This window comes from Clostridium sp. CTA-17 (assembly GCF_054767895.1).
On sequence record NZ_BAAABF010000001.1, the window covers coordinates 692,057 to 807,399 of the forward strand.

The following is a 115,343-nucleotide window of genomic DNA, read 5'->3' on the forward strand; positions in this document are numbered from 1 at the left end:
GGTTTAAATGAAAATGAATTAGCTTTATTTAGAAGAAAAAATATGGGATTTATATTTCAAAGTTATAATTTAATGCCTCAACTTACAGCTTTAGAAAATGTAGAGATGCCACTAATTTTTTCAGGAGTTTCTAAAAAGGAAAGAATAGAAAGAGCAAAATCAATGTTAGAAAAGGTTGGATTAGCTGATAGGATGAATCATAAACCATCAGAATTATCAGGGGGACAACAACAAAGAGTATCTATAGCAAGAGCTTTAATAAATAATCCAAGTGTAATACTAGCTGATGAGCCAACGGGAAATTTAGATAGTAAGACTACCATAGAAATTTTAGATTTATTAAAGGATTTAAATAAAAATTTTAATACAACTTTTGTTGTGGTAACTCATTCACAAGTAGTTTATGAATATGCAGATAGAGTTATAAAAATGGAAGATGGTCTTCTTTGCTAATAAAATAATTAAAATTAATATTTATATAAATTAGGTGAATTTAGGGGGAGAAATTATGAAAAAAAGAAATTTAGGTTTAGTTTTAGCTTTAACTACAATATTGACAACTGTATCAGTTCCACAAAAAGCATTAGGTTTTACAGATAAGGTTTCTAATGCATTATCTGAAATTCAAAATCAAAGTGATAACAGTGAAAATAATAATTCAAGTGGGGGAGAGCAATTAAATACTCAAATAAGCAATATTCAATCAAAGGATTTAATAATAAGTTCAGTATCAATAGATGAAGAGGTTATAGAACCAGGAATACCATTTACATTAACCTTTAAAGTTGAAAATATAAGTGGAAGTAGTATATATGGAGTTTCTCTTAAAATTGTAAATGTTGAGGGAAAAGGAACACTAGATGGATTCATGCCAGTGGGAACAACAAATGAAATATATGTAGGAAGTATTGCACGTAATGATATTAAATATGTTAGCGTGACTTTAGCAAGTGATCCTAATATAAAATCTGGTGTACACAATTTTGTTACTAGTCTTATGTTTAATGAAAAAGGAAAAGAGCAAGAAGAAATAACAAAAGTTATAGGGGTAATGATTCAGAATACTCCAAGTTTAAGTATAAGCGGAGTTACTCCAACTGAAAGTAATATTAGTGCTGCCTTAAGGAATGATAGTAAAACAAAAATAAAAAATGTAAATGCTAAGGTTACTATAGGCACTGAGGTCATGGAACAAAGTATAGGAACTATTGATGTAGAAGGGGAGGAATATATGGATGTGGCAATAACTCCTTCTGAAGAAGAAAGAAATGCTTCCATTGAAGTTACTTATGAAGATGCTACAGGTAAGAAATATAATTTAACAAGTTCATGTATTATACCAGCTATGATGCCTGTGGAAGAGACAGTACCAAAAAAGAATAAATTAGGGTTAATATCATTAATAAAGAGTTTATTCGGATTTTAGGTGAGAATTTATGAAGTTTAATGATTTGTTATCCATAATATGGAGAAATATGTGGAAAAGAAAAACAAGAACAATTTTTACTATGATGGGAGTAATAATTGGGTGTCTTGCAATTTTTATAATAATTTCAATAACAAATGGTTTTGAAAGATACTTAACCTATGAAATGGAAAGTTTAATGGATACTTCAGTAATAAGTATTTATCCTAATTGGAAATCAGAAACTGAAGATAATAAAGATAGTACCACCAAAACTAAGTTAACAGATAAAAATGTTGAAGAGTTGAATAAATTAGGATATTTCTCAGAAGTTATTCCTAAGAGGTATGCTCATACTCAAATAAAATATGGGAAAAATCAGACTTATGCAAGAATATTAGCTAATGATAAGGCTAATTTAATTTCTGAAAGTTCTCTTTTAGCTGGAAAAGTACCTAAAAATAGAAGCAAAGAATTATTACTTGGTTATGATGTAGCTAAGGAACTTTTAGGATACTCTTGGGAAGATAAGGTTAAAGATGATTCTGAATTTCAAAAACTTATTGGAAAAAGAGTAAAGTTAGGAGGAGAAGATTTTGGTTCTGATGACAAAGGAAATCTTCTTAAAAGCAAACAAATAACTTGTAATATTGTTGGGATTTTATCAAGTGGAAATGGTCAGAAAAATTATGAAATACAAGGTTCGCGTAAACTTGTTGAAGATATAATAAAGGGAGCGCCATTAGTAGATGAAGAGTTTTTAAAAGAACAACTTACTACATATGAAGGAATAGATGTTAGGGTAGATGATAAAGAAATGTTAGAATCTTATGAGGGAACATTAAGAAATATGGGATACCAAACAAGTTCTTTTAAAGAATTTGAAAAACAAACAAGATCTATGTTATTGGGTGTCAATATAATCCTTGGTTCCTTAGCAGGAATTTCACTTTTAGTAGCTGCTTTAGGAATAACTAATACTATGGATATGGCTATTTATGAGAGAAATAGAGAGATTGGAGTAATTAAGGTAATTGGTGGAAGTGTAAGAGACGTCATAAAAATATTTGTTGGTGAAGCTTGTGCAATTTCTATTACGGGTGGATTTATTTCAATAATACTTGGAGTATTAGCAACATTAGGAATAAATTCTGTTGCAAAATCAATTACTGAAAATATGATGGGACAACCTATAGAGAAAATATCAGTTCCGAGTTTTTCATTGATTTTAGGAATTCTTGTTTTTTGTTTAGTTATAGGTTTTATTGCAGGGATACTTCCTGCTAGAAAGGCGGCTAAAACTGATGTAATAACTGCAATAAGATAAAGAAAATAATTTTTTATAAAATAACCGCACATCTTTAATATTTTGATGTGCGGTTTATAATTTAAAGTTAACTAATTATTTAGTCAATTTTTTATTAATCAGATACTCTAACTATTTGAACCCAAGATCCTATTCCTGAATTTATTCCTGTAGATTCTCCTAAGATAGCTGGAGTTACAGAAATTGGTGAAGATATTATTTGTGATAAAACGTTTCTTGTAGAATTATTAACTAAAGCAAATACATCACCAGCATTAGCATTTACGGCAATACTTCCATTTACTACGCCTATTTCACCAGGAGCTACTCTAGGAGTTCCAGATAAAAATACTCTAGAACCATTTCTAAATAGAGATACTATAGCGCTAGATGTGGTATTATTTGTGTTATCTAAATTAAATGACCACATAAATAAATATCTTCCAGGTTCATTTATTGTAAATGTTCCGTTTGCTATATTGGCAGTTATTGCTGTAAAAGTTGAGCCATTAGGATTTTGGATATTATAAGTGAATATACCATTAGCATTAACATTTTGAGAAGTTAATGAGGAATAGCTAACTAATAAGGTATCATCAAAATCTACTCCAGGTTCACCTTGAGGACCTTGAGGACCAATAGGACCTTGAGGACCAGCAGGACCTTGATTACCTTGAGGGCCTTGTGGGCCAGTAGGACCTGTAGCACCTTGAGGACCTTGAGGGCCAGTAGGGCCTTGAGCTCCTTGAGGGCCAACAGGGCCTTGATCACCTTGAGGACCAGTAGGACCTTCAGGACCTTGAGGACCAGTAGCACCTTGAGGACCAGTAGGACCTTCAGGGCCTTGAGAACCAGCAGGACCTTGAGGACCAGTAAGACCTTGCTCACCTTGAGGACCTTGAGGGCCTATAGGACCAACAGGACCTTGATCACCTTGTGGACCTTGTTCGCCTTGAGGACCCGTAGGGCCTTGAGGACCAGTAAGCCCTTGTTCACCTTGTGGACCTTGAGGGCCAATAGGACCCATAGGTCCAATAGGGCCCATAGGACCTATTGGACCACGCTCACCTTGACAGCCCATAGGACCTCTTGGACCTTGAGGACCCCTAGGACCTTGAGGGCCTCTTGGACCACTTGGTCCAGGCTTACAACAATCGCAACAATTGCAATTTATCTCTAAATAGCAATCATCTTTGCAATAACAATCATCTTTACAATAACAGTCATCTTTGCAATAATAATCATCCTTACAATACTCATCATCATAACAATCATATTTATCGTAACAATTTAATCTATTGTAATCATCATAATATCTATTAGGATTATAAACTTTTCTTATCATAACAAAACTCCTTGTATACTATTAAAATCAATTTTATAATATTAGTTTATGAAATTTTTATTATGTTGTTCCAAAATATTTTATATAAAAGGTAAAAGCACTCAAAATAGAGTGCTTTTATTTATAAAATTTAATATGTTTATTCCTAAAATATCAGATAGAATTAAGGTTATATTATATAAAATAAGAAGAAAATTAAATATTTTTAGTATTTTATTTATTAGCTTTTCAGTTTTTGATCCAGTTTTAATTTTGGCTATCTTGAAATTAGTTTTCCAAGGATAGAAAAGTTCGATTCCTTCTGAGGTTAAAAAATCTAGAATTAAGTGGGATATATACCCAGCTGTAAATCCTATTGAAATTATTAAGAATATTATGTTGAAGTTACTAATATTTAAAATAATATATAAGGTTAATACTATTAAAGATAGACATAGTAAACTATGCGTAAAGCCACGATGTCTACATTTACTACCTATATGTTTTGAAAGAAAAGGATACATTTGACTAATTGAAGATTTTCTTTGATCTATATCAGGAAATAGGGATCCTATATAAGAAAAATGAAAAAATAATGCTATTAATAAAATTTTATAAGCTATATCATATGGAAATAAAAACAGGCTTAAAATTGTATTTAACATTATTAAAGAAATGCATACGCCTCCAGTTGAATGAGTTTCTTTTGTCATAAAATCTCCTTTAAAAATAATTATCATTAGTTTATATTAAAAATATTATCATAATATTCATTTTACATAAAGAAGAAAAAAATAAAAATCCTAAAAATAGAGTGGACAGTTCTATTTCTAGGATCAATAGTTATGGTGGTAATTTTATGTAAGGTTTTTTACTAAATTAAAGTAAAATCATTAATAAGTAATTATTTATTTTTAATTACAATTATGGAATATGCAATTGAAAATATTGATATTAAAGCAAGTATGGGACTTATAATATTTGAAACAACTTCTAAAGATGTAAAATAAGATACTCTTTGTTCAATATATAAAGCTATGCTATTTTTAAGTATTAAGGGAGAAAAAAGAGTTATTAATGTAATTAAAATTGCACTTGTTAAAATCCTTTTTGTATGTTTCAAAAAAAATCACCCCTTGCTTAATAAAAATAAATATTTACTTAAGAAATATTACAAGTGTATTCTAACAATAATTTAAAGATGATGGAATAGTTTGTGCGTAACTGGTCAAAAAACAGGTAAAAGTGGGCAAAGTATGTAAAATGTAATCTTTAATTTTGAAAAATTTATTATAATTAACTTGCGAGAATTTTAATTTGAATTGGAGGTTTTATTGTGAATAAATTATTAAAATGGGCTACTGAGATAGATTCTATTGCTCAAGCAGGATTAACTTACTCTAAAGATGTGTATGATATAGATAGATTTAATCAATTAAAGAATATTGCAGCTGATATTATTAGTGAAAGTACTAATTTAGAATTACATAAAGTTAAGGAAGTTTTATTTGAAGAAAGAGGATATTTAACCCCTAAGGTTGATGTAAGGGCTGCTATAATAAAAGAAAATAAAATTTTATTGGTAAAAGAAAAATTAGATGGCACTTGGAGTTTGCCAGGAGGATGGGCTGATATAAACTTATCAGTATCTGAAAACATAAAAAAAGAAGCATATGAGGAAGCTGGTGCAAAGGTTAAACCTAAAAGCATAATTGCAATTTTAGATAGAAATAAACATAATAAACCTTTAATGGTTCAAAGTATTTATAAAATCTTTATTCTTTGTGATCTTTTAGATGTTAATTTTAATGATAATATTGAGACTGAGACATGTGGATTTTTTGAACTAAATAATCTTCCAAAGTTATCTTTGACTAGAAATACAAAAGAACAAATACAGATGTGTTTTGAAGCATATAATAACCCAAGCTTTAAGCCTAAATTTGATTAAATTTTATTATATTAAAAGCCATAATATTTAAGTTCAAAATTAAAAATTTAAATATTATGGCTTTTAGATTTTAGTTAAATAAGAAAGAAGATATTTAGAAGCCGCGTTTTTTTGCTTCTATTCCACTTTCATTTATTCCTGGCTCTTCTATACTTGTGTTAATATGATTTTTAGCCCATTGATTTTGAGTTTTATGGCCATTAGCTAAGTAATTTTCTTTAGAATATTCTTTTTTGTTTTTACTTTTCATAAAATCAACTCCCTATATGTTTATATTATTAGTATGTAAAAAATTTTAAAAATTATATTGTAAATTAGAGCCATATTTGTATGATATAATTCATATTAAATATAATTTTTGTTTTAGGAGATACAAGTATGAAAGTTTGGAAAATAGAGTTACCTAAAATTCCTTTAGAATTAAATAAGGTAGATGATGTAGCAGAAGAAATTTTGAAAGAAGAAAAACTAGAGGAAGTTATAATAGAAAATGTAATTATAGAAAATTTAGAAGAGAGTTCAATAAAGCTTGATTCATGTATATTTAAAAATGTTATATTTATAAACTGCAATTTTAATAGAATAGATATGACAGATGTAAAATTTGAAAAGTGTGATTTATCTAATTGCGAATTCTTTGATGGTGGGTTTTATAGAGTAGAGTTTAAAGGCTGTAAAATCATAGGAAGTAGATTTGATGAATCATCATTAAACAATATTTCTTTTAAAGATTGTTTGGGAAAATATATTAATTTATCTTTTAGCACTTTAAAAGAGGTGGAATTTAAAGATTGTGATTTAACAGGAGCTGTGATTCAAGAGGCTAATCTAAAAAAAGTTAATTTTCAAAATGTGAATTTTAAAGAGTCTATATTTAGAGGAAGCAATATTAAGGATATTGATTTTAGAACTTGCAATATAGAAGATATAGATTTAAACATGGAAAACTTAAAAGGTGGAATTTTTACAACTTATCAAGCTTTAGAGTTAAGTAAATTTTTAGGGATTATAATAAAATAGATAGAGCTAGACAGATAAAATGTAATTATCTACTTACCTTTATTAGAGAGTATTTGCTTATATACGTATATAATTAAATTATTACTAAAAACTGATATTATAAATCTAATTTATATTGACAATACAATAAAAAAGTAATATCTTAATTTTATAATTAATTGTATAAAATTTAATGTAGCATATTTAAAGGATTAAAGGGAGCTATTATGGATAAATATAATATTTTAAAGTTAGAAAACCAACTTTGTTTTAGATTATATGCTTCTTCAAGAGAAGTTATAAAGAAATATAAACCTATTTTAGATCAATATAATTTAACTTACACACAATATTTAACAATGCTTGTTTTGTGGGAAAATGAAAAAATAACAGTTAAAGGAATTGGTGAAAAATTACATCTTGACTCTGGAACTTTAACACCTCTTATAAAAAAATTAGAAAAGATGAATCTTGTAACAAAATATAGATCAAAAGAGGATGACAGAGTTGTAATAGTTGAATTAACAGATGAGGGAAGAAATTTAAAAGATGATATGATAGATGTGCCAAGAAAGGCTTTTTGTTCTTTAGGAATAGAAAAAGAGCAAATATTAGAACTTAAGAAAAATTTAGACTCATTACTAGAAATATTAAAATAAAAAGCATGTATATAAGCATATATACATGCTTTTTTTTTATTAAATAGGGATAAATTTACGTGTTATATAGTAAATTTTATTTTTTAGTTAAGACAAGAGCAAAAATAAATAGAATTATACATAAAGTCTTTAAGATTAATTCTTAAAGACTTTTTTTATAAAATTTTAAGAAGAAAATCTTTATACAATCTTAATACTAACAAATAAAACTCTAACGCCATCTTAATACGCTTTTAAATATAATAATTTAAGAAAGGGGAGAGAAATATGGATTTAATTTTAATCATCACTGGATTAACATTTTTAATACTATTTATTTACCTTTGGTATATATTGCTTAGGGGGGAGAAAAATGAGTAATGCAATTTTACAGTATTCTTTATACTTAATAATTTTAGTTCTATTAGCGATTCCGTTAGGAAAATATATCGGAAAAGTTATGAATGAAGAAAAGGTATTTTTATCAAAATTAATATTACCTTGTGAAAATTTTATATATAAGGTTCTAGGAATCAATGAAGAGGAGATGGATTGGAAGAAATATTCATTTTCAGTTTTAGCATTTAGTGCTGTAGGATTTATATTTTTGTTTGTTTTGAATTTGTTACAAGGAGTATTACCATTGAATCCTGAAGGAATAAGTGGAAGTTCATGGGATTTGAGTTTTAATACAACAGCAAGTTTTATTACAAATACAAATTGGCAGGCCTATTCTGGTGAAAGTCAATTAAGTTATTTAACTCAGATGCTTGGATTAACAGTTCAAAACTTTTTATCAGCAGGAGTTGGTATTGCTGTTTTGTTTGCTTTAATAAGAGGATTTACAAGGGTAAACAAAAGTGGATTAGGAAACTTTTGGAGGGATTTAACAAGGATTGTTCTTTATTTATTAGTTCCTCTTTCAATAGTTCTTTCAATACTATTAGTTTCGCAGGGAACAGTACAAAATTTTAAACCTTATGAAGAGGTAGCTTTACTAGAGGAAATTGTTTTAGATGATGGAAGTAGAGTTACTAGTCAAATAGTACCTCAAGGACCAGCAGCAAGCCAGGTAGCTATAAAACAGTTAGGAACTAATGGAGGAGGTTTCTTCGGAGTAAACTCAGCTCATCCTTTAGAAAATCCAACAGCTTTTTCAAATTTATTAGAAATGTTATCTATACTTTTGATTCCAGCGGCTCTTTGTTTTACCTTTGGTAGAAATATAAAGGATAAAAGACAAGGGAGAGCTATATTTATAGCTATGTTTACTTTGCTTATTGTTGCATTATGCATAATCGGAGTAAGTGAAGCTAATGGAACACCACAATTAGCTCAAAATGGAGATGTAAACTTAGGATATATAGATCAGAGTGGTGGAAATATGGAAGGTAAAGAAAGTCGATTTGGAGTGATTGGTTCCAGTACCTGGGCAGCTTTTACTACAGCAGCATCAAATGGTTCTGTAAATTCTATGCATGATAGTTTTACTCCAATAGGTGGAATGGTTACAATGCTTTTAATGCAGCTTGGAGAAGTTGTATTTGGAGGTGTTGGGTGTGGTCTTTACGGAATGATAGCATTTGCAATAATAACTGTGTTCATAGCAGGGCTTATGGTTGGAAGAACTCCAGAATATTTAGGTAAAAAAATAGAGCCTTATGAGATGAAAATGGCAATGCTTATATGTTTAGCAACTCCTATTTCTATACTTATAGGAAGCGCTTTAGCATCTATTAATCCAGAAATACTAGATAGTTTAACTAATTCAGGAGCCCATGGCTTTTCAGAAATTTTATATGCTTATTCTTCAGCAGGAGGAAATAATGGATCAGCTTTTGCAGGCTTAGGGGCTAATACTGTATTCATAAATGTAAGTATAGGATTAATCATGTTATTTGTTAGATTTGTACCTATGATTGCAACTCTTGCCATTGCAGGTTCCTTAGTGAAAAAGAAAAAAGTTGCAACTAGTGTAGGAACATTGCCAACCCATAATGTATTATTCATAGGATTACTAATTTTTGTAGTTTTATTAGTAGGTGCTTTAAGCTTTTTTCCAGCACTTGCTTTAGGTCCTATCGCTGAGTTTTTACAGATGATTGCTTAAGGAGGAGAAAAATATGAAGGAGAAAGAAAATTCTTTATTTAATAGTAAAATGATTAAAAGAGCTATGAAAGATTCTTTTATAAAATTGAATCCAAAGATTCAATTACAGAATCCAGTAATGTTTATAGTATATATAGCTTCTATATTAACAACCGTTTTATATATTTTTTCACTATTTGGAATAAAAGATAACTCACCATCTTTTATATTATTTATTTCAATTTTGCTTTGGTTTACTGTTTTATTTGCTAATTTTGCTGAAGCTATTGCAGAAGGTAGAGGAAAAGCACAAGCTGATGCTTTGCGCTCTGCTAAGAAAGATATTTTGGCTAACAGAATAGAGTCCATAGAGACAAAGGAAAAGGTTAGTAAGGTTAATTCAACAGAGCTAAGAAAAGGAGATTTAATAATAGTTAAGGCCGGTGAACAAATACCTGCTGATGGTGATGTGGTCTATGGAGCTGCATCAGTAGATGAGAGTGCAATAACAGGAGAATCAGCTCCTGTTATAAGAGAAAGTGGAGGGGATAGAAGTGCCGTAACTGGAGGAACTCAAGTTATATCAGACTATATAGTAGTTAAGGTAAGTAATAACCCTGGAGAAAGTTTTATGGATAAAATGATAGCTATGGTAGAAGGAGCCTCTAGAAAGAAAACTCCAAATGAAATAGCTCTTCAAATACTATTAGTTTCTCTTACAATAATATTTTTAGTTGTTACAGCCTCATTATATGCTTATTCAGAATTTGCTTCTAATCAGAATGGAGTTATAAATAGCACTTCAGTGACATCATTATTAGCTTTATTAGTTTGCCTTGCGCCTACAACAATAGGAGCCTTATTATCTGCAATTGGGATAGCAGGAATGAGTAGATTAAATCAAGCTAACGTTCTAGCCATGAGTGGAAGAGCTATAGAAGCTGCAGGAGATGTTGATATTTTAATGCTAGACAAAACTGGAACAATTACCTTAGGAAATAGACAAGCTAGTGAATTTTTACCTGTTGATGGGGCTAATATAGAAGAACTTGCAGATGCTGCCCAATTATCATCTTTAGCAGATGAAACTCCCGAAGGAAGAAGTATAGTTATTTTAGCAAAGGAACAGTTTGGAATTAGAGGAAGAGATTTAAGTTCTTCAAATGCTAAGTTTATTGAATTTACTGCTAAAACAAGAATGAGTGGTGTTGATTTTAATGGAGATGAAATAAGAAAAGGATCAGCAGAATCTATTAAAAAATATATAACTGAACATGGTGGGGATTTTTCTGATGAATGTGAAAAAAAAGTTGAAGAAATTGCTAGGAAAGGAGGAACTCCCTTAGTAGTAGCTAAAAATTATAAAGTTTTAGGAATAATATATTTAAAAGATATAGTAAAAAGAGGTGTTAAAGAAAAATTTTCTGATTTAAGAAAAATGGGAATAAAGACAATAATGATAACTGGAGATAATCCACTTACTGCAGCAGCAATTGCAGCAGAGGCTGGGGTTGATGACTTTTTGGCGGAAGCAACTCCAGAAGGTAAATTAAATATGATAAAAGATTTTCAAAAGAAGGGACATTTAGTAGCTATGACTGGAGATGGAACTAATGATGCACCAGCACTAGCTCAGGCAGACGTAGCTGTAGCTATGAACACAGGGACACAAGCAGCTAAAGAGGCTGGAAATATGGTGGATTTAGATTCATCGCCAACTAAATTAATAGAGATAGTAAAAATAGGGAAACAACTTCTTATGACTAGAGGTGCACTTACAACTTTTAGCATAGCTAATGATATAGCAAAATATTTTGCCATAATTCCTCCACTTTTCATAGGGTTATTTCCTGAATTATCAAGGTTAAATATAATGAAGCTTCAAAGTCCAGAAAGTGCCATATTATCTGCAGTTATATATAATGCCTTTATAATAATATTTTTAATTCCTTTAGCTCTTAAGGGAGTTAAATACAGAGAGGTTTCAGCAAATAAGTTATTATCAAGAAACTTATTTGTATATGGATTAGGAGGAATTATAGCTCCATTTATAGCTATAAAAGGTATAGATATTTTAATAACAATGTTAGGGATAGTTTAGAGAGGAAGATTAATATGAAAATTATCAGGAAGTCTATTTTAGCTGTTTTAATTTTTACAATATTATGTGGAATAATTTATCCAGTATCAACAACTGTGTTAGCACAAGTTTTCTTTAAAGAAGAGGCAAATGGAAGCATTATAGAAGTAGATGGTAAAAAATATGGAAGTGAGTTATTAGGTCAACAATTTACAGATAATAAATATTTGTGGGGAAGGATTATGAATATAAATGTAGAAATGTTTAAGGATAGCAATGGAAAACCATTAATGTATTCATCTCCATCAAACTTAAGTCCAGCAAGTGAAGAATATGAAAAGTTAGTAAAAGAGAGGGTAGAGAGAATAAGAAGTTACAATAAAGATAAGGAAGAAGAACCTATTCCTGTAGATTTGGTAACTTCATCAGGTAGTGGATTAGATCCACATATATCTGTTGCCGCAGCAAAATATCAAGTAGATAGAATTGCTAAGGAGAGAAATTTAAGTGTAGATTATGTTAATGAAATAATAGATAAATACACTACGGGAAGATTTTTAGGTGTTTTTGGAGAAAAAACAGTTAATGTTTTAAAAGTTAATCTTGCTTTAGATGGTATATTAAAAGAATAGGAGGATTATAAATGAGGGAAACTCGTCCTAATCCACAGGAAATATTAAAAGAAATAAATAAGAATGAAAAAGATAGTAAAAGAGGAAAACTTAAAATTTTCTTTGGATATGCTGCTGGGGTTGGGAAAACATATGCAATGTTAGAAGCGGCACATTCAGCAATTACTATGGGACTAGATGTTGTAGTTGGATATATTGAGCCTCATACAAGACCAGAAACCCTAGCACTTTTAGAAGGATTAGAATTATTACCTAATTTAGAAGTAGCATATAGAGGATTGGTATTAAGGGAATTTAATTTAGATTTAGCTTTAAGTAGAAAACCAGATTTAATCATTGTGGACGAGTTAGCTCATACCAATGTTAAGGGACTTAGACATGAAAAGAGATATAGTGATATAGAGGAATTATTAGATGCTGGCATAGATGTTTATACCACTCTTAATGTTCAACATATAGAGAGTTTAAATGATGTAGTGGCATCTATAACTAATATAGTTGTTAAAGAGAGAATACCTGATAGAATATTTAAAAATGCTTTTCAAATTGAATTGATAGATGTAGATCCATCCGTCTTAATTGAAAGATTAAATAGTGGAAAAATATATGTTAAAAATCAAGCGAAAAAGGCATTAAAAAACTTTTTTATAAGAGAAAACTTAGTTGCTTTGAGAGAGTTAGCCTTAAGAGAGACTGCCAATAGTGTAAATAAAGAGGTTATGATAAATAAAAATGAAAATTTTTATCATACTAATGAGCATATATTGGTATGTTTAAGTTCTTCTCCTTCAAATAGTAAAGTAATTAGAACAGCAGCAAGAATGGCAGAAGCCTTTCATGGAAAGTTTACTGCTTTATTTGTTGAAACAACTTCATCAAGAGAATTAAAAGAAGGAAATATTGAAAGATTAAGAGCGCATGTTAAATTAGCAAAAGATTTAGGCGCTAAAATAGAAACAGTTTATGGAGATGATGTTGCATATCAAGTTTCAGAGTTTTCTAAGATTAGTTCAGTTTCAAAAGTTATAATAGGGAGAACAAAGAAGAAAAGACATCTATGGTCAAGATTTGGTATTGTAGACAGATTAATAGAATTAGCTCCAGAGCTAGACATTTATATAATACCAGATGAAGAAGAAAATGTAGAAGATATAAATAAAATTTGCTTAAATAAAGAAAAAATAACAATTAAAGATTCTTTAAAAACTTTGGGGATTTTAATTATTACAATTATTATAAGCTTATTCTTTGAAAATTTAGGTTTTAGTGAAGCTAATATAATAATAGTATTTATTTTAGGTGTTTTAATTATAGCAAAGGAGACTTATGGAAGAATATATGGAGTTATATCTTCCTTATTTAGTGTTTTACTTTTCAACTTTTTCTTCACTGAACCTAAATTTACTTTTAATGCTTATGATTCAAGTTATATATTTACATTTTTCATAATGCTTGTCTCAGCTTTAATAACTAGTACTCTTACAAATAAAGTTAAAGTACAGGCCAATAAATCAGCAATAACAGCATATAGAACAAATATTTTATTAGAATCTAGTAGTGAGCTTGGAAGATGTTCAGATTTAGAAGAAATTATTTTAAAGTCTCAAGAGCAAGTTAGTAGATTAGTAAAAAAACCTGTAGTAGTTTATAAGGTGAAAAATAGTCAAATTGAAAATATATATAATTATAAATTCAAAGATGGAAGTGAATTAAGTAATAAATATATTAATTTAGACGAACAGGGAGTAGTACTTTGGGTTATCAACAATAGAAAATATGCTGGAAAGGGTACAGAAACATTACCTGGAGCTAAAGCTATGTATATTCCTGTATTAGGACAAGAGGATATAGGCATAGTAATAGGGATAATTTTAGAAGAAGGAGAGGAATTAGAGGAAGGGGAAAAATCCTTACTAATTGCAATGATAAATCAAGTATCTTTTGTCATAGATAATTATATTTTAGAAGAAGCAAAGAAGCAGGCTTTAATGCAAGCTGAGAATGAAAAATTTAAAGCAAATTTATTAAGGGCTGTTTCTCATGATTTAAGAACACCCTTGACAAGTATATCTGGAAGTGCAAGTTTGCTTTTAAATAATAATTTTGACGAAGAAACTAAAAGAAAGTTAACATTAGATATATATGATGATTCAATTTGGTTAATAAACTTAGTTGAAAATTTACTTTCTGTTTCAAGAATAGATAATGGAAATATAAATTTAAATAGAGAAGCTCAATTAGTAGAAGAAATTATTTTAGAGGCTTTGCAACATGTTAATAGAAATGCCTGTGACTATAATATAGAAATTGATTTGAAAGATGAATTGTTAATGGTTAATGCTGATGTAAGACTTATAATACAAGTAATAATAAATATTGTTGATAATGCAATAAAGTATACAGAAAAAGGATCAAATATAAAAATAAGTGCCTTTTCAAAAGGAGATAATGTAATAATTGAGATAGCAGATAATGGTGTAGGAATTAGCAAAGAAGACAAGGAGCATATATTTGATATGTTTTTTACATCTAAGAAAAATATTAGTGATAGTAGGAGAGGATTAGGATTAGGATTAGCTTTGTGTAAATCAATTATAAATGTACATGAAGGAGAAATATATGTTAGAGATAATAAACCTAGGGGAACTATAATTGGCTTTAGTTTGCAGAGAGTTGAGGTGAATAAGAATGAAACCAGCAATTTTAGTTATTGAAGATGAAAAAGCCATAAGAAATTTTGTAACAGCTACATTAGAAATAAATTCATATCAGTGTCATACGGCTGCTAATGGTTCACAAGGAATGATTTTAGCAATATCAAAAAGACCAGATATTATAATACTAGATTTGGGACTACCTGATATGGATGGCATAGAAATAATTAAAAAAGTAAGAGAATGGTCAAATTGTCCAATAATTGTAGTTAGTGCAAGAAGTGAAGATAGAGATAAAATTGAAGCCTTAGACTTAGGGGCTGATGATTATTTGACTAAACCATTTAGTGTAGATGAGTTAATGGCTAGAATAAGAGTTGCTATAAGAAAAATGAACTATGATAGAAATAATACACAGGAAATACAAGAGTTTGTAAATGGAGACTTAAAAATTGATTATACTTCAGGATGTGTATTTTTAAATAAAGAAGAGATACATTTGACTCCAATTGAATATAAATTACTATGTTTACTTTCTAAAAATGTTGGAAGAGTTCTTACTCACAATTATATATTAAAAGAAATTTGGTCTAGCACTTGTGAAAGTGATATTCCTTCATTACGAGTTTTTATGGCAACTTTAAGAAAAAAATTAAGCAAAAAGGCTATGGATACAAATTATATACAAACCCATATAGGGGTTGGATATAGACTACTTAGAATTCAAGATAAGGATAGTGAACTTTAATATGAGTATTATAATTTCAAAGTGTTTAATAGATGATTTAATAGAACAAATTGAGTTTATAATGAAAAAGGTAGAGGGGTTAAAAGAGAGTACCTATATAAAAGAATCTCTAAAGAAAGCAAGAAAGTATATTTGCTCTAGAGAATATGATAAGGCTGAATTATTATTAAAAAATGCTTTAATAATTAATAGTAGTTCAGCAGAAATAGAAAACTTACTTGGAGTAATTGAAGAAAAAAGAGGAAATGTTTTGTTAGCACAAAGATATTATAGGGCAGCATTAGCCTTTGAACCTTGTTATTTACCTGCTGATAACAATTTAAAGAGAACTGTTTTTTATAATAGTGGTATATCAAAATTTGATTTGGGATAAATGAGTTAAGAGAGATCTCCTATATATTAAATTAGTTATTTAATATATAGGAGATTAATTATTGGAAGTTTGTTAATAAAACTAATTTTAAGTATTATAATAATTTTTATATAGCATATTTATTGATAGATTAAAAAATGAAAATGTTTAAAAATAGTATAGAGATAGTTGTTTTATTTTTAACAAAATACTTTTGGTATGATAAAATTAATCTGAAATTTTTAAACAAAGGATGTCGTAATATGAAATATAAAAGATATTTTATATCACTTTTACTTATTTTAGCTATGGTAAGTATTGCAGAAATTACAGGGGAAAGAGAGATAATATTTCCAGAGGTGGCCGCTTTAGTTGTGGGATCTTGGGTTTTAGAAAAGCAACCTTGGAAGGTTAGCAAATTAGGATTAGTAGGTCTTATGACACTATGCTCTATAGTAGGGGTACTTATTGTAAGATATGTTAACTTAGGGTTAACTATGGAAGTTTTAATAGGATTAGTTTTTACTGGGCTTATATTAAAGCTATCAAAAACAACTCTTGTACCAATTATTTCAGCTTGTATTTTACCTATTGTACTTAGAACTGAGACTTGGGTTTATCCAATATCAGTATTTATACTTACTATACTTATAGTTTCAATTAAGTATTTTATAGAAGATTATGGAGCAAGTGAAGCGGTAAGAGAAGAATTTAAAGAAGAAATTGTTAAACTTGAAAGAAATACTTCACTTAGAAAAAAAGAATTTATTAGATTATTGAAGATATTTATTACTGTGGGTATTTTAACATATTTTTCTGTTAAATTTAATATTACTTTATTAATAGCACCACCTTTAATAGTTGCTTTTATAGAACTTACAAATGAACATTGTAAGTTTAGACAGCGTTCAAAAAGTTTATTATTCTTGTTTATTGTTGTAGCTATTTTAGGATTTATATTTAGAATTGGATTTAACGAATATTTAGGAATGCCTTTATGGCTTTGTACTATTTTTCTATTAATTAGTTTATTTATATGTCTTGAAATATTTAATATGTACTTTCCACCAGTTGCAGCAATTGCTGTTTTGCCAATGCTATTAACTAGTAAACAAGTAATGTTTTATCCATTTCAAATTGCTATAGGATGCTTTATATTTATAACTATTGCTATGATTTTTTTTAGAGAAGAAAAATGTATTGTTGACACTTTTAAGAATTAAAATAAATTTATTAAAAAAATAATTGGTCATAGAAATTTATGACCAATTATTTTTTTTAGGAATTTTTATTATTATAGTTAACTTTGAATTATAGTCCTTCTAGCTTATTTAGAATCATCATCATGAACTTCTATATCTATTACTCCTATTGTTTCACTTGTAACTTCTTCTTCAGCTTTTTCTATTTTTTCAAGTTCTGTATCAATTTTATTATCAATATTTGAAATTTGTTTTTTTAGTACATTGTTTTCATATCTTCTATATATTAACCATGCTAAGAATCCAAATATAATAGGACCAGAAATTTGGAAGATTACAGCAACATAATCTTTATTTTCTGAAGTAAGAGGTTGTATTATTGTAAATATATTAGCAAAACCAACTGTTAATGTTACTATGATAGACCAAACTAAAGCGCTCTTATAATTTTTATATACTTCAAAAGGTTTTACAATTTCTTTTTTCTTTTTGAAGAATGAAAAAGCAAAGGATAAAAACATATAAGGTAATGTCATGGCTACATTCCCCATAAGTATTAAATAGTTAAAAAATTTAGATGAATCTTCGCCACCCATTGAGCAACATAAAACAAATATAATTACTGTTATACATTGAATCCACATAGCTGTAGCTGGCATATTTTCTTTGTTTAATCTTGTCCATTTTTCAGGCCAAATATCTTTAGGAGTACCTTCTATTAATTGTTTTAAAGGAGAGTAGCTTAAAGCGAAGAATGCACCTATAAGTGCTAAAAACATTGAAAGTCCTATAAATCTAGCAAAGAAGTTACCTAACATTGTACAAGCATTAGCACTTAAGCCAATTGCTTCACCTATGTAATAACCAAGATAATTTACTACAATATATGCTATATTTGCCATATTTACATCAGGACCAGTTAAGTCTCTATTCCAATTAACAAAGAAACCAATACATAAAATTCCTATTGCATAACCAATAACAATTACAAAGGCAGAAATTTTTATTCCCTTAGGGAAATTCTTTTTAGGATTTTCAGTTTGGTCAACTAATCCACCAACTACTTCTATTCCACCATAAGCAAATATTGCAAATACAACGAAGCCAAGTACGCCTAAAGGGGATTGATATGCAGGGTTTGGAGAATGTATGAACTGTTCAATATTAAAACCTTGAGCTGATTCAAAACCATTGCTTGCTAGTACGAAAAAACCACCAAGAATTAAAACTACATTAGCTAAGGCAACAACTGTTCCTCCTATGGATGTAATTTTTGAAATTTTATTTAATCCTTTAGAAGAAATAAATGTTATTGTTATTAGTAATATTATGGCTAGTACAGCCATTGCACGAGGACCTGTTAAACCTAATATATTCCAAGTAGAAGTTGTATCTTTACCAAAAAACACATTAGATAAAGGAATCCATATAGATGATGATACAGATACCATCCATATTAGATTTGAAGAAAACCACATAAAAGTTACTATAAAAGCAAACTTAGGGTTTACTGATTTAGCCATCCAGGAATATATCCCTCCCTTTTCTTTTCTAAAAGCTGCCCCATATTCAGCCATCATAAAAGCATAAGGAATAAAGAATAAAATAGCTGACATTATATACCATATGATTCCACTGTAACCCATTAAATAAAAGGTTCTTGGCATATTAGTAAAGCCATAAACTGATGTAAAGATCATAAGTATTAAGGCTGTTAGGGTTAATTTGCTTTTTTCTTTTGATTCCATATAAAATCACCTCTCATATATACTTTTAAAACCCTATTTTTCTTAAGTATACAAATAATAACAATTAAATTAAAGTAAAGTATGTTAATAAATTAATTATCTGTTAATAAAAACAAGATAAAAGTATATATAAAAGAATTTATTTTTATAAAATGAGTAAATTTTCAATAAATTTTATAGAAAAATCATAAATTTACCATAATTTATAAAAATAATTGATATAGATAGTTTGATTAATTATATTTTTCTTTGGTAAATTATTAGAATATAATGATATATTTCTTAAGTATGGATGGAAGTTATATTAAATGAAATAAAGAATAGTTTCTAGAATAATTAGAGCAAATGGACAACTTAAGATTGTAATCATATAATTTAAATATATAAAGTTTTTGGGTGATTTAATGTCATTAAAAAATCAAAGATATTTATGGATTTTAGGAATAGTATATTTTTTTATAGTAACTATAGTTTTCCTTATAGAAGGTTCATATTTGGTGTGGCTTAGCATAATAACTTCTTTTTTGTTAGGTATTTAAAGTAAAGAAAAATTTAAAAGATACATAGGTATTTTTTAGATTGAACTATATTATTAGAAAATATAATTTCATAAATAGTTAATATATGCTAGGAATAAAGAAAAAAGAAGTACACAGACTATTTTTGAGGTGATATTAATGAGTAAAAAAAATAACAACAAAAAACATATAAATCATAATCCTCAAAGTGAAAGTGTAAAAGCTGTTTTTGGAGAACCAAAAGCAAAGGGAGATGAATTCACTCCAAAAACTTTTAAGTAATTTAAGGATTTTCAAAAACATAATAGCAATTCAAACTAATATAAGGAAAGGTAATTTACAACAATTTACCTTTCCTTATATTAATTTGAATTAGAAGAATCAGAAGGGGAGTCCTCTAAATAAGTATATGTATTTCTTCCTTTATTTTTAGATATATAAAGTGCTTTATCACAAAATTTAAGTGAATTCTTTAAATCTTTCTTAGAATATGTAGTACATATTCCAATACTAAAAGTTACATGCTTTGAAACCTTTGAATATTCATGTTTTAGGTTAAGATTATCTAAATTTTCTTTGATTCTTTCAGCATAATTAATAGAAGAATATTTTGAAGCACCTTTTAGTAAAACACAAAATTCTTCGCCACCATAACGTGCAACTATATCTTCTTTACGAGAATTTTTTTTGAGTACTGATGCTATATTTTTTAATACAAAATCACCTGCTTGATGACCATAATTGTCATTATAAAGTTTAAAATAATCCACATCAATCATTAAAAATGAAATAGGTAAATCTCTTTCTTTTAAATTATTAATATAAGAATCCAAAAAACGTCTATTGTAAATATTACAAAGTCCATCTTTTAAGGAGTCTAGCTTTGAGTCCCTAGCTTTTTTAAAATAGAAAATAATCAATAGAATAGACAGTAAGAATAATAATATCAATATAACAATAGTATCTTTTAAAAATGGTAATTCATGATTATTTATAATTTTATTATCTATGTAATATTTAAAGTCACAGTCATTTATATTTTTTATTGAAGTTTGTTTTTCGTAATATTTATTTATTAAAATATCTGCATTCTTATTATCATTTAATTTTTTATAAATTGAGATTCTTTCACTAATAGAAAATAATGAAATATAAGTAGCACCTTCATTATCAGCTAATTCTTCTAGCTTTGAAAAATAATCTAATGCTAAAGTGAACTCCCCAATATTTTCATAGTACATACCATAAGAACGTGTTTTTATCATTTCCAATTCAGAATATATATCATCATTACCATTAGCCTTATAGTCTAAACTTTCTATTTCGGAAATATAGTTTGGTATTAAATCAATATTATGTTCTGAAATTGCTGTTATTATTAAATATGAATTTAAAAGTATTTTTAAATCTTCTGAACCATTTTCAGTAAGATTATTAGCAATAGTAGATGCTTTTTTTATTGTAGCATTAAAATCAGTCATATCATTTACAGAAAAATAAGTTTCAGCTAAATTTAATAGAGCGTATTCTTTAAGGGAAGAATTTTCATTTTTTATTATTAAAGGTGAATTTAGTATCTTTTCTAATATGTTAGTTGCAGTAACAGAAGCTCCCATATATCTATAAGCTGATGACATGTTTAATTTAATAATTATTTTTGACTCTTTATCTGCGTATTTAAAAGCTTCTTCATAATAAGATAAAGCATTTAAAAATTTTTCTTGTTGAAGATTTATTACAGCTAAATAATTGTAAATCTTAAACTTTGATTTATTTGGTAAGCTGTTAAACATCTCTTTATTATCTATAATTGAAAAAAGTTGATTTTGAGAATCTGTAAAGTTTCTTTTTTTCATTTCTAAATTTGATTTATATAAAATAATATTAGTTTCTTCTATATATTTTTTTGTTTTTTTATCTGATTTTAATTTATAACAAGTAATTATGATCGAAATAATAATTGTTAAAAAAATTAATGAAATTAAAAGATATTTCTTTTTTTTCTTTTTCATAAATCCCCCTAAAATTGATAAGATCTAGAAATTGTATTATTTAATTGACATACAATTAAAAAGTATACCATAAATTTTGAATAAATGTATATAAAATGAAGAATATATTAATCAGTAAATCTGTTATAGATTTAATTTTAATAAATATATAATAAACAGTTAATCTTAAAGTTACTAATGTAAATTTAATAAATGGTTAACTTTTTTGTGTTTTGATAATGTTTTTTTGATGATTTATATAAAAAATTAAGTTTAATAATGAAATTAAAGGAAAAATTTAGAATTTAAATTATGGTATATTTTAAATGAAATTAATGGATACTAAAGATGAAAATGTTTTTATCTTAGAATAATGAAGAATTAACCTAATTGACTTAGTATATTTAGGTTTATATAATCAAATACGTCATTGAGAAAAATATATAGGTAAGGTGATAAAATGTCGAAAAAAGTAAAAGCTGTATTTACTATATTATTAGCATTATTAGTAGTTGGAGGATTAAGTAAAATATTCTTCAATAGATATAGCAGTGAATATGCTTATAATATAGGTGATACAGTAAAAATCAAGGATCAAAGTTTAATAGTAAATAGTGTTAAAACAAGTATGGGGGAAGGTAATGATAAACCTAAAGAAGGCAATGAGTTCCTTATTCTTAATTTAACTCTTAAAAATAATGGAGATTCAGAGTTAAATTATAATCCATATAGTTTTCAGATTGAAAATGATAATGGCCAAATAAAAGATAGAACATTTACGGCTATTGATGGTAAGGAAGCTTTAGATACGGGAACATTAGCTCCAGGAGAAGAAGTTACAGGAACTATAGTAGTTCAAGAACCTATAGGAGTTAAGGATTTAAAGTTAAATTATGTTCCAAATATATTTAAAAAAGACGTAGCAACAGTTAAACTATAATATTCGACATTTATATACAGTAAAATTCATACTAATAGATTATATTTAAAATACAACAAAATATCTAGAATTTAAAAGGGTAATATTTATTAATATATTACCTTTTTGTTTACATTTTTTTAAATTTATGTTGACTAAGTATAGAGTTTAAAATATAATAAAGTTAATTCATATAAGAATACTAAGAATTAACTTTTATAATATGAAAAGCTGTGATTAGAAAAGTAGAATTAATTTCTTTATTCAGAGAGAGTCTTCTAGGCTGTAAAAGACTTTAAAGAATTTTTTCATGAGTGCATCTATGAGCTTGTTTCCAGAAATAATTTTAGATTATAGTAGGGGAATGCGGGTATGCCCGTTATAGCAGATTGGTATATTTGTACCTAAAGAGATTTTGTAGTTTAAGTAAAAAACTTACTACTTAAAATCAGAGTGGAACCGTAGAATTTTACTTCTGCCTCTGTATAGGGGTAGAAGTTTTTTTGTTTTATTATGTTTATAAATAATTCTTTACATAGAAAATATAAAGTAAAGGGGGGTAAATTGTGAAGAAATTATTTAATAATCTTATTTTCAAATTAATTTTAGGTGTTATATTAGGAATAATAATAGGCACATACTCTTCAGAGGGGCTTATGTCAACAATTGTGACAATTAAGTATGTATTGGGACAAATTATATTTTTCTCTGTTCCACTTATTATTTTAGGATTTATAGCTCCATCTATTGCTAAATTAAAAGATAATGCAAGCAAACTATTAGGATATGCTGTTTTAATAGCTTATTTATCTTCAGTTTTTGCTGCTATTCTTTCAATGATTGCAGGATATGCATTAATACCTAAATTATCTATAGTATCTAATATAGCATCATTAAAGGAATTACCAGAACTTATATTTAAATTAGATATACCACCAGTTATGAGTGTAATGAGTGCGTTAGCTTTAGCATTACTTTTAGGATTAGCTGTTGGATGGACAAAGGCTGATTTAGTAGAAAAGCTTTTAGATCAATTTCAAGCTATAGTACTTAGTATTGTAAATAAAATAATAATACCAATATTACCATTTTTCATAGCAACTAATTTTGCAGCTTTAGCTTATGAAGGAGGATTAAGTAATCAACTTCCTGTATTCTTTAAAGTTATATTAATTGTATTATTTGGTCATTTTATATGGTTAACAATTTTATATTTAATAGGTGGAGCAATATCAAAAGAAAATCCATGGGAAGTTGTAAAGTATTATGGACCAGCATATCTTACTGCTGTAGGAACAATGTCAAGTGCAGCAACATTACCAGTAGCTTTAGAATCTGCAAAGAAATCAAAGGCTTTAAGAGAAGATATAGTGGATTTTGCAATACCATTATGCTCAAACATACATTTATGTGGTTCAGTTCTTACAGAAGTATTTTTTGTAATGACAGTATCTCAAATTTTATATGGTAAAATTCCTAGTTTACCAACTATGATATTATTTATAGTATTATTAGGGGTGTTTGCAATAGGGGCACCAGGAGTCCCAGGGGGAACAGTTATGGCATCGTTAGGCTTAATAATTAGTGTATTAGCCTTTGATGAGGCTGGGACAGCTCTTATGTTAACAATATTTGCTCTTCAAGATAGTTTTGGAACTGCATGTAATGTAACTGGTGATGGAGCAATAGCTCTTATGTTGACAGGTATAGCAAAGAAAAAGAATTTATAATATAAAAAGGTGTACTTTTATAGTACGCCTTTTTATTTTTAATTAAATAATAGGGATTATAAATGAAATTAAGGGGGTAAAAATAATTACTTTAAATCAATAGATATATAATTTGTGTAATTTTAAAAACTAATAAATAATGTGTTTAAATTCACAAAAATACAAGATTTGACTAAAATAAATAGTAAGAGAATTTATAAATAAGTGTATATTTTTATAATTATTTATAGAATTTAACTTTAAAACATGAAGATTAATATGAATATTTTATACTAGTTTTATATTTATGAAAGGAGGTAATTATCAGCTTTAAATAGGTTGATAAGTATTTATGCGAAGCAGAGTTAATAAAATAAATAATCGTACAGTTGCTGCTTTAGGAATAAAAAGTTTAGATGAAAATTTAGAGAAAAGTATAGTTAATATAATAAATTGTAATCCAGAATATATTATTTTAGGGTGTAGTGAAATTCCTTTTACAGAAAGAATTTTGAAAGCTTTAAATAATGCTAATTGTCCTAAGATTTTAATACTTCCATTTAACTATAGGTTTAGAAATCAAAGAGAAATAGTTAATGAAATTAAATTTATGAAAAATTTCCCTGAAAATAATATAGCAATTATATTAAATTCAGTAAATGATTCTAATTTTATCTTAACGGATAAAATTTGTTATATATCTTCAGGAAGTTTAAATAATAATGGTATAGCAAACAATGTAAATTCCTATGAAATAATGAATGACAAAGATTGTAATTATAAATTATGGGAATCAGAAATCTTTGATTTTATAAATAAAGAAATAATAAATTACAGGAGTAATGATCAAAGGGAGCAAATAGAATACATTTTAAAGGAACTTAAAAAAAGGTTGTTTATCAATATTTCTAATAATTCCAATATATTAAATGAGGAGTATATATACATTCTTCTAGATATATTAAATAGCATAGATAGATTTATTATGATAGGAACTGATGTTTATCAATATTTTGATAGGGATTTTTTAGACATAATAAAGAGTAATAAAAAAATATTAGCTAAAATAAATTCCATAAGAAATGAATTATTTAGAATACTTTTAAATATCAATGAAGGAAAGAATGATATTAATAACAAGATTTTTAATTGCTTAAAAAATGAATTTTTAGTTCTTTTAGAAGAATTAGAGGAGTTAATAAATTTAAGAGAAAATAAATATCATAATTCTATTATGTCATGGAGAAAGGATGAAAGTATAAGCTCATTTTTATCAGCTAATAATACAATTAATAATTCTTTGATTAGGAAATTCTATGAAAGAATTATTTTAAATTGTGAAAGATAAGGAGTAGTGATAAAAGTGAGTAATGTAAAGAATAAATTTGCACTAGGAAATTATACAAAGGGAGCAGTTAAGAGCTTTGAAAAGAATATAGTTAGCGAAAGGGATTATTTAGAAAAGATAAAGAAAAATAAATAAAGTGTTTACTATAATAAACAATAATAATTAATTTATTATTGTTTATTTTTTTATAAGTATATTTTTAGCTTATAATATAAATATAAAACTTAATTATAGTATTATTCTAGAATTTACTATAAAAATAGTATAAGTTTTTGACAAGAGGTGATAAAACATGTGGAAGAAACAAATTATGTATCTTAAAATGTTTTTGATAGTGGTAATTTCTATACTAATATTTGTTTTATTATTTGGAAAAGAAAATCTTTTTATTGGATTAGCCGCTGTTATTACAGTTACTACAATGTTTGGAGAGGATTATACAATAAATCCAATACATCATACATTATACTTTACTGGAGTTGAACTTTTTGTAGGTTTAGGAGCATATTTTGCAGGATTAAATCCTATTTTAGGGGCTATAATGACTTTAATTGTATCATTCTTTATATACTTTTCTTTTACTTATGATACAAAGCCTACTAAAGCCTTAGGATTTATACAGTTATATTTATTTTTATTATATGAACCAGTTACAACTAGCGAATTACCAAAAAGAGTATTTGCTTTAATTTTTGGTGGTATAGTCATAATGACACTTTACTATATCTTAGCTAGATATAATTTTAATAATATATTTAACAAATCAATAAAAGGGTGTATTAATTCATTAATTGAAAACTTAAATGAATTGATAAATACTGGTTGTATAGAAAAAAATAATAGTGAAAAGGTAGCTTTAATGATTAAAGAACTTGAGATAAAGGTTCATGAAAGATTGGAATTAGATAAAAATCAAGTTTATTCTATATATTCAAAAGATTTAATAGTAGTTTTTCTAAAGAGAGTATCAAGTCTTTCATCTGAAGCCATGAAGAGAGATGTTAATAAGGAACTTATTAAAAAGACCATTGAATTACTTAAAAATGTGCAAGACTTTATAGAGGATGGAAATAAGGAAAAGTTAAAAAATATACTAAATGAATATTATAATTATTTAGATTCTTTTAAGTTAAGAGATGATTTAGATAGGTATAGCTATTACAATGCTAAATTAAGTGTAAAGGAGTTTTTACAAGGACTTAATGTGAAAGAAAATCATATTGAAAGCTATTCAAATTATATTGCAAATTTTTTAAAAGCTTTAAAATCTAATTCAAATAATTTTAGAAAAAGCCTAAACATAAGATCCCTAAGATTTAATTTGGCAGTAAAAGCAGCCATAACATTGGCTTTTTCAGTATTTATAGTAAATTACTTTGAAATTTTTCAAGGTAAGTGGGCATTATTCACTATTTCCTTATTATTAATTCCCTATGTGGAACAAAGTAATAAGAAGGCAAAGGCAAGGGTTTTAGGAACTATAATAGGAGCAATTTTATTTAATGTAATTTTTTATTTTATTCAGTCAAATGTAATACTGATATTTGCTTTTATAGTTGTTTGTATATACTTAAGTATGTCTGTTGTTTCTTATAAAATTAGATGTATATTTATAACATTAAATGCATTATTAATGGCTGGGGTAATTGATCCATCACATACTCCTTATTATGTGCTAAGTGAATATAGGGTATTTTTTATCTTAATAGCATCTATAATTGTTGCTATAGTTATGAATTATATTTTTCCTTATAAAATGAAGGATGAAACTAATAAAGCAATAAAATTATATGTTTATTTAAATGAGAGAATACTAGATGGTTTAATAGAAGAAAATTCAGATAAGGAAAAATTAGTATTATCTTTTTTTGAAAGTTATAGAATATGGAAGAAGATAAATTATAACAATAAAGAGATGAAATCAGAGCAAATTCAAGAGTTATTGATATTGCAAAATGATTTTGTATCAGATGTAAACTTCTTAATAAAAAGCCCTATGATACATAATAATAAAAGCTTATTTAAAAAGAGCTTTGAAGACTTTAAAAATTATACTAAGAAAAAAGACTTTGAAGATTTAGCAATAGAAGATTTAGAGAAGGCAAAAACAGAAGAAGAGAGATTAATACTTGTATTGCTTTATAAGCTTTTCTATGTGGTAAAAGAGATGAGAAAGTTAAGTGATTTAATATGTAAAGAATAAAAATGGCATATATCAAAATATAATATAAAACTTACAAACATATTCCGAGAATTACTAGATTTCGCTAAGAATTTATAATTATTACTCCGAAGATATTACTAAAACTTCGAAACTTGCTTCGCTTCGAACAGTCTCAGTTTTTTTACGTAATATCTTCTCCATAATAATTTAAATTCTAAAGCTCATCTAGATATTCTCTTCATACTGTTTGTAAGTTTTATAAAAAGTTATTCTGATACAGCCTTTTTTATTCTTCTGGCAAAGTTAAATCGCAGGTTGAAAGCATATTAAGGGTTTCATTTACATCATGCTTAACTCCAGCAAGGATTACTAGGTCATTTTCCTCTAGAGTTGTATTAGCATTAGGCATAAATTCATGGTCATCTCTTACCATTGAGAAAATCCTACACCCTGTAGGTAACTTACAATCCTTTAAGGCTTTACCTATATACCATTGGCTACTAACAAGTACTTCACGGATTATTATTTTTTCATCTTCTTCTACAGTATCATTAGTATCTCCATTAAGTGTAATTAATTTTTCAAATAGTATTGGGAAGAAGATACAAGTTATTACTGTGGTAACTACGAAAGCAGAGTAGTCTGCAGCAGTTATGTATCCTAAATTCAATGCCATTTGAGAACCAACTATAACTAAACTAAGCTGGGCTGTTAATAACATAGATGCTGCTAAGGAATTTCTCGTTCCATATTTCTTTTTTAGTAAAAGTGATGGAATGAATTTTACTAAGAAGAAAATTAGTATAAACAAAGGTATTTTAGCAATTGATTGAGGATTTTCAACAACTGCCTTTAAATCAACATTAACTCCTACCATTATAAAAAATATAGGAATTAAAAAACCATACCCAACCACATCTAATTGGTGAGAAATTTCTTCTTTGGCTTTCCCAACTATTAATGAAAATACCATACCAGCTAAGAATGAGCCTAGAATTATCTCAGAGTCTACTTTTTCAGCAACAGCAACAAGTACCAAAACAAGAACAAATGCACCTCTTACGCTAAGGTGAAGGTTTTTAAAGGCAATAGTAGAAAAATCATGAACTTTAAATATAATCTTTGATAAGAAATATACTACTATAGCCACTGCAAATATTATTAAGAAAGTAAAACTCTTTAAGGTAATACCATTTACTGCAACAGAGGCAACAAAGGTAACACCTATTAAACTTACTAATTGAGTTATTATTCCAAAAACAAGTAAAGTTTGACCATAGCTACTATTTATTATGTGTTTTGTTTTTAAAATAGGTACAAGTAATCCTGGGGCAGCGGCAGTAAATAGCAGTGCAAAGAATATATATCCTTCTGAAATTCCTGCAAATTTTAATGTAAATGATAAAATTATAGCTGTTATTATAGATACAATAAACATCTTTATACTAGTGAATAACTTAGAATCTTTTAAAAGTTCTCCTTCTTTAGGTTTAAGCTCATCAAAATCTATAGCAAGACCGCTTAAAAACATTAAATAAGCTAATCCTAAGTTTGATAAAAATAAAATCCAAATATCTGGTTTAATTATGTTTAAAAAACTTTTACCTAATAATATACCTATAAATATTTCCCCTACTTGATAAGGGATATTTACTCTTTTTAGCCTTGAAACTAAAAATGGAGTAAAAAAGGCTACTACAGATAAGATTAACAATGAATCATAATTTATAGTTTCATTCATAAATAAATCCTCTCTTTTCTTTAGTATTTTATATTAAATTTAAATAACTAAGTTCATATATAAGGATTTTTTCTCTTGAGTCATATTCATACTTATTAGGAATCTTTATTTCCTTCTTTAAAGAAAATGGAGTGTAGTTTTCTAAATAGTATATGTAATCATCAGAGGGATAATAAAGTATAATATCTACTGGTCTCTCATGATTAGATACAGAATCAAGAATATTTCCAACAACTTTTATAAATATTTGTTCTGAAAAGGGATTAAAAAAGTAAAATTTATTATCCTTTGAATCTATAGGATACCTTTCAGCAAAACAATTTATAAAATTTAATTTATCTTCCTTAACTTTATTTTGTGATAAATAAGATTTTTTATTTCCTAAGCATTCATTAAAAAAAAAGTTATTCATCTCTATTCCTGTAACTTTAATATTTAAAAAGTAATTTAAATAGAAATTAAGTCTTCCTTTACCACAGCCAAAATCGATTAAGGAATCTTCTTCAGAAAATTCATATTGAGAACACATAGCTTCTAATACATCATAAGATGTAGGTTCATATCTATTGTAATGTAGAGATTCATTAAATATTTTTTGTTCTCCAGAAGTTTTTATATTTAGTAATTTTTCAAAATATTGTTCTTTCATTTTCTCCTCTTTCATAAAAATTTAGTATTTAAATTTACAACTATCAGTATAGTATTTTACCTTAAATAGGGCAAGTTAAAATTTAGGATGAGGAATTCTTAGTTAATTGAAAATACTTTATGTAAATTAAACTAAAGGAGAGATAATAGATTTATAGAATGGAAATCTAATGTTGGTCAAATTTTTATAATTAGATACAATAGTAAATGAATGGTTAAATGCATAGGAGGAATTTTAATGAGAAGCAATTATCATACACATACATATAGATGTAATCATGCTACAGGAACTATTGAAGATTATGTTAAAGAAGCTATAAAAGCCAATATAGATGAAGTAGGAATTTCTGATCATTTACCACATCCAGGTAAAAATATAGATAATTATCACAGAATGGCTTATGAAGATTTAGAGGATTACTTTGGAAAGATAGAAGAAGCTATAGAAAAGTATGGAGATAAAATATCTATAAAAAGATCCATAGAATGCGAGTATTTCCCAGACTTTGGATGGCTTTATGAAGAGTTAAAGAATAAATATAAGGCAGATTATTTAGCTTTAGGAGTACATTTTTTCCCTTATAAAGGAGAATGGGTTTATATTGGAAGAATAGAGTTAACACCAGAAATCTTAATGATCTATGCTGATTTTGTAGTAGAAGCAATTAAGAGTGGATATTTTTCATATTTAGCTCATCCAGATTTATTTGGAATGACATATAGAAATTGGGATAAACATGCAGAAGAGGCCTCAAAAAGAATTTTAAAAGCTGCAGAAGAAATGGATATGCCTATAGAAATAAATATAAATGGAATGAGAAGAAATAAACTTTCTTATAATAATGGAGAAAGATATCAATATCCAATAAAAGAGTTTTGGGAATTATCTAAGGAATACAATGTTAAAAGAATAGTTGGAATTGATGCTCATAATCCAGAAGAAATGCATGATTTAGATATGGGTTTAAACTTTGCTAAAGAACATGATTTAACTATTATAGATAGATTAGAATTTAATAAATAAAAAATAGGAGCTTAACTAAGCTCCTATTTTTTATTTATATGTTGTTTTACTTGATGGCTCATTGGATCCATATGGAGTATTTTCATTAGCTTTATTTTTAACTTTTTCATTATAATTATTTGAACATGGTGAGATGGAATCAGTTTTATGTTTCTTACAGTTTTTACTCATGATTTGGCCTCCTATTTATTGTGAGAAAGTTTTGATCTTTTAGTATATTTTTTACCACTTGAATGGGAACCTTTTTTATGACCATTTTCAATTCCTATTTCAGAACCAGCTTCTGAATACATTTTTCTTTTCTCAGCATTTGATTTAGGTCTATCTTTTAACCTGTTTTTATTATTATCCACCTTTTATTACCTCCTTAATATTTAGCTATATTTTTATTTAATATTGACTTTTAAATTAAAATGCCATTAAAGCAGAACTTAATTATGGTTTAAAAATCAATATAGGTTTAAGATTTTAAATCTTGATAATAGCTTATCCATTTATATATTTCATATAACAGGCAAAAGGGTGAATTATATACGTTTTTTGGTAATAATAAAAAAGGCATGTATTAAAATAATTTTTAATAAAACTTACAAATATATTTTCATAGACATTATCTTCATAATACTTGTAAGTTTTATTTATATATTTTCATACAGCCCATTATTTTGCTATTTAAACTTTATACATGTAGGAGATGGAATAAATATATCATTTTTTAGAAGTTTTAGTGTTCCATCTGGATTTTTAAGATAAATTGTTAGGTTATTTGATTTTTCATTTGCAATGATTAAGAACTTATTACATGGACTGATTTCAAAATCCCTAGGGAAATCACCATGTGAACTATAGTGATTTATAAGTGATAAAGAACCAGTTTCCTCATTTATTCTAAAGGCTGATATTCCATTAAATCCTCTGTTAGAAACGTATAGGAATTTATTACAAGGACTTATTTTTATTGCAGAACCAAAATTTTGTCCTCCAAAGCCATTAGGAAGTACATGAAGATATTGAACTAATTTAAATCCTTCTTCACCTAAATATTTTAATATAATGATTTCAGAACTATTTTCACATATAACATATGCAAACTTTCCATTCTTTGAAAATTCTATATGTCTTGGACCGCATCCTTTAGTACAATAAAAACTTAGATTTTCAATGTAACTTAAGGTGTTATTAGAATTGATTTTAAAAAGTTCTATTCTATCCATACCTAAATTTACAGCACATATAAATTTATTATCTGGAGTTATTGATGCAAAATGCATTTTTGAATCATCTTTATGAGAAAATGCACTTAATGAAGTATCTATATCAAAATTCTCATTTAATGAATATGTATTAATTGATTTTTCATGAAAATTACTAGAAACTATTAAGGATTTATCTGGGATTATATTAATATGACAAGGTTTTTTACCTTGAAGTAAACTAGCACCTGTTAATTTCAATGAATAATCCTCTTCTATATTATAAGAAGCAACACCACCTAGTGTATCTAGTGAAAGTGGGTTCCCCACTGTATATAGTTTATTGTTATGTATGCACAAATAAGTAGGATTACCGAATCTAGCTACTACGGATAAATCTTCAATATTTCCTTTATCAGTATCTAGACATAATCTATAGATACCTTCACTAGCCCCATTTGTGTAAGTACCTATATATGCAATAGATTTGTTCATTTTTAAAGCCCCCTCTGACTTGAGTATATTGTTAATTTTACGTTTTATTTGTATGATATAAGATATATTAACAATTTTTATAAATAATATTAAAGATTAAATATTATTTGTTATACCATATAAAACAAAAATAGTAAAGAATATAAAATAAAAAACATATATAATTTTTAATGTTTAGATTTTTTTAATGGAGGACAAAGATGAAAAAGACTATTGGTATATTAGCTCATGTTGATGGAGGAAAAACCACTTTTTCTGAGCAACTTTTATATCATACAAAGAGTATAAGAAATAGGGGAAGAGTTGATCATAAGAATTCTTATTTAGATAATAATCAAATAGAGAAAGATAGAGGTATAACTATATATTCTGAGGTAGGTAAATTTTCTATAGAAAATCAAGAATATTATCTTATAGATACTCCAGGGCATATAGATTTTTCACCAGAAATGGAAAGAGCTATTAGTGTTTTAGATTATGCTATTTTGATTATAAGTGCAGTAGAAGGGGTTCAGGGACATAGTGAAACAATATGGGAATTATTAAATAAGTATAAGGTTCCTACTTTTATTTTCATAAATAAGATTGATAGAGAAGGAGCAGAAGTAAATAAGGTTATAAATGAAATGAAAGTCAAACTTAGTGAAGATATTGTTTTCTTTTCAAGTAAATTAGAAGATAAGACTATAGAAGAAGTAGTTGAAAGAGATGAGGACTTATTAAACTTATATTTAGAAGGAAATTTAAGTGAAGAAGAATTATTAAATAAAATACCAAGTATGATAAAGGAACTTAAAATTTTTCCTTGCTTATGTGGTTCTGCTTTACTAGATGAGGGCATAGAAGATTTTATAAGGTGGTTTCACAACTTATCATTTACTAACTATGAGGAAAGAGAAGATTCTTTTAGAGGAAGAGTTTTTAAAGTAAGACATGATGAAAAGGGAAATAGATTAACCTTTATAAAAGCTCTAAGTGGAACTTTAAGAACTAAGGAAGAATTGACATATTTAAAAGAAGGAAAAGAGTCTTTAGAGAAAGTAAATGAAATTAGAATATATAATGGAAGTAAATATGAACTTGTAAATGAAGTTAAGGCAGGAGATATATTTGCAGTGGTAGGAGTTAAAGGACTAGAATCTGGTGATGGGATTGGTATAGAAAATATTGATTCATATGATATGGTTCCTACTTTGAAGTCTAAGGTGGTTTATAGAGAAGGGTTAAATCCAAAGGAAGTACTTTCATGGTTTAAAATCTTAGAAAGTGAAGAGAGTACTTTAAGTGTATCTTGGGATGAAAGATTAAAAGAAATTCACGTTAATATTATGGGGAAAGTTCAATTGGAAGTTCTTAAAGAAGTTATGAAAAATAGATTTAATGAAGAAATAGAATTTGGAACTCCAGAGATATTATATAAGGAAACATTAAATGAAGAAGTAATAGGGTATGGCCATTTTGAGCCTTTAGGACATTATAGTGAGGTTCACTTAAAAATTGAGCCTTTGGAAAGAAATTCAGGAATAGTATTTGAAAATAAATGTCATGCAGATGATCTTACACCAGGAAATCAAAATTTAATAAGGACTCATATATTTGAATGTGAGCATAAGGGAATATTAACAGGTTCGCCTATTACGGATCTTAAAATAACCTTATTAACAGGAAGAGCTCATAATAAACATACAAGTGGTGGAGATTTTAGAGAAGCTACAAAGAGAGCTTTAAGACAGGGATTAGAAAGTGGAGAAAATAAACTTTTAGAGCCCTATTATAAGTTTAAAATAGATGTGGATCTTAACCTAATAGGAAGAGTAATGAATGATATACAAAGGATGAATGGAGAGTTTAAGGATCCAATTATAGATGGAGAGAGAGCGACCATAGAAGGAAAGGGACCTGTTTCTACATTTATAAATTATGGTATGGAGTTTCAGTCATTTACTAAGGGAAAGGGAGGACTTTCTCTTAAGTTTCATGGGTATGATTTATGTCACAATGAAGAAGAGATTATTGAAAAGATGGCATATGATAGAAATGCAGACATTGATTATACTTCTACTTCTATATTTTGTTCAAAGGGTCAAGCTTATTTAGTTAAAGGAGAAGAGGCAAAAGAAAATATGCATTGTTTAGTTTAGAGAAGTTTTTGTTTTTAATATGGCTTTGTATAAACTTTAAAGAAATTTATGAAATTAAAATTTAGCTAAATTATATTAATTAGACAAAAATATATAGCTTAGTTATAATTTATAGAGAAAGTTTAAACTATTTAAGATGAATTAATTTTCTATGAGGTGAAGAAATGGAATTAGTAAATATTTATGATGAATATAGAGAAGTAAATAAAAATTATGTGGATTTTATAGAGGAACTAGTAAATAAAAATTTTGAAGGATTTAGCGAAGATTTTGTAATGGGCAATCTAGAAAATTTTCAAAATTCCATTGGAGATTTAAAACTAAAGGCTGATGATCTTCAGGTTGAGGAAGAAAATAAAGATAATTTAAAGGATTTAAAATATTTAATTGTTGATACATTATTCCTTACCTTTGATTTAAATAACTTTTATAAGCTTAAAGAATTTGAAAGATTTAAAATGAGATTTGCAAATTATGTTAACAAAAGAAGAAGAGATGAGATGTTAAAATCTTTTTAGAATAAAGAGAGGGCTTTTATCAAAAAATAATAATAAAACTTACAAACAATATGAAAAAATACTGTTTGTAAGTTTTATGAAAAGTTATTTTGATGAAAGTCCTTTATTTATAAACACGTTTTAAAGTAGTGTGTTCAGTAGATCCTAATATTAAAGGAACATTTTCAATTTCAATTTCACTAGATTCAAGGCCGAACCATTTAGCTGGAGAAACTGTGAATTTTTTTATGAAAAGCTTAGCTTTAATTATCATTGAATTCCATGATTTAAGCTTGCTTTCTGATGATAAACATTCATTTATAAGAATAAATCTGAAATCTCCTACATTTCTGTTAGGAAGTGTAGTATACTTTCTATTTTGAACCTTAATATCACCATTATTTATAAGTTCACATACTATTTGACGTAAAAATACATTTAGTTTTTGGTTAACCCTAAAACCAAGTTTAAGTTGCACCTTAACCATATAATCAGTGCCAAATGTATTTACAGTATATTCAGCTGTATAGGGTTCATCAGTTACAATTACATTTACAAACCAATATACATCTGCTCTTTTAGGCCTTTTATCTAATATAGAATACATTATTTTTCTTTCTATTCTTTTGGATTTTTCTGAACTTGTTAAATAAACAAGATTTGTTGCATATTTAGGTATATCTACATCATTCTTTAATTCTTTTAATTGATTTTTATAATTTTCAATAGGAATATAGTCTAATAGACTCATTTTTATATAATGACCTTTTATCCATATATACATTATGCTTAAAATACATAAAGCTATTAATACTGAAACAAAACCACCTTTTTCGAATTTAACTGCACTTGAAATTAAGAATGAAAATTCTAAAGAGCCAAAGAAGACTAGTATAATTAGTGCAATTGGTAATGGAGTTTTTCTTTTTAATAGATAATTGAATAAAAGTATGGATGTCATAAGCATTGTTACAGTTATTGATAATCCATAAGCTGCTTCCATATTATCTGAACTTCTAAAATATAAAACTATAGCTATACAATCTATCCAAAGTATTCTGTTTATAGCTGGCATGTAAATTTGTCCCTTAGAATTAGAAGGGTAAAGACATTGTAATCTAGGGAATAAATTTAATTTAATAGCTTCTGAAACTAAGGTATATGAACCTGAAATTAAAGCTTGAGATGCTATAATAGCGGCTAATGTAGAAATTAAAACTCCAAATAGTAAAAGCCAACTAGGCATCATTTGAAAAAATGGATTTAAGCTTTCAATTCCATATAATTTAGTATTATTTTTCTGAGATAATATCCAAGCAGCTTGACCAAAATAATTTAATAGTAAGCATATTTTAACTAAAGGCCAAGTAAGATAGATATTCTTTCTACCAACATGACCAAGATCAGAGTACAAAGCTTCAGCTCCAGTTGTTGATAAAAATACTCCTCCAAGAATAAAAAAACCTAAATGATTATTTGGACTAAATAAAATTTTTATTGCATAATGAGGAGAAAGTGCTTTTAAAAGATATAAATTTCCTGATAAATTTACAATTCCTAATATGGCTAAAAATGCAAACCAAATAAACATAACCGGTCCAAAGATTTTACCTATTATTTCTGTACCAAAATGTTGAATAAAGAATAAAAAACTTAGTATTACTAGTACAATGATTATAATTATATCTTGATTATTTCCAAATATATTATTAAAACTAGGCAAGATTTTTAAACCTTCAATGGATGAAGTAACAGTTACTGCTGGGGTTAGCATTCCATCAGCTAGTAGAGCAGAACCTCCTACCATGGCAGGTACAATAAGCCACTTAGCACGACGACGAACTAAGGTATAAAGAGAAAATATACCTCCTTCTCCTTTATTATCGGCTTTTAATGTTATAAGAACATACTTTATTGTTGTTAATAAAGTCATAGTCCAAAAAATAAGAGATAATACTCCAAGGATAAAATCAGGAGTAATGCTTTCTAAACCTCCATTGCCATTTATTATTGATTTCATAACATAAAGAGGAGAAGTTCCAATATCTCCATAAACAACCCCTAAGGCTATTAAAAAGCTTCCTAAAGTAATTTTTTCAATAGAACTTTTATTAGTACTCATATCTATTCTTCCTTTATTATCATAAGTTAATTATTAAGTTGAAAAATATTAATAAATTATTAATGTGTACACATAAAATTAAAATCTAATAAAATTTATACTAGCACCATTATGAAATGATGTAAAGTTATAAATTAAAAAGAAATTAGTTCTATTTTATTAAAACTTTTACATTAAAAAGTTTATTAAAAAATATATAAGTTTTTTGAAAAAATTATAATGAATTCCTGATGAGTATTAAAGTAATCTAGTAAAATAAAAAAGGCTGTATCAAAATATAATAAAGATTACAAACAGTATGAAGAGAATATCTAGATGAACTTTAGAATTTAAATTATTACGTAGAAGATATCACGTTAAAAAGCTGAGACTGTTCGAAGCGAAGCAAGTTTCGAAGCTTTAGTGATATCTTCGAAGTAATGATTATAAATTCTTAGTGAAATCTAGTAATTCTCGAAATATGTTTGTAAGCTTTATCAAAAGTTATTTTGATACACGCCCTTTTTATTGATAACTTTAAATTAAATCTATTTTGTAGTTGTTGGAGGAGTGAATACTCTTGCAGCTAATTCATCATCCATCATATATAAAGCAGCAGGATTACCTTCAGATCTTCTAACTTTTTTTAATAATGAGTGGAAGTTGTTTTCTTCTTCAACTTGTTCATCTATAAACCATTTAAGTAAACTCATAGTTGCGTGTTCTTTTTCTTCAAAAGCAACATCTGCAAGGTCATATATTTTACGAGTTACTAATTGTTCATGTTCATAACCTTTTTCAAAGGCTTCAATTATATTTGAAAAATTAAATTTAGGCTTATCTATTTGTTCTAATTCAACAACGCCATTTTTTTGGAATATATAATCGTAAAATTTCATTGCATGGAATAATTCTTCTTGAGCTTGAACTCTAAAAAAATTAGCAAAACCACTTAGGTCAACAGATTCAGCATAAGCAGCCATAGCTAAATAAGTATATGATGAATAAAATTCAAAATTAACTTGTTCATTAAGTTTTTGTAATAAATTTTCACTTAACATATATGTACACCTCTTTTTATTATTTCTATAAAATAATTGTAGTCTTAAAAAGAAAATTAAGCAAACTAATTTATAAAAATTATTAACAGAAATTATTATTCTATTAATAATAGATAGGAGTATCTTGAGATTACTTTATAATGCTTAAATTATGTAATTTTTTCTTCAGATGGAAGTAATCCTATATACTTTTTATATGTTTTTGAAAAATAAGATAAGTTATTAAAGCCACTTTTATAAGCACTTTCAGATATAGTATATCCATTGTAGAGGATTAAATTTCTAGCATTAATACATCTAATATGATTAATATAATCTAGAATAGTTTGCCCTGTTACCTCTTTAAAGGTACGACAGGTATAATATTTACTAAAAGCAACATGGTTACATATATGATCAATTGAAATTTGTTCTTTATAGTTTTCTTTTAAATAATTTATTATTTCTTTTACCATTAGTATTTTATTATTATCTTTTATTTTTATTAATGATGAGTTTTGCTCAATATGGTTTCTCTTAATATGAATTAAAATTTGAAGTATATCCGATTTTATAAATTCTTTAAAATAATCATTTTTATTACTTAATTCCCTATTTATTTCTTCAATTTTCATCTTTAAAAATGAATCCTTAATTAAGTTTTTAAATCTAAAATTATCAAAATTATTTAAATTATCATTAAGTAAATCTTTATCTATAATAAGACAGTAATATTTACAGTAATCAGATATTTTTTCTATAGAATGCAGCTCCTTTGAATTAATTATTATAATATCATCAGCTTTAGCTTTGAGTATTTTATTATCACAAACCACCTTAGCATGTCCATCTAAGAAGTAGAGAAGTTCTATGTTTTCATGATAATGCATCAAAAAACTAGGTCTATTTTTATTTAAAATATCACAATGAAATATTACTGGGAAATTAGGATCTCTATGAAAGTGATTTTCATATATGTAATTACTCATAATTCCTCCTATATAAAAAGCAATATTGTGTTAAATAATAGCAAAATACTTGCTTAAATAAATAAAATAATTTTATATAATAATAGTAAACATTTAAATTGTTTATTACCATTATGAGCAAATTTTTGTAGAAAGTAAAGGATTATTAGGGGGAAGAGAAATGCATTTAATACCAAGACCAAAAAATGTAGTTAATTATGAAGGTGAATTTTTTATAGAAAGAGATACTGAAATTATATTAAGTAGTGAATTATCCTTTGAAGATTTAAATTTGGCAATTATGATTCAAGAGGAAATAGAAAGAATATTAGATTTTAAGCTTAACATAAATAAACTTTTTATGGATAAGAAATATAGTAACTCAATAATTTTAAGAGAATGCAAATTTGAAAATGAAGAGGAATATAAAATAGAAATAAAAGAGAATCAGGTAATAATAGAAGGGTTTGGTGCTGGATTATTCTATGGATGTCAGAGCTTTAGACAGCTTGTAAGAGAGTTTGGAGCATGTATTCCAAATCTAACAATAGAAGATTCTCCATATTTTAAATATCGTGGATTTTATCACGATGTAACAAGGGGAATGGTACCAACATTAGATACATTAAAAAGCTTAGTTGATAAGGCAGCCTTTTATAAAATAAATCAGTTGCAACTATATATAGAGCATACCTTTGCTTTTAAGGGAATGAGCGAAGTTTGGATGGATAAGGATCCTTTAACAGCAGAGGAAATATTGATTTTAGACAAGTATTGCAAAGAGAGACATGTGGAACTTGTACCATCATTATCAACCTTTGGGCATCTATATGAAGCTTTAAGAAGTAAATCATTTAGAGATCTTTGTGAATTAGAAATAGGAGATGAAGAATATTCTTTTGTAGATAGAATGGCACATCATACTTTAGATGTTACTAATTCTAAAAGTTTAGACTTTGTTGAATCAATGCTTTTAGAATTTATTCCTTTATTTAGTTCAGATAAGTTTAATATTTGCTGTGATGAAACCTTTGATTTAGGAAAAGGAAAGAGTAGAGAGAAGGCTGAAAAATTAGGAGTAGGTAAAATATATACAGAGTTTTTAAATAAGGTATACAACATTGTAAAAAGGTTCAATAAAAATGTTATGTTCTGGGGAGATATAATAGTTGGATATCCAGAGCTTTTAAGTGATATACCAGAGGATTTAACTTGCTTAACTTGGAACTATCATCCACAGGCTAATGATGTAGCCACAAAAATTATAGCAGAGCATAATAAAGTACAATATGTTTGCCCTGGTGTAGGTGGATGGAATATGATGATGAATCTTATAGAAGGCTCTTTTAGCAATATAAGAAGAATGGTTAACCATGGAATGAAATATGGAGCTATAGGTGTTTTAAATACAAACTGGGGAGACTATGGAAATATAAATCTATTAGCTAATTCAATGCCATCTATGATTTATGGAGCAGGAATTTCATGGAATCCAAAGGAAGAGGAATTTAATGAAATCTTTAAGTCTATATCACTTATGGAATTTGGTGATCAATCTATGAAGGTAGTTTCTTTAATGGATAAGCTTTCTAAAAATCAAGTTGCAGGTTGGGGAGAACTTGTTAGATGGAAAGAAAAGTTTAATGAAAGGGAAGAAACTAAGGAAGAAATTAAGAGTATAGATACTTTAAAAGTTTTTGAGGGATATAAGGTTGCTTCAGAGGTAAGAAGAGAGTTTATTAAATTACTTAAAAATACAGAGGATAAAGAATCTATTCAAAGCTTTATTGTGTCTTCAAAGGGATGGGAGCTTATAGATAAATTCTTTATGGCATTACTTGAAAGAGAGTTTAATAAAAAAAGTTTATTAGATATAGATAAAAAAGACTTAGCTAAGGATTTAGAGCTTTGGTTTTATGATTACACATCAATATGGAGAAAATATAATAAAGAAAGCGAGCTTAATAGAATAAGAGAAGTTATAGTATATATGTGCTCATATTTAAGAGATTAAGAGGATTTTTAAAGGCTAAACAAATATAAATTTAAAGAGTATAATATATTATAAAGTAATATTTACTTTGTTGATAACTTTATTTTTATACTAATAGAATGAAAGAAGGTAATAATTATGAATTATTGGCAAATATCAGCAGAGATAGGTAACACAAATTTAATAGATATATTCTTTGATTTAGGAGTAGCAATTGTTGGCCCTGGAGATAAAGGAGATTATTTTGACAATAAAGAAGAGTATGATATCTTAGGCAAAGAGGGAATAGTTATAAAGAGATTTGCTGAAGAAGTTAAGGTAGGAGATGTACTTATTTTAAAACAAATAAATTCAAGAGATGGAAGCTTTACTATTGTAGCAGCTGGTAAAGTAACAAGTCCATATAGATTTGAACCTGTATTTAATAAAGTTGGACTAGATGAATTGCCTATGCAACACTGTAGAAGGGTAAAATGGTATATTCCTACTGATGGATTAGTAATAGATAAAGAAGGGCTAAGTATTGGATTACAAAAGCTTAAGGATGATAGTCCACTAAAAATAAAAGCTCAAGAATTTATGAATGAATTAAAAGAAGAAAATTAAAAATTAATTATATAAACTAAAAACCAAGCTAAAGCTTGGTTTTTTAGTTTGCAGTTTAGAAATTTCCATAATGTTCTTTATAAGTTTTATTTATATCTATAGATTGTTTTAGTAAAATTTAATTTTTATTAAGGCTTCAATTTATCAAAGTAGTCAAGAGATTCAATATCATCTACTTGAAGTATAGTATCAGCTAACCACTTATCATCTTTTCTTATAAACTTCCAGAATTCTTGAAATGAATTTGCTGTTGAATAATCACCATCAATTATGCAATTATTTTCTTCATTTATAGTGTAATCAATCATTTTAGCCTTTAATAAAACCCAAATAAAATCCTTTCCATTTTCATCATTTTCTACTGCTAATATAGGGGTTACCTTCTTTAATTCTACATCAGATAAGATGTTCTTTTCCTTCTTTAAAAGCATCCAATTCATTTTTACAGTATGAGTATCAAAAAAGTTATCTGTCATTAAATGTTTTACAGGTGAATAATCTCTATTCATCCAAGCCTCTTGAATTAAAGGAAAGGATTCTTCAATCTGAGTTTCTATTTCATAGAAATTCCATGCTGGATTTTCAATCTCAAAGTCTTTTAGAGTAGACATAGCTTCTCTTCTTTTAGAATAAACTTTATATCTAGATACACTTCCGTTTTTCACAAACAAGAAATTTATTCCTATGAATGAACTTAATATTAAGAAGTTAATCATATTTCCATAAGGAGAGTTTGAACTGCTTCTATGAGAGCTATGTGAAGAAGATCCTCCTCTACCACCGCCGCCACCTCCCCCACCACCGCCTCCGCCTCCTCYGCCGCCCCCGCCGGCACGACAAAGAACTGTTGTGGATGGGATTAAAAATAATAGTATTAACATTATACTTAAAATCTTTCTTAAATTTTTCATTTATTGTCCTCCTTACTCCTATAGAGTATTAATTACTACAATATTTAACAAAATCCTTCTTTTTTTATTAAATATTATTTATTAAATGAAAATTTAAGAAAATTAATAAATTTTTATTATTCCTCTTTTTGTTTAGGTACTAATCTTACTCTAAATATAAGTGCTTTAAGTGCTTCCCAGTCAAGTGGAATAAGAGGATAAAGATAGGAATCGCCAGTTAAAGTTTTATTGCTTGCAATTAAAACTATTCCTATTATTAATCCTACAAAAAATCCTATTACATTAGATAGGCTTGTTAATATGAGTAGGAGTGTTCTCCAAAACTTTAAGGCATAGCTAAGTTCTAAACTAGGTTGAGAAAAGCTTCCTAGCGTAACTATGGCCATATATAATATAGTTTGTGGTAAAAACCAACCAGTATCTACAGCAAATTGACCAAGTATTAATCCTCCAATAACAGATAAGGACATACCAAGGGCATTTGGCGTATTTAAAGAGGCAAGTTTTAATCCATCTACTGCAACTTCAAGAAGTAAAAATTGAACTATCAATGGGACTTTATAGCCATCAACAGGTAATAAAAATTTTAAGTAATCAGGTATTCTATAGGCATTTTGTATTAAAAGCAAATAAAGTGGTGTTATAAAAATAGTAGAAATTAGTATAAAATTTCTTATTAAACGAATAAAATTACCTGTTATTACAGGAAGATAATAATCATCAACATCCTGTATAAAATCAAATATAGTAGTTGGTAAAATTATAACTGAAGGAGAGTTATCTATAATAACAACTATCTTTCCCTCAGTTATATGGGCAGCTGCAACATCAGGCCTTTCTGTATATCTAACCTTAGGGAATGGATTATACCATGAGGCATTTGAAAGAGATTCAACAAGGCTTTGTTCGCTCATGGTTAATGCTTGTATATCTAAGTTTTCAAATTTCTTTTTTATTAGATTAAGAGTTTTTTTATCAACTACCTCGTCTAAAAATGATATAACCACATCTGTTTTTGATACATTTCCTATAGACATCATTTCAAAGGTAAGTCTAGGATCTCTTATTCTTCTTCTAATTAATGCAGTATTAAATACAATAGTTTCTACAAAACCATCCCTAGAACCCCTTAATACTTTTTCAGTTTCTGGTTCTTGAGGCCCTCTAACTGGATAGGTTCTTAAATCTATCATTATTGCACTGGAGAATCCTTCTAAAATTAATGCTGTCTGTCCACAGAGAACTTGAGACACTATTTTATCTATGGATACTTCTTCAGCTACTTCAACATAAGGAATTTGTCTTCTCATAAAATCCTTAGGTGATTTTATTAAGTTCATTTCAGTTTTGCTTAAGGAAAAGAAGTCACTCATGATTAATTCCATTACGTCATCTTTTACAAATCCATCAATATAATACATTGTGGCTTTTTTATCCCCAATTATTATTGAACGTTCAATTATATCAAAACTTTTTCCAACCCTTAAAGCTTTAGATAAAGTATTTATATTTTTATCAAAATTTGATGTTAAGTCCAAAAAAATTCCTCCTTAGTAAATAATATAAACTTATTATTTCAAAGGAGAATAAATAATATTCCTATAATAATTTTATAGTTTAGTATTCTTATAATAAAAAAACTTACAAACATATTTAGAAAATTAATAGATTTTCCTAAGAATTTAAATTCCAAAGCTTATCTATATAATTTTCATATTGTTTGTAAGTTTTATAAAGAAGTGATTTTAATACACTAATATTTTAAATGTTTTAAAAGTGCACCTGTACTAGTAATAATAAGGCTGCAAAGGCTGCTATAATTCCCATTAAAGGCATAATAAATTTCAACCATTTATTATAGGTTACATCAACCATAGCAAGGGTAGCTAGAATTAATCCTGTTGGAGTTATAAATGAGATTAATCCTTGACCAAATTGGTAAGCACTAACTATAACATCCCTTGGTAAACCAACTGTATCTGCAAGTGGTGCCATTATTGGAATTGATAAAACAGCAAGACCAGATGAAGATGGAATAAAGAATCCTAAGATTATGAATATAACAAGCATTAATATTATAAATATATTTTTATCCATACCTTGAATTCCATTTGAGGATACATAAAGTAAAGTATCTGATATCTTACCATTTTCAAGTATTAAGTTTATAGATCTTGCAACACCGATAACCAATGCAACACCTACTAAATCAGCAGCACCAGATATAAAGGTATTAACAAATTTTTTCTCTCCAAGTCCTGAAAGGAATCCTAAAATTATTCCTACTACAAGGAATAGAGCAGTCATTTGTATAAATCCCCATCCTTTAGCTGAAACTCCATAAACTAAAATTACAAATGAACCAGCAAAGATTAAAAGCATAAGTTTTAGTCTCCAAGTAAATACTGGAACATCATTATTAGATTCATGAAGGAATTTAGAGTCTATTTCATCTTTCTGATCATATACAAGGGATTTAGAAGGATCATTTTTAACTTTTTTAGCATATCTAAGTATATAAATTATTGTTATAAGTGTAGCTAAAACTAATCCTATCATCCTAAAATCAAGTCCTTCTTTAAAGCTTATTCCAGCAGCTGTTGAAGCTATTACTGAAGAGAATGGGTTTACAGTTGAGAACATTGTTCCTATGGATGAACCCATATATATTGTAGCAATACATACTATAGCATCATAACCAGAAGCCAAGAATATTGGGAGCAGAATAGGATAAAGAGCTATTGTTTCTTCTGCCAATCCAAAAGTAGTACCACCAAGAGAAATAAGTATTGATAATAATATTATAAGTATATATTCTTTTCCTTTAGTTATTTTAGAAAGGCTAGCAATTCCGGCGTTAAATGCTCCAGTGGTATTTAAAACTCCAATTACTCCACCTATTATTAGAACGAACATAATTATATCTATAGTGTCATAAGTTCCTTGAATAGGAGCCTGTATTATTTGAGCAATACCTTGAGGATTTTGAGCAACTTTCTCATAAGTATTTGGTATAGCTATTGGTTTACTTATACTTCCATCAGTAAATTTACTTAAGTCTATTTTTATACCAAGTTCATTTAATGTATTTTGGGTTGCAGCTTCTTTAGTGCTTTCACCTTGAGGATTTGTAACAATAAACATATTTTCAGCTTCGTTATAAGATAACTTTGAATATGATCCTGCTGGAATCAAATAAGTTAAAGCAGCTGATAAGATTAAAACAATAAATAATACAGTAAAGGCTGTAGGGAATGAAATCTTTTTCTTTTTATTCATTTTTTTACCTCCTCTTAAGTTTTTTATGTTGTTAAAGTTTACAATTACTAATATTACTAAATAAATTTTAATAATTAAATAATTGTATTATTTTAATTATACTATTTTGTAATTAGGTGGTAAAATCTGAAAAAATTATTAAAATAATGAATGAGCGATTAAATAAATACGTATATACTATTAATTAACCTTAAATGAAATAATTTAAACTTGACTTAATTTGGGATTTAATGTAGAAAATATATTTAAAATATTAAATTATCATATTTTTACATAATTAAAATAAATTTAATATATTGTTTTAAAGTTCCAAAATGAATATAATAAAAATTAAATAAGGGAAAGAATGTTTTAACTTGAAAATAATTAATTTTCATAACTTAAAGGGGAGTTATATTATATGAAGGATTTTAATTTTGAAGAAATATTAGAATCATGTCCTATGGATTATATTTATGGGAAGCTAAGGACTAAAGATTCTAATGATTTATTTGTACTTAAGTCTAGTATAAAAGAATTTAATAACAAGTTATTAAGTGAGGTACTAGGTAGTGATATAGATTTTAAAACTATATTTAGTACAAGTAATATTGAGGTAGAAGGACATTATAAAGATTTAAATAAAAACCTTAGTTTAAACTTACTTAATAATGATTATGTGATTATTTGGTTTAGTCAATATTTATTGGAGAAGTATAATAAACTAGAAATTAATCTAAAAAAAGAAAAAGACATGTTAGATTTATTTTTAGATTCTTTAACAGATTATGTATTTTTTAAGGATATTGATGGAAGATATATAAATTGTAATAAGGCTTTTGAAAATAAAGTTGGAATTGAGAAAAAATATATAATAGGAAAAACTGATAAAGATTTATTTTTTGATAACCCATGTAAGGTAGAAACATTTATTAAAACAGATAGAGAGGTTATTAATTCAAGAGAAAAGAAAGTTTATGGTGAAGAATGGGGATTTGAAAGTGAAGATGGTTATTTAGAGGAGACTATAAAATCTCCATATTTTGATGAAAACAATGAAATTAAAGGTATAATTGGATTAACAAGAGATATTTCCTATAAAAAAGCTATAGAATATAGGCTTAAGAAAAATGATAAGATGTTTTTTGAAGTTCTTAATTACTTAGATGATGTTGTAATTATAAAAGAAGGAGAAAAAACCATTTATGTAAACCATGCTTTTGAAAAATTATATGGATTAAATTGTAAAGAGTTATACAAAGAAAAAAGTATGATTGTAAAATTAGATAGAATTCATCCTGAAGATAGATATAAATTTAATAACATTGATTATGGGGATTTTTTTATGGAGAGGGCTAGAATTGTTAGGGCAGATAATGAAGTTAGAACTGTTTTATTTAGAGCAAATTCAATAAAAAATGAAAATGGTGAATCTATAAGGAGAATCATAATTATAAATGATATTACAGACAATATAGAAAAAAATAATGAGATGGAAAAGCTTAGAATGGAGTTCTTTGCAAATATATCTCATGAATTTAAGACACCTGTAAACTTAATATACAGTGCACTTCAACTTTTAGAATTAAAATTAAAAAATAATATAGGTGGAGATGTAGAAAGTTATATTAATTATATAAAAATGGCTCAGCAGAATGTTTTTAGATTGTTAAAGTTAATAAACAATTTAATAGATAGTACAAAACTAGAAGCTGGCTTTTTTAATATTAATATTAAAAATCATGATATAGTAAGTTGTGTGGAAGATATAACAATGTCTATATGTGAATTTGCTGAAAAAAATAAAATTTCCATAACCTTTGATACAGAAGAGGAAGAAAAAATAATTGCTTTTGATTTGAATCATTTAGAGAGAATATTATTAAATATTTTATCAAATTCTATAAAATTTAATCGAGAAAATGGCAATATAGATGTAAATATGAGTTTTGATGAAAAATATGTAAATATAAGTATTAAAGATACAGGGATAGGCATACCAAAGGATAAGATAGGATTGCTTTTTGATAGATTTAAAAAAATAAACAATAGGTTAACCAAGGTTAATGAAGGAAGTGGAATAGGACTTTTTATAGCTAATGAACTTGTGAAAATTAATGGTGGAGAAATGAAAGTTAATAGTGAGTTAGGAGAAGGAACAGAATTCATAATAAAAATGCCTATTAAAAGATTTGAAAACGAAATTTTAGATGAGATAGCTTTAACATCTTGTGAAAGAGAAAATAGAGAAGAACTTTACAAGATAGAGTTGTCAGATATTTATAGCCCTTAGAAAATTAGCTGTATCAATTGATACAGCTTTTTACATATTTCTAACAGTTTCTTTATCCCATACAAACATTTGATCTGTATTGGTTAAAGATTTAAATAAATTTTTCTTAAAACCAGGCATAGTTTTGTCTAAACTTCTAATAAGATTTTTCATATCTTCTCTTTTAGTTTTACCATCTGCAGGACAAGGATTTTTTATTATTGGAAAATTATATTCTGCTGCTGCCTTCCTTATTTGGCTTTCCTCAATAAATACCATAGGTCTTATGAGAGTTAGATTATTTTTATGCATAAAGCTTTTAGGAGAAAAGCAGTTTATTCTTCCTTCATAGCTTATAGAAAGCATAAGGGTTTCTAAGGCATCATCTTTATGATGACCTAAGGCAACTTTGTTGCATCCAAGTTTTTCAGCATTATCATTTAATGCGCCTCTCCTAAGATTAGCACATAAGGAACATGGATTTTTTTCCTTCTTTATATCAAAAACTATTTCCTTTATATCTGTTTGAATTTCATAAAAAGGAACATTTATATTTTTACAAAGCTTATGTAATGGACTGTTATCAACTCCTCCAGGGTTTAAAGTTATAGCTATTAATTCAAATTTTTCAGGAGAAAATCTTTGATAGTTTTTTAATATATGTAAAAGTGTTAGACTATCCTTTCCACCAGAAAGTCCTACGGCTATTTTATCACCATCTTCAATAAGGTCATATTCTTTTATAGCTTGTCTAGTTTTACTTAATAATTTTTGCATGGTTTTCATAAAAATCACCTCTTAATGTTTATTTAATTATCTTATAATAAAAAGATGAAAATTAAAAGACTGAAAATTTTAGAATAAAATTAAATTTATTGTCAGATATTTAAATTGATAGTACAATTTTAACATGTTACATTAAGACTTAGATTAAGTATTAAAAATTTAAATTTATATATTTAAATTATTTTTGAAAGGAAATTAAAATGAGAAATATAAAAATTACTTTAGATTATGATGGTAGTAAGTACAAGGGATGGCAAAAACAAAACCAAAAGGGAAGTAATGTTTCTACAGTTCAAGATAAATTAGAAAAAGTACTAACTAAAATGACTAATGAAGAGATTCAACTAATTGGTTGTGGAAGAACTGATAGTGGTGTACATGCAAAAAATTATGTAGCAAATTTTAAGACGAATTCTCTTATGACTCTAGAACAAATTATTGAATACATAAATGAATATTTACCTGAGGATATAAGGGTAAAGGAAATAAAAGAAGCAAGTGGAAGATTTCATGCTAGATTTAATGTTAAGTCTAAAACTTATGAATATACAATTGATAACAATAAGTTCAAAGATGTATTTTTAAGAAAATATGCATGGCATGTTGAAGAAAAGTTGAATTTAGAAGCAATGGAAGAAGGGGCAAAATATTTATTGGGTACTCATGACTTTAAGAGTTTTACAAGTTTAAAGTCAAAGAATAAATCAACTTTAAGAACCATAAATAGCATTGAATTTCATGAAAATAATAATATATTAAGTATAAAGATAAATGGAAATGGCTTCTTATTAAACATGGTTAGAATAATAGTAGGAACTTTAGTAGATGTAGGACTTGGAAAAATTGAACCCCAATATATAAATGATATACTTGAAGCGAAGGAAAGAGCAAAAGCTTCAGAGAAAGCACCAGCTCATGGACTTTGTCTTTTAGAATTAAATTATTAAATAAAATCTGTATAAAAGAGTAGTTTTAAACTATTAATTAGTATTTATACTCTTTTATACAGATTATTTTATGCTTCTAATAAATCTTTTTCTAATTCATTCATAAGTGTCTCTACAGATACTATTTTATCTATTTTTGAGGCATTTTCACCACAAAAAATAAGTCCATTATCTATATCGCCTTTTACGGCATTTATAAGTGCTTGACTTATGCAATAAGGAGTATCAGTAGGATTACAAGGGATTAGGCAATTATAACAATGAGAAACCTTAGATTTTTCTGTTTCTGTAAATTGAACAAAGGAGTTCCTAATAGCTCTTCCTGGCATTCCAACAGGACTTTTTACTATGGATATACTTTCTTTATTACAATTTATATATGCTTCTTTAAACTTTATATTTGCATCACATTCATAAGTTGCCACAAAACGAGTTGCCATTTGAACTCCACTTGCACCTAGTTTTAAATATTTTGCAATATCCTTTCCATCAAAAACTCCACCTGCAACTATTATTGGAATTTTCTTTTCATATTTATCTTCATAAATAGAAGTTTCTTTTATTATATCTAGTATTGTTGAATCAAACTTGTTACTTTCATCTTCAAGTGATTCTTTAGTAAATCCTAAATGTCCTCCAGCTTTTGGTCCTTCAATTACAATCATATCTGGAGATACTTTATGATGCCTATCCCAAAGTTTTAAAATTACTTTGGCAGCTTTAAGGGAAGAAACTATAGGAGCTATTTTTACATTACTACCTTTCGTAAATTTAGGAAGATGAGAGGGAAGTCCAGCTCCTGAAATTATTAGATCAACTCCAGAGTCTATAGCAGCCTTTACATGCTCTGCGTAGTTATTCATAGCTACCATTAAATTAACTCCTATGATTCCATTTTGTGATTTTTCTTTAGCTATTCTTATATGTTTTTTTAAAGCTCTTAAATTAGCTTCTAAAGGATTATTTTTAAAGTCTTCTTCTAAGTATCCAGGTTGAGCACCGGATATAATTCCTATTCCTCCAGCTTTTGTTACGGCACTAGCTAAATTTGAAAGGGACACACCAATTCCCATTCCTCCTTGTATAATAGGTAATCTAGCTGTTAAATTTCCAATTGTAAGTGGTTTTATATTCATAGAAACTATCCTTTCTGTCTAAAAATTAGAAAAACAAATATTTTGATTATTAAAATATTTGAATATAAATATATTATAAGGATAAGTCAGGAAATAAACAAGTATTAAAATAAATTAATTAATAGTGAAAAAATATGAATAAATATATTATAATTAATACTAAAGATATAGGATTATAAATAAGAAGTTAGGAGAGAGCTATGAAAAAATGTGATTGCAAGGGCTATAAAAGTTGTTTATGCAACAAGGAGCTTACTATATTTAAGGATTTAACAGAGGAAGAATTTAATAAATTAGCTACTGGAATGACATGTTTTCATTTTAATAAAGGGGAATATATATGTTATGAAGGTGAAAAGCTTTCGAAGCTATTTTTAATAAGTAAGGGAAGTGTAAAGACATCAAAGCTTACTAAGGGAGGAAAAGAGCAAATAATGCACATATTCTCCGTAGGGGACTATTTTGGAGAGACAAGCCTCTTTAATAATGAGGGAGGAATTTTATTTAATGCTATTGCTTTAAATGATGTTATAGTTTGTGCCGTAGATAAGGATAAAGTTGATAGTGTCTTAGAAGAAAACCCTAGAATAGCCATAATTGTTTTAAAATCTTTAACTAATCGTTTAAAGGATACTGAAGAATTTGCTCATAAATTAGTAACTAATGATGTTAGAGTTAGAATAGCATATATGTTAAAAGAGTTTAAGAGAAAATATGGAAAAATAGAAAATGGGGAAATATTTATTGATTTACCAATTAATAGAGAGGATATGGCTAATTATTGTGGTATAACTAGAGAAACAATGAGTAGAAAACTCTCTATATTTGAGCACGAAGGATTAATAGAAATTAGAGGGAATAAATCTCTAATAATAAAAGACATAGAAAGATTAAATAAAATAATTTCATAGGAATAAATATTTCCTATGAAATTATTTTGTTTTTAGAAAGCATTCTATTTAAAAGTTTATTTTTTCATAACTCCTTCAAATTTAAAAGAGGGAACATAGGCCTTTGAGTTAGTTCCACTTTCTTGTATAAATGCATTTTTAACTCCTAAAGATGCTGCATAGTCTATAAGAGATTCATAATGTTTAGGGTTTAAAGGCTTATTTATTTCAGGATAATCACAAGACTTATTCATAGGAGTATATTGATTCATAATGCTTATGTAAACATCATCTCCAAATTTAGAAAATATAGTGTCTATAACTTTCTTTGAATCAAATAAAAGACCTGGAAGCATTAAATGTCTAATTATCATGCCTTTTAAAAGTTTACCTTCCTCTGAAAATTTTGGAGAACCTACCTGCCTAAACATTTCATCTAATACTGGAATTAAATTGTCCTTATAATTTTTTATCTTTGAATATTTAAGTGCATAATCATCCTTAAAATATTTAAAATCAGGAAGATACACATCTATGTAACCATCTAATAACTTTATTGTTTCTAAACTATCATATCCATTAGTATTATAGAGAATAGGAATACTTAAGCCTTTTTCTTTTGCTATTTTTAAAGCTTCTAGTATTTGAACTGCATAATGCGTTGGAGTAACTAAGTTTATATTTTCAGCTCCTTTTTCTTGAAGTTCTAAAAAGATTTCTGCTAACCTTTCAATTGATATTTCAAGTCCTTTAAAATCTTGACTTATTTCATGGTTTTGGCAAAAAACACATTTTAAATTACAATGAGAAAAAAATACTGTTCCAGATCCACTCTTAAAGGAAATAGGAGGTTCTTCCCAAGGATGAAGTTCTGCTCTAGCTACCTTAACTTTTTCACTAGCCTTGCACACACCAAGAGATTTAAATCTATTAACTTTGCAGTTTCTAGTGCAAAGAGTACATTCTTCTAATAGTTCTTTATTTTCCATTAAAACACCTCTAATCTATATTCAATATTAATTATATATTTTAAGAGATTAAGTAACAAGATTCTTAAAAATAGAAATAGTGATTTATGGCATTATATGGTCTATATGTTATAATTAATATATAAATAGAGGGGGCGAAATATATGGTAAGTATAAACAAAGATTTTATTTTAGATGTAGCAAAAGAAATTTTAAGTTTCCATAGTCCAAGTGGATTTTGTTTTGAGATTATGGAAAGGGTAGAAAGAATAGTTAATAATCTAGGATATGATCTAGAATTGACTAACAAGGGATGTGGAGTAATAACCATTCCTGGAGAAAGTGATGAAAAGGTTATTGGATTAGCTGCTCATGTAGATACTTTAGGGGCTATGGTTAGATCTATAACACCAAAGGGAACTTTAAAGTTTGATTTAGTAGGAGGTCCAATAGTACCAACTTTAGATTCAGAATATTGTGTAATAAGAACAAGGGAAGGAAAAGAGTACACTGGAACTTTCTTAAGCACAAGCCCATCAATACATGTATTTGATGATGCATCAAGTAAGCCTAGAGATCCTAAAAATATGGAAATAAGAATTGATGAAAGAGTTTTAAATAAAGACGATGTAAAGGCCTTAGGAATAAACAATGGAGATTTTATTTTTATAGATCCAAAAACAACAATAACTGAAAGTGGCTTTATAAAATCAAGATTTATAGATGATAAGGGAAGCGTATCAGCTTTAATAGGATTATTAGAGCTATTAAAAAGAGAAAATATAAAACCTAAATATAAAACAAAAATCTTTATATCTGTATATGAAGAGGTAGGGCATGGAGCATCCTATTTGCCTGAGGATATAACTGAATTTATAGCAGTAGATATGGGATGTATTGGTGATGATTTAAGTTGTACAGAATATGATGTTTCTATTTGTGCAAAGGATTCAGGTGGACCTTATGACTATAAAATTACATCAGATCTTATAGAATTAGCTAAAAATAATAATTTAAGCTATGCAGTAGACATATATCCTAGATATGGCTCAGATGTTGGAGCTGCCTTAAGAGGTGGAAATAACATAAAAGGTGGGCTTATAGGTCCTGGAGTTCATGCTTCACATGGTATGGAGAGAACTCACTATGATGCTTTAGAAAACACCATAAAACTAATATATTTATATTTAACAAGATAAAATAAGAAAAATTATTAACAAATTTGAGTCATCTAAAAGTAAAAAATACTTTTAGGTGACTTTTTTTTAGATTATTATATAACTATTTATATATTTAACTTAAAAATATAAGATATAAACTACATAATTAATAATTTTTTTACTTGAATTAAGGGTTAGCTAATATTAAAATTAATAAAACTAAAATAGTTAATTTGAATTTAACTTTGAATTTTCCTTAGATAATATTAGGATTAAATGAAACTACATTATAAGGTGATTAATAAATAGAACTTTTGTAAATAATATACTTAAGATAAAGTTGATTGGAGTGTAGAGAATGAAAGAGTTTTTAATAGTAAGTATTTTAGTTTCTACTTTATTCTTAAGTGAAGGATTAATTTATGGAAGTACTTTTTTAGAAAAAGAAGTTGATTTAAACAATACTATAAATATTTCCTTAGACAAAGAATCCTATAAAGATTTGTATTATGTTGGGGAAAAAGCCCCTTTAACTAATGAAGAAAAAAAGTTAATAGAGAATTATGCTTTAAAATATAGGGAAAGGGCTACTTTCTTAGATTTAGGCGCTAATATAGATGGATTTAAAGAAATAGGAAAGGAAAGATATTACCAAATAACCTTATATTCTAAAAGTGTAAAAGGTAATGATTTAACAGGAATAGTAGATAGAGTTCTTATAAATAAAAAGGGAAATGTTTTAAAGGGTGAAAATGGGGAACCTTTAAGTGGAATAGAGGGTCTCATAACAAATTTGAATATAAGCAATAATGAGATTATGGAGTTAGAGAATATTGCAAGGAATTATGAAGCAAAATTAAATAATAAAGATTTAGATGTGGACATATGGGGAGAAAAAGAAATTAATAGTCAGATTTATTATGGAGTTAATATATACTCTAATACTTTAAAAAAAGAAGGGATTTTTGAACCTTTAGAAAAATTATATATAAATAAATCTGGAGAAGTTATTAGAAATACAGAGACTTAGATTAGGAGAGTATAAATGGAATATGGAGATATTAAATTTTTAGTTAGGAAAAGTTTAAATACAGAAGAGGGACTAAATATAAGGCTTAAGATTAAAGATGTTAATTTAAGAGAAATTCAGCTTTATAGGGGTAAAACAAAAATAAACAATATAAAGTGTAAAGAGGAGTTTTATTGCGATTCAAACTTTATATATATTAATAATAAAAGTAGGGATTTGATTTTAGAATATGAGGTTTTAATAGGTAACTTAGGTAAGCATGGAAAAGGTGGAGAAATAGAAGAGGATTTAATAAGCTTTATGGGTGAACAAATACTTCTATTACCAGTTGAAATGCTTACAATGAATGATGGCCTAAAGTTAAATTGTAGTCTAGAAATAGATTTTACCGAGCTTATAGAAGAGATAAAGAGTGAGGTTTATAGTGAAAAGGATTATAAAAGTATAATTCCTTTTAAAGAAGATGATTTTAAGTCAAAGTGTGTAGGGGGTACTTGGAGTGATCTATATGAAATAATGAAATCTTCATATACTTTTGGCTTTTTTGAAGAAATAGTTTTAATGAAAAACTATGGAGAAGTACATTTATATAGTAGTATTGAAAATACATTTTTAAATGACAGTAGTAAGGAAGAGGTTGTAAGAAATATAAAGTCTATTTGTGATTATTATTATAATTTATTTAAAATAGATTCTCTAAATAAGAAAGATTTGAATATAGTTTTACTTAGAAAGAGCAAAAAGGAGAACTCTTATATATTAGGTGGAAGTGGAAAAAATGTTATAAGTGCTACTTTTGATATGAATAAAAAGAGAGATTGGCAATTATTATCCCATAGAATTTTTCATGCCTTTATGGATGATGTTTTAAAATCAAGAGTTTATCATCTTCCTCCAAATCTTTGGTTAACAGAGGGTTTAGCTACCTATTATGAAAACTTAGCTTTAGAATTCTTAGAAGATGGATTGAAAGAAAGACTAGCTATAAGGTTTAAAAAGGAAATGGCAAATTTATATACAAGATATTTATATATGACTTTAAAAGAGCCAAGTAGATTTAAAATAATTCCTATGGAAGAGGGAAGCATAAAAAGTCATGGGAAAATAGAGTTTTTACATTATACAAAGGCTCCTTTATTAATATATTTTATAGAAAGTTTAAAGAATTCATGTGGCAATAAACATGAAATAATAGAATATTTAATTAATAACAAAGAGAAGAGTTTTTCTATGCAAAATCTTTTTTATAATCTATTAGGTTTTAGGTGTGATAGCTTTGCATCTAAATATTTATTTGGAAATAGTATAATTCCTCTATGGGATTTAAAAGAACATTTAGATGATAAAGAGGTTATTTGTAACTTACAGGAATATGAGTATATTTTGTGGACATGGTTTTTAGGAGAAGAAGAAAATTATATTAAAGATGATCTTAGGGAATATAACAAAAATATTGAGGAAATCATAAGCCTTAGAAATATTAATATTTATAATTCTTATTTAACAAAGGAAATTGAGGATTATTCTAAGGAATTAAGCTTTTTATTAAAGGCTTGGATTATTAGAAGTAATATATGTAGTGTTTCTTCTCAAGATGAAAATATTAGATATAAACTTTTAAAGGATAAAGAGAATCTTAGAATTTGGAAGGGATTTGTACAGCAATCCATAAAAAATAAGGTGAATATATAAGATAAGGCATCTATTAATTTTATGAAGGTTATAATATGATTTTTTTAGTTATAATATAAAATATTTAATAAATCAACATAATATATAAAGCTAACAAAATAATATAAATGAGCCTTTAGTAAAGTTAATATTATTATATTAACTTTATAATAAATACAGTATAAGTCTATTCATTATGTCTAAATATAAAAATATATAAAGATAAAAGTTAAATATCAATAATTTTAATAAGGGTATTTTATAAGAAGTGAAATAGACTAAGTAATAGTAGTATGTTATTTATGATATAATAATTTATGAAATAATTATATTTAAGAGTGGTAATATTTTTGTTTACAACTTTAAAGAATCTGATATAATAGAGTTTGTTATTTAAAATGAAATATTTTATTGCTATGATGAAGAAGAGTACATAAGTAATTATTTTAAAGCGATTTAGGGATGGTGAGAGCCTAAAAAGTAATCTTATAGAAAGAAGCTTCGGAGCTTAGACTGAAAATCTTAAGATTTAAGGAGTAGGTCTAGGGGTAATTCCCTTAATTGATTATGAGTGAGTTAGCTTAGCTAACTAATTTAGGTGGTAACGCGGAAGTTAAGTCTTTCGTCCTAATTTTTAGGACGAGGGACTTTTTTTATTACATAAATTTAGAAAGGAAAGTGAAAAGAATGAGTTATGAAAATTTAGCTAATTTAATATTCCCAAACATAGATAAAACACCGGAATATTATTTTGAAAAATATCCAAAGAGAGATTTAAAAGAAGGGGCTAAAGTATTAAGATATGCACCAAGTCCAACTGGATTTCAACATATAGGAGGAGTTTTTGCTTCATTAATAAATGAAAGATTAGCTCACCAAAGTGGTGGAATATTCTACTTAAGAATAGAAGATACTGATCAAAAGAGAGAAGTTGAAGGTGCTATAGATGATACTATAAAAACTATGCATAACTTCGGAATGGATTTTGATGAAGGAATAACTGGTGAAAACTCAGAAAAGGGAGCTTATGCACCATATAAACAAAGTCAAAGAGCTGATATATACAGAGCTTTTGTTAAAGATCTTTTAAGAAAAGGATTAGCTTATCCATGCTTTATGACTTCTGAAGAATTAGAAGCTTTAAGAGAAAAACAAATTGCAGAAAAATTAACTCCAGGATGTTATGGAGAGTTTGCTAAATATAGAGATTTATCACCAGAAGAGGCTATAAAGAGAATTGAAGCTGGTGAAAGCTATGTTATAAGAATGAAGTCACCTGGAAATCCTGAAAAGAGAGTTGTTGCTCATGATATGATAAAAGGAGAGGTTTCATTCCCAGAAAATCTTCAAGATGTAGTAATAATAAAAGGTGATGGTCTTCCAACTTATCACTTTGCTCATGCAATAGATGATACATTAATGAGAACTACTCATGTTATAAGAGGAGAAGAATGGTTATCATCACTTCCAATACATCTTCAAATGTTTGAAGTTTTAGGAGTAGAAGCACCTAAATATGCTCATATTCCAACAATAATGAAAATGGATGGAAGTTCAAAAAGAAAATTATCAAAGAGAAAAGATCCAGAAAGTGCAGTAAGTTATTACAGTGAAAAAGGATATCCATCTCAATCAGTTATTGAATATCTTTTAAATATAATAAACTCAGCTTTCGAAGAGTGGAGAGCAGAAAATCCAGATGCAGATTATCATGATTACAAAGTTGAACTAGATAAAATGAGTAAGAGTGGAGCTTTATTTGATTTAGTTAAATTAAATGATGTAAGTAAAGATGTTATCTGTAAAATGAAACCAGAAGTTGTTTATGATTTATATACAAACTGGGCTAAAGAATATGATAAAGAAATGTATGATTTAGTTACTTCAAAAGAAGCTATGATGAAAGAAGTATTCAATATAGATAAAGAAGGTCCAAAGCCAAGAAAAGACTTTGCTAAATGGGATGAAGTTAGAGAAAAAATATTCTACTTCTTTGATGAGTTATTTGATAAGGAAACAGCTAATGATGTTGAATTACCAAAGACTTTAGAATTAGAAGAAGCTAAGAGAATAATAGAAGCTTATGCAAAAGCATATAACTTCAATACAGATAAGGATACTTGGTTCTCAGATTTAAAAGAAGTTGCTGTAGAATTAGGATATGCTACTGATAGAAAGAAATATAAAAAGAACCCAGAAGAATATAAAGGAATGGTTTCAGATGTTGCAGGAGCTGTAAGAGCAGCTTTAACTCACAGAGCTAATACTCCAGACCTTTATACAATAATGCAAATTATGGGAGAAGAAGCAGTAAGAGAAAGATTCCAAAAATTCTTAGCTCTATAATTTGATTTTAAGAAGTTTAATATAATACTAAATAAAAAGCTTGCAATGTTAATTTTTAAGTGGTATAATTAGAACATAACAGAAAAAGCTTTAAAAGATGAATAAAATTTTCCTTAAACTTAAAGAAAATTTTTATTAATCCATTTAAATCTTTAAATTTAAGGAGGATGTCAAAATGGCAGATAGAACATTAAAATGTAAAGACTGTGGAGCAGATTTCATATTCACTGAGGGAGAGCAAGCTTTCTACAAAGAAAAAGGATTTGAAAATGATCCAGTAAGATGCTTAGATTGCAGAAGAGCAAGAAAAGCTCAAAGAAACAATAGATAATAATTTGTTTATTATAAGGTTGTAAGATTAGTCTTACAACCTTTTTTATATTTATACTGCTTTAAAATTGAGTATTATAATTAAATTTTGGAGGTGTTTTATATGGATATATATACTATAGGACATTCTAATTATGATTTAAGTAGACTTGTTGACATGCTAAATAAATATAATATAAATTGTGTAGTAGATATAAGGGGAATACCTTATTCTAAATATAATGTGCAATACAATAAAGAAACAATTCAAAAAACTTTAAGTGATTTAGGATTTACATACATATATATGGCAAAGGAATTTGCAGCGAAGAGAGATAGTAAAATATCTTACAATAGAGAAGGCTATGCTGATTTTCATAAGGTTATTAATGAGGAATCTTTTAAAAATGGAATAGAGAGACTTAAAGTAGGAATAAGTAAAGGATATAGAATAGCTTTATTAGGCGCTATGCAGGAACCTATAAGATGTCATAGAAGTATATTAGTTGGAAGAGAATTAGAAAAGCATGGATTTAAGGTTAATCATATACTTCACGATTATTCAATATGTGATCAAAGAGAAATAGAAAATATGCTTTTAGATAAATATTTTAATGATAGAGGGCAGATTACCATAGATTCACTTATAGGCAATGAAAAGAGTGAAGATGAAATAATAGAAGAAGGATATGACTTAGCAAATAAAGAAATTGGATATAGGATGGAAAAGCTAAAATAGCAGTTGTTCTAAACTGCTATTTTAGCTTTTATTAATTAAAGTTTAATGTTAGGTGTAATGAATAAAGGTTAATTTACCATGATATTTTATTTTTTATTTAGTTGAAGATTTCCAATGATGAACAAAATCCTCAAGGATTTTTCTAAGTACAGTTCCTATTTCTGAGTAGGCATCATCATCTAAATTAGCTAAAGATATTCTTACTGACCATTCAGGTCCTTGGAAACCACCACCGCTTAATAAGACAATAGATGATTCTTCAGCTAATTTATACAATACATCTACAGGTTTATAATTTGATTCTAAGTAATTTGCAAATTCAGGACCATAATTTTTAAGAGCCCATTGCAATAAATCAAACTCAGTATAATATGATGCATCATATGGATTTTCTTTAATTGGTAGATCTAGTCCTTCAAATAATAATTTTTGACGTCTATGGCATATGTCAATGGTTTGATTTTTATATGTATTTTCTTTATCCACTAAAGAAAATGCAGAAAAGAAGGCCATTTGCACCTGTTGAGGAGTGGAAAGCCCAGCAGTGTGATTAAGTGCTACTTGGCGGCTATCAGCAACTATTCTATCAATAAATGGAATTTTTTCTGGCTCAGTTGATAAAGACTCATATCTTTTATTTACCATTTCTTTTTTCTCACTAGGCAGTTCACTTATTAGTTTATCAAATATATTATCTTCATAAAGAGCCAAAGTACCAAGTCTCCAACCAGTTACTCCAAAGTATTTAGAATATGAATAAACACCGATGGAGTTATGAGGAAGATCGGCCACTAATGATTGAAACTTATTAACGAAGGTTCCATAAACATCATCAGAAATTATCATTAAATTTGGATTATAGTTAGTAACTATATCCTTTAAAAGCTCCTTACTTTTATCATGAATAGCCATAGAAGGAGGATTGCTTGGATTAACTAAAAATAAAGCCTTTATTGATGGATCTTTTAATTTGTTTAATTCCTCTTCTGGATATTGCCAAGTATAGCTTCCTTCCTCATTTATTTCACTAGCATGAATATATATACTTTCTAAATCATATCTAGGGATTTGAGGAATTTCTAAATAAGGAGTAAAAATAGGAGTCATTATAGCTATTTTATCTTTTACTTGAAGTAATTCATTTGCTATTAAGGAATCAAAAATATAGCACATAGCTGCAGTAGCACCTTCAACGGCAAAAAGTTTAAATTTTTTTGAAGGTGGAAGATAACAAAGCTCTTTTAAAAGATAATCATGAACTATAGATTCTATATGAGGAAGCATTCTATCTGGATAGGGATAATTATCTCCAATGATTGCATCACATAATTCATATAGGAAATCATCAGGATTAAAACATTTTTTATTTATTCCATAGTTAATTATTTTTTCTAACAATTCAATAGCTGGGAAATTTTTATTTTCTTCTAGAAAATTTAAAAATCTATTATATATTCCTTCTTTATGAGGAATTCCAGCTAAATCACCAGACTGAAAGATTCTTTTTGTTTCAGATACAGCAAAATGACCAAAGGTAAAAAAGGCATCACGTGGTGTAGATGCTGTCCAGTTAGGATTTCCACGTCCAGCATCTAAAAGAGTATGGGCACTTTTTTTGTCTTTAGCTAAATCTATTAATTTATTTTTAAATTCAAAGGGACTTATTTTTCCATATATTTTCTTAAGTTCTTCTAATTGTAGATTTTTATTTGTCATTGTCATTCCTCCTAAAAGTGTGCTTAGTCATAGTATAGGTATAAAGAGGGATTTCTATAATTATAAAATAAAAAAATCTATCTCTAAGGAAGAAATAGATTTTTTAGTAATTATTTATTTGACATTGCTTGAAAAATTTCTAAGAAAAATTCTTCAAGTTCATTTATTTTCTTTTCAAGATTACATACACGCTCTTCTAAAGATTTATCCCTATTACTTTCTAAGGAATCAGAGTTTATATTTTTTATAAAATCTGAATTAAGTTCTAAATCTTTAAAATCTTTTTTTAAGTCTTCTAAGGAATATTTATTTGAATTTAAAAAATTCATTTCATCTAAGTCACAATCTACTTTAGGAATTCTCCTTCTACCTTTAAAGTTTTTAGGAATTTTTATTTCAAAAGGTAACTTGCTTTCAATGTTAATATCATGAGAAGTTGTTTCTATTTTATCAGTTAAAGGAAGTTTTTCTATAGCAACTTCTTCTAATATATTACTATTGGTAGATTCTGTATTAATTTCTTCATTATTAAAATTATCAGTACATTCTATCTTAGAAGAAGAGGCTTTATTTTCTTTCTTTTTCATTAAAAATATTTTAGAAAAACTATTTCTTAAATATGAAATTATCCTTTTAAATAGAGTTTTCTTCTTCTTTTTTCTTCTAGCTGTTCTAGAAATTCTAGGAATTTCTAAAGTCATGCTTTGAGAAGCTTTGGTATTATTCTCTGAATTATCTTCCTTAGAAACATTAACTTCTTCAATTGGTTTAATTTCAGGTAATAATATATTAGTAGTTTCAATATCTTTTAGATTTAATTTTTCATTTATAGAATCTATTATAGATTGAACATCCTCACGTTCTGGTGTTGGAGGAAGAGAGTTTTTACTTGTTTCAACTGAAGGATTTATATTTATGGAAGTATATGTTTCTTTAGACTTTTTAAAGTAGCCATCTACATTATCAAAGAAAAAACCTTCTTCATTCATAAATTTTAGTATATCTTTCTTTTGTATATCTATTTTTTTTGAAAGCTCTTTAAGAGAAATTCCATCTAGAACCAAGGAGTTATTTATTAGTTTAACTTTATCTGAACTGTTCATATTTTTAAAGTTTATTTTTTTGTTACTCATAATTTCTCACCCTTAAATACAAATATAAATTATGTCAATAGTAATGTGAGCTTTGCCATATTACAAAAGTTTCTAAAAATATTATAAAATAAAAACAATGAATTTGAAATATATTACAATTAAAATAGGGAAAAATTTCAAAGATTTTTACATAATATATATAATTTTTATATATATTATAATTTAATTCTCATTTAATGAAGAATTTAGTAAGAAAGATTGTTGCTAAAAAATACATACAAATGTAAAATAATATTAGAAATAAATTAAATCAAATTAAAGTTATACTAAAAAGGAGAATAAACATGAATATAGATGAATTAACAAAAAGAATAAATGAATTACACAAGAAGCACAAAGAAGAAGGTTTATCAGAGGAGGAACATAAAGAAAGAGAAGAACTTAGAAAAGAATATATAAATAGATTTAAAAGTAACTTAAGAGAACAGTTAAAAGGAATTGAGCCGAAAAATAAGAAAAATTAAGGGTGATTTATGTGGGTGTTACAATAGAAAAGTTAATAAAGGATTTTAGTTTAGAGGTAATTCAAACTGGCGAAGAGAATGTCCCTATAAATGTTAGTGATGTAAATAGACCAGGATTACAATTAGCTGGCTTTTATAACTATTTTGCTCCAGAAAGAATTCAAGTTATAGGAAAAGCAGAATGGAGCTTTTTAGAAGATATGTCTCCAGATCTTAGAAAAAAGAGATTAAACAAATTTTTTTCCTTTGATATATCTTGTCTTATAATAACTAGAGGTTTAGAGATACATGAGGAACTTTTAAAAGCAGCTAGAAAGAGAAATTTATGGATTCTTAGAAGTGAAATGGTAACTACTAAGTTTATAAGTAAAATCACTATGTATTTATCAGATAAAATGGCTCCTGAAACAAGATTACATGGGGTTCTTGTTGATGTATATGGTATAGGAATGTTAATCACAGGGGAAAGTGGTATAGGTAAAAGTGAAACTGCTCTAGAACTTATTAAAAGAGGACATAGATTAGTAACAGATGATGCTGTTGACATAAAAGAAATAGATGGAGATTTAATAGGTAGATCGCCAGAGATAACTTTTGGAATGCTTGAAGTTAGAGGTATGGGAATAATCGATGTATCAGCATTATATGGATTAAGTTCAATTTTAAATTCTAAGCAAATAAAGATAATAATTCATTTTGAGCATTGGAAAGATGATGGAGATTATGATAGATTAGGTGTAAACGACGAATATCAAGATATATTAGGTGTTAAAGTTAAAAAATTAAGGGTTCCAATAAGACCTGGAAGAAACATAGCAGTAATAATAGAAGCTGCAGCAGCTAATTATAGATATCAACGTATGTCAGACATTTCACCAGTTGATATAATTGAAAAAAGAATGCTTGAAAGTATGGAAAAAGAGAGTAAAATTTAATAAAAAGTATAAACTATAACCATATCAGAATTAAAGGTGATGATATGGTTATATTTAATATTGAGGAAAATTTTAAAGTAGTTGAAGAATGGAAAAAGGATGAGTTTCCAGCATGGATTTTAATGGAAGAAGATGAAGTCAATCTTTTAGAAAAAATATTTTCTTATGAGTGTATAAATGAATGTATTGACTATAAACAGGAACAAAGAATAGACTGTTTCAAGGATTATACATTTATTTTAATTAATATAATAGAGCAAATTGAAAAGCAAATTATCTCTAAAGAACTTGATATATTCTTAGGAAAAAGTTTTATAGTTACTGTTTATAAGAGTAATATCTCACTTCTATATGATTTAATTGAAGACATAAAGGAAGAAAAGAACTGTCAGTTATTTAAAGTAGATAAGAGCCCCTCTATTATTCTTTATTACATTTTAGATAGGATTATAATAAATAACTATAATATAATATCTGATTTAGAGACTGAAGGAGATAAGATTGAGTTAGAAATTCTTAAAGATCCTGAAAGCAAACATTTAAACTCCCTATTATTCATAAGAAGAGAAGCTTATAAGCTTAGAAAACTAATAAAGCCAATTAGATATATTGGAGATACCCTTGTTATAGATGAAAATGAAGTCGTAGGAGAAAAAAATAAAGTTTATTTTAGAAATATAAATAGTAAAATAGAAAAATTAATTACATCCTTGGATACCTTATCACAGGAGTTAGCAATTGTAAGAGAAGCCTATGAGTCGGAATTAGCCAACAAGACAAATGAATTAATGAAGGTATTTACAATAATAACAGCAGTTTTTTTGCCTTTAGAATTAATAACAGCTATATTTTCTATGAGCTTTGAATCCATGCCCTTTAAAACATGTCCTTATGGATTTTATATTTTAGTTATTGTATTAAGTTTAATGGCACTATTTTTGTTACTAATATTTAAAATAAGAAAATTTCTATAGTTTGACAAAATATTACCAAAAATATAGAATTGAATTAGAAGATAAAATAGATTGGAGGGCTATATTATGAAAGATGTAAAAGTTTTAAAAAAAGAATATGAAAATGCTTGGACTAAATATGAAGAGCAGGATTTAAAACAAGTGTTTTCATTAAGTGATAGATATAGGGAGTTCATGTCAGTGGCGAAAACTGAGAGAGAATGTGTTAAGGTTTTAGCTGATATGGCAGAAAGTAAAGGGTTTAAAAATTTTTATGAAGTTATTAAAAATAAAGAAGAAGTGGTAGCTGGGGACAAACTTTATTCTATAAACATGGATAAAACAATAACTTTAATAAAAGTAGGTTCAGAACCATTAGAAAATGGATTAAGAATAATAGGAGCTCACATAGATTCTCCAAGAATGGATGTTAAGCAAAATCCATTGTATGAAGATTCAGGATTAGCATTATTAGATACTCATTATTACGGAGGAATAAAAAAATATCAATGGGTAACTATACCACTAGCAATACATGGTGTTGTTATAAAAAAAGATGGCACTAAGGTAGATGTTAAAATAGGTGAAGATGAAAATGATCCTGTTTTAGGAGTTTCAGATCTTTTAGCCCATTTATCAGCAGATCAAATGGATAAAAAAGGAGCTAAAGTAGTAGAAGGGGAAGACCTAAATGTTTTAGTAGGAAGTATGCCATTAAAAGGAACTGAGGAAAAAGAGGCTGTTAAAGCTAATATATTAGTTTTATTAAATGAAAAATATGGCATAACTGAAGAAGATTTTGTATCAGCTGAGTTAGAAGTAGTTCCTGCTGGTAAGGCAAGAGACTATGGTTTAGATAGAAGTATGATTTTAGCTTATGGACATGATGATAGAATATGTGCATATACTTCAGCAGAAGCTTTAATGGATTTAGAAAATGTTGATAAAACATGTGTAGCATTATTAGTTGATAAAGAAGAAATAGGTAGTGTGGGAGCTACAGGTATGCAATCAAGATTTTTTGAAAATATAATTGCAGAACTTATGGATAGAAAAGGAGAATATTCTGAGTTAAAGCTTAGAAGATGTCTTCAAAATTCAATGATGCTATCAGCTGATGTTACTGCAGCTTTTGATCCAAACTATCCTTCTGTATGTGAAAAGAAAAATACAGCTTATTTTGGACATGGAGTAGTATTTAGCAAATATACAGGTGCTAGAGGAAAAGCAGGTTGTAATGATGCTAATGCAGAATATATAGCTCATTTAAGAAATATAATGGATAAAAACGGTGTTGTATGGCAAACTGCAGAGCTTGGAAAGGTAGATCAGGGTGGCGGTGGTACAATCGCTTATATCTTAGCTCAATATAATATGGAAGTTATTGATTGTGGAGTAGCTTTACAAAATATGCATGCACCATTAGAGGTAGCATCTAAAGCAGATTTATATGAAACTAAAAAATGTTATAAGGCATTTTTTGAAGAAGCATAATCATTAATTTAAAAAAGGCTGTATCAAAATATCTAATATAACATATATAATTAAATTTTAATATTATATTAGATATATTTATGGTACAGTCTTTTTTATAGTAAAAAAATTTATTTGATAAGGGTTTATATATGAATAAAATATTAAAGGGAAATTTAGTTTTTTTAAGTATTCTCTTGTTATTAACATTAGTTTTTATAAAGAACTATAATAAAATTATATTATTTATTTTAATTTTGACTTTTTATCTTGAAATAATATTTATAACAAGAGAATTTCTTAAATATATTAATTTAGATGAGGTTACAAAAGAAAAGAAGGTTTCTAATAGAGATTACAATAAAAATAAATTTATTAAGAAAGTTTTCTCAGGAGAAAAACTTGATCCCTTGAGAAATATTTATACTAGATTTGAAGTTAAGAATAATCTTGAAATGTGGAAAGGACCATATACACTATTCCTAATTGATTTAAGAAAATTTAGTTTAATAAATGATGCTTTGGGAAGAGATAAAGGTGATGAGGTTTTAAGAGAATTTGGTAAGGTTTTAAGTAATATATCAAAAAGCTTATCCACTAAAAATTTATATGGCGTATATGAAGGTGATGAATTCTTAATTGCAATTAATAGTAATAATAAGCAAGATATAATAGAACTTTTAAATAAGTTAGAAGTTTTAAAAGAATTAAATTTAAATAGTCTTAATAAACAAATTGAAATTGGGTTTAATATAGGCTATTCTGTAAATTTAGGAAATAAAAGTTTTGAAGAAATAATTGAAGAAGTATTTTTTGCTAAGGAAATGGCTAAAAAAGAATCTTTTAGTTCTTCTATGGAATATACAGAAACACTAAAGGATATAAGAATAAAGAATAATCTAATAAAAAAAGATATTAAAGATGTATTGATAAATAAAAAGTTATATACTGTTTATCAACCTCAAATATCATCTTTAGATAATAAAATAAAAGGTTATGAAACTCTTATACGATGGGATCATGAAATATTAGGTTCTATACCAGCTAGTGATATAGTTAAAACATTAGAAGAAATAGATTCTATTAAGGATTTAGATTTATATGTTTTTGAATCAACCTGTGAATTTCAAAGTAGGTTAATTCAAAATAATATTGAGTTACAATGTTCAGTTAACATATCAATAAACACCTTAAAACATAGAGGGGTAGGATCTAATCTTTATAAGATAAGTAAAAAGTATAATCTTAAACCAGAAAATATTACCTTAGAGATTTTAGAGAATGCTGATCTAGAGGTTAGTGGAAATGCTATAAATGAAATTATTAAACTTAAAAAATATGGATTTAAAATATCTATAGATGATTTTGGAAAAGGTTATTCATCTATAAATAGAGTATTAAAGATACCTTTTGATCAAATAAAAATACCAAAAGACTTTATATCAGATATACCTAATAGTAAATATATAGCCATAATAAATTCAATTTCAAATTTTGCTAAGACTTTAGGAGCTGAACTTGTTATTGAAGGGGTTGAAAGCAAGGAATACTACGATTTTTTCAAATTATTAGATTTTGATATTATTCAGGGCTTTTATTTTTCAAAAGCATTAAATGAAAAAGAGTTCTTAGAATATGTAAATAATTTAGGTGTTAGTATATCAATATAGGATTATTTAAATTTATTGTTTGATTTAAGTTATTATTTCAATATGTTCTTATTTAGGATATAATTAATTGTGTAAATGTTTAGAAAAAGAAAGGAAATTTTACGAAAAATAAACATAGTTACTTTGTTTGTTTAGGGAAAAAGGGGAGAGTCAAATGAAAATAGCATTAATAGCACATGATAAGAAAAAAGAAGAAATGATAGAGCTTGCAAAAGATTTTGAAGATAAGTTAAGTAAACATATACTTGTTGCAACAGGTACTACAGGGCTTAAAGTTATGCAAAATACATCTTTAGAAGTTAAAAGATGCAAAAGTGGTCCACTAGGAGGAGATCAAGAAATAGGAGCAATGGTAGCGAACCATGATGTTGATATGGTAATTTTCTTAAGAGATCCATTAACAGCTCAACCTCATGAACCAGATATTAGTGCATTACTTAGACTTTGTGATGTTTACAAGGTTCCATTAGCTACAAATACAGAAAGTGCTAAGCTTATAATGGCTGATATTTAGCAAAAACATCAAGTTCAATCACCTAATTTTGTTGATCTAATATCATGATTACATATTTAATCATGGTATGATTTTGATATAAAATTAAGGTGATTTTTTTGTTAGAAAATAATTTTGAAAATTAATTTAATAATTTAAGTATTAATATAAATAAAAACTCAAGTAAAGGAACATTAAAATGCATGGCAATATAAATTTACAGATGAGCAATTGGATTATCCTTGTGTCAACAATCTTGACAATAAAATATATTTTAGAGAATTTAATAGAGTTATGCAACTTTAATAAAAAAATAGGATTAACAACTAAAGAGACCATAAAAAAAGTAATAGTATTTTTTATATTAACAGTAAGTATGGTTATTATTATAGGAATTACTTTCCCATATTTTAAGTGGAAATTTTTATATGCTATCAGCATTGGAAATCTTACATTAATAGTAGCTTTTACACAGCTTTTCTTTGGTATAATATTTACTTTATTTATAAATAGAAAAAAATATAAAGTTAAATAAAGAATATATTTAGATATAAATATAGTTAAATTATTTTAAAAGAGAAGCTAAGTAGTAAATCTTATTTTTTATTAGATAATAACCATAAAATCGCACCGAGAATATAATGAATTATAGAACATTAAAAAGGAAGCGATTATATGTATGATTGGAATATGTTAAAGAACTATAGATTATGGTTGGCTATCTTTGCTTTAATACCTTTAGTACTTGAAGGATTTAATTTGAGTATTTTACCATCAAATTACAATGAAATAGTAACTTTAATTTTATCAATATTAGTTATGGGAGGAATATTAAATAATCCTAATACTGATAAGGTAGAATTGAAAGATGATAAAGCATCAGAAAATTGCACAAAAAAAATAACTAGTTCAGAAGTAGAAGAAGAGAATAAATAGTAATAATCCATTGAATTTAAATTTTTGCTGTATTAAAATTAAAGTATCAGAAGTAATGTGTTGAAGAATAGGAGATGTTTTATATGGCAAAAGAAATAATAAAAACAAACAAAGCACCAGGTGCAATTGGACCTTATTCACAAGGAATAAAAATAGGAGATTTTGTTTATACTTCAGGACAAATTCCACTAAATCCTGAAACAGGGGTAATGGCAGGATCAATTGAAGAACAAACAGCTCAATCTTTAGAAAATGTAAAGGCTATCTTAGAAGCTGCGGGAACTTCTATGGATAAAGTAATAAAAACTACAGTATTCTTAAGTGATATGAATGATTTTGTAAGAATGAATGAAGTATATGCTACTTATTTTACAGAAAATCAACCAGCAAGAAGTGCTGTAGAGGTTGCTAAATTACCTAAAGATGCTAAAATAGAGATTGAAGTTATAGCTACTTTAAAATAGTTTCTATATCTTCATAATTAGCAAGATAGGGGAGATTTTACTTATGAATTATAAGACTACAGGAGTTTGTGCTAAGGAGATTAATTTTGAAATCGAAGATAACAAAATAAAAAATGTTAATTTTGTTAATGGTTGTCCAGGAAATTTAATGGGAGTTTCTAAACTTGTTGAAGGAATGGATGTTGATGAAGCTATTTCTAAATTAAAAGGAATAGATTGCAGAGGAAAAGGAACATCTTGTCCAGATCAACTTGCAAAAGCTTTAGAAGAATATAAGAATAGTGTAAAATAAGATCATAAATTATGGTATTTAAGTTATTTTTACCTGAAATTTAAGTATGTTCTCTAAATAGAAAAAGTGACTATATAATTTATATAGCCACTTTTTTTATTATCTAACATATGCTTTTATAGTTACCAACTCTTTTCCTACGGACTTGCCGTAAGGAGTTATTGTATATTCTTTTACACATTCAGGTATTATAAAAGTTTCAGCATAGTGAACAATAAAAGGATCAAAAGAGTTTGTTGGACTTTCAACAATTGCTTCAGCTCCTTCTACAAGATTTAGTACATTTACGCTTTGATTTGTTGAGTGTATTACTGATTCTGAAAATCTATGTCTTCTTGTTTCAATAAATTCTCTTTCGTGTAACCCTGTCTTTTCTTCTTTTAAATTATGGGTTTTATAGATTATGCTTATATCATTAATTAAATTTTCTTTTACCCAAGAAGTAGTTCTATCCCATTGAATATTTTTTTCACCGTGATCTAAATGTATAGGTCTTGGTAAACCATCTAGTCCAAGTCTTCCCCAGTCCCACAATTTAAATGTAAATATATAAGGAGTAGCACTTATTTCTAGTACCATAGTTCCAGAACCAGAGCAGTGAACGGTACCTGCAGGTATTAAAAAGTGATCATGCTTTTTAGCGGGAAATTTATTTATATATTTATCTGTCGGGAATAGGATTTCACCTTTTTCTGAGAGTTTTAAATCTCTAATCATATGATTTTTATTTATATCTTCTTTTAAACCTAAATATACATAAGCATCTTCTTCACAGTCTAATATATAATAGCTCTCATCCTGAGTATAGTGCATTCCAAAGTTCTCTTGAATATATTCTGTTAATGGATGAACTTGAAGAGAAAGGTTTTGACCGCCCATAGTGTCTAAAAAATCAAATCTAATAGGGAATTCACAACCAAATCTAGCATGTACCTTTTCGCCAAGGAGTTTTTGAGGGTTTATAAGTACTAAGTTAATTGCAGGAATTTCAATTTTAATTTCTCCAAATTGAAGATAGAGACTATTTTCTTCAGGCACTCCATCAAAACTCCAAGCATAATTTTCCGAAGTTTTATCTAAATCAAAAACTTCCTTCATCCATTGACCACCCCATACTCCAGGATCAAAATAAGGAACTACTCTAAATGGTTTTGATAAAATTTGGTTTAAGCCATTAAAAAAAGCCTTTGAAGTTATCATTTTAGGATTATTTTGAATATTAGTATCTAAAATATAATCTATTTTAGAAAAAAGAGATTTTTTATGTTTATCCATCATTCTCCATTCTAGAAAAAAACCTCTTTTATATTTTTTAAGGATTTGCTCATTTTCATTATTAGCTTTCCAGTTTCCCATACCATTTCTATATCTCATTTGTATTTCCCATCTTGCAAGATCAGAAAATATAAGTATATCTCCTTGAGTAATTAGAGAAGCACCAGTACCATATATAATTATAAGACCAGCAGTATGATTAGAGATTATGTTTCTCGCTTCTTTTAGTTTTTCTTCTGGGAAAAATTCTGAAAGCTTTTTATTATTCATAACACCAAAAACTCTATCTTCTGTGATGAAGTTTTTAATTTTTTCATTTATTTCGTTGCTATTTAATGAAAAGTCATCAGATTTTATCATTTTAATAGGGTTAAGTTTTGAAAAAGCTTCTTTTATTTCTAATAAATCAACTCCTATGTAACAGTCTATAACTAGAACTGGATTAATTTTATTAAGATTATTTATATTATTTTGTATTTTTTCTATTATTGAATCATATCCTTGCCAAGCTTCTTCATTGAATCCCTTAATTTTATTTGTAGGATATTTATCATAATTATTATACTTATTAAACATAAAAACTCTCCCTTAAACTAATTTATATTATAGGATAATTTTACAATATGTAATTACATATATCAAGTTTTATGGGTTTATAACTATTAAATTACTATTAATAAATAATAAATGTATTTACATACAGTTGAATAAGATATAAAATTTAAATGAGGTGATATTTATGAGGGATTATTTTATAGCCTTAGATGTAGGTGGGAGTTCTATTAAAAGTACAATAGTAGATAAGAAAGGGAATGTTATTACAAATATATGTGTAAGGGATTCATTAGCTAAAGAAAATAAAGAGGCTATTATAAAAAATTTTATTGAAATAATAAAATTACATATTTCAGAAAGTGATAAATTAAGCGGTGTTTTAAAAGGTGTAGGTATTGCTTTCCCAGGTCCCTTTGATTATAAAAATGGAATTTCTTTGATTAGAGGAATTGATAAATACGAAACTTTATATAGGGTTAATATAGGAGAAGAATTAAAAAAAGTTTTTCCAAGTTTAGAATTTAGATTTAAAAACGATGCTCATTTATATGCCTTAGGAGAATGTAATTTCAGAGCAGGAAAAGATTTTAATAAACTTTTATGTATATGCATCGGTACTGGTATAGGTTCTGCTTTTGTTGAAAACAAAAGATTAATATATGGTGGTAATGGGATACCAGAAGAAGGATGGATATACAACAATTTATTTAAAGATTCTATAGCAGATGATTATATATCTGCAAGAGGATTATTAAAACTTTCAAAGGAATTTAAGTTAAATACTAATAGTGTAAAAGAGATTTATGACTTAGCTTGTAAAAGTGATAGTAGAGCTTTAGAGGTTTTTAATTCTTTTGGAAAGGATATAAAAGAATTAATGGAGCCTTATATAAAAAGGGGTGATATAGATGCTGTTATTATAGGAGGAAATATAGCTAAAGCATATGAATTTTTTAAAGAAGATTTGGAAAATATATGTATCAATAATAAGGTAAAAGTATTAATTAGTAAAGATTCAACAGAAAGCACTTTAATAGCTGTACCAATGCTATTTGAAGAGTAAAATATTAATAGGATTTTGGGAGGTGTACTGTATGTTAAAGAAAAAATGGAAGATACTTATTTTAAATCATAGTCATACTGATATAGGATATACTGATAGACAAGAAAAAATAGAGAGATATCATATAGAATATATTAAAGAAGCAATAAATATATTAAATGAAGCTTATGAAAATGGAAAAGAAGAGTGGCAAGGATTTAAATGGACTTGTGAAAGTTTTTGGTGTGTAGAAAGATTTTTAGAAGAAGCAAATGAAAAGGAATTAAGAGATTTTACTAAATATGTTAATTCAGGAAATATAGGATTAAGTTTAAACTATTTAAATTTAACAGATTTAATAAGTTATGATGTATTAAGAGATGTGTTTAATAGAACTGTTAAGAAGTTAGATGATTTAGGATTAAAAGCTAATTGTGCTATGACAGCAGATATAAATGGATATTCATGGGGTTATTCACAAGCACTTAAGGATAGTGGAGTAAATCTTTTATATTCATGTATTCATACTCATCATGGAATGTACCCTAATGGAAGAAAGCAGTATCCTTTTTATTGGGAGACTCCAAATGGGGACAAATTACTTTCATGGGTAGGAGAACATTATCATATTGGAAATGAACTGGGATTTTCTCAATTTAAAAGTTGGGAATACATGATAAAAGATGGATTAGATAGTAAGGATATTGGAGATTATGAGAGAGCCGAAAAAAGAATATTTAATTATTTAGAAAAATTTGAAGAAGAGGAATATCCTTTTGATTTTATTCCAATAACAGTTTCTGCACTTATGACAGATAATGCACCTCCTAGTTTTAAAGTTATTGAGTTTATAAATAGATGGAACAAGAAACATAAGGATAAGGTTTATCTTGAAATGGCAATTTTGGAAGATTTATTAGAAAATATAAATAGGTTTAAAGATTCAGGGTTAATACCAACTTATAAAGGGGATTGGACTGATTGGTGGGCTGATGGAACTGCATCAACTCCTGCAGCTGTCAAGCACTATAAAGAGGGAGTAAGACTATATAATTTATGTAAAAAGTTGGACCCAGAAAATAGGTTAGGAGATGAAATTTTAATGGATAAGGCTCTTAATAACTTTATGATGTACTCAGAACATACTTGGGGATACTCAGCTTCAATTACAGAGCCTTGGCATACAATGGTTAATAATCTTGATTTAAGAAAGCAATCTTTTGCTTCAAATGGTCATGAAGCGGCATCTAGAAATTTAGACAAAATAACATTTAAACTTGGTGAAACTGAACTTAAGATGTGGAGAGATGTAACTTTTAAAGTAGTAAATCCTCACAATGAGAAAAGAAGAGAAATAGCAAAGTTTTACTTAGAGATCTTATTTGGACATGAAATTTTTGAAATAGTAGATAAAAATACTGGAGAAATTTATCCACATCAAATAGTTAGAGTTTCAAGAGGATATGAAATAAATGTTTTAGTTAATTTAGAACCTAAGGAAGAAAAGGAATTAATATTTAGGGATATTGACAAAGAAATTATTAAGACAACTGCAGGATATACTTTAACAGGAAGTGATGGAGTACAGGATTTAGTTGATAATAATAAGAAATTAGTTGTTACTAAAAATAGATTAGAATCTCCTTTCTTCAAAATAGTTTATAGTTTAGAAGATGGAATTACGGAATTCATTGATAAAGAAATTGGAAGGAATATTCAAAGAGAAGATAGAGTTACTAATGCTTTTACCCCTATATATGAGTTTAATCCACTTAAAGTAGACTATGCAAATGATAGAAGATTAATGGGAAGAAATAGGAAGTCATATAATAGTGTCAGGGATTTTGGAAAACTTAAAAATGTAAGTATATTAAATGAAGGTGATATCTTTGGAAGAGTAGAGCTTGAATATAAAGTAGAGGGATGCTCTAGTTATTTTGTAATATTAACTATTTACAAAGAGTTACCTAGGGTTGATATAGCTTGTAGAATTGGAAAAGATAATGTTCTAAATGCTGAAAATTTGTATATAGCACTTCCATTTACCATGAGCAAAAAAGAAGAACTTTATATAGATAAAACTGGATGCTATTTAAGACCTAGAATAGATCAACTTCCAAAGAGTTGTGTAGATTTTTATGCAATACAAAATGGAATAGTTCTAGAGGGAGAAGTTGAGTCACTTGCAATTTCCTCAAAGGATGCTCATATGGTATTTATGGGAGATATTAAGCCGCATGAAATAAATTTAAGTGGAGATCATGGAGTAATAAATAATGATCTTATATACTCATGGGTTATGAATAATTATTGGGAAACAAATTTTAAAGCTTCTTTAGGAGGATTTTATGAATTTAATTATTCTATTTTTAAAGTTAAGGGAAAGGCTCCACAGGCATTTAATGAGATTATAAATCAAAACGAAGGAGTTGTTTGTTTTAATATGTGGAAATAAAAAAATATTAATTAAAAAAGTAACCCTTTATAATATAGTGAGGGGTTACTTTTTTCAGTTTTAATATATGTAATTATATTTTTGAAATAAATATATGATATAATTTTTATTAATAAAGAATCAGTTAGAAAAGGGTGTTTTTATGCATTTACATAATAAAATAGAAAATTATATACTAAATAAAATTGAGTCAGGAGAATTAGAAGAGGGTGAGTTACTTCCTACTGAAATGAATTTAGCAGAACGCTTCTCTGTAAGTAGACCAACTGTTAGGCAGGCTCTTAATAGTTTGGTTAATAAGGGGTATTTAAAGAGGGTTAAAGGCAGAGGTACTTTTGTTACAAAACCTAAAATAGTGCAGGATAATACAAGATTTATAGAAAGTTACAATAGAGAAATGAATAATAAGGGTTTAAAGCCAATAACAAAGGTATTAGGTAAGGATATAATATTAGCTAATAGTAGAATAGCAGAAAAATTGGGAATAGGTGAAGGTGAAAAAGTTGTTAAAATAGAGAGGCTTAGGTTTGCTGAAAGAGAAAATAAAAGCGATAGTATAAGTCGTAAGCCAGTTTTATTAACTAATGTCTATTTACCTTATAAAGTAGCTAGAGATGTTTTAAATAATGATTTAGAAAATTTATCACTATATGATATTTTAGAAAGAATGGATTTAAAAGTTTGCAAAGTTATTAGAGAAATTGAAGCTAAAAATGCAGACTATAAAACAGCAAGACTTTTAGAAATAAGTGAAGGAAAGGCTATTCATTTTTTAGCATCAGTGGGTTATTTAAAAAATGGAGAAGCAATAGAGTATTCTGAAAGTATTTATCCAGGAGATAGAAATAAATTTATAGTAGAGTTAAATTTGAATTAAAAAGGGATATTAGTAAAACTAATATCCCTTTTTGTTTATTATAGTAAGTCATTTGATAAAGCAGCTGCTTTAGATAGTTTATTATCTATTGCTATTATTATTTGTCCTGCCTTAGAAATATCACCAACTATAATTCCTCCAACTAAGATGTTGTCTTTGAAGAATAGTTTAGTATATTGACCTTTTGATTCATCTTTAGAACTTATTTTTTCATAAGAAGAATCATTAAATCTTATTAAACCAGCTGAGAATACATGAGTATTTAAAGCATCTAATATTATAGATGGTGTAAAGTTTTCAAATGCTTTTTCTGCGCCAGTTACATTTGCACCAGCAGTTTTACCCATTTCTATAGCTGCAGGCCAATTTCCGTAAACAAGACCATTAAATTCAGCTACATCTCCACAAGCATATATGTCTTTAACACTTGTTTCCATTCTCTCATTAACAATAACACCTCTATTGCATTCAATTCCAGTTTCTTTAGCTAATTCTATATTACTTCTAATACCTGTTGAAACTAGAAGAATATCAGCATCTAAAGTTTTTCCGCTCTTTAAGTTTAAAGAAGTTAATTTGCCATCTTTAGTTATTATTTCAGTACATTCCTCTGATGTTATGAATGTTATTCCACAATTAGAAACTTGGTTTCTAAAGATATCAGCACCTTCTTGATCTAATTGGTTATTCATAAGGTTTGGTAAGAATTCAACTACTGTAACATCTAATCCAGCAAGTTTCATTTCCCAAGCTGCTTCTAATCCAAGAGGACCAGCACCTATAACAACAGCCTTCTTAGCTTCTTTCATTTCTTCTTTAACATCAAAAGTATCTTTTAAATCTTTAATAGAGTAGATACCTTTAAACTCATGAATATTTTCACAATTTAAAGTAACTTCTTCATTATTATTTTTAACTTTAAATGGTGGAATAAAGTTATGGCTACCATTAGCTAATATAAGTTTAGTATATGGTATTTCAGTACCATCTTTTAAAATTACTTTTTTAGTATCTTTATCTATAGAAGTAACAGTAACTCCTAGTAATTCTTCTATATTATTTTCTTTGTACCAAGAAGATTTAGCTAAGTAGAAAGTATCTAAATTCATTTCTTCATTTAAAAGATCTGAAAGATTTGGTCTTGAGTAAGAAGATACTTCTTCACTTGAAAGTAATTTAACAGAAGCTGTACTGTTTATTTCTCTTATTGTTTTAGCAGCGTAGAATCCAGCAGCTCCATTACCTATAATAACGAAGTTATCATCAGTATCATTCTTTTCAAAAGTATCCATTTCCACTTCTATAAATTGTTCTTTTCCAGCGCCACAAACAGGGCAAACTTCAGGGCATACTGGACTTTCGAATATTTCACCACAAACTAAGCATTTCCAGTATCTTGTTTTACCATTTCCAGTTAATACTTCTTTAGTTTCTGTAGCATTATTTGGAGCATAATCAAGTTCCTTTTCTCCAAACATAGTTCTTGAGAAATCTCTACCAAATTCAAAAGCTTCTTTTAATTCAGTTGTTGATGGTTTAAACTTAATTCTTAAACCAGGTCCAAATATATTCATTTTTAATTCTTTTAATCTAGCTTCTATTCTTGGAACAGCTTCACCACTCCAACCAAATGAACCAAAGGCTGCAGCATATTTTCCTCCATGAATAATAGGGTTTAAGTTAGCTAAAAGAATTCTAATAGGAGGTAATAATTCTCCAACTATTGTTGGTGATCCAAATAATATACCGTCTGATTCTCCTATGTCAGCTAATACATCTTCTTGCTTGCTATAAGTTAAATCATATAATTTAACTTCAACATTGTGTTCAGATTGTATTCCCTTAGCTATTTCTTCAGCTAATTCTTTAGTATAGCCATAAGCTGATACATAAGGAATAGTAACTTTCTTATCTCCATTTATTTTAGGCTCTACTGGAGTACTCCATTCTTTATAAGTATTTATTATCTTCCAAGGATCTTGTCTAAGAATAGGACCATGACCTGGGCATACAAGTTCTATATCTAAATCTTTAATCTTATCTATAGCTTTTAAAACATATGGTTTGTATGGTCCAAAGATACAATCATAGTAGTATCTTAAGGCATCTAAATATTCTTCTTCATTAGGAATTAAGTCATTAAACACTTCTTCGCAAGAGTAGTGACTTCCAAAAGAGTCACAAGTTATTAAAGCTTTATCCTCTGGGATATAAGTGTACATTGAATCTGGCCAATGTAAAAATGGTGCAGAGATAAATTGTAATGTTTTGTTTCCTAATGAAATTGTGTCATTGTCTCCAACAACTATATATTCAAAATCTTTATTAACTATATCTTTTAAGAATTCTATAGCTTGCATTGAACCTATAACTTTAGCTTTAGGAGATAATTCAAGTAATTTTTCAACAGATCCAGCATGATCAGGCTCTGTATGATCAACAACTATGTAATCTATTGATTTAGGATCAACACCTAAGCTATTAAGTTTTGATAGGTAATCATCAAAACATTTTTCTTTTACTGTTTCAAATACAGCTATTTTTTCACTACCTTTAACAACATATGAGTTATAAGTAGTTCCGTAAGGAGTGTACATAATAATATCAAAAACTCTTAATTCAGGATCTAGAGATCCAACCCAATAAATATCTTTTTTTACTTCTAAATAATTCATAAAAACACCACCTAATATATGTTAAAATTGTAACAATCAAAATCAACTAATATTAATTATTAATTAATACCTACAATTAAATTATATTCTTTTTCATTGAAATGTAAATACTTTTTTTAATAAAATATTAAATTATTTAAGATTATAAAAAAATAATGGTAATTTGGCAGTTAAACCATATTACCATTATTTTAATCATTAATATTATTTTTTATTACAATTATATTTTTCAAGAAATTTTTCAAGGTATTCCTTTGGCATGCTCATGCATCCAACATGACCATGTCTTTCATCTCCTTCATGATCTCCATGAAAATCTGAACCACATGTTATAAGAAGATCATGATGAACAGCATATGAAATAAAGAAGTCAGTATCTTTTTTAGTATTTTGATAGTAAATAGCTTCTATACCATCGAAAGGAAATTCCATAACTTCCTGTACTGGAACTCTTTTTATAAGCTTTGGATGAGCAAGAACTGTTATAGCATTATTAGCTTTTAATATATTTATTCCTTCTTCTACAGAGATTTTTTTGTTAGGAACATAAGCTGGGCTATCATTTCCTATGAAGTTATCAAATATATATTCCCAATCATAAGGATAACCAGCTTCTATTATGCATTGAGCTATATGAGGTCTAGCAACAACACCTTTTCCCTTTGCTAAGACATCTTTATAATCAAGTTTGATATTAAAATATTTTTCTAAATTAGCTACGATTTTTTTTGCTCTACCTATTCTAGAATCTTTTAATTCCTTCAAAAAGTTTTGAAAATCTTCGGATTTATAAGAATCATCTCTAAAATATCCTAGTACATGAACTGTAGACCCCTTATGCTCACAACTAAGTTCTATTCCAGGAATAAATTGAATATCTAGTTCTTTTGCGGCTTCTTTTGCTTCATCAAGGCCAGAAGTTATATCATGATCTGTTAAAGCTATTAAGGATATACCTGATTTTTTAGCTTCAGCAATTACCTCTTTTGGAGATAGTGTTCCGTCAGAAGCTAATGAGTGACAATGAAATTCTGCATTAATATTAATAGTAAACCCTCCTTTAAAACTGAAAAAATCAATGTATGTATAATAATTATTTGAATAATATTGTTAATTTTAAAAAATTTGTAGTATAAATATTTTAACACATAAATGAGAATAAAATAAATTAATTTTTAACTTTAAATTAAGTAATAACAATACTTAAGATTATTAATTAGAAGATTCAAATATATAAATGGTATAAAATTCATATTTTTTTTTAGGTGTTTTTGATATAATGATTTTAAACTAAATATTTTAGAGGTGAATTAATGTTTTTAATGATAGATAACTATGATTCCTTCGTGTTTAATTTGCTTAGGTATTTTAAGGAATTAAATGAGGATGTAAAGATAAAGAGGAATGATAAAATAACTATAGAAGAAATAAAAAGATTGAATCCAGAGGGAATAATAATATCTCCAGGACCTAAGGCACCTAAGGATATGAAAGAATGTTTAAATATTATAGAGGAATTTAAAGGAAAGATTCCTATTTTAGGTGTATGTCTTGGTCACCAATGTATTGGATATTCTTTTGGAAGCAAAATAAAAAAAGGGGATTTCCCAGTCCATGGAAAAGTGAGCAAAATAACTCATGACGGAAAAGGGATTTTTAAGGGAATCAAAAATAATATAAATGTAACTAGATATCATTCTTTAGTAGTTGATAGAAATTCCTTAGGGAAAGATTTAGAGATAACTGCCTTAAGTGATGATGGGGTAGTTATGGGCATAAGGCATAAAAGGTACAATATAGAAGGAGTACAGTTTCATCCAGAGGCTGTTTTAACTGAATATGGCCATGAAATGCTTAAAAATTTTATTGATAATGCTAGGAAATTTAAGATTATAGAAAGGTGAGTAATTTGAATTTTGAAATTAAGGAAATAGAAAATAAGCTTGAACCACATGAGGTATATTCTTTATTTAAAGATGAAATAAATAGTATATTTTTAGATAGTTCAAAGGAAGATAGCGAATTTTCTTTATATTCATTTATAGGATTAAATCCTTTTAAAAAGTTTAGCTCTAAGGGAAATGAGATTTTTATAGATGAAAAACTAATCTTAGGAGATCCTTTTGAAAAATTAGAAGAGCTTATTTTAGAATACAAAATAAATTATCATAGTGAGATACCTTTTTTAGGAGGAGCTATGGGGTATTTTTCTTATGATATAGGAAGAATTATTGAAGATATGCCTAAAAGTGCTAAGGATGATGTGTGTATTCCAGATAGTTATTTTTTATTTTATGATAATGTAATAATATTTGATTTGAGAAATAAAAAAACATATATAACAGCTCTAGGAATTAAGGAAGAGTCAGAAAAAAGTATATCTAAGATTTATAAAAGAATAAGAAAACAGGATATAAATTTAAATATAAGTTTAGATAAAAATACTGAGTTTACTTCAAATTTTTCAAGAGAAGAATATATAAATTCAGTAAAAAAGGTTAAAGAGTACATAAAAGAAGGGCATACATATATTGCAAACCTAACACAGAGATTTTCCTGTGATTTTAATTCTGATTCCTTTGATACATATATAAGTTTAAGAAGTATAAATAAAGCCCCTTTTTCCTGTTATTTAAATTTAGATGGTTTTCAAATTATAAGTTCTTCTCCTGAGAGGTTTTTAAAGGTGTTTAATAATAAGGTTGAAACAAGACCAATTAAAGGCACAAGACCAAGAGGAAAAGATAAATTAGAAGATGAAAAGAATAAAAAAGAACTTTTAAATAGTGAAAAGGATAAGTCAGAGCTTTTAATGATTGTTGATTTAGAGAGAAATGACTTAAGTAAGGTATGCAAACCTTTTTCTGTGAAGGTTACAGAATTATTTAAATTAGAGGAATATGCTACAGTATTTCACTTAGTTTCCACAGTTATAGGAGAACTAAATGAAGATGTTAGTTCTGTAAAATGTATAAGAGAATGTTTTCCAGGAGGTTCTATAACAGGTGCTCCTAAAATAAGAAGTATGGAGATAATAGAGGAACTAGAAGGACTTAGAAGAGGAATTTATACTGGGGCCATAGGTTATTTTGATTTAAGAGGGAATTGTGATTTTAATATAGTAATAAGAACTATATTAACAAAAGATAATAAGGCTTATTTTGGAGTAGGTGGAGGCATAACTATTGAATCAGAAGAAGCGATGGAATATGAGGAAACTTTAGATAAGGCAAAGGCTTTAATGAGAGTATTATAATTAGGTTGTGATATAAAGTGATTTATATAGGAGAAAATAAAAAAGGTTATAGTATGGTTGAAAAATGTTCACTTACCATAGATTCTTCTGTTTTTTTTGGACGGGGAATTTTTGAAACTATACTTGTATTAAATAATGGAGTGTTTTTAAAGGAACATCTAGAAAGACTAAAACATGGATGCTTAAATTTAAATATTCCTTTTAATATTAATGAAGAGGAATTAAGAGAGTTTATTAAAAATGAAAAAATAAGAAATAAAGCTTTAAAGATAACTCTTACTGAAAAAAATATAATTTATTCAACTAGAGATATTCCTTATGGCATAGAAGATTACAATAGAGGATTTTCTCTAAAGCTTAGTGAAGTAAGAAGAAATAGCACCTCTAAATTAACTTATTTAAAGAGCACTTGCTATATTGAAAATATTATGGAAAAGGAAAAGGCTAAAGATGAAGGCTTTGATGAAGTGATATTTTTAAATGAAAGAGGAGAGCTAACAGAAGGGGCTACTAGTAATATATATTTTATTAAGAATAATAAGATATGTACTCCAAAGGTAAGTTGTGGTCTTTTAGATGGAATAATTAGAGGATGGATAAAGAATAATTTTCAAATTGAAGAAGGGTGTTATAATATAGAAGACTTAAGAAATAGTGAAGGGGTTTTTATAAGTAATTCCCTTCTTGGAATAATGAGAGTAAGTCAATTTGAAGATAAATTTTTTGGGGAAAAAGACTTAATAGAAGAAATAAAAAGTAAATATGACAATTCTATTATAAGCTTTTAAATATGGAGGGCAAAATGATCGATAAAGATAAGATAAAAGAAGGAATGAAATTAATACTTGAAGCAATAGGAGAAGATGTTAATAGAGAGGGATTAATAGAAACTCCAGATAGAATTGCAAGAATGTATGAAGAAATATTTTCAGGAATAGGAATGAATGCAAAGGAGCATTTAAGTAAAACTTTTGAAGTTGATAGCAATGATCTTGTTTTAGAAAAGGATATAACTTTCTATTCTATGTGTGAGCATCATTTAGTTCCTTTCTATGGAAAAGTTCATATAGCATATATACCAAATGGAAGAGTTGTAGGTTTATCTAAACTTGCTAGATGTGTTGAGGTTTATTCAAAAAAACCACAACTTCAAGAAAGGCTTACAAAGGAAATAGCTGATTCTATAATGGAATACTTAGATGCACAAGGTGTAATGGTAGTTGTAGAAGGTGAACATATGTGTATGACTATGAGAGGAGTTAGAAAACCAGGTGCAAAAACAGTAACAACAACTTATAGAGGAAAGTTCTTAGAAGATGAAAGCTTAAAAAATGATGTTTTTAGAATGATTTCTATGTAAATCTTAATTCTTTGAGGTGTTTATTATGGAGAGAATAAATAAGATACTTAATAATAGTAAGTATAAAGACTATTTAAATAAGAATTCTTTCTGTGAAAAAGATAGGATTTTTTGCAAACATAACTTAGAGCATTTTTTAGATGTATCAAGAATTGCCTACATAATGGTCTTAGAGGAAAAAATAAATGTATCTAAGGAAGTTATATATGCAATAGGACTTCTCCATGATATAGGACGATGGGTAGAATATGAAGGTGGAGAAAAACATAATAAGGCTTCTTATAAATTGAGTTTGGATATTTTAAAGGAATGTGATTTTAATAAAGAGGAAATAGAGATTATTTTAAGTGGAATTTTAAATCACAGAAATAGTGAAGCAGAAGGATTAGATAAAATTATTTACTTAGCTGATAAAAAATCAAGAAGCTGTTTTTTATGTAATGCTGAAAAACTTTGTAAGTGGAGCAAAGAAAAAAAGAATTTAGACATAATTATTTAAGGGGGAACTTTTGTGAAAATAGGAAATAAAGAGTTTGAAATAGGAAAAAGAACATACATAATGGGAATTTTAAATGTGACTCCTGATTCATTTTCAGATGGTGGAAAATATAATGATATTGAGTTAGCATTAAAGAGAGCTGAGAAGATGATTAGAGATGGTGTTGACATAATAGATATTGGAGGAGAGTCAACAAGACCAACTCATACACCAGTTGGTGAAGAAGAGGAATTAAATAGAGTAGTACCTGTAATAAAAGCCTTAAGAGAAAAATTTGATATACCTATATCAGTTGATACATATAAGGGAAGAGTGGCAGAGGAAGCTATAAAAGCAGGTGCAGACTTAATAAATGATGTATGGGGCTTTAAAAAGGATAAATATATGGCTACTGTGGCTGCTAAATATGGAGTACCCTGTTGCATAATGCATAATAGAAATGATAATGAATATGGTGATGACATCATAGAAACTATGAAATTTGATATGGAAGAATGTATAAAGATAGCCCTAGATGCTGGAGTTAAGAAAGAAAATATAATTTTAGACCCAGGTATAGGTTTTGCAAAGGATTATGAGCAAAACTTAGAAGTATTAAATAGATTAGATGAGTTCTGCAATATGGACTATCCAGTTTTATTAGGAACATCAAGAAAATCAGTAATAGGTAATACTTTAAATCTTCCAACAGATGAAAGATTAGAAGGGACTTTAGCTACAACTACTCTTGGAATAATTAAAGGGTGTGAATTTGTAAGAGTTCATGATGTTTTAGAAAATAAGAGAAATGCCCTTATGACTGATGCTATGGTAAGAAGATAGGAGTTAGATTTCATGGATAAAATTATTATTAAAGATTTTGAGGTTTTTGGTAATCATGGAGTCTTTGAAGAGGAGAAGAGACTTGGACAAAAATTTGTTTTAAGCATAGAACTTTTCTTAGATACTAGAGAGGCTGGAGTTACTGGAGATTTAAGTAAATCTGTTCATTATGGAGAACTTGCACATAAGGTTGAAGAAGAGTTTAAAAAGCAAAGCTATGATTTAATAGAAACTGCAGCAGAAAAATTATGTGAGTTTATATTATTAGAATACCCTCTTGTAAAAAAAGTGAAAGTTTCTTTAAAGAAACCATGGGCACCTATATTAAGAAGTTTAGATACTGTATCTATAGAAATAGAGAGAGGATGGAATGAGGCATACCTTTCATATGGGTCTAATATAGGAGATAAAAAATATTATATAGAAGAAGCTTTAAATGAAATAAATAAGGCTTATCATACTGAAATTATAAAAAGATCTAATTTAATTGAGACAGAACCTTGGGGATATACTGAGCAGGATGAATTTTTAAATGGTGCTTGTAAAATAAAAACTCTTTTAAGCCCAAAGGAATTAATAAAGTTTTTATTAAGTGTAGAGCAAAAGCTTAAAAGAGAGAGAAAGATTAAGTGGGGTCCTAGAACAATAGATTTAGATATAATATTTTTTAATGATTTAATAAGTGAAGATGAAGAGATTATACTTCCACATCCAAGAATGCATGAAAGAAGTTTTGTTTTAGAGCCATTAAATGAAATTGCTCCTTATAAGATTCATCCCTTATATAGAAAGCGTGTATTTGAACTTTTAGAAGAATTAAATAAAAACAAATAAATATAAACAATCTATTATTAATAAAGATATAGAATTTAGTATAAATCACTACTAAATACTATATCTTTTTTTATTGTTTTTTATTAAACACATATTGGCAGAATGGTTCTAATTTAAAGGAATTAGGAATATCTTTTAAACTTAAGTAATCCTTGCTTACATCACTATCCCAAGGATAAAGAGTTATTAAATCATCTCCATAAATATCTATTACATACTTTTCACTATTTAAATCAATAAAAATTTTATATAAAGGTTTATTAGGTAAAGGTTCCTCATTTATAAAGTTAGAATCTTTTAGGCTTTTTAATAAGTCATCAATAATTCTTACATCTTCATTATCAACAATTACTTCACTATAAATATTCATATCTAATAATCTGATTTTTATATTATTCTTAGAAACTAGTTCACTTAAATTTTTAGTGTGATAGTTTAAAGAAGGTTTTTCCTTAGAAGGAATATTAATTTTAGAACATGAAATTAAAAGAAGAGAAAAACATAAGGTTATTAAAAATATTTTAGTAATTTTTTTTATCAAATTTATCACCTCCTTCAGTTTAATTTATGAAACTTATGTTTTTAGTAGAACTTTTTTTTAGAAAATGAATAATATATATTACAATTGTCCTTAGAATTAAGGAGGTGATTTATAGTGAAATATGCATTAGATATAAATGACTCCTATTTAAGAAAAGTGTTAATAAAAAAATTAAAGGAAGATGAAAATCTTACCATAGATTGTTTTAATGAAGAATGTTGCTTAGGAGAAAGTTTTTTTAAAAAAGTGTTATTATCTAATAATACAAAGGCAGATATATTTATAAGAATAACTAAGAGCATAGGAGAAGATAAGAGAATAGAAATCTTAGGTGATGATCAAATTCTTAGGCGTGTTGTATCCTTAAACTTAGAAGATATGGTTGATTATATAGGCCTTTCACAGATAAGTATTAAAAGTGGAAAAGGATTATATTTAGTAAAAAATTTAGACTCTTTATGCTTAATTATAAATATAAGTGATACTGAAGTGGAAAGTATAAATAAAGAAAAATTAGCAGATGCACTATATAGAATAATTAATGAAGTAAGCTAATCTTATTTCTTTAATTAAGATGTTTAAGTATTAAGATTTTACTTTAGGCTCTGTTTTAATTTAATATTGATTTGAAGATATATACTTAAAAAATCAACAGTAGTTTAAATATAGCCTTATTTTAAAGAAGTTTTATCAAGACTTAAACATAGAGTTTATAGTTTTTTGATATAACTTCTTTTAATTTGGAGGTTTCTCTATAAAAATTTTTATTCTCTAAAATACTAATATTATAATCAGTATTTTAAGGAATAAAATTAGTAGTAACAAATATTATTATGTTAAGCATTTTTAATTGATAAGATATATAAATAATATTTAAAGCTTATTATGCATATAAATCAATGAGTAGCAATATTTATGGGGGAAGTTATGGATATTATAGGCAGTATAAATACAAGGTTTATAAGCAAAAGTGAACAGAGTAAAAATGAAATCTTCAATAAAATAGATAACATAGTAAAAGGTGGAGGCAATATAATTAGGATGAATCTATCTCATGGCAAGCATAGAGATGTAGAATGTTGTATAGATTACATAAGAAGCAATCATAAGGATGTAAAAGTTCTTTTAGACTTACAGGGAAATAAGATTAGGGTAGCTAATAATATATATGGAACATTTAAGGTTAATGCAGGTGATTTAGTTTATTTTTGTTCAGAAGAAACTTATGATATTTATCTTAAGAATATTGATAGAAATAAGCTTATACCTTTAAATATAAAAAATAAGTTTATATATAACAATAAATTTAAAAAGATATATATGAAAGATGCCACTATGGAATTCATAGTAATAAGCAATAATAATGGATTAATAAAGACTAAGGTTAAATTAGGCGGTGTAGTTAGAAAAGAAAAGGGATGTAATCTTCCGAATTTAGATAGGAAAAATTGGGGGGTAAGCGAAAAGGATTTAGAAGATATTAAATTTGCCATAGATAATAAAGTAGATATTATAGATTATTCTTATTGTTCTTATATGGAAGAATGTAGAGAGTTTAAAAATATTGTTTTTAGAAATTTAAAGTCGAATCAAGTTATTCCTAAATTGTGGGGGAAAATTGAAACTAATGAAGGAATAAATAATATTAAAGAAGTTGCTAAGGAATTAGATGGAATAGTTATAGCAAGAGGAGATCTAACAGCAGAAATTGGAATATTAAATGTTCCTATAGTGCAAGAAAAAATATTATATGCTTTAAAAAATGAGAATAAATCAATAATAGTAGCCACAAATGTACTTTCATCTATTAGGAATAAACAAAATAAACCTACAATAAATGAATTAAATGATATATATCATTTTATTAGGTGTGGTGTTACAGGGTTTATGCTTACTGGAGAAACTAGCACTGGAGCAAATGAAGAATATGTTGTTACAACTTTAAAAAATAGTATAAAATATTATGAAAGAGTATTATCAAAAATAAAAAAGAGATCAAAGAGAGTCTAAAAAGACTTTCTTTGATCTTCTTTGTTTTTTATAAGACTATAAGATTTTCTTACTATTAAAAAGCTTAAATATCCTAGTAAAATACCTGTTAATACATCACTTGGATAATGAACTAGCAAGTATATTCTAGAAAAAGCTATTAGGGAAGCTAATGAATATATATATATTCTTATATTTTTAAAATAATAAGCTAACATAAATGCTGCTGCGAAGGATGCAGAAGTATGGCCAGAGGGCATAGAATAACTACTTGGTTTAGGTATAATTATATGCAAACCTTCATATGTAGCAAAGGGTCTAGATCTTTCTATAATATGTTTAAGAATTCCTTCACCAAGTATAGTGTTAACAATTAAAACAGCTAAGGTTAATAACCCTATTTTTCTATATTTTTTTGATATTATAAGTAAAATACTTATGGCAATCCATATAAATCCTAAATTACCTAATGAAGTGAAAAAAATCATTATTGGATTAAGAAACTTATTTTGAATATTATTTTGTATAAAATAAAGTATATTGATATCTATATTTTGAATGAAATTCATCCTATCACCTCCTGAAAGTAGTAAATATATTTTATTACTAAATTTTTAATAAGTCTACTATAAGTATGTAAATAAGTTTATAAAAAAAAGTAATATTATATAAAAAATATTCATTTAAAGAATTGGAGAAACAAAATATAATGTAGATGTAATAAAAAAAAAGGAGGTCTAATATTGAGGAAATTAGAAAAATCTCTTTTAATTATTATAAGTGCATTACTTATGATATTTCTAATAATATTTAGTATAATTAAAAACGGAAACTATATTAAACGTTTAAATAATGAAAATATAGAGCTGGTTTGGTACACTATTGGAATAGAACCTGCTGATATGGATAGGGTTGAAAGTGAAATAAATAACTATTTAACTAAAAAAATAAATGCAACTATTGATATTAGATTTGTAGATTATGCTGATTTTACAAAGGTAATGAATAATAAAACTAAAGAAGGAGAAAATTTTGACCTTGTATTCACATCTTCTTGGGCTAATGATTATTATCCTAACGCAAAGGAAGGGAATTTTCTTAATTTAAATAATTTAATTAAAGATTATGGAAAGGATGTTTATAAAGCTCTTGATAAAAAGTTTTGGGAGGGAGCAGAAATAGATGGTGCCATATATGCTATTCCAAATCAAAAAGAGATAGTTAATATGCCTATGTGGGTGTTTTCTAAAGAATATGTAGATAAATATAATATTCCATATAAGAATATAAAAACTTTAGAAGATTTAGAACCCTGGTTAAAGTTAATTAAAGAAAATGAAGAAGGGGTAATTCCTTTTTACGTTGATGATAGTTATTCAGTTCCTATGATTTGGGATCAATTAAGCCCTGCTTTAGGAATAAATTTAGAAAGTCATAACTTTGAGGTAGTAAATATATTTAAAACTGAAGAGATGATTAATAGTTTAAAGACTATGAGGAGATATAAGGAACTTGGATATACCAATACTAAAATTGGGAATGCTGGTGATTTTTCAACTAAAAGATTTGTAACTAAAGCTGATGGTCAGCCTTATGCTGAAAAAATTTGGTCTATTAAAAGTGGAGGAGAGGTTGTTGCTACACCAATTTTAGAAAGTTATATTACAAATGGATCAGTAAATGGTTCTATGATCGCCATATCAAAAAATTCAAAAAACCCTGAAAAAGCTATGGAGTTCTTAAATCTTTTAAATACAGATAAGTATTTAAGAAATCTTATTAATTATGGAATTGAAGGAGTTCACTATGAAAAGATTTCAAATAATAAAATTAGGCTTTTAGAAGAATCTAAAAATTATATGGTTGATTACTACACGTTAGGAAATTTATTTATAACATACGTATTAGAAGATGAACCAGAAAATAAATGGGATAAATTTAAAGAAGTTAATAATAATTCACATGTATCTCAAGCCTTGGGATTTAAGTTTGACACTAGTAAGGTAAGTGTTGAATTAGAGTCTGTAAATGCTGTCCTTGAAGAGTTTACAAGAAGTTTATATACTGGATTAGTAGATACAGATGAATATGTTTCAAAGCTTATTAATAAGCTTGAAAGTGCTGGAATAGATAAGGTAAAGGAAGAATTAGAAAGACAATTAAATGATTGGAAAATAAAAAAGCAGACTTTTTAGTCTGTTTTTTTATTTAAAGATATTACTTGAATGTTATCTATAACTGTAATGGTTCCAGTTTCTATCATAGGCTCAAGTATTTTTATTAATTTATTTATTTTTTCCTTACTTTCAATAACTTCTATTACTATAGGTAAGTTTCTAGCAAGTATTTCAATAAAATCAGAATGTATCTTATGATGGCTATCTAAACCTTCAATTCCTCTTATTACAGTTGCTCCCAAGACATTTTCTTTTTTTAGTACTTTTAATATCTCTGAGTAAAGTGGTTCACCATTATACTTATCAGATTCATCAATAAATATTTTTAAAAAGCTACCTTTAAATTCATTTCTCATAAAATAATCCTCCTAAAAATTAAAATAATATTCTAGCAAGTTTTTGCCCTATTACAACAAACAATAAACTACAACATAAGTTTAATATTATATTTTCTATTCCTAAAGTGATATTACCATTAGTTAACATACTAACTGTTTCATAGGAAAAAGTAGAGAATGTAGTAAGACCACCCATAATGCCAGTAGTCAAAAAAAGTTTCATATTAGATGAGATTAATGCACTATCCATACTGAACTCCATAATGAAACCTATTAAAAGAGCACCTAAAATATTTGCAAGCAATGTACCATATGGAAAGTTTCCTCCAAAATTTTTAGCTGCAAAAATTGAAATAAGATATCTCAAGGATGCACCTAAAAATCCACCGAGTCCTACTATTAAAGCAAGTAAAAGTTTTTGCATTTTAATCATCTCCTTAAATGAGTAATATTCTATATAAATATACTTTTTTATAATGTTAACAAATATTAAATAAAAAGTAAAATAATAAATATAAATACTAATAAATACAATTAAAAAGTTTAAAGAAGATATTTAGAGTTTTATTATATTGATCTATAAAACTAATGAAAATTAAGTAAAAATACTAAAAGTTTAAGGTTAAAAATATATTATCCACTTTAATCATATATGATTAAATAAAGAATAAAAATATTCAAATGATAATAGTTTTATTACAAATATTTCAAACTTTTTAAATTATTTAAAAAGTTAACAGAATATATATATAAAGATTTTAATATGAAAAACTCTTGAAAGCCAATGAAATAGCCACTTAGAGGTGAATATTTACAACTTTTTGGAAATATTGACTTTTTTATTGTTATGTTATAAATTAACTATAGAAACTTTAATTTACTTAAAGCTTCTCAAACAGAACACTAAAAAATATATGATTATCATATTAATTTTAATTACATTTGATAAAGCATATAATTATTGTAAACGTTTGTTTAGACTTTGTAATTAAGGGATCTAAATGGTGTAAAAATAGTAATATGAGGGGGAAAAAAAATGCTTAAACACAAAAAATTATTAGCATTAATTCTAGGAGGAGTAATGACTACATCTGTAATGCTTACAGGATGTGGCTCAAGTGACAAAAAAGCAGAGGGAGGAGCAGCAAGTGAAGAACCAGTTAACTTAGTATGGTATGTAATAGGGCAACCTCAAACTGATGGAGAATTAGTAGAAGAGGAAGTAAATAAATATATAAAAGATAAAATAAATGCTACTGTAGACATAAAACATATTGACTTTGGTGATTATACTCAAAAGATGAATGTATTAGCTAACTCAGGAGAAGATTATGATTTAGCATTTACATGTTCATGGGCTTTCCCATACTTAGAAAATGCTAGAAAAGGTGCTTTCCTTGAATTAAATGATTTATTAGATAAACAAGGAGCAGATCTTAAAGGGGTTATAGATGAAAGACTTTGGAAGGGTGCTGAGGTTGATGGAAAAATATACGCAGTTCCAAACCAAAAAGAAATAGCATTAGCACCTATGTGGGTATTTGATAAGGAGCTTGTTGAGAAATATGACATTCCATATCAAGACATACATTCAGTAGAAGATTTAGAACCATGGTTACAAATCATAAAAGAGAAGGAACCAGATTTTGTTCCATTCTACACTCAAGGAGATTCAATTCCATTAGAGTTTGACGAAATAATGAGACCTTTAGGAGTATTCTTTAATGATGATACTTTAACTGTACAAAATATGTACGAGACAGAAGAAATGAAAGCTATGATGACTAAGTTAAGAGAATACTATGAAAAGGGATATATAAATCAAGATGCAGCAGTTAATAATATGCAAAATGAAGTTAAGAGATTTGTATGGAAAGCTGATGGACAACCATATGCTGAAAATGGTTGGGGACAATCTTTAGGTAGAGAGGTTGTAACATCACCAATAATTCCTGCATATGTTACAAATAACTCAACAACTGGAGCTATGACTGCTATATCAGCAACATCTAAGAATCCAGAAAAGGCTATGGAACTTATAAATTTAGTAAATACTGATTCTACATTAAGAAATATGTTAATGTTTGGATTAGAAGGAAGTCATTACGAAAAGATTAATGATAAGCAAATTAAGAGACCAGAGAAAAATAGTTACAGCGTAACAAGCTGGGCTTATGGAAACTTATTTGATACTTATGTTTTAGATGTTGACCCAGAAGATAAATGGGATGCTTTTGAAGAGTTCAATCAAGGCGCAAAGACTTCAAAGATATTAGGATTTAAGTTTAATACAGAACCAGTTACAACTCAAATATCAGCAGTTAATAACGTATTACAAGAGTTTGAAAGATCTTTATACACAGGTTCAGTAGACCCAGTAAAAGGATTAGATGACTTAAATAAAAAGTTAGCTTCAGCTGGATTAGATGATATAAAAACTGAAATGCAAAAACAATTAGATGAATGGAAAGCTTCTAATAAATAATAAATTTTAAATAAAAAGAGTGGTTTTAAAATCACTCTTTTTTAGTTTTTAAATAATTAAATCTATTTTAGTTAAAATCAACTACTATAAAACAAAGTAAAATATTAAAAAAATAAATTTAATTAAGAAAATACTTAATTAAATATTGAATTTTTACAAAAATAGGAGTAGAATTTAATTAAGGAAATGCTTAATTAAAAATAAGAGGTGATTTATGGAAGAAAGAATAAAGATATTTAAAGCTTTAGGAGATGAAACTAGAATAAATATATTGCATCTTATAAATAAAAAATCTATGTGTGCAAAGGGGATAGCTAGAGAACTTAGCATTTCAGAATCTGCTGTATCTCAACAAATAAAAGTATTAAAAGATGCTAATCTTGTAATTGGATATAAAATAGGTTATCACATTGTTTATGATTTAAATATAGAACAGTTAGAAAGCATTAATATCTTAATTGATTATATCGTAAATGATGATAATAATATAAAAACAAAAGAAAATACTTATGAAAAATGCAATAAAATATGTAAACATGCTAAATGCATAAATAATAAAAATTTGAAGGAGGAAAATATAATGAGAATTTGTTTCCCAGTTAAAAATAATGAAGGAGTTAAAAGTGTACCATATGGTCATTTTGGTACTGCTCCAACTTTCGTAATATGTGATTTAGAAAAAGATGAAGTAACTACTGTAGGAAATGGTGACTTAGGTCATGAACATGGAAAATGTCAACCAATAAAAGCTTTATCAGGTGAAGTTGTAGATGCTGTAGTTGTTGGTGGTATTGGCGCTGGTGCTATAAGTAAATTAAATTCTATGGGAATTAAAGTTTACAAAGCTACTGATGGAGATATAGAAGCTAATTTAGAAGCATTAAAAAAAGGTGAATTAAAAGAGTTTTCAAGCACACATACATGCAATCATCATGGATGTAGTCATTAATAAGTAAAAAGCGAGTTCTTTTTAGGACTTGCTTTTTTTATGTAAAAAATTAATTTAAACATTAATAATTTTTTAAAAGGTTTATTATATAAAAAAGTTAAGTATTATTAGATATATGTATTTTTAAAAATTATTTAATGTGGAGGATTAAAATTGGATATTGAGAAGTTTTTAAGTGAGATTAAAGAAAAAATAATTAATTATAGAAGGGATTTTCATAAATATCCTGAAAGTGCATGGAAAGAATTTAGAACATCTTCTTTAATTGGAAAACATTTAAGAGAAATGGGTTATGAAATAAAAATAGGAAAAGAAATAATAAGTGAAGAGCATAGGTTAGATGTACCAAATGAACTTGACTTAAAGAAAAGTTATGAAAAATCCTTAAAACAAGGTGCCTATAAAGAATTAAGTGATTATATGATTGGGGGATACACTGGAGTAGTTGGGATTTTACAAAATGGAGAAGGCCCAACTATTGCTTTAAGATTTGATATAGATGGAGTAAAAGTTCTTGAATGCGAAAATAATGAGCATTTTCCTTTTAAAAATGGATTTTCTTCTGTAAATAGGGGAGTTATGCATGCCTGTGGACATGATGGCCATATAGCTATTGGCCTTGGAGTTGCAGAAGGAATTATTAGATTTAAGGAATATTTTAATGGAACAATAAAGCTTATTTTTCAACCTGGAGAAGAAAGTGTATGTGGTGGAAATCCAATGGCTCAATCAGGAATCTTAGATGATGTAGATTATTTATTAAGTGGACACATAGGAATAAAGGCAAGGAAATCAGGAGAAATAATCTGTGGAACAAAGGGATTTTTAGCAACATCTAAAATTAATGCTGAATTTACAGGGAAGTCTTCCCATGCCGCAGTTGCACCTGAAAAAGGGCATAATGCTTTGCTTTCTGCATCTACAGCAGTATTAAACTTAGATGCTATACCAAGAAATGGTGAAGGCATAACAAGAATAAATGTAGGAAAGTTAATTGCAGGGAGTGGTAGAAATGTAATTCCTGGAAAAGCTTTTATGGAAGTAGAGACTAGAGGAGAAACTACAGAATTAAATGAATATATGGAAAGTTATGCAACTAGAATTCTAAAAGCTTCTGCAGATATGCATGATAATCATGTGAAAATATCTTGTTTAGGAAGATCTATAAGTGGTAGTAGTGATAGAGAGTTAATTGATATTATTAAATGGGAAGCAAAAAATATAAAGGGATATAACAATATAATAGATGAGGAAGACTTTGGTGCTAGTGAAGATATATGTTATATGATGAAAAGAGTACAGAAAATTGGAGGAAAGGCATCTTATATAATGTTTGGAAGTGACTTGAAGGATGAACATCATTCTATTAGGTTTGATTTTAATGAAGAAGATTTATTCCCAGCAATAAATTTATATTTAAGAGTAGTAATGAATCTTTGCAATAAAAAATAATAAAATTTTTAAAAGATGAATTATATTTAATAATTATTCTATGTATATATATGGGAGTGTATCAAAATAACTTTTTATAAAACTTACAAACATATTCCGAGAATTACTAGATTTTAAGTGAAAGTCCAAATTTTTAATTTTGAATTTTGAACTTATGCAATTGAACTTTGTGAGATTGTATTCCTAAGAAATTAACAGTCTCAGCTTTTTAACGTGATATTTTCTACGTAATAATTTAAATTCTAAAGCTTATCTAGATATTCTCTTCATACTGTTTGTAAGTTTTATTGTTATATTTTGATACAGCCCTTTTATAGAGTGGATAATAAATCATCTATGATCATATTTCCACCTAATTTATAATCATATGTAGAATTGGTATTTAAAGACTTTAAGAAGCTCCAAGAAGCATTCCAAAGCTTAACTACAAAAAGGTAATTTTCTAATTTTTCCATTAATTCATAAGAGTAGTAGCCAAAATAACTTTTTATTAAAAAATATCTCTTTTTTTCATCCAGCATCCATGATACAGTAGCTAAATCAAAAAATATATCACACATGGCAGAAAATTCAAAATCAATAAAAAGAACATTTTTATTATGATATAGTACATTTGAAGAGTTTAAATCATTATGACAAAGGCCAAGAGTCATATTTTTGCTTAATTTTTCTTCAAGAATATTTAATTTATTTAAGACTAAATCAATGTCTTCATGAAAATTAAAGTTTTTAGATTTTAAAATATGAAAATTTTTTCTTATATGTTCAAAAGGATTAAAAATATGTTCACACTTAAGAATATGTAGTTTTTTTAAATTAATTGAGAGTTTTTCAAGGAATTCTAAAGATGTAAATGTACTCATATTTACCTTTGAATCTTCTAAAAATTTGCTTATTAGTATTCCATTATCCTTATTATGATATATAATAGGGGGGGATAGCTTGTTCAAATTAGCAAATATTAAAACAAAATTTTCCTCTGAAAAATTATTTTTATTATCTTTACTAGGTATTCTTAAAACATATTTATTATTTTCACACTCTAATAAATAATTTGAGTTATTAAGACCACCTAGTTTGGTTATCTTATGATTTTTCATTTTGTTAGTCATCTTAATCTCCTTATATTCTAATGAAAATATTATATCAAAAAATAAGAAGGGATGGAAAAGGATAATGTTAAATGAGGTGTTAAAAGGAATACAAGGTTTAGATAATGACATGATCGTAAAAGCTAAAAATAGAGTAGATTCTTTAGCTAAACCTTTAGGAAGTTTAGGAAAACTAGAAGATATATCCATAAGGTTATCTGGAATAACTGGAAATATGTTTAATAATATTGATAAAAAGTGTGTTATTATAATGTCTTCTGACAATGGAGTTGAAGAAGAAGGAGTAGCCTCAGCACCTCAATGTGTAACTTTACTTCAAACAAAAAACTTTATAAAAGGTACTACTGGAGTAGCTACATTGGCAAAAGCTAATGGAACAGATTTAATGGTTTTTGATGTAGGAATTAATTCAGATGAAGTTATAGAAGGAGTTATAAATAGAAAGATATCAAAGGGAACTAAAAATATTTATAAGGAACCAGCTATGACTTATGAAGAAGCTAAAAAATCCTTAGAAATTGGAATAGAAGCTGTGAAAATAGCTAAAGAAAAGGGATATAAAATACTTGGAGTAGGTGAAATGGGAATAGGAAATACCACTACTTCAGCAGCGGTATTAAAAGCCCTTATTGGATGTGAAACTTCTCAAGTAGTAGGAAAAGGTGGCGGAATAAATAATGCTTCTTTTGAAAAGAAAAAAAGAATTGTAGAAGAAGTGGTTAAAAAACATAATATTAATTTTGAAGATCCTATTGATATTATTTCAAAGGTTGGAGGATATGATATTGGAGCAATGACAGGTGTATTTTTAGGCGCAGCTTTCTATAGAATACCTGTAGTAATAGATGGATTTATATCCGTTGTGGCAGCCCTTTTAGCTAATAGATTAAATCCTTTAGTTAAAGAATTCTGTTTTACATCTCATAAATCACAAGAAATAGGATATGAGTTAGCTATAAAAGAGTTAGGTTTAGATCCTATGTTAGATTTAAATATGAGATTAGGAGAAGGAAGTGGATGTCCAATAGCTTTCTCAGTAATTGATTTTGCAACAGCCATGATGAATAATATGGCAACCTTTGAAGAAGGAAATATAGATAACAGCTATTTAGAAGATGTAAAGGATGAAGAATGTTATATTGTTCTTTAAAGTTTTAAAAATATTATAGGAGTTAATTTGATTAGTTATGATAGTTTTAATTATTGGAGGCGCTAAGAGTAGCAAATCTTCTTATGCTGAATTTTATAGTAGTAATCTTTCAAAAAAAGGAAAAGAGGAGCTTTATTACTTAGCTACTATGAACCCTTATGATTCAGAGGATTTAAAGAGAATAGAAAATCATTTGAAGAATAGAGAAAAATATGATTTTAAAACCATTGAAAAACATAGAAATTTAAATGAGATATTTCATGAATTTTCTAAGGAAGATACTGTTTTACTAGACAGTTTAACATCTTTAGTTACTAATGAGATGTTTGTGGGAAAAGAATTTAATGAAAGTGTACATAGTAATATTTTAAAGGACATAAAGAGTCTAGGAACTAAGGTTTCCAATTTAGTAATAGTTTCAGATTATGTTTTTAGTGATGGAATTAAATATGACTCTTATACTGAGTCTTTTAAAAGAGAATTAGGTAAAATAAATTGTGAATTAGCTTCTTTCTCAGACGTGGTTATAGAAGCTTCCTTTGGAAACTTAATATTTCATAAAGGAGAGGAGGGTTTAATAGATGAAAATTTTTTATAAGGCTATAAATATGACCTTAAGCATGTTTACAGTGATTCCATTGCCTAAATATGAATGGGATGATAGGGCTGCAAAACATATAATGAAGCTTTATCCCTTAATAGGATTAATTATAGGAGCACTTTGGTATTTAAGTTTTTTTGCATTAAGTAAGCTAAATGTACCAATTATGCTTATGGTAGCTCTTATTTTAACGGTGCCATATATTTTAACTGGATTCTTACATTTAGATGGTTTTATGGATGTTTCTGACGCACTTCTTTCTAGAAGAGATAAGGAAACAAAGCTTAGAATTTTAAAGGATTCTACAGTTGGAGCTTTTTCAGTTATTTCTGTAGTTTTATTACTATTAGTAGAATTTGCTGGAATGTTTACTGTTTTAAATAAAAACTTAGATATGAGAATATTAATACTCATACCAATAGCATCAAGAGCAATAAATGGATACTTTATTGTAAGTCAAGAGATGCTTGGACAAAGTTCTTTGGCAAAATTCTTTAAAGAAGGAACTGGAAAAGTAGATGAAATAATTTTATTAGGAACATATGTATTAGTTGCATTAATAACATTTTTCACCTTAGGAATAAATTATTTAATAGCTATTTTAGCAATGGGACTTATTTCTCTTATTTTACTTTTAAAAGTAAAAAAAGAATTAGGTGGAATAAATGGAGATGTTGCAGGATATATTCTTGTTCTTATGGAATTTACAGGGATTTTAGTTTTAGGAATTGTTTAAGGAGGAGAAACTTTTGAAACTTTTATTTGGCGGTGCATATAATGGAAAGCTAAAGTATGTAAAAGAAAAGTTAGGCATAAATGAAGAAGAAATATTTTATTGCAAAGAAGATTCTATAGACTTTTCTAAAAAGGTTATTAGTGGCATAGATAGATTAATTTATTTTAATGCCTTACAAGGAAAAGAGTCTTTAAGCTTTTTTCAGGAAAAAAAAGAATTATTAAAAGATAAAATTTTAATTTGTGATGAAATATCTTCAGGAATAGTTCCTTTAAAGAAAGAGGAAAGATTATGGAGAGAAGAGACTGGTAAGGTTCTTCAGTTTTTATCAAAGGAAAGTGAAGAAGTTTATAGAATATTTTTTGGAATACCAACAAAATTAAAGGATGAATAATAAGATGATAATTTATTTAGTTAGACATGGGAAGACTTATTGCAATGAAAATAAACTTTATTGTGGAATAAGTGATGTGCCTTTAAGTGAGGAAGGAAAAAAAGAATTAGAGGAAAAAAGAAAGAGTGTGAGTTTGCCAATATGTAAAAGGAATTTTACAAGTGGAGCAAAAAGAGCTAATGAAACATTTAATATTTTATATCCAAATAAGAAGTATGAAGTCATAAAGGAATTTAGTGAGTATAATTTTGGTGATTTTGAACTAAAGTCTTATGAAATGCTAAAGGAAGACAAGGAATATTTAGACTGGATTTTAGATGAAAGCAAGGAAGTTTCCTGTCCTAATGGTGAATCAAGAAGGGATTTTGAAAAGAGAATAAAAAAAGCATTTTTAAAATTACTTCTAATCCTTAAGGAAGAGGGAGAAGAGGAAGCCTTAATAGTATGTCATGGAGGAAGTATAGCTTGTATTTTAGAACTCTTTGAAAAGGATAAATTAGATTTCTATACTTATCAACCTAAGTGTGGAGGAGGATATAAGTTAAGAGTTGAACAGGATATCAATAACTTAAAAGGAGATTTTTCAAGTCTAGAGTTTGAAAAAGACATAATAGATAATTTAAGACTAGAAATAATAGAAAGGTTTTAGAAATGATAAAAATTATAATAGGATATGTTTTAGACCTAATAATAGGAGATCCTAATAATCCATATCACCCTATTAGATATATAGGAAAACTAGCATCTAATATGGAAAAGCTTTGGAGAAAGGTTTTCAAGAAAAATCTTAAGATTGCAGGCTTCTTTGCTTGGCTTTTTATAGTTTTCATAACCTTTGGAGTAACTTTAGGAATTGTACATATTGCTAATAAGATTAATCCTATTTTAGGAATCATAGTATCTGGAATACTTATTTATTTTTGTATTTCAGCTAAGGGGCTTAAAGTTGAAGGACTTAAAGTAATTAAGATTTTAAAAGAAGGAGATATTGTTAAGGCTAGAAAACAATTATCTTATATTGTAGGAAGAGATACTGAAAATCTAGATGAAGAAGCTATAGTTAGAGCTGTAGTGGAAACTGTAGCAGAAAATATGTCAGATGGCATTATAGCACCTTTATTTTTTGCAGGAATTGGGGGAGCACCTTTAGCTTTCTTATATAAAGCAGTAAACACATGTGATTCAATGTTTGGGTATAAAAATGACAAATATAAGGATTTTGGATTCTTCTCAGCTAAGCTTGATGATGTGTTTAATTATATTCCAGCTAGATTAACAGCCTATCTTATAGTAATTTCTTCTTTTATTTTAAGACTTAATTGCAAAAATAGTTTTAAAATATACAAAAGAGATAGATATAATCATTCAAGTCCTAATAGTGCTCATCCAGAAGCAGCTGTTGCAGGAGCTTTAGGAATAAGACTTGGAGGAGCAAATTACTATTTTGGAAAGCTTGTAGAAAAACCAACCATAGGAGATGCTAAAAAGAAAATAGAAATTTCGGATGTTTATAAGACTAATAATATATTAGGAATGGTTTCTTTTTTAGGAATGGTAGTAGCACTTGTTATTAGATATATTTTAGAGGTGATTGTATGAATTTAGGACATGGTGGTAATGTAGAAGAAATTAAGAGAGTTTATGGATTAGAAGAAAATGAAATTATTGATTTTTCAGCTAACATAAATCCTTTAGGAATCTCTGAAAAAGTAAAAGAGGCCATGATTAAAGGGATAAATTCTATAGAGAGATATCCAGATATAACTTACTATGAACTTAAAAAAGAAATTTCAGACTTTGAAAAAGTAGCTTTAGAAAATATAGTACTAGGAAATGGTGCAGCAGAGGTTATTTTTAATGTAGTAAGAGGAATAAAGCCTAAAAAGGCTCTTATAGTGGCACCAACATTTTCAGAATATGAGGATGCTTTAAATTCTGTAGAGTGTGAAGTTAACCATTATATATTAAAAGATAATTATTCAGTTGATACTGGATTTTTAGAAGAAATCAAAGAAGAATTAGATATTATATTTTTATGTAATCCTAATAATCCTACAGGTGCTTTAATAGAAAAAGATTTTTCATTAAAAGTATTAGAAAAAGCAAAAAAAATGAATGTCATAGTTGTTTTTGATGAATCCTTCTTAGACTTTGTTGAAGATAATGATAGATATTCTCTTATTAAAGAACTTAATAATTTCCAAAATTTAATTATAGTAAAATCTTTAACTAAATTATTTGCCTTTCCTGGAATAAGATTAGGATATGGATTAAGTTCTAATACTAATGTTATAGAAAAAATAAATTCAGTAGGAACTCCTTGGAGTGTAAATACAGTGGCAGACTATGCAGGAAGAGAAGCATTAAAAGATGTTGAGTATATTAAAAACAGCATAGCTTACATAAAAAAAGAAAATGAATTTTTATATAATGGGCTAGAAAAGTTTGAAGATATTACTATTTTTAAAGGTGCAGTAAATTTTATATTTTTTAAATTGAATAAAAATATAGATTTAAGAGAAGAATTAATTAGAAGAGGTATAATAATAAGAAGCTGTAGTAATTATATTGGCTTAGACCATAATTTCTATAGAGTGGCAGTTAGAACAAGGGAAGAAAACAAAAAGCTTTTAGAAGAGCTTTCAAAGGTTTTAAAGTAAGTTTTTTATTATTACTTTTATTATTAATAGCTTTTATGGTAAACTAAGATGTTTGACAATAGCAAAATATAATAATATAATCAAGTTGATTAACTAATAATTGGTGTGATTTTCACTTAATAGGGAATGAAGTTAAAGTCTTCAACTACCTCAGTAACCGTGAAGCAGACAAAATCTCAATATGTCACTGCATTTTTTGTGTGGGAAGACGAGATGGAGGAGGAAGCAAAGTCGGGATACCTGCCTTTTATTTAAGTACTATTATCTTCTGAGGGTAGGATAATAGGATGCGTAAGCTTTAAATATTCTTAACATACCTTCTTAAAATGGTATGTTTTTTTATTTTCTACGTATTAATCTAAGCCTCAAAGATTTTAATTGTTAAGTTTTATGAAAGATAAATTTGATTGATAATGATTTAAGCTTAATTTAAGAAAGTTCAGATTTACTTTTATAGATTGTAAGGGATGCTTAGCAATATTAAAAAATACATATTAAAATCATTAAATAAAATCAAATAGGAATCCTTCATATAACTTAAGAATTTATAAAGGTGAAAGTGGAGGAAGAATATGAGAAACTTAAAAAAATTAATTTCTTTAGTAATGATAACTATGATGGCATTACTTATGTTTACTGGATGTGGAAGTAAAACAGTAACAATGAAAGATATGGAAGGAACTGAATTTACAGTACCTAAAAAGATTGAAAGAATAGTATCAACAGCTCCATCTAATACAGAAATATTAATAGGTTTAGGTATAGGTGATAAAATAGTCGGTGTTGATAAATATTCAGCAGATGTAAAAGGATTAAATCCTGATATTCCTAAAATAGACTTTAGAAATCCAGATGCAGAGGCCATATTAGCTCTTAAGCCAGATATAATAATAGCTTCAGGTCATAATAGAGAAGGAAAAGAAGATCCATTTAAGGTTTTAAAAGATGCTAGAATACCTGTAGTTTATATTCCAACTAGTGAAAGTATGGATGGAATATATGAAGATATCAATTTCTTAGCTAAGTTAACTGGAACAGAAGCCGAAGGAAACAAAATGGTTGATTCAATGAAAAGCGAAGTAAATAAGATTAAAGCTATAGGTGAAACTATAAAAGATAAGAAGACTGTTTACTTTGAAATCGGGTCAGGGTCAAAGCTTTATAGTTTTGGAAATGATACTTTCTTAAATAGCTTACTAAATATAGTTGGCGCAGAAAATATATTTGCTAATGAAAAAGGTTGGATTTCTCCAAGTGAAGAAGCTGTCATAAAGGCAAATCCAGATGTGATTTTAACAAATGAAAGCTATATTGAAAATGCTACAGATTTAATTGCTAAACGTCCAGGATGGAATACAATAACTGCTGTTAAGGATAATCAAATATTCTTAGTAGACAATAATGCATCATCACGTGGAAGCCAATATGTGATAAATGCATTAAAACAAATGGCAAAGGATATTTATCCAGAACAATATGCAGGAATCTAAAAAGAAAAAACTACTAATATTACTATCAATTCCATTAGTATTATTAGTACTTTGTATTGGAACTTCCATTGGAAGTTCCAATATTAGTATATGGGATACTATTTCTATAGTTGGGAATAAAATTTTTGGTTTTTCCCTTAGAGCTAGTATAAAACCAGAGGACGTAGCAATTATTTGGGTAATTAGATTACCTAGAGTACTATTAGCTTTTGGAGTTGGAGCTTCCCTTGCAGTTAGTGGGGCTATAATTCAATCCATATTAAAAAATCCATTAGCATCACCATATACTTTAGGCGTTTCATCAGGAGCTTCCTTAGGTGTTGGAATGTACATAGTTCTTGGAATTTCAATACCTGTAATAGGAAATTTAGCTATGCCTATTATAGGATTTTTATGTGGTGTTTTAACGGTTTTTGCCGTTATTATCTTTTCCAATAAGGTTGATAGAGGACTTTCAAACAATACTGTAATTTTAGCAGGTATGGTATTATCACTTTTTACTAGTGCAATGTTAACTACTATAACAGCCTTATGTAGTGAAGATATAAAGGCAATTACTATGTGGCAAATGGGATCATTTGCTATGAAAAGTTGGTCATATGTTTTTGCTGGAATTCCATTTTTCATAATTGGAATTTTTATGGTTATAAGATATACAAGAGAAATGGATATCTTAAGTTTTGGAGAAGAAGGTGCAAAAGCAATAGGAGTTGAAACTAAAAAGGTTAAAAAGACACTACTTGTTTCAGTAGCTATTTTAACTGGAAGTGCCGTAGCCTTAAGTGGTGTTATAGGATTTATTGATCTTATAACTCCTCACATAGTTAGAAAAATATTTGGCTCTAATCATAAGATAGTAATTCCAATGTGTATTATACTTGGAGGAACTTTAATGGTATTAACAGATTTAGTTTCAAGAACACTAATTTCTCCATCAGAATTACCAGTTGGAGCAATTACAGCATTAATTGGAGCACCATTTTTTGCTTATCTTTATTTTGGAAAGAGAAGTAGGTGATATTTTGTTAGAAGTTAAAAATCTATGCTGTGGGTATGATGGAAATGATGTTATACATAATTTATCTTTCAATATTAACAGAGGAGAAAACATCTCTATAATAGGACCAAATGGATGTGGAAAGTCTACAATTTTAAAAGCTTTAGCTAACTTAATAGAATATAAAGGTGAAATAAAGCTAGATGGAGTAGAAATTAAAAATATAAAGAGAAAAGATTTAGCTAAAAAAGTTGCATTAATGAGTCAAAATTCTCAAATATACTTTTCTTATACTGTTTTTGAAACAGTTGCATTAGGAAGGTATGCTCATATGGATGGTATTTTTTCAAATCTTAGTAAGAAAGATAGGGATATAGTCTTAAAATGTATTGAAAGTGTAGGATTATTAAGTGAAAAGGATAGGTTAATAAATGAGCTATCAGGAGGGCAGCTTCAGAGAGTTTATTTGGCAAGAGCCTTTGCTCAAGATCCTGAGATATTACTTTTAGATGAACCAACAAATCATTTAGACTTAAAATGCCAAATTGAAATTTTGGATTATATAAATAAATGGACAAAGGAAAATAACAAAACGGTTATAGGAGTTTTACATGATTTAAATTTAGTTCAGATGTTTAGTGAAGATGCAATTTTAATAAAAGAAGGTAAAATTTATAGTAGTGGAAAAGCAAGAGAATTATTAAATAGTTCTAAAATTACAGATGTATATAAAATAGACATAAGAAAATTCATGCTAGAAGCATTAGAAAAATGGAAGTAGGTGGACAATATGAAAAAAAAGTTTGTTGTATCATATAGTTGTGGAAAGGATAGTACATTATCATTATATAGAATGATAAAGGCGGGACATACTCCAGTAGCTTTATTAGTTACTGTTGATAAAAAAGTTTTAAGAAGTTGGTTCCATGGCATACCAGATAAATTATTAAAAGACGTATCAAAATCTCTAGATATACCTCTAGTTTTAGTTGCAAGTAACGGAAAAGAAAACTATGGTGAAACATTTGTTGAAGCTTTAAAGAAAATTAAAGAAGAAATGGGTGCAGAAGCTTGTGTATTTGGAGATATTGATTTAATGGCTCATAGAACTTGGTGTGAAGATAAATGTGAAAAAGCAGGACTTGAAGCTATTTTTCCACTTTGGGAAGAAGATAGAGAAGCTCTAACTTATGAGTTTATAGATAGTGGCTTCAAAACTGTAATTAAAAATGTAAAATTAAGCATTTTAGGGGAAGAATTCTTAGGTGAAGTTTTAACTAAAGATGTAGTTGAAAGATTAAAAGCAGCTGGTTCAGATGCTTGTGGAGAAAATGGAGAATATCATACATTTGTTTTTGATGGACCTTTATTTAAAGAAAGAATAAACTTTGAAATTGGAGATAATATATTAACAGAAACTCATGGATTCTTAGATATTAAGTAGGTGTGTTTTATGAAGTATAAAAGTATAATGCTTCTTGGTACAGCATCTTCCGTAGGAAAAAGTACTGTTGCAGCAGCCTTTTGTAGATATTTTAAGAAAAAAGGATATAGGGTTGCTCCTTATAAAGCTTTGAATATATCATTAAATTCCTTTGTAACAAAGGAGGGGGATGAAATAGGACGAGCTCAAGTGGTACAAGCTGAAGCCTGTGAAATTGATCCTAAGGAATATATGAATCCTATATTGATGAAACCTAGTGCAGGATTTAAAACTCAGGTAATAGTTAGAGGTAAGGTTCATTGCACTATGGATGCTTATAAATATAAGGAATTAAACAAATATCTTAAGGAAAAAGCAAAGGAAGCTTATAATGACATTTCAAATGATTATGATTTAATAGTTTTAGAAGGATCAGGGAGCTGTGCTGAGATAAACTTAAGAGAAACTGATATAGCAAATATGCATACTGCTAAAATGGCAGATGCTGATGTTATTTTAGTTGCTGATATAAACAGAGGAGGAGTCTTTGCTTCTATTGTTGGTACTATAATGCTTTTAACTGAAGAAGAGAGAAAAAAGGTTAAAGGAGTTATAATAAATAAATTTAGGGGAAAAAGAGAGTTTTTTGAACCGGCAATGAGACAAATAGAAGAGATAATAAAAATTCCTGTTTTAGGAGTTATGCCTTACTTTGATTTAGATATAGAAGAGGAAGATAGTGCCTCTATTAAATTAAGAAAAGGTAATGGTAAAGGGATAGATATAGCAATAGTTAGATTACCTCATATGTCAAATTTTACTGATTTTAATTCTTTAGGAAGAATAAAAGATGTAGGTATAAGGTATGCTGAAAATCCTAAGGATTTAGAAAATGCAAATATGATAATAATTCCAGGAAGTAAAAATACCATAGATGATTTAATTTATTTAAAGGAAAGTGGTTTTAAAGAGGCACTAATTAATGAAAGTTCTAAAGGAAAATTAATATTTGGTATATGTGGAGGATATCAAATATTAGGAGAAAAAATAATTGATTCCCTTGGTGTTGAAGGTGATATAAGAGAAGAAGAAGGCTTAGGACTTTTAAATATAGTAACATCATTTAATAAAGAAAAAACTACAAAGCAGGTTGTAGCCTTTGATTTAGAAGGAAATGAAGTTAGTGGATATGAAATCCACAATGGAGAAAGTGTTCCTACAGCTAAAGAGAATATATGGTTAAAAGAGCAAAATGGTAATGTTCTTGGAATGAAGAACAAAGAACAAAATGTTTTTGGTACTTATATTCATGGAATCTTTGATGAGGGAGACTTTGGAGAAAAGCTTATAAATAAGTTAAAGAAAGAATTAAACATAGAAGAAAGTAATGAAGTTAATTATAAAGATTATAAAATAAGTCAATATGATAAGCTTTGTGAACTTTTAGAAGAAAATATAGATATGAAATATGTTGAGGATCTAATTAGATTTTAATTTTAAACAGTGTATTAAGTTTTATTATTTAATACACTGTTTTTTGTTTTAAGCCATTGCTGATTTTAGCTTTTGTATTTTGAATTTAAATGTAAAGAAATTTTTTAAAATTAAATACCTTAATTTCAAAAAAAATTTATCATTGGTAACTTAGGTTACGTGATTATTAAAGCATATGATATAGAATAGTATTTGCTAAGGCGAAAATAAAAGCTTTAAATAACAAAGGAAAAAGTTTTGAATAAAGTGGAGGAGTACTAATGGAAAATAAAATGTTTTGTTTCCAGTGTCAAGAGACTGCTGGATGTACAGGATGTACTAAGTTTGGAGTATGTGGAAAGTCACCTGATTTAGCAAGAATGCAAGACTTATTAATATATACAACTAAAGGATTATCTGAAGTAACTACTAGATTAAGAGAAGAAGGAAAGAAAATAGACTCAAAAGTCAATCATTTAGTAACTATAAACTTATTTACTACAATAACTAATGCAAACTTTGATGATGAAACATTCTATGAAAGGGTAAAGGAAACTTTAAGAGTAAAGGAAAGTTTATTAAACACTTTAAAGAATAAAAAGAATTTATCTGAGGCTGCACTTTGGAATGCTTCTAATAAAAATGAAATAGACGAAAAAGTAAGCTTATTACAAAAAATAAAAAATGCTTTTTCAAAGAAAGAAGAGATTTCAATAGATTCAATATTAGATGAAAAATCAACTAAAGTAGGAGTTTTAGCTACTAAGGATGAAGATATAAGAAGTTTAAGAGAACTTATAATATATGGTTTAAAGGGTATGTCAGCATATATGAAGCATGCTAATGCTTTAGGATATGATAAAGAAGAAATAAATGCATTCATGCAAAGCACATTAGCTAAGACCTTAGATGATAGTTTAACAATAGATGAATTAATAGCTTTAACTTTAGAAACTGGTAAGGTTGGAGTAGATGGAATGGCATTATTAGATAGTGCAAATACAGGAACTTATGGACATCCTGAAGTTACTAAGGTTAATATAGGAGTTAGAAAAAATCCAGGTATATTAGTATCAGGACATGATTTAAAAGATTTAGAAATGTTATTAAAACAGACAGAGGGAACAGGAATAGATGTATATACACATTCAGAAATGTTACCAGCACATTATTACCCGGCATTTAAGAAATATTCTCATTTTGCAGGAAATTACGGAAATGCTTGGTGGAAACAAAAAGAAGAATTTGAAAGCTTTAATGGTCCAATATTAATGACTACAAACTGTATAGTACCTCCAAAAGATAGCTACAAAGATAGACTATATACAACTGGAGCTGCAGGTTTTGCTGGATGTACTCATATAAAAGGAAACTCAGAGTCAGATAAAGATTTCTCAGTTATAATTGAACATGCTAAAAAGTGTAAGGCTCCTAAACAAATAGAAACAGGAGAAATTATAGGTGGATTTGCTCATAATCAGGTTCTTGCTTTAGCAGATAAAGTAGTAGAAGCTGTTAAGTCTGGTGCAATAAGAAGATTTTTTGTTATGGCTGGTTGTGATGGAAGAGCTAAATCAAGAAATTACTATACTGATTTTGCAAAAGCATTACCAAAAGATACAGTAATATTAACAGCTGGATGTGCAAAATATAAATATAATAAGTTACCTCTAGGAGATATAAATGGAATTCCAAGAGTATTAGATGCAGGACAATGTAATGATTCATATTCACTTGCATTAATAGCATTAAAACTTAAAGAAGTATTTGAATTAGAAGATATAAATGATTTGCCAATATCATTTAATATAGCTTGGTATGAGCAAAAAGCGGTAATAGTATTATTATCACTATTATATTTAGGGGTTAAAAATATACACTTAGGACCAACATTACCAGCATTCTTATCACCAAATGTTGCTAAAGTTTTAGTTGAGAATTTTGGTATAGGTGGAATAACTAATGTTGAAGATGATATAAAAATGTTTTTAAATAACTAATATTTATGTAATTAAAACAAAAAATGCAAGGATAATTATCCTTGCATTTTTTTTATATTTTGTAGTAAATAAAGTATTATCCAAATATACTTATAATATTGAAATATAAGATGATTATGTAATTATTTATTAATAAGAGGTTTATTATCCACAGTATATTTATTAAGTAAATCAATAATTTTTATTATTTTTAATAGGTATTTATTTCTTTTAGAAATTAAATAATATATAAATTTAGGGGGAAACCATGAAAAGAAAGATGATTATTAAAAAATTAAGTGTCTTAACTTTAGGTACTGTTTTTACATCTAATCTTATTTTACCATCAACATTAATTTATGCCTTTCCAAATGAAGGTATAAACTATAACATCCAAAAAGAAGTTGTAAAAGAAACAAAAGCAAGTGATTATTCTGAAATTGGAGGAGTAGAAAATTTTACTCAAAATGAAAACGATGTATTATTGAATTTAAGTACAGGAGAAAAGATTAGAATATCATTCTTGAAAGAAGATGTTTTAAGAATTTATATGGATCCTACAGGAGAATTTCAAGAGGAGCCAACTCCAAATAGTAAGGACCATATTACTAAAATAATTAACAAGACTGAGGAAGAATATGAAAATCCTACTCCAATAGTGGAGGATGGAGAAATAATAAAAATATCTACAAGTGCTGTTGAGTTAAGAATAGAAAAATCAACTGGAAAAATGGAGCTTTTTAATAAATTGAATAATAAAACTGTATGGAAGGAAGCAGAACCTTTAAAGCATAGAGAAGATAGCACTATTCAGACTCTTGAGTCAAATGAAGATGAGTATTTCTATGGTGGAGGAATGCAGAATGGAAGGTTCTCTCATAAGGGCAAAAAGATAAATATTAAGAATGAAAATAATTGGGTAGATGGTGGTGTTGCAAGCCCAAATCCATTTTATTTTTCAACTAATGGATATGGAGTTATGAGACATACGTTTAAACCTGGTGAGTATGATTTTGAAGCTTCCGAATCAGGTAAAGTTACAACAAAACATGAAGAGAATCGTTTTGATGCTTATTATTTTATTGATGAAAAACCAACAAATATAATAGATAAGTTCACAGAACTAACAGGAGAACCAGTTTTGTTACCTGAGTATGGATTTTATTTAGGACATGCAAACTGCTATTCTCGTGACTGGATAAATGATGAAACAGGACAAGAATCTCAAACACAAAAGCCTGGTTTTGATAGACAAGAGAGTTTAATGGTTGATGCTAAAAAAGTAGTTGATGACCATGTCTCTAATGATACACCACTTGGATGGTTTTTACCTAATGATGGTTATGGTTGTGGATATGGACGTGAAGAAAGTATAGATGGAAATATAGCTAATTTAAAAGAATTTGTTGATTATGCAAGAGGCTTTGGAATTCAAACAGGACTTTGGACACAGAGTTCTTTAAAACCTACAGGAAATCAAGAGGCCTATCTTGAGCGTGATATAGATAAGGAAGTTGGGGTTGCTGGCACAAATGGAGTTAAAACAGATGTGGCATGGGTTGGAGCAGGATATTCATTTGCACTTAACTCAGTTAGACAAGCCGCTGAAGGAATAATAAATAATTCAAAAGATAAGGCAAGGCCATTTATAGTAAGTTTAGATGGATGGGCTGGAACTCAGCGTTATGCAAGTATTTGGTCAGGAGATCAATATGGTGGAGAATGGGAATATATAAGATTTCATATACCAACATATATAGGTGCTGGTCTTTCAGGTCAACCTAATGTAGGCTCTGATATGGATGGCATATTTGGAGGAAGTAAATTAGTACAAACTAGAGATTTTCAATGGAAAGCATTTACTCCAGTACAAATAGATATGGATGGATGGGGAGCAAATGCTAAATATCCATATGTATTTGGAGAGCCTTATACTTCAATAAATAGAATGTATTTAAAATTAAAAGCAGAAATGATGCCATATAATTATAGTATAGCTAATGAAGCTACTAATAATGGAGTTCCTATGATAAGAGCTATGATGCTTGAATATCCAGAAGAATATACTTATGGAACTGATACACAGTATCAATATATGTGGGGACCTAATATGTTAGTTGCTCCTATATATCAAAATACAGATGCTGATTCAGAAGGTAATGATATAAGAAATAATGTTTATCTTCCAGATGAAGAACAAATTTGGATTGATTATTTTACTGGAAAGCAATATAGGGGTGGTGGAGTATTAAATAACTTTGAAGCTCCTTTATGGAAATTGCCTATCTTTGTTAAGAATGGAGCAATAATTCCAATGACTAGTGAAAATAATAATCCAGAAGAAAGAGATGATTCCCATCGTATTTATGAAGTATATCCAAGTGGAGATACAAGTTTTGAGGTTTATGAGGATGATGGTTTAACAACTGATTATAAGGAAGGAAAATCAGCTAAAACTATGGTAACTTCTAGTGCTCCAAAGACTGGAAAAGGAACTGCTGTTATTAATGTAGGATTATTAGAAGGAGACTATAATGGAATAGTTTTAGATAGATCAACAGAGTTTATAGTTAATTTAAGTGAAAAACCAAGCAATTTAGGTGTTACTTTAGGTGGTAATGATGTTCAGCTAACAGAAGCGCAAAGTTTAGAAGAGTTTGAAAAGGGAAGCAATATGTATTTCTATGATGAAACTCCAAATCTTAATAAATATGCTACTGAAGGTTCAGAATTTGCAAAGGTTGAAATAACTTCAACACCTAAGCTTCGTGTAAAAGTTGATAAAACAAATGTAAAAGAAAATGAAGTTGAATTAACCATTGATGGATTTAATAATACTCAAGATATTGATAAAAATGAAGTGAATGAAAGTTTGGGAGTTCCAGGTAATTTTAGAGCACTAGAAGAAGATATAACTCCTGAATCTATAAAATTAACTTGGGATGAAGTTGAAAGTGCTACAACTTATGATGTTGAAATTGATGGAACTATATTTAAAAATATTAAAAATACTGAGTATTTAGATACAGGATTGAATTATGATACTGAATATAGTTATCGTGTAAGAAGTGTAAATAAGGATGGACATTCTAAGTGGAGTGAATTGATAAAGGTAAAAACTGATTTAGATCCATACAGAAATGTGCCTAAGGATATGAAAACAGAGTGGAAATGGGGACAATATAGCAGTGATGAACCAAGTAAGGCTGTTGATGGAGATGATTCATCACAATTCCACTCACAAGATAGTGCTATAGATAAACCATTTATAATTGATATGCAAAAGGCATATACAATAGAAAAATTAGAATTATTATTTAGAAAAAATGGTAATGGTTCTGTTAAGAGAGCAGAAATATATAGTAGCTTAGATGGAGTAACTTATGAAAAAGTATTTAGTAATGCTGAAGGTTCAGATATAGCACCATGGACTACTGATGGAGAAGTTAAAACTATAAACTTTAATAAGCCAATAAAGGCTCGTTACTTTAAGATTGTAACTAAGGAATCTATAGGAAACTTCTTGGCGATGAGAGAGTTTAGACCTTATAAGGTTGATGGAACTAATGGACAGATTGTAGGAGATTGGAATAATAGTGGTTCAATAGAAGAAGGAGATTTAGTATTCCTAGAAAACTATGCCGGATTAACTACTGCTGACTCTGATTGGGGATATGTATCAATGGCAGATTTAAATAACAATGGTTTGATTGATGCTTACGATATATCTTATGTTTCTAGTAAATTGGAAGGTGGAGTAAAACCTTCAGAAGGATTAGAACTTCAAGGAGAGATGATGCTTGTACCAAGTAAATCTGAAATTAAATCTGGTGAAACATTTACTATTGATTTAGTAGGAACAGGTCTTTCAGATATTAATGCATTTAGTGCAGAAATTCCTTTAGATTCTACTAAGTCTGAGTATATTAAGACTGAAGGAACTGTTTCCACTTCTGGAATGAAAAATCTTTCAAAGGCAAGGGTTCATACAGATAATACCCAACATGTTTATGTGAATTTTACTAATATAGGAGATAATGTAAAAGTAAATGGAACAGATACAATTGCTAGAATAACATTAAAAGCTAAACAAAATATTACCTGGGATATGGAGATTAGCAATGCTTTATTAGTAGATAGCAAATTAAATTCTAAGTCAGCTATTGCTAAAATTGTTGATTTAGAAAGTGAATTACCATCAGGAAGACCAACTAGTAGTAAGGTTTCAAAAGAAAACATTACTGTAATTGGTGACTCAAGTCAATTACAATCAGGAATGGGATTAGATAAATTAATAGATGGAACAACAAGTAGTGATGATAGTTCACGTATGGATTTAAAATGGATATTTACTTCTGATCAACAAGATAAGGGAACTCTTCCTTTTGAAATGACCTTTAAATTTAATGAACCAAAAACTTTAGAAAATTTCACTATATACAATAGAATGAATTCAAATGGAACCATAAATATTGCAGCCATGAAAAAGGTTAAGGCTGTTGGATATTTAAATGGAGAAGAATTTGATTTAGGAGAAAAAGCTAATATTA

General features: G+C 27.5%; 102 protein-coding genes, 1 riboswitch and 1 other annotated feature (2 of these 104 running past the window's edge). Of the genes, 72 read left to right on the forward strand and 30 right to left on the reverse strand.

The annotated features are described in order from the left end of the window. The 3 genes in view from ACYUCG_RS02975 to ACYUCG_RS02985 are tightly spaced (at most 55 nt apart) and all read left to right on the forward strand, a layout consistent with a single transcriptional unit that may run on beyond the window. A protein-coding gene (locus tag ACYUCG_RS02975; protein WP_060795381.1) for an ABC transporter ATP-binding protein crosses the window boundary here: on the forward strand, positions 1 to 453 show its 3' portion. 213 nt of this gene lie to the left of the window's left edge; only the last 453 of its 666 coding nucleotides appear in the window; the start codon falls outside the window, past its left edge; the stop codon is at positions 451 to 453. Between the two features lie 55 nt (positions 454 to 508). After that, a complete protein-coding gene (locus tag ACYUCG_RS02980; RefSeq protein ID WP_460268075.1) occupies positions 509 to 1,426 on the forward strand; it encodes a COG1361 family protein in 918 nt (305 codons plus the stop codon). Positions 1,427 to 1,436: 10 nt separating this feature from the next. Next, positions 1,437 to 2,732, forward strand: coding sequence for an ABC transporter permease (locus ACYUCG_RS02985; protein WP_460268077.1), 1,296 nt, complete (start codon positions 1,437 to 1,439; stop codon positions 2,730 to 2,732). A gap of 94 nt (positions 2,733 to 2,826) precedes the next feature. Here ACYUCG_RS02985 and ACYUCG_RS02990 read toward each other — a convergent pair whose 3' ends face one another. From ACYUCG_RS02990 to ACYUCG_RS03000, 3 genes are all read right to left on the reverse strand, one after another. Continuing rightward, entirely contained in the window at positions 2,827 to 4,056 is a 1,230-nt protein-coding gene (locus tag ACYUCG_RS02990; protein WP_460268080.1) for a collagen-like protein, read from the reverse strand. Between the two features lie 101 nt (positions 4,057 to 4,157). After that, on the reverse strand, positions 4,158 to 4,748 hold the full coding sequence (locus tag ACYUCG_RS02995) for a metal-dependent hydrolase (protein ID WP_333960865.1): 591 nt from the start codon (positions 4,746 to 4,748) through the stop codon (positions 4,158 to 4,160). A 191-nt stretch (positions 4,749 to 4,939) separates the two neighbouring features. Beyond that, entirely contained in the window at positions 4,940 to 5,158 is a 219-nt protein-coding gene (locus tag ACYUCG_RS03000) for a hypothetical protein (protein WP_003468552.1), read from the reverse strand. Positions 5,159 to 5,371: 213 nt separating this feature from the next. Here ACYUCG_RS03000 and ACYUCG_RS03005 point away from each other — a divergent pair, with 213 nt between their 5' ends. Then, positions 5,372 to 5,986, forward strand: a complete 615-nt coding sequence (locus ACYUCG_RS03005; protein ID WP_003456298.1) for an NUDIX hydrolase N-terminal domain-containing protein — start codon at positions 5,372 to 5,374, stop codon at positions 5,984 to 5,986. 94 nt (positions 5,987 to 6,080) lie between these two features. Here ACYUCG_RS03005 and ACYUCG_RS03010 read toward each other — a convergent pair whose 3' ends face one another. Continuing rightward, a complete protein-coding gene (locus ACYUCG_RS03010; protein ID WP_003456266.1) occupies positions 6,081 to 6,236 on the reverse strand; it encodes a hypothetical protein in 156 nt (51 codons plus the stop codon). Positions 6,237 to 6,364: 128 nt separating this feature from the next. Between ACYUCG_RS03010 and ACYUCG_RS03015 the strand changes: the two genes are divergently transcribed. The 9 genes from ACYUCG_RS03015 (at position 6,365) to ACYUCG_RS03055 (ending at position 17,401) form a co-directional block, all read left to right on the forward strand. After that, positions 6,365 to 7,006, forward strand: a complete 642-nt coding sequence (locus ACYUCG_RS03015) for a pentapeptide repeat-containing protein (protein ID WP_415341649.1) — start codon at positions 6,365 to 6,367, stop codon at positions 7,004 to 7,006. A gap of 206 nt (positions 7,007 to 7,212) precedes the next feature. Further along, a complete protein-coding gene (locus tag ACYUCG_RS03020; protein ID WP_003477648.1) occupies positions 7,213 to 7,644 on the forward strand; it encodes a MarR family winged helix-turn-helix transcriptional regulator in 432 nt (143 codons plus the stop codon). A 352-nt stretch (positions 7,645 to 7,996) separates the two neighbouring features. Further along, positions 7,997 to 9,733: a potassium-transporting ATPase subunit KdpA gene (gene kdpA / locus ACYUCG_RS03025; protein WP_460268083.1), complete on the forward strand. Its 1,737-nt coding sequence runs from the start codon at positions 7,997 to 7,999 to the stop codon at positions 9,731 to 9,733. Positions 9,734 to 9,746: 13 nt separating this feature from the next. Beyond that, on the forward strand, positions 9,747 to 11,813 hold the full coding sequence (kdpB, locus tag ACYUCG_RS03030) for a potassium-transporting ATPase subunit KdpB (RefSeq protein WP_415319111.1): 2,067 nt from the start codon (positions 9,747 to 9,749) through the stop codon (positions 11,811 to 11,813). 14 nt (positions 11,814 to 11,827) lie between these two features. Then, entirely contained in the window at positions 11,828 to 12,424 is a 597-nt protein-coding gene (gene kdpC / locus ACYUCG_RS03035; protein ID WP_114651475.1) for a potassium-transporting ATPase subunit KdpC, read from the forward strand. An 11-nt stretch (positions 12,425 to 12,435) separates the two neighbouring features. Beyond that, the gene (locus tag ACYUCG_RS03040; protein WP_460268085.1) at positions 12,436 to 15,138 is read left to right on the forward strand and encodes a DUF4118 domain-containing protein; all 2,703 of its coding nucleotides are present in this window, start codon (positions 12,436 to 12,438) and stop codon (positions 15,136 to 15,138) included. Then, complete coding sequence (locus tag ACYUCG_RS03045; RefSeq protein WP_240298085.1) at positions 15,113 to 15,826, forward strand: response regulator; 714 nt, start codon at positions 15,113 to 15,115, stop codon at positions 15,824 to 15,826. Before ACYUCG_RS03040 ends, ACYUCG_RS03045 begins: the two co-directional genes overlap by 26 nt. Before the next feature lies 1 nt (position 15,827). Continuing rightward, positions 15,828 to 16,199 (forward strand): hypothetical protein, encoded by a 372-nt coding sequence (locus ACYUCG_RS03050; protein ID WP_003456405.1) that lies wholly within the window; start codon positions 15,828 to 15,830, stop codon positions 16,197 to 16,199. Positions 16,200 to 16,441: 242 nt separating this feature from the next. Beyond that, positions 16,442 to 17,401 carry a hypothetical protein gene (locus ACYUCG_RS03055; RefSeq protein ID WP_060795401.1) on the forward strand — a complete coding sequence of 320 codons (960 nt, stop codon included), beginning with the start codon at positions 16,442 to 16,444 and terminating at the stop codon, positions 17,399 to 17,401. A gap of 104 nt (positions 17,402 to 17,505) precedes the next feature. Here the strand turns inward: ACYUCG_RS03055 and yjeM are convergent, their stop codons facing one another. Then, positions 17,506 to 19,128 carry a glutamate/gamma-aminobutyrate family transporter YjeM gene (gene yjeM, locus ACYUCG_RS03060; RefSeq protein ID WP_060795403.1) on the reverse strand — a complete coding sequence of 541 codons (1,623 nt, stop codon included), beginning with the start codon at positions 19,126 to 19,128 and terminating at the stop codon, positions 17,506 to 17,508. 677 nt (positions 19,129 to 19,805) lie between these two features. Here yjeM and ACYUCG_RS03065 point away from each other — a divergent pair. Next, complete coding sequence (locus ACYUCG_RS03065; RefSeq protein WP_003456254.1) at positions 19,806 to 19,928, forward strand: CPC_1213 family protein; 123 nt, start codon at positions 19,806 to 19,808, stop codon at positions 19,926 to 19,928. An 80-nt stretch (positions 19,929 to 20,008) separates the two neighbouring features. Here the strand turns inward: ACYUCG_RS03065 and ACYUCG_RS03070 are convergent, their stop codons facing one another. Next, positions 20,009 to 21,658, reverse strand: a complete 1,650-nt coding sequence (locus ACYUCG_RS03070; RefSeq protein ID WP_460268088.1) for a GGDEF domain-containing protein — start codon at positions 21,656 to 21,658, stop codon at positions 20,009 to 20,011. A gap of 439 nt (positions 21,659 to 22,097) precedes the next feature. Here ACYUCG_RS03070 and ACYUCG_RS03075 point away from each other — a divergent pair, with 439 nt between their 5' ends. The 4 genes from ACYUCG_RS03075 (at position 22,098) to ACYUCG_RS03090 (ending at position 27,816) form a co-directional block, all read left to right on the forward strand. Further along, entirely contained in the window at positions 22,098 to 22,577 is a 480-nt protein-coding gene (locus ACYUCG_RS03075) for a DUF4352 domain-containing protein (protein WP_460268091.1), read from the forward strand. A 545-nt stretch (positions 22,578 to 23,122) separates the two neighbouring features. Further along, positions 23,123 to 24,286 carry a dicarboxylate/amino acid:cation symporter gene (locus ACYUCG_RS03080; protein ID WP_011592069.1) on the forward strand — a complete coding sequence of 388 codons (1,164 nt, stop codon included), beginning with the start codon at positions 23,123 to 23,125 and terminating at the stop codon, positions 24,284 to 24,286. Positions 24,287 to 24,617: 331 nt separating this feature from the next. After that, positions 24,618 to 25,613 carry a hypothetical protein gene (locus ACYUCG_RS03085; RefSeq protein WP_110084224.1) on the forward strand — a complete coding sequence of 332 codons (996 nt, stop codon included), beginning with the start codon at positions 24,618 to 24,620 and terminating at the stop codon, positions 25,611 to 25,613. Positions 25,614 to 25,905: 292 nt separating this feature from the next. Next, positions 25,906 to 27,816 (forward strand): FUSC family protein, encoded by a 1,911-nt coding sequence (locus ACYUCG_RS03090; RefSeq protein WP_460268096.1) that lies wholly within the window; start codon positions 25,906 to 25,908, stop codon positions 27,814 to 27,816. Between the two features lie 247 nt (positions 27,817 to 28,063). On the opposite strand, the gene ACYUCG_RS03095 is transcribed toward ACYUCG_RS03090, so the two are convergent. Both ACYUCG_RS03095 and ACYUCG_RS03100 read right to left on the reverse strand, forming a co-directional pair. Further along, positions 28,064 to 29,518 (reverse strand): cation:proton antiporter, encoded by a 1,455-nt coding sequence (locus tag ACYUCG_RS03095; RefSeq protein ID WP_004458826.1) that lies wholly within the window; start codon positions 29,516 to 29,518, stop codon positions 28,064 to 28,066. A gap of 28 nt (positions 29,519 to 29,546) precedes the next feature. After that, positions 29,547 to 30,167, reverse strand: a complete 621-nt coding sequence (locus ACYUCG_RS03100) for a methyltransferase (protein ID WP_060795452.1) — start codon at positions 30,165 to 30,167, stop codon at positions 29,547 to 29,549. 237 nt (positions 30,168 to 30,404) lie between these two features. Here ACYUCG_RS03100 and ACYUCG_RS03105 point away from each other — a divergent pair, with 237 nt between their 5' ends. Continuing rightward, entirely contained in the window at positions 30,405 to 31,190 is a 786-nt protein-coding gene (locus tag ACYUCG_RS03105; protein WP_060795454.1) for a histidinol-phosphatase, read from the forward strand. Between the two features lie 30 nt (positions 31,191 to 31,220). Here ACYUCG_RS03105 and ACYUCG_RS03110 read toward each other — a convergent pair whose 3' ends face one another. From ACYUCG_RS03110 to ACYUCG_RS03120, 3 genes are all read right to left on the reverse strand, one after another. Next, positions 31,221 to 31,361, reverse strand: a complete 141-nt coding sequence (locus ACYUCG_RS03110; RefSeq protein ID WP_196489538.1) for a hypothetical protein — start codon at positions 31,359 to 31,361, stop codon at positions 31,221 to 31,223. Positions 31,362 to 31,372: 11 nt separating this feature from the next. Continuing rightward, positions 31,373 to 31,543, reverse strand: a complete 171-nt coding sequence (locus tag ACYUCG_RS03115) for a hypothetical protein (RefSeq protein WP_011590616.1) — start codon at positions 31,541 to 31,543, stop codon at positions 31,373 to 31,375. Positions 31,544 to 31,858: 315 nt separating this feature from the next. Next, entirely contained in the window at positions 31,859 to 32,878 is a 1,020-nt protein-coding gene (locus tag ACYUCG_RS03120; RefSeq protein WP_447409912.1) for a lactonase family protein, read from the reverse strand. Between the two features lie 200 nt (positions 32,879 to 33,078). Between ACYUCG_RS03120 and ACYUCG_RS03125 the strand changes: the two genes are divergently transcribed. Beyond that, complete coding sequence (locus tag ACYUCG_RS03125; RefSeq protein WP_460268104.1) at positions 33,079 to 35,019, forward strand: GTP-binding protein; 1,941 nt, start codon at positions 33,079 to 33,081, stop codon at positions 35,017 to 35,019. A gap of 164 nt (positions 35,020 to 35,183) precedes the next feature. Beyond that, positions 35,184 to 35,537, forward strand: coding sequence for a hypothetical protein (locus ACYUCG_RS03130; protein ID WP_060795459.1), 354 nt, complete (start codon positions 35,184 to 35,186; stop codon positions 35,535 to 35,537). Positions 35,538 to 35,640: 103 nt separating this feature from the next. On the opposite strand, the gene ACYUCG_RS03135 is transcribed toward ACYUCG_RS03130, so the two are convergent. The 3 genes from ACYUCG_RS03135 to ACYUCG_RS03145 form a co-directional block, all read right to left on the reverse strand. After that, a complete protein-coding gene (locus tag ACYUCG_RS03135) occupies positions 35,641 to 37,638 on the reverse strand; it encodes a KUP/HAK/KT family potassium transporter (RefSeq protein WP_460268108.1) in 1,998 nt (665 codons plus the stop codon). Positions 37,639 to 38,165: 527 nt separating this feature from the next. Continuing rightward, positions 38,166 to 38,678: a ferritin gene (locus tag ACYUCG_RS03140; protein ID WP_011590621.1), complete on the reverse strand. Its 513-nt coding sequence runs from the start codon at positions 38,676 to 38,678 to the stop codon at positions 38,166 to 38,168. Between the two features lie 149 nt (positions 38,679 to 38,827). Then, entirely contained in the window at positions 38,828 to 39,646 is an 819-nt protein-coding gene (locus ACYUCG_RS03145) for an AraC family transcriptional regulator (RefSeq protein ID WP_460268112.1), read from the reverse strand. Positions 39,647 to 39,806: 160 nt separating this feature from the next. On the opposite strand from ACYUCG_RS03145, the gene ACYUCG_RS03150 reads away from it, so the two are divergent. Both ACYUCG_RS03150 and ACYUCG_RS03155 read left to right on the forward strand, forming a co-directional pair. Continuing rightward, the gene (locus ACYUCG_RS03150; RefSeq protein ID WP_460268114.1) at positions 39,807 to 41,639 is read left to right on the forward strand and encodes a beta-N-acetylhexosaminidase; all 1,833 of its coding nucleotides are present in this window, start codon (positions 39,807 to 39,809) and stop codon (positions 41,637 to 41,639) included. Between the two features lie 117 nt (positions 41,640 to 41,756). Beyond that, positions 41,757 to 42,224, forward strand: coding sequence for a hypothetical protein (locus ACYUCG_RS03155; protein WP_060795469.1), 468 nt, complete (start codon positions 41,757 to 41,759; stop codon positions 42,222 to 42,224). Between the two features lie 128 nt (positions 42,225 to 42,352). On the opposite strand, the gene ACYUCG_RS03160 is transcribed toward ACYUCG_RS03155, so the two are convergent. The 3 genes from ACYUCG_RS03160 to ACYUCG_RS03170 form a co-directional block, all read right to left on the reverse strand. Continuing rightward, a complete protein-coding gene (locus ACYUCG_RS03160) occupies positions 42,353 to 43,135 on the reverse strand; it encodes a Tim44 domain-containing protein (RefSeq protein WP_460268118.1) in 783 nt (260 codons plus the stop codon). Positions 43,136 to 43,251: 116 nt separating this feature from the next. Further along, positions 43,252 to 44,673, reverse strand: coding sequence for a spore germination protein (locus ACYUCG_RS03165; RefSeq protein WP_460268120.1), 1,422 nt, complete (start codon positions 44,671 to 44,673; stop codon positions 43,252 to 43,254). A gap of 232 nt (positions 44,674 to 44,905) precedes the next feature. Continuing rightward, positions 44,906 to 46,414 (reverse strand): YfcC family protein, encoded by a 1,509-nt coding sequence (locus ACYUCG_RS03170; protein WP_460268122.1) that lies wholly within the window; start codon positions 46,412 to 46,414, stop codon positions 44,906 to 44,908. Positions 46,415 to 46,814: 400 nt separating this feature from the next. Between ACYUCG_RS03170 and ACYUCG_RS03175 the strand changes: the two genes are divergently transcribed. Beyond that, complete coding sequence (locus ACYUCG_RS03175; RefSeq protein WP_333960905.1) at positions 46,815 to 48,686, forward strand: sensor histidine kinase; 1,872 nt, start codon at positions 46,815 to 46,817, stop codon at positions 48,684 to 48,686. Positions 48,687 to 48,716: 30 nt separating this feature from the next. On the opposite strand, the gene ACYUCG_RS03180 is transcribed toward ACYUCG_RS03175, so the two are convergent. After that, positions 48,717 to 49,442, reverse strand: coding sequence for a tRNA 2-thiocytidine biosynthesis TtcA family protein (locus ACYUCG_RS03180; protein WP_370867600.1), 726 nt, complete (start codon positions 49,440 to 49,442; stop codon positions 48,717 to 48,719). A 209-nt stretch (positions 49,443 to 49,651) separates the two neighbouring features. Between ACYUCG_RS03180 and truA the strand changes: the two genes are divergently transcribed. Further along, positions 49,652 to 50,398 (forward strand): tRNA pseudouridine(38-40) synthase TruA, encoded by a 747-nt coding sequence (truA, locus tag ACYUCG_RS03185; RefSeq protein WP_460268123.1) that lies wholly within the window; start codon positions 49,652 to 49,654, stop codon positions 50,396 to 50,398. A 68-nt stretch (positions 50,399 to 50,466) separates the two neighbouring features. On the opposite strand, the gene ACYUCG_RS03190 is transcribed toward truA, so the two are convergent. Continuing rightward, positions 50,467 to 51,534 carry an NAD(P)H-dependent flavin oxidoreductase gene (locus ACYUCG_RS03190; protein WP_265886782.1) on the reverse strand — a complete coding sequence of 356 codons (1,068 nt, stop codon included), beginning with the start codon at positions 51,532 to 51,534 and terminating at the stop codon, positions 50,467 to 50,469. A 200-nt stretch (positions 51,535 to 51,734) separates the two neighbouring features. Here ACYUCG_RS03190 and ACYUCG_RS03195 point away from each other — a divergent pair, with 200 nt between their 5' ends. Continuing rightward, positions 51,735 to 52,445 carry a Crp/Fnr family transcriptional regulator gene (locus tag ACYUCG_RS03195; protein ID WP_060796768.1) on the forward strand — a complete coding sequence of 237 codons (711 nt, stop codon included), beginning with the start codon at positions 51,735 to 51,737 and terminating at the stop codon, positions 52,443 to 52,445. Between the two features lie 56 nt (positions 52,446 to 52,501). Here the strand turns inward: ACYUCG_RS03195 and ACYUCG_RS03200 are convergent, their stop codons facing one another. Next, positions 52,502 to 53,413 (reverse strand): radical SAM protein, encoded by a 912-nt coding sequence (locus ACYUCG_RS03200; RefSeq protein WP_460268124.1) that lies wholly within the window; start codon positions 53,411 to 53,413, stop codon positions 52,502 to 52,504. Between the two features lie 143 nt (positions 53,414 to 53,556). On the opposite strand from ACYUCG_RS03200, the gene ACYUCG_RS03205 reads away from it, so the two are divergent. The 6 genes from ACYUCG_RS03205 (at position 53,557) to ACYUCG_RS03230 (ending at position 60,647) form a co-directional block, all read left to right on the forward strand. After that, complete coding sequence (locus ACYUCG_RS03205) at positions 53,557 to 54,591, forward strand: M42 family metallopeptidase (protein WP_460268125.1); 1,035 nt, start codon at positions 53,557 to 53,559, stop codon at positions 54,589 to 54,591. A gap of 319 nt (positions 54,592 to 54,910) precedes the next feature. After that, positions 54,911 to 55,582 carry a hypothetical protein gene (locus ACYUCG_RS03210; protein ID WP_415341664.1) on the forward strand — a complete coding sequence of 224 codons (672 nt, stop codon included), beginning with the start codon at positions 54,911 to 54,913 and terminating at the stop codon, positions 55,580 to 55,582. A 15-nt stretch (positions 55,583 to 55,597) separates the two neighbouring features. Continuing rightward, positions 55,598 to 57,274 (forward strand): hypothetical protein, encoded by a 1,677-nt coding sequence (locus ACYUCG_RS03215; RefSeq protein ID WP_460268126.1) that lies wholly within the window; start codon positions 55,598 to 55,600, stop codon positions 57,272 to 57,274. Between the two features lie 386 nt (positions 57,275 to 57,660). Next, positions 57,661 to 57,886 (forward strand) — a binding site (T-box leader). A 54-nt stretch (positions 57,887 to 57,940) separates the two neighbouring features. Further along, positions 57,941 to 59,599 (forward strand): glutamate--tRNA ligase, encoded by a 1,659-nt coding sequence (gene gltX, locus ACYUCG_RS03220; RefSeq protein WP_139934308.1) that lies wholly within the window; start codon positions 57,941 to 57,943, stop codon positions 59,597 to 59,599. Between the two features lie 175 nt (positions 59,600 to 59,774). Next, positions 59,775 to 59,930, forward strand: a complete 156-nt coding sequence (locus tag ACYUCG_RS03225) for a zinc-ribbon domain-containing protein (RefSeq protein WP_003481131.1) — start codon at positions 59,775 to 59,777, stop codon at positions 59,928 to 59,930. A 102-nt stretch (positions 59,931 to 60,032) separates the two neighbouring features. Beyond that, the gene (locus ACYUCG_RS03230) at positions 60,033 to 60,647 is read left to right on the forward strand and encodes a DUF488 domain-containing protein (protein ID WP_460268127.1); all 615 of its coding nucleotides are present in this window, start codon (positions 60,033 to 60,035) and stop codon (positions 60,645 to 60,647) included. A gap of 93 nt (positions 60,648 to 60,740) precedes the next feature. Here ACYUCG_RS03230 and aspD read toward each other — a convergent pair whose 3' ends face one another. Together aspD and ACYUCG_RS03240 are read right to left on the reverse strand one after the other, a co-directional pair. Next, positions 60,741 to 62,363, reverse strand: coding sequence for an aspartate 4-decarboxylase (gene aspD, locus ACYUCG_RS03235; protein WP_460268128.1), 1,623 nt, complete (start codon positions 62,361 to 62,363; stop codon positions 60,741 to 60,743). 110 nt (positions 62,364 to 62,473) lie between these two features. Next, positions 62,474 to 63,496 (reverse strand): hypothetical protein, encoded by a 1,023-nt coding sequence (locus ACYUCG_RS03240; RefSeq protein ID WP_460268129.1) that lies wholly within the window; start codon positions 63,494 to 63,496, stop codon positions 62,474 to 62,476. Between the two features lie 305 nt (positions 63,497 to 63,801). Here ACYUCG_RS03240 and ACYUCG_RS03245 point away from each other — a divergent pair, with 305 nt between their 5' ends. The 10 genes from ACYUCG_RS03245 (at position 63,802) to ACYUCG_RS03290 (ending at position 71,197) form a co-directional block, all read left to right on the forward strand. Further along, entirely contained in the window at positions 63,802 to 63,981 is a 180-nt protein-coding gene (locus ACYUCG_RS03245) for a DUF896 domain-containing protein (protein WP_060796760.1), read from the forward strand. An 11-nt stretch (positions 63,982 to 63,992) separates the two neighbouring features. Beyond that, entirely contained in the window at positions 63,993 to 64,916 is a 924-nt protein-coding gene (gene hprK, locus ACYUCG_RS03250; protein ID WP_139933238.1) for an HPr(Ser) kinase/phosphatase, read from the forward strand. A gap of 44 nt (positions 64,917 to 64,960) precedes the next feature. After that, the gene (locus ACYUCG_RS03255) at positions 64,961 to 65,890 is read left to right on the forward strand and encodes a magnesium transporter CorA family protein (RefSeq protein WP_139933239.1); all 930 of its coding nucleotides are present in this window, start codon (positions 64,961 to 64,963) and stop codon (positions 65,888 to 65,890) included. 66 nt (positions 65,891 to 65,956) lie between these two features. After that, a complete protein-coding gene (locus tag ACYUCG_RS03260) occupies positions 65,957 to 67,363 on the forward strand; it encodes an aminopeptidase (RefSeq protein WP_139933240.1) in 1,407 nt (468 codons plus the stop codon). Between the two features lie 131 nt (positions 67,364 to 67,494). Beyond that, the gene (locus ACYUCG_RS03265) at positions 67,495 to 69,012 is read left to right on the forward strand and encodes an EAL domain-containing protein (RefSeq protein ID WP_460268130.1); all 1,518 of its coding nucleotides are present in this window, start codon (positions 67,495 to 67,497) and stop codon (positions 69,010 to 69,012) included. A gap of 154 nt (positions 69,013 to 69,166) precedes the next feature. Continuing rightward, positions 69,167 to 69,526, forward strand: coding sequence for a methylglyoxal synthase (locus ACYUCG_RS03270; protein WP_003458594.1), 360 nt, complete (start codon positions 69,167 to 69,169; stop codon positions 69,524 to 69,526). A 178-nt stretch (positions 69,527 to 69,704) separates the two neighbouring features. Then, positions 69,705 to 70,040 (forward strand): hypothetical protein, encoded by a 336-nt coding sequence (locus tag ACYUCG_RS03275; RefSeq protein ID WP_139933242.1) that lies wholly within the window; start codon positions 69,705 to 69,707, stop codon positions 70,038 to 70,040. A 140-nt stretch (positions 70,041 to 70,180) separates the two neighbouring features. Further along, a complete protein-coding gene (locus ACYUCG_RS03280) occupies positions 70,181 to 70,441 on the forward strand; it encodes a phage holin family protein (protein WP_139933243.1) in 261 nt (86 codons plus the stop codon). Positions 70,442 to 70,524: 83 nt separating this feature from the next. After that, on the forward strand, positions 70,525 to 70,905 hold the full coding sequence (locus ACYUCG_RS03285) for a RidA family protein (RefSeq protein ID WP_003458553.1): 381 nt from the start codon (positions 70,525 to 70,527) through the stop codon (positions 70,903 to 70,905). A 43-nt stretch (positions 70,906 to 70,948) separates the two neighbouring features. Continuing rightward, positions 70,949 to 71,197 (forward strand): TIGR03905 family TSCPD domain-containing protein, encoded by a 249-nt coding sequence (locus ACYUCG_RS03290; protein WP_060796753.1) that lies wholly within the window; start codon positions 70,949 to 70,951, stop codon positions 71,195 to 71,197. A 99-nt stretch (positions 71,198 to 71,296) separates the two neighbouring features. On the opposite strand, the gene ACYUCG_RS03295 is transcribed toward ACYUCG_RS03290, so the two are convergent. Continuing rightward, positions 71,297 to 73,048 (reverse strand): class I mannose-6-phosphate isomerase, encoded by a 1,752-nt coding sequence (locus ACYUCG_RS03295; protein ID WP_283681021.1) that lies wholly within the window; start codon positions 73,046 to 73,048, stop codon positions 71,297 to 71,299. A gap of 163 nt (positions 73,049 to 73,211) precedes the next feature. Between ACYUCG_RS03295 and ACYUCG_RS03300 the strand changes: the two genes are divergently transcribed. The 3 genes from ACYUCG_RS03300 (at position 73,212) to ACYUCG_RS03310 (ending at position 77,401) form a co-directional block, all read left to right on the forward strand. Next, positions 73,212 to 74,090 (forward strand): ROK family protein, encoded by an 879-nt coding sequence (locus ACYUCG_RS03300; RefSeq protein ID WP_139933245.1) that lies wholly within the window; start codon positions 73,212 to 73,214, stop codon positions 74,088 to 74,090. 31 nt (positions 74,091 to 74,121) lie between these two features. After that, the gene (locus tag ACYUCG_RS03305) at positions 74,122 to 76,524 is read left to right on the forward strand and encodes a glycoside hydrolase family 38 N-terminal domain-containing protein (RefSeq protein ID WP_460268131.1); all 2,403 of its coding nucleotides are present in this window, start codon (positions 74,122 to 74,124) and stop codon (positions 76,522 to 76,524) included. Positions 76,525 to 76,666: 142 nt separating this feature from the next. Beyond that, positions 76,667 to 77,401 carry a GntR family transcriptional regulator gene (locus ACYUCG_RS03310; RefSeq protein WP_060796749.1) on the forward strand — a complete coding sequence of 245 codons (735 nt, stop codon included), beginning with the start codon at positions 76,667 to 76,669 and terminating at the stop codon, positions 77,399 to 77,401. Between the two features lie 38 nt (positions 77,402 to 77,439). Here ACYUCG_RS03310 and ACYUCG_RS03315 read toward each other — a convergent pair whose 3' ends face one another. Together ACYUCG_RS03315 and ACYUCG_RS03320 are read right to left on the reverse strand one after the other, a co-directional pair. Next, positions 77,440 to 80,076 carry an FAD-dependent oxidoreductase gene (locus ACYUCG_RS03315; protein WP_460268133.1) on the reverse strand — a complete coding sequence of 879 codons (2,637 nt, stop codon included), beginning with the start codon at positions 80,074 to 80,076 and terminating at the stop codon, positions 77,440 to 77,442. A 204-nt stretch (positions 80,077 to 80,280) separates the two neighbouring features. Beyond that, positions 80,281 to 81,123, reverse strand: coding sequence for a PHP domain-containing protein (locus ACYUCG_RS03320; protein ID WP_460268183.1), 843 nt, complete (start codon positions 81,121 to 81,123; stop codon positions 80,281 to 80,283). Positions 81,124 to 81,389: 266 nt separating this feature from the next. Here ACYUCG_RS03320 and ACYUCG_RS03325 point away from each other — a divergent pair, with 266 nt between their 5' ends. From ACYUCG_RS03325 to folK, 7 genes are read left to right on the forward strand one after another with little or no spacing between them, the layout of a single operon-like run. Continuing rightward, a complete protein-coding gene (locus tag ACYUCG_RS03325) occupies positions 81,390 to 81,980 on the forward strand; it encodes an anthranilate synthase component II (RefSeq protein WP_124046445.1) in 591 nt (196 codons plus the stop codon). 5 nt (positions 81,981 to 81,985) lie between these two features. Next, positions 81,986 to 83,332: an aminodeoxychorismate synthase component I gene (gene pabB / locus ACYUCG_RS03330; RefSeq protein WP_460268134.1), complete on the forward strand. Its 1,347-nt coding sequence runs from the start codon at positions 81,986 to 81,988 to the stop codon at positions 83,330 to 83,332. A gap of 17 nt (positions 83,333 to 83,349) precedes the next feature. After that, a complete protein-coding gene (locus ACYUCG_RS03335) occupies positions 83,350 to 84,120 on the forward strand; it encodes an aminotransferase class IV (RefSeq protein ID WP_460268135.1) in 771 nt (256 codons plus the stop codon). Between the two features lie 14 nt (positions 84,121 to 84,134). Then, positions 84,135 to 84,692, forward strand: a complete 558-nt coding sequence (gene folE / locus ACYUCG_RS03340; protein WP_060796744.1) for a GTP cyclohydrolase I FolE — start codon at positions 84,135 to 84,137, stop codon at positions 84,690 to 84,692. Between the two features lie 25 nt (positions 84,693 to 84,717). Further along, positions 84,718 to 85,191 carry an HD domain-containing protein gene (locus tag ACYUCG_RS03345; RefSeq protein WP_460268136.1) on the forward strand — a complete coding sequence of 158 codons (474 nt, stop codon included), beginning with the start codon at positions 84,718 to 84,720 and terminating at the stop codon, positions 85,189 to 85,191. A 12-nt stretch (positions 85,192 to 85,203) separates the two neighbouring features. Beyond that, positions 85,204 to 86,013 (forward strand): dihydropteroate synthase, encoded by an 810-nt coding sequence (gene folP / locus ACYUCG_RS03350; RefSeq protein ID WP_460268137.1) that lies wholly within the window; start codon positions 85,204 to 85,206, stop codon positions 86,011 to 86,013. Positions 86,014 to 86,025: 12 nt separating this feature from the next. Beyond that, complete coding sequence (gene folK, locus ACYUCG_RS03355) at positions 86,026 to 86,847, forward strand: 2-amino-4-hydroxy-6-hydroxymethyldihydropteridine diphosphokinase (RefSeq protein ID WP_283681081.1); 822 nt, start codon at positions 86,026 to 86,028, stop codon at positions 86,845 to 86,847. A 70-nt stretch (positions 86,848 to 86,917) separates the two neighbouring features. Here folK and ACYUCG_RS03360 read toward each other — a convergent pair whose 3' ends face one another. Beyond that, complete coding sequence (locus tag ACYUCG_RS03360) at positions 86,918 to 87,388, reverse strand: DUF4883 family protein (protein WP_136001505.1); 471 nt, start codon at positions 87,386 to 87,388, stop codon at positions 86,918 to 86,920. Positions 87,389 to 87,502: 114 nt separating this feature from the next. Here ACYUCG_RS03360 and ACYUCG_RS03365 point away from each other — a divergent pair, with 114 nt between their 5' ends. Next, positions 87,503 to 87,943, forward strand: coding sequence for a hypothetical protein (locus tag ACYUCG_RS03365; protein WP_315631798.1), 441 nt, complete (start codon positions 87,503 to 87,505; stop codon positions 87,941 to 87,943). Positions 87,944 to 88,315: 372 nt separating this feature from the next. After that, on the forward strand, positions 88,316 to 89,398 hold the full coding sequence (locus ACYUCG_RS03370) for a pyruvate kinase (RefSeq protein WP_139933253.1): 1,083 nt from the start codon (positions 88,316 to 88,318) through the stop codon (positions 89,396 to 89,398). On the opposite strand, the gene ACYUCG_RS03375 is transcribed toward ACYUCG_RS03370, so the two are convergent. After that, entirely contained in the window at positions 89,395 to 89,946 is a 552-nt protein-coding gene (locus ACYUCG_RS03375; protein WP_060796871.1) for a phosphatase PAP2 family protein, read from the reverse strand. The two genes, ACYUCG_RS03370 and ACYUCG_RS03375, sit on opposite strands and share 4 nt — an antisense overlap. A 174-nt stretch (positions 89,947 to 90,120) precedes the next feature. Between ACYUCG_RS03375 and ACYUCG_RS03380 the strand changes: the two genes are divergently transcribed. Continuing rightward, positions 90,121 to 91,572: an ABC transporter substrate-binding protein gene (locus ACYUCG_RS03380; protein ID WP_460268138.1), complete on the forward strand. Its 1,452-nt coding sequence runs from the start codon at positions 90,121 to 90,123 to the stop codon at positions 91,570 to 91,572. On the opposite strand, the gene ACYUCG_RS03385 is transcribed toward ACYUCG_RS03380, so the two are convergent. Together ACYUCG_RS03385 and crcB are read right to left on the reverse strand one after the other, a co-directional pair. Then, entirely contained in the window at positions 91,569 to 91,910 is a 342-nt protein-coding gene (locus ACYUCG_RS03385) for a DUF190 domain-containing protein (RefSeq protein ID WP_060796873.1), read from the reverse strand. The genes ACYUCG_RS03380 and ACYUCG_RS03385 overlap by 4 nt on opposite strands. Before the next feature lie 19 nt (positions 91,911 to 91,929). Then, complete coding sequence (crcB, locus tag ACYUCG_RS03390; RefSeq protein ID WP_139933256.1) at positions 91,930 to 92,316, reverse strand: fluoride efflux transporter CrcB; 387 nt, start codon at positions 92,314 to 92,316, stop codon at positions 91,930 to 91,932. 612 nt (positions 92,317 to 92,928) lie between these two features. On the opposite strand from crcB, the gene ACYUCG_RS03395 reads away from it, so the two are divergent. From ACYUCG_RS03395 to ACYUCG_RS03405, 3 genes are all read left to right on the forward strand, one after another. Beyond that, positions 92,929 to 94,377, forward strand: coding sequence for an ABC transporter substrate-binding protein (locus ACYUCG_RS03395; protein WP_283681139.1), 1,449 nt, complete (start codon positions 92,929 to 92,931; stop codon positions 94,375 to 94,377). A 214-nt stretch (positions 94,378 to 94,591) separates the two neighbouring features. Beyond that, positions 94,592 to 95,326, forward strand: a complete 735-nt coding sequence (locus ACYUCG_RS03400) for a metalloregulator ArsR/SmtB family transcription factor (protein ID WP_460268139.1) — start codon at positions 94,592 to 94,594, stop codon at positions 95,324 to 95,326. A gap of 153 nt (positions 95,327 to 95,479) precedes the next feature. Beyond that, positions 95,480 to 96,778: a M20 family metallo-hydrolase gene (locus ACYUCG_RS03405; RefSeq protein ID WP_460268140.1), complete on the forward strand. Its 1,299-nt coding sequence runs from the start codon at positions 95,480 to 95,482 to the stop codon at positions 96,776 to 96,778. 311 nt (positions 96,779 to 97,089) lie between these two features. Here ACYUCG_RS03405 and ACYUCG_RS03410 read toward each other — a convergent pair whose 3' ends face one another. Further along, the gene (locus tag ACYUCG_RS03410; protein ID WP_003477730.1) at positions 97,090 to 97,890 is read right to left on the reverse strand and encodes a phosphotransferase; all 801 of its coding nucleotides are present in this window, start codon (positions 97,888 to 97,890) and stop codon (positions 97,090 to 97,092) included. A 64-nt stretch (positions 97,891 to 97,954) separates the two neighbouring features. On the opposite strand from ACYUCG_RS03410, the gene cobT reads away from it, so the two are divergent. The 14 genes from cobT to ACYUCG_RS03480 all read left to right on the forward strand — a co-directional run. Continuing rightward, a complete protein-coding gene (gene cobT / locus ACYUCG_RS03415; protein ID WP_087325902.1) occupies positions 97,955 to 99,040 on the forward strand; it encodes a nicotinate-nucleotide--dimethylbenzimidazole phosphoribosyltransferase in 1,086 nt (361 codons plus the stop codon). Between the two features lie 37 nt (positions 99,041 to 99,077). Then, positions 99,078 to 99,638, forward strand: coding sequence for a bifunctional adenosylcobinamide kinase/adenosylcobinamide-phosphate guanylyltransferase (locus tag ACYUCG_RS03420; RefSeq protein ID WP_460268141.1), 561 nt, complete (start codon positions 99,078 to 99,080; stop codon positions 99,636 to 99,638). Further along, positions 99,622 to 100,377 (forward strand): adenosylcobinamide-GDP ribazoletransferase, encoded by a 756-nt coding sequence (locus tag ACYUCG_RS03425; protein ID WP_283681161.1) that lies wholly within the window; start codon positions 99,622 to 99,624, stop codon positions 100,375 to 100,377. The genes ACYUCG_RS03420 and ACYUCG_RS03425 overlap by 17 nt, the downstream gene beginning before the upstream one ends. Positions 100,378 to 100,390: 13 nt before the next feature. Continuing rightward, positions 100,391 to 100,771, forward strand: coding sequence for a bifunctional adenosylcobinamide kinase/adenosylcobinamide-phosphate guanylyltransferase (locus tag ACYUCG_RS03430; protein WP_240298139.1), 381 nt, complete (start codon positions 100,391 to 100,393; stop codon positions 100,769 to 100,771). Positions 100,772 to 100,775: 4 nt separating this feature from the next. After that, positions 100,776 to 101,420, forward strand: coding sequence for a histidine phosphatase family protein (locus ACYUCG_RS03435; protein WP_460268142.1), 645 nt, complete (start codon positions 100,776 to 100,778; stop codon positions 101,418 to 101,420). Positions 101,421 to 101,422: 2 nt separating this feature from the next. After that, on the forward strand, positions 101,423 to 102,370 hold the full coding sequence (cbiB, locus tag ACYUCG_RS03440) for an adenosylcobinamide-phosphate synthase CbiB (protein ID WP_139933265.1): 948 nt from the start codon (positions 101,423 to 101,425) through the stop codon (positions 102,368 to 102,370). Continuing rightward, positions 102,367 to 103,431: a threonine-phosphate decarboxylase CobD gene (gene cobD, locus ACYUCG_RS03445; protein WP_087325907.1), complete on the forward strand. Its 1,065-nt coding sequence runs from the start codon at positions 102,367 to 102,369 to the stop codon at positions 103,429 to 103,431. Before cbiB ends, cobD begins: the two co-directional genes overlap by 4 nt. Before the next feature lie 84 nt (positions 103,432 to 103,515). Next, positions 103,516 to 103,693: riboswitch (cobalamin riboswitch) on the forward strand. Positions 103,694 to 104,003: 310 nt separating this feature from the next. Next, complete coding sequence (locus ACYUCG_RS03450) at positions 104,004 to 104,921, forward strand: ABC transporter substrate-binding protein (RefSeq protein WP_460268143.1); 918 nt, start codon at positions 104,004 to 104,006, stop codon at positions 104,919 to 104,921. Continuing rightward, positions 104,908 to 105,939 (forward strand): FecCD family ABC transporter permease, encoded by a 1,032-nt coding sequence (locus ACYUCG_RS03455; protein ID WP_460268144.1) that lies wholly within the window; start codon positions 104,908 to 104,910, stop codon positions 105,937 to 105,939. The genes ACYUCG_RS03450 and ACYUCG_RS03455 overlap by 14 nt, the downstream gene beginning before the upstream one ends. Positions 105,940 to 105,943: 4 nt before the next feature. Then, a complete protein-coding gene (locus ACYUCG_RS03460) occupies positions 105,944 to 106,699 on the forward strand; it encodes an ABC transporter ATP-binding protein (RefSeq protein ID WP_139934309.1) in 756 nt (251 codons plus the stop codon). Positions 106,700 to 106,708: 9 nt separating this feature from the next. Continuing rightward, positions 106,709 to 107,362 carry a Dph6-related ATP pyrophosphatase gene (locus tag ACYUCG_RS03465; protein WP_460268145.1) on the forward strand — a complete coding sequence of 218 codons (654 nt, stop codon included), beginning with the start codon at positions 106,709 to 106,711 and terminating at the stop codon, positions 107,360 to 107,362. Positions 107,363 to 107,371: 9 nt separating this feature from the next. Continuing rightward, on the forward strand, positions 107,372 to 108,835 hold the full coding sequence (locus tag ACYUCG_RS03470; protein ID WP_460268146.1) for a cobyric acid synthase: 1,464 nt from the start codon (positions 107,372 to 107,374) through the stop codon (positions 108,833 to 108,835). 260 nt (positions 108,836 to 109,095) lie between these two features. Next, positions 109,096 to 110,814, forward strand: coding sequence for a hydroxylamine reductase (hcp, locus tag ACYUCG_RS03475; RefSeq protein ID WP_460268147.1), 1,719 nt, complete (start codon positions 109,096 to 109,098; stop codon positions 110,812 to 110,814). 247 nt (positions 110,815 to 111,061) lie between these two features. Then, positions 111,062 to 115,343, forward strand: partial view of a discoidin domain-containing protein gene (locus ACYUCG_RS03480; RefSeq protein ID WP_460268149.1) — the 5' portion only. It continues 1,616 nt past the right edge of the window; the window shows 4,282 of its 5,898 coding nt (coding positions 1–4,282); the start codon lies at positions 111,062 to 111,064; its stop codon lies beyond the right edge, outside the window.

What these genes read in the sequence shown, in the direction of transcription:
- ACYUCG_RS02980 (WP_460268075.1), top strand. Translation starts at nt 509, where the DNA reads ATGAAAAAAAGAAATTTAGGTTTAGTTTTAGCTTTAACTACAATATTG.
- ACYUCG_RS02985 (WP_460268077.1), top strand. Translation starts at nt 1,437, where the DNA reads ATGAAGTTTAATGATTTGTTATCCATAATATGGAGAAATATGTGGAAA.
- ACYUCG_RS02990 (WP_460268080.1), bottom strand. Translation starts at nt 4,056, where the DNA reads ATGATAAGAAAAGTTTATAATCCTAATAGATATTATGATGATTACAAT.
- ACYUCG_RS02995 (WP_333960865.1), bottom strand. Translation starts at nt 4,748, where the DNA reads ATGACAAAAGAAACTCATTCAACTGGAGGCGTATGCATTTCTTTAATA.
- ACYUCG_RS03010 (WP_003456266.1), bottom strand. Translation starts at nt 6,236, where the DNA reads ATGAAAAGTAAAAACAAAAAAGAATATTCTAAAGAAAATTACTTAGCT.
- ACYUCG_RS03015 (WP_415341649.1), top strand. Translation starts at nt 6,365, where the DNA reads ATGAAAGTTTGGAAAATAGAGTTACCTAAAATTCCTTTAGAATTAAAT.
- ACYUCG_RS03020 (WP_003477648.1), top strand. Translation starts at nt 7,213, where the DNA reads ATGGATAAATATAATATTTTAAAGTTAGAAAACCAACTTTGTTTTAGA.
- kdpA (WP_460268083.1), top strand. Translation starts at nt 7,997, where the DNA reads ATGAGTAATGCAATTTTACAGTATTCTTTATACTTAATAATTTTAGTT.
- kdpB (WP_415319111.1), top strand. Translation starts at nt 9,747, where the DNA reads ATGAAGGAGAAAGAAAATTCTTTATTTAATAGTAAAATGATTAAAAGA.
- kdpC (WP_114651475.1), top strand. Translation starts at nt 11,828, where the DNA reads ATGAAAATTATCAGGAAGTCTATTTTAGCTGTTTTAATTTTTACAATA.
- ACYUCG_RS03040 (WP_460268085.1), top strand. Translation starts at nt 12,436, where the DNA reads ATGAGGGAAACTCGTCCTAATCCACAGGAAATATTAAAAGAAATAAAT.
- ACYUCG_RS03045 (WP_240298085.1), top strand. Translation starts at nt 15,113, where the DNA reads ATGAAACCAGCAATTTTAGTTATTGAAGATGAAAAAGCCATAAGAAAT.
- ACYUCG_RS03050 (WP_003456405.1), top strand. Translation starts at nt 15,828, where the DNA reads ATGAGTATTATAATTTCAAAGTGTTTAATAGATGATTTAATAGAACAA.
- ACYUCG_RS03055 (WP_060795401.1), top strand. Translation starts at nt 16,442, where the DNA reads ATGAAATATAAAAGATATTTTATATCACTTTTACTTATTTTAGCTATG.
- yjeM (WP_060795403.1), bottom strand. Translation starts at nt 19,128, where the DNA reads ATGGAATCAAAAGAAAAAAGCAAATTAACCCTAACAGCCTTAATACTT.
- ACYUCG_RS03065 (WP_003456254.1), top strand. Translation starts at nt 19,806, where the DNA reads ATGAGTAAAAAAAATAACAACAAAAAACATATAAATCATAATCCTCAA.
- ACYUCG_RS03070 (WP_460268088.1), bottom strand. Translation starts at nt 21,658, where the DNA reads ATGAAAAAGAAAAAAAAGAAATATCTTTTAATTTCATTAATTTTTTTA.
- ACYUCG_RS03075 (WP_460268091.1), top strand. Translation starts at nt 22,098, where the DNA reads ATGTCGAAAAAAGTAAAAGCTGTATTTACTATATTATTAGCATTATTA.
- ACYUCG_RS03085 (WP_110084224.1), top strand. Translation starts at nt 24,618, where the DNA reads ATGCGAAGCAGAGTTAATAAAATAAATAATCGTACAGTTGCTGCTTTA.
- ACYUCG_RS03090 (WP_460268096.1), top strand. Translation starts at nt 25,906, where the DNA reads ATGTGGAAGAAACAAATTATGTATCTTAAAATGTTTTTGATAGTGGTA.
- ACYUCG_RS03095 (WP_004458826.1), bottom strand. Translation starts at nt 29,518, where the DNA reads ATGAATGAAACTATAAATTATGATTCATTGTTAATCTTATCTGTAGTA.
- ACYUCG_RS03100 (WP_060795452.1), bottom strand. Translation starts at nt 30,167, where the DNA reads ATGAAAGAACAATATTTTGAAAAATTACTAAATATAAAAACTTCTGGA.
- ACYUCG_RS03105 (WP_060795454.1), top strand. Translation starts at nt 30,405, where the DNA reads ATGAGAAGCAATTATCATACACATACATATAGATGTAATCATGCTACA.
- ACYUCG_RS03110 (WP_196489538.1), bottom strand. Translation starts at nt 31,361, where the DNA reads ATGAGTAAAAACTGTAAGAAACATAAAACTGATTCCATCTCACCATGT.
- ACYUCG_RS03120 (WP_447409912.1), bottom strand. Translation starts at nt 32,878, where the DNA reads ATGAACAAATCTATTGCATATATAGGTACTTACACAAATGGGGCTAGT.
- ACYUCG_RS03125 (WP_460268104.1), top strand. Translation starts at nt 33,079, where the DNA reads ATGAAAAAGACTATTGGTATATTAGCTCATGTTGATGGAGGAAAAACC.
- ACYUCG_RS03130 (WP_060795459.1), top strand. Translation starts at nt 35,184, where the DNA reads ATGGAATTAGTAAATATTTATGATGAATATAGAGAAGTAAATAAAAAT.
- ACYUCG_RS03135 (WP_460268108.1), bottom strand. Translation starts at nt 37,638, where the DNA reads ATGAGTACTAATAAAAGTTCTATTGAAAAAATTACTTTAGGAAGCTTT.
- ACYUCG_RS03140 (WP_011590621.1), bottom strand. Translation starts at nt 38,678, where the DNA reads ATGTTAAGTGAAAATTTATTACAAAAACTTAATGAACAAGTTAATTTT.
- ACYUCG_RS03145 (WP_460268112.1), bottom strand. Translation starts at nt 39,646, where the DNA reads ATGAGTAATTACATATATGAAAATCACTTTCATAGAGATCCTAATTTC.
- ACYUCG_RS03150 (WP_460268114.1), top strand. Translation starts at nt 39,807, where the DNA reads ATGCATTTAATACCAAGACCAAAAAATGTAGTTAATTATGAAGGTGAA.
- ACYUCG_RS03155 (WP_060795469.1), top strand. Translation starts at nt 41,757, where the DNA reads ATGAATTATTGGCAAATATCAGCAGAGATAGGTAACACAAATTTAATA.
- ACYUCG_RS03170 (WP_460268122.1), bottom strand. Translation starts at nt 46,414, where the DNA reads ATGAATAAAAAGAAAAAGATTTCATTCCCTACAGCCTTTACTGTATTA.
- ACYUCG_RS03175 (WP_333960905.1), top strand. Translation starts at nt 46,815, where the DNA reads ATGAAGGATTTTAATTTTGAAGAAATATTAGAATCATGTCCTATGGAT.
- ACYUCG_RS03180 (WP_370867600.1), bottom strand. Translation starts at nt 49,442, where the DNA reads ATGCAAAAATTATTAAGTAAAACTAGACAAGCTATAAAAGAATATGAC.
- truA (WP_460268123.1), top strand. Translation starts at nt 49,652, where the DNA reads ATGAGAAATATAAAAATTACTTTAGATTATGATGGTAGTAAGTACAAG.
- ACYUCG_RS03190 (WP_265886782.1), bottom strand. Translation starts at nt 51,534, where the DNA reads ATGAATATAAAACCACTTACAATTGGAAATTTAACAGCTAGATTACCT.
- ACYUCG_RS03195 (WP_060796768.1), top strand. Translation starts at nt 51,735, where the DNA reads ATGAAAAAATGTGATTGCAAGGGCTATAAAAGTTGTTTATGCAACAAG.
- ACYUCG_RS03200 (WP_460268124.1), bottom strand. Translation starts at nt 53,413, where the DNA reads ATGGAAAATAAAGAACTATTAGAAGAATGTACTCTTTGCACTAGAAAC.
- ACYUCG_RS03205 (WP_460268125.1), top strand. Translation starts at nt 53,557, where the DNA reads ATGGTAAGTATAAACAAAGATTTTATTTTAGATGTAGCAAAAGAAATT.
- ACYUCG_RS03210 (WP_415341664.1), top strand. Translation starts at nt 54,911, where the DNA reads ATGAAAGAGTTTTTAATAGTAAGTATTTTAGTTTCTACTTTATTCTTA.
- ACYUCG_RS03215 (WP_460268126.1), top strand. Translation starts at nt 55,598, where the DNA reads ATGGAATATGGAGATATTAAATTTTTAGTTAGGAAAAGTTTAAATACA.
- gltX (WP_139934308.1), top strand. Translation starts at nt 57,941, where the DNA reads ATGAGTTATGAAAATTTAGCTAATTTAATATTCCCAAACATAGATAAA.
- ACYUCG_RS03225 (WP_003481131.1), top strand. Translation starts at nt 59,775, where the DNA reads ATGGCAGATAGAACATTAAAATGTAAAGACTGTGGAGCAGATTTCATA.
- ACYUCG_RS03230 (WP_460268127.1), top strand. Translation starts at nt 60,033, where the DNA reads ATGGATATATATACTATAGGACATTCTAATTATGATTTAAGTAGACTT.
- aspD (WP_460268128.1), bottom strand. Translation starts at nt 62,363, where the DNA reads ATGACAAATAAAAATCTACAATTAGAAGAACTTAAGAAAATATATGGA.
- ACYUCG_RS03240 (WP_460268129.1), bottom strand. Translation starts at nt 63,496, where the DNA reads ATGAGTAACAAAAAAATAAACTTTAAAAATATGAACAGTTCAGATAAA.
- ACYUCG_RS03245 (WP_060796760.1), top strand. Translation starts at nt 63,802, where the DNA reads ATGAATATAGATGAATTAACAAAAAGAATAAATGAATTACACAAGAAG.
- ACYUCG_RS03255 (WP_139933239.1), top strand. Translation starts at nt 64,961, where the DNA reads ATGGTTATATTTAATATTGAGGAAAATTTTAAAGTAGTTGAAGAATGG.
- ACYUCG_RS03260 (WP_139933240.1), top strand. Translation starts at nt 65,957, where the DNA reads ATGAAAGATGTAAAAGTTTTAAAAAAAGAATATGAAAATGCTTGGACT.
- ACYUCG_RS03265 (WP_460268130.1), top strand. Translation starts at nt 67,495, where the DNA reads ATGAATAAAATATTAAAGGGAAATTTAGTTTTTTTAAGTATTCTCTTG.
- ACYUCG_RS03270 (WP_003458594.1), top strand. Translation starts at nt 69,167, where the DNA reads ATGAAAATAGCATTAATAGCACATGATAAGAAAAAAGAAGAAATGATA.
- ACYUCG_RS03275 (WP_139933242.1), top strand. Translation starts at nt 69,705, where the DNA reads ATGCATGGCAATATAAATTTACAGATGAGCAATTGGATTATCCTTGTG.
- ACYUCG_RS03280 (WP_139933243.1), top strand. Translation starts at nt 70,181, where the DNA reads ATGTATGATTGGAATATGTTAAAGAACTATAGATTATGGTTGGCTATC.
- ACYUCG_RS03285 (WP_003458553.1), top strand. Translation starts at nt 70,525, where the DNA reads ATGGCAAAAGAAATAATAAAAACAAACAAAGCACCAGGTGCAATTGGA.
- ACYUCG_RS03290 (WP_060796753.1), top strand. Translation starts at nt 70,949, where the DNA reads ATGAATTATAAGACTACAGGAGTTTGTGCTAAGGAGATTAATTTTGAA.
- ACYUCG_RS03295 (WP_283681021.1), bottom strand. Translation starts at nt 73,048, where the DNA reads ATGTTTAATAAGTATAATAATTATGATAAATATCCTACAAATAAAATT.
- ACYUCG_RS03300 (WP_139933245.1), top strand. Translation starts at nt 73,212, where the DNA reads ATGAGGGATTATTTTATAGCCTTAGATGTAGGTGGGAGTTCTATTAAA.
- ACYUCG_RS03305 (WP_460268131.1), top strand. Translation starts at nt 74,122, where the DNA reads ATGTTAAAGAAAAAATGGAAGATACTTATTTTAAATCATAGTCATACT.
- ACYUCG_RS03310 (WP_060796749.1), top strand. Translation starts at nt 76,667, where the DNA reads ATGCATTTACATAATAAAATAGAAAATTATATACTAAATAAAATTGAG.
- ACYUCG_RS03315 (WP_460268133.1), bottom strand. Translation starts at nt 80,076, where the DNA reads ATGAATTATTTAGAAGTAAAAAAAGATATTTATTGGGTTGGATCTCTA.
- ACYUCG_RS03325 (WP_124046445.1), top strand. Translation starts at nt 81,390, where the DNA reads ATGTTTTTAATGATAGATAACTATGATTCCTTCGTGTTTAATTTGCTT.
- folE (WP_060796744.1), top strand. Translation starts at nt 84,135, where the DNA reads ATGATCGATAAAGATAAGATAAAAGAAGGAATGAAATTAATACTTGAA.
- ACYUCG_RS03345 (WP_460268136.1), top strand. Translation starts at nt 84,718, where the DNA reads ATGGAGAGAATAAATAAGATACTTAATAATAGTAAGTATAAAGACTAT.
- folK (WP_283681081.1), top strand. Translation starts at nt 86,026, where the DNA reads ATGGATAAAATTATTATTAAAGATTTTGAGGTTTTTGGTAATCATGGA.
- ACYUCG_RS03370 (WP_139933253.1), top strand. Translation starts at nt 88,316, where the DNA reads ATGGATATTATAGGCAGTATAAATACAAGGTTTATAAGCAAAAGTGAA.
- ACYUCG_RS03375 (WP_060796871.1), bottom strand. Translation starts at nt 89,946, where the DNA reads ATGAATTTCATTCAAAATATAGATATCAATATACTTTATTTTATACAA.
- ACYUCG_RS03385 (WP_060796873.1), bottom strand. Translation starts at nt 91,910, where the DNA reads ATGAGAAATGAATTTAAAGGTAGCTTTTTAAAAATATTTATTGATGAA.
- crcB (WP_139933256.1), bottom strand. Translation starts at nt 92,316, where the DNA reads ATGCAAAAACTTTTACTTGCTTTAATAGTAGGACTCGGTGGATTTTTA.
- ACYUCG_RS03395 (WP_283681139.1), top strand. Translation starts at nt 92,929, where the DNA reads ATGCTTAAACACAAAAAATTATTAGCATTAATTCTAGGAGGAGTAATG.
- ACYUCG_RS03400 (WP_460268139.1), top strand. Translation starts at nt 94,592, where the DNA reads ATGGAAGAAAGAATAAAGATATTTAAAGCTTTAGGAGATGAAACTAGA.
- ACYUCG_RS03410 (WP_003477730.1), bottom strand. Translation starts at nt 97,890, where the DNA reads ATGACTAACAAAATGAAAAATCATAAGATAACCAAACTAGGTGGTCTT.
- cobT (WP_087325902.1), top strand. Translation starts at nt 97,955, where the DNA reads ATGTTAAATGAGGTGTTAAAAGGAATACAAGGTTTAGATAATGACATG.
- ACYUCG_RS03420 (WP_460268141.1), top strand. Translation starts at nt 99,078, where the DNA reads ATGATAGTTTTAATTATTGGAGGCGCTAAGAGTAGCAAATCTTCTTAT.
- ACYUCG_RS03425 (WP_283681161.1), top strand. Translation starts at nt 99,622, where the DNA reads ATGAAAATTTTTTATAAGGCTATAAATATGACCTTAAGCATGTTTACA.
- ACYUCG_RS03435 (WP_460268142.1), top strand. Translation starts at nt 100,776, where the DNA reads ATGATAATTTATTTAGTTAGACATGGGAAGACTTATTGCAATGAAAAT.
- cbiB (WP_139933265.1), top strand. Translation starts at nt 101,423, where the DNA reads ATGATAAAAATTATAATAGGATATGTTTTAGACCTAATAATAGGAGAT.
- cobD (WP_087325907.1), top strand. Translation starts at nt 102,367, where the DNA reads ATGAATTTAGGACATGGTGGTAATGTAGAAGAAATTAAGAGAGTTTAT.
- ACYUCG_RS03450 (WP_460268143.1), top strand. Translation starts at nt 104,004, where the DNA reads ATGAGAAACTTAAAAAAATTAATTTCTTTAGTAATGATAACTATGATG.
- ACYUCG_RS03455 (WP_460268144.1), top strand. Translation starts at nt 104,908, where the DNA reads ATGCAGGAATCTAAAAAGAAAAAACTACTAATATTACTATCAATTCCA.
- ACYUCG_RS03465 (WP_460268145.1), top strand. Translation starts at nt 106,709, where the DNA reads ATGAAAAAAAAGTTTGTTGTATCATATAGTTGTGGAAAGGATAGTACA.
- ACYUCG_RS03470 (WP_460268146.1), top strand. Translation starts at nt 107,372, where the DNA reads ATGAAGTATAAAAGTATAATGCTTCTTGGTACAGCATCTTCCGTAGGA.
- hcp (WP_460268147.1), top strand. Translation starts at nt 109,096, where the DNA reads ATGGAAAATAAAATGTTTTGTTTCCAGTGTCAAGAGACTGCTGGATGT.